Below are 94,769 nucleotides of genomic sequence, written 5' to 3' on the forward strand. Positions count from 1 at the left end.
GTTTTTTTGTGTTTGAGTCGAAAAGAACTATCCTTTCAACCATGCATTTTTTAGTTTTTCTTTCGAAGCGTCTGTTGCTTTAAAAGTCTCTTTTTCTTCAAACGGAACTTTTACGGTTCCTTTGATCGTTTGTTCAACACCGGCACGTTTTATTTTAATCGTAATTGGATCATTTTCCTTCCAGTTATCACTTTCGCCAATCAAATCATAAATGTTGTCGAAATTGTACGCTTTATCGTTTACGGCAAGAATGATATCGCCTCCTTTAAGATTTAAATTAGTAAAAAACACGTTCAAATCGATATTAGAACGAACATTTATAGCTTTAGTAGCTTTGTCAACTCCAATATAAGGTGCCTGACCTTTAATGAAAACTGGCGCCGGAGCTTTTTCTGAAGCTTTGGCCACACCAACTTTTGCTAAATAAAAGTCATATGGAATAGGAGTGGTTCCTGCCACATATTTGTTTAAGAATTCACCAACCTCAGGATAAGTCAATTCAGTTACTTTGGCAAAAAGTTCGTTATCATTAAATGGTTTTTCAATACCATATTCATTCGATAATTTGTGCATTAGATCCAGGATTCCTCTTTCTCCATTGCTTTTTTCTCTAATGATGATGTCAATACACATTCCAATCAAAGCTCCTTTTTGATATACATTTAAGTATTGATCTTTATAAGGCTGATCCAGTACATTTTTACTCATTACGGTAAATGACATGGTATCGTTTAAACGTTTAGACTGCTCAATTTTATCAGCAATACGGGTGTAAAATTCAGCTTCGTTAATTAGCCCCTGATTGATTTGAAACAGGTTGGCAAAATATTCTGTTACTCCTTCGTACATCCATAAATGCTCCGACATTTTTGGGGCATTGTAGTCAAAAAACTGAATTTCTTTAGAGTGAATGGTTAACGGAGTTACGATGTGAAAAAATTCATGGGAAACTACATCTTTCATTGATTCTACCAGCTTTTCTTTAGGCATAGATTCCGGTAAAACAACTGTTGTAGCCGTTGGGTGTTCCAATGCTCCAAAACCGTGAGCATCATCCTTAGCCATACTTGACAGATACAAAAGAACAGTATACTTTTTGTTGGCATTTACTTTGCCTAAAAAGTTCTTTTGTGCCGTCATCATCGTTTTCATTTCTGGAGTAATGCTTTCGGCTGTAAACTTTCCGGTTGGAGAATAAACGGCGATTAAAATATCCATTCCATTTACGTTGAAAGTCGTATAATCAGGTTTAGAGTACATGATCGGATTTTCGACTAAAACAGCATAGCGGGAAGTGGTAAAAACGTCACTTGTTTTGCTGGCGTCTTCATCTGTCATTGAAGTGGCTCCCCAAAGTGTTTCAGGATGTGTTACTGTAACTTTATAAGGAATTTCTAATTTATCCTGAAAGTAACCTACGAAACCGTGTGTGTTAACTAAGAAATTAACGCCCGCATTGATATTTGTTCCGGCAGGAGAAAATACGTCATCATTTCCAAATCCCGTTCCTTTTTCAGTATCAAAAGTATCTCCTACCCAATAGGTAACTTTTTTTAATTTTTTTGCATCTGAAATAGACCAGGAGTTGTCATCAATCCTTTTTACAGTTAATTCATTTCCTTTGGCATCAAAGGCTTTAAAATCACCTGAAAATTTACCGTAATTATCCGTAGAATAAGTTCCCGGAACCGTTTTTGGGATACTGTAAATTACTTCGTCAGTTTTTATTTGTGGAGGGTTTACCGTTACCAGAACTTTGTCGTCTTTTACATCAACAAGATTAATGTTTACGTCTACAACATTGTTTTTTGCTGTACTGGAGGAACTCCCTGTTTTACAGCTCCAAAGTGTGACTGCAAGCGCTAAGGTGTAAATTATTTTCTTCATTTCTTCATATTTGGTTATCGCTATTTGACACACAAAAGGTAAAAAAGTTACATTTCGATTAAAAATAAAAAAAACTCCTGGATTTCAGGAGTTATATCTTAATCTAGTTTGTTTTTTATATAATATTTGCCATCCAAATCTTCGTCAAAATCGTCTATTTTAACTGGTTTTGGTTTTGGTTTATTTGCAATTGCCTTTTTTTTCCACATCTCAAATTTCTCAAGGGGCATTTTCTTTTTCATGATTTCCAGAATTTCTTTTTCTGCCAATCCAAATTCCTTTTTTATGATTTCAAATGGATTTTTTTCTTCTAAGGCTAACGAAACAATTTTTTCAGTTTGTTCCCAATTCAATTCTTTGCGGTTACTCTTTTTCATCACGTGAAAATTAATTCAAAATAGAGGTTAATGATTAATAGATTGATTTTCAATTTAAGTATCAATATTAATAAAAAAAATAATTAGTTGGTTCGATGAATGCTGTTTTTTTTAATGATTTTAACTGTTTTTTGCGGATCTCGATTTTTGAAACGGTATTTTTAATAGATTTTTCAAATTGTTGTTTTCTTCAACGGCCATGTGGGTATCTACGCCATAAATTATTTTGTCTTTGGGTAAAGTGGTGAAAGTACCAAACAGACGGTCCCAAACCGAAAAAATGTTGCCATAATTACTGTCTGTATACGGCAGAACGTAATGATGGTGTACTTTGTGCATATTGGGAGAAACCATAAAATAACTTAGTAAAGTGTCTAGTTTTTGAGGCAATGCTATATTGGCATGCGTAAACTGTGTAGAAATAACAGACAAGGTTTGGTATAGAAAAACCATCCACATTGGACTTCCGATGATCAAAACCCCAAGAGTTGTAAAGATAAATCGGATAATGCTTTCTCCGGGGTGATGCCGATTTGCGGATGTAGTGTCAATCCAGGTATCGGTGTGATGAACAAGATGAAAACGCCATAAAAATTTGAACCTGTGCTGTACATAATGAGGAGTATAGGCACCAATTAAATCCAGCAATAGCAAACCAATGATGGTGTAAAGCCAAAGTGGTAAAGCGGGTAACCATTGCAATAGTCCAAAGTGGTTTTCAATCGTCCAGTTTGCTGTTTTAATTAAAATAAAAGCTAAAACAAAATTGACAATTATGGTAGTGAAAGTCAGGAAAAAATTGATTCCTGCATGCTGCCATTTTCGATAGTGCATCCGGAACAGGGGAAAGGTATTTTCAATCATCCAAAAAAAGGTAATTCCGCCAACCAGAATTAAGCTTCTGTGGGAGGACGGAATTGTACTGAAATAGGCAATAATATCATTCATAAGGCTATATTAGAGTGATACAAAATAAGGGTGATTCAAATTGTTGAAGAAGACGAATACAGGTAAGTTCTTCCGAAAAAAGAAAAGAGAAAACCGAATAGAAGTATATTTGATTTTCTCTTTTTGATAGTTATAAGCAAAGATTTATGCTTTCTTGATTAAGCTGATTATGAACAGTAAGACCCAGGCTCCTCCAACAGCAATTATAATTTGCCAAAGAAGTCCGCCACCACCGATACCTAATTTACCGGCAATCCAGCCTCCAATAATACCGCCAACAATCCCTACGACGATATTACCTAATAATCCAAAACCTGCACCTTTCCAGATCTGACCTGCAAGCCATCCTGATATTGCACCAATAAGTAAAAAATATAAAAATTCCATATGATAAATTTTTGAGGTTAAAGAGGAGTTGATTAAGCTTCGGCGTGATTTTGCAGTAAGGTTTTATAAATGAAACCTGCTACAATAGCACCCAGAATCGGAGCTGCCCAAAACAGCCAGACTTGAGAAAGTGGCTCTCCACCAACAAAAATGGCCTGAGATAATGATCTTGCAGGATTTACAGAAGTATTGGTAATTGGGATACTGATTAGGTGTATTAAGGTTAGAGCAAAACCAATTGCAACACCGGCAAATCTTCCGTTGGCAAATTTATCTGTAGCTCCTAAAATTACTAATAAGAAAAACAATGTGAGTACAAACTCAGCGATAAAAGCAGATTGCAGGGAATATCCGTCAGGGGAGAAGGCTCCAAAACCATTAGAGGCAAAAGCTCCTGCTTTGGTATTATCAATGGCAAAACCGGCTTTTCCTGATGCAATGGTGAATAAAGTTCCTGCGGCCGCAAGAGCACCAACGCATTGTGCAATTATGTAAGGAATTAAGTCTTTTGCAGGAAATCTGCCGCCTGCCCATAGACCAAAAGAAACAGCAGGATTAAAGTGGCCTCCTGAAATATGTCCTACGGCATAAGCCATTGTAAGTACTGTTAAACCGAAAGCCATTGCAACACCTGCAAATCCGATTCCTAAGTCGGGAATTCCGGCTGCAAAAATTGCGCTTCCACAACCTCCAAAAACCAGCCAAAAAGTTCCAAAAAACTCTGCAAATAATTTTTTCATAATAAATAGTTTTAATTAATAGTTGATTGTTAAAAAGTATATTGGTATGCCCACAAAATCAAAACAATCTGAATGGGCAAGCGTATAAACAAAATCCACTTGGGTAAACCAAAACTTGCTTTTTTATTCTGATACATATAGAGATTGGAAGGGAATACAGCAATTAAAGTAGCTATAATTCCCCATGCACCAAAATGAGAGGTAACAGGAATCAGGAGGAGTATGCCGAAGATGACCTCGGCACCACCACTTAAAATATTTATTAATTTAGGATTTGAAAAAAACGAGGGAATGATCTTAAGGTACATTCCCGGTTTTCTGAAATGATTTAATCCGGCAATAATATAAAGCGAAGCCATTAAATATAAATGCCAGGGTAAATTCATGATAAATAGGATTGTTTATCACGAATTTATAAAAAAATTAACAATTATTGCACTACAAGAGGCTTTTTTTTAGAGTGTTTCTAAATTAGCTGTTCTTGCGTTTGAAATTTACATTCATAATAACAATGGCTAAAATGATCAGAATAATTCCAATCCATTGTGAAAGAATTACTTCTTCATTTAATAAAACGTAGGCCATGGTTACTGAAACTGGCAACTCAAGGGCAGAAACGATACTTCCAAGACCAATTCCAGTTAATGGAAATCCAAGATTCATTAACATTGGAGGAATGATAGTTCCGAATAAAGCCAATATGATTCCCCATTTTGCAAAAATAGCAAGGTTAAAAGGAGTAACCTGTGTTACCAAGGCAAATGAAAATACGATAATGGCACCTCCAAACAGCATGTACAAACTACGTTGTGCCGACGATATATCGGTTGCAACGCGATTGGCTGTAAACATAGTAGTGGTGAAAGAAGCAGCGGCTAACATTCCCCACACAAGTCCTCTCCAGTCCAGTTCGATTTCGTTGTGTAGAATATTAGTGGCTAAAACAGTACCAATAAGAACGATAAATACTGAAAAAACTTTTTGTTTGGAAGGTAATTTCTTTTCTAAGATCATTTCAAGTAAAACTCCTATCCAGACTGTTTGCATTAGTAAAACGATACCAATTGAAACAGGGATGTATTTTACTGCCAAATAATAAAACAAACTCGTCATTCCTAATGAAGTACCGGCAAGCATTAAGCTGAATATGTTTTTTGGAGTTGCTTTCACAACATTGTCTTTATGTTTTAGTTTTTGGAATGTATTGATTAGTAAAATACCAATGATTCCTAATACAAATTGAGAGGTAGTTACTTCGGCAGTAGTATATCCTTCTGTGTAGGCCATTTTTACGAAAGTGGCTAACATTCCATAAGTTGTAGCTCCTAAGGCTACTAAAAATACTCCTTTTAATACATTGTTTTGTGACATCTTAATCTGTTTATTTTAAAAAATTTAAGCCGGCAAAGGTAAGCTATTTTGTTTAGGATTTAATAGAAAATATTGAGAAACGTTGTGATTGCGTTTATTTCGTTCTTTTTGTGAGGTTTAAAATTGAAGATTTGACAGGATGGTATAAAATAAAAAACCACCATGAAATACATCGTGGTGGTTGCTTTTAAGTCCGGTAAGGTATTTTGAATTACTTTACGGGCTGTTCTTTATAAGTTTCGATTTCAAAGATTAAAGTGGCGTTTGGCGGAATTACACCTCCAGCACCTTTTTCTCCGTAAGCCAGATTAGAAGGAAGGAAGAATATAGCTTTTTCTCCATCTGTCATCATGTCTAAAGCTTCAATAAAACCAGGAATCATTCCGTCTTTTTTACCTACAACAAAAGGGAACGCTTTGTATCCTTTTTGGGCATCGCGGTTGGCATCGTATTTACCGTAAGCTTTTGCTACGGTAGCGATACTACTGTCAAAAAGATTTCCATCTTCAAAATATCCTGCATAGTGAAAGTAAATGTTAGATCCTTCAGCTCCTTTAACGCCTGTTCCTTTTTGTGTAACAGCATATTTTAAACCGGAAGCTGTTGTAGTAGCTTTCGCTTTTGTAGCGGCAAAATAAGCTGCTTTTTGAGTGATTACTTTTTGAGATTCTGCTTTTTTTGCCTCCTGAGCTTTAGCATCTTCAGCAATTACTTTTACAGGATCAAATTTTTTGGCTGCAGCACCTTTGCGTGTAATGGTAATTTTTGTCATGATATCGTCCTGAACAATTTTATTTACATTGTCTATTCCTGAAACCACATGACCAAAAATAGTATGTTTACCATTTAACCATGGTGTATCTTTGTGTGTGATAAAAAACTGACTTCCGTTTGTAGCCGGACCAGAATTGGCCATTGCCAGAACTCCGCCTTTTTCAAATTTTAAATCTTCTACAAATTCATCTTTAAATGCATATCCCGGACCTCCTGAACCATTTCCGTCAGGATCTCCACCCTGAATCATGAAATCATTGATTACTCGGTGAAATTTCAATCCGTCGTAAAAAGGTTTACCTTTAAGTTTTTCCACTTTAACGTTTGGGTTCGTTCCTTCTGCCAACGAGATAAAGTTAGCTACAGTTACTGGTGTTTTTACATATTCTAAAGAAACCACAATATCTCCTTTTGTGGTGGCTATTGTAGCAAAAATACCTTCGCCAGGATTGGCTTTAGGGGCTATTTTTGCTGCTGTCGCTGCCGTTTTTGGCTTTGCTTTAGCAACTGGTTTTTTGGTAGCCTGAGCCTGAATATTTACAACTGCCAGGCAAAATAAAAATAGAAATTTAAACTTCATGTTGTTCCGAATTTAAGTCTATGATGGTTTTTCTTTAAAAAAAATTATTGTGGTTTTTCTAATAATTGAATTTCGAAAATAATATTAGCATTTGGTGGAATTACTCCGCCAGCACCTGTTGCTCCGTAAGCTAAATGTGCAGGAATAAAAAGTACTGCTTTGTCTCCAAATGAAAGTTGTTCAATTCCTTCAATAAAACCAGGAATCATTCCGTCTTTACGACCTGCCTGGAAAGGAATTGGCTGGTATCCGTGTGCTTCGGCTCTTGCAGCATCAAATTTTCCGAAAGCTTTATTAACTTCTTCTACACTTGAATCAAATAAAGTACCATCTTCTAAGAAACCGGAGTAATTGATATACAATTGAGCTCCTGTAGCCGGTTTTTTACCTGTTCCTTTTTCAGTGATTACAAATTCTAACCCTGAATTGGTTTTGGTCGCTTTGGGTTTGATAGAAGCTAAATACGCTACTTTTTCTTTTTGTACGCCCGCGTATTTCCCTTTTTCTTTAGCAATTTCAGAGAAATAATCGTGAAATACTTTTATAGCGTCAAACTTTTTGGCAGCTTCACCGTTTCTGATAATTTTTACCGAAACAATTTTATCGTCTTGTTTGATCTGATTAACAACTTCCTGTCCTTTTTCAACCACATGACCAAAAATAGTGTGTTTTCCGTCTAACCATGGAGTCTCAACATGTGTGATGAAGAACTGACTGCTGTTTGTAGCCGGACCATTGTTTGCCATTGCTAAAACACCGGCTTTGTCAAATTTTAAATCGGTGATCTCATCTTTAAATCGGTATCCTGCATCACCTGAGCCAGTTCCTTCAGGATCTCCGGTCTGAATCATAAAATTTTCAATCACTCTGTGAAATTTCAATCCGTCGTAAAAAGGCTTTCCTTTTAGGTAATCTTTAGTAACAAACTCGCTTTTACCTTCGGCTAAGGTTACAAAATTAGCTACGGTAACAGGTGCTTTTTTATAATCCAATTCAACAATAATGTGTCCTTTATTGGTTTCAATATCCGCATATAAACCATCAGGCAGGTTGCTGTGTTCGTCTTTACAAGAGAATAATGAACTAACGGCAAGTAATACTAGTAGAATACTTTTTTTCATTTTTAAAAGGTTGTTTTTATGGGTTTAAGGTATCTTTTTTAGTTTGAGCTACAGTTTTAGGAGCTGTTGTTTTAGGGGTTTGTGCCGCTGTAGTTGTTGGATTAGCAGCTGGATCCGGTACAAAGTTGCGAAGTGTAACAGTGCACATTAAGGATTGATTGGGTCCTATTTTTTTATTGTCTCCGTGATATCCGTAGGCGATATGCGAAGGGAATAAGAAAGTCACGGTTTCGTTTTTATGCATCATTTTTATACCGTCGCGTAATCCCATCATAATGTCTTGCTTGTCTACATAATAGGTCTGCGGACCAAGATCGGCTTCAGAATAGATTATTTTGCCATTGATATCTTTTACTTCCAGGTTAAAATAAGCAATATCTCCTTTTTTAGGAGTCTGGAGATCAGTTTCATTTCGTTCGTCATAATACAGCCAGTATCCTTTTCGGGTGGCGTAGTATTTTGTTTTCGGATTGCTTTTGATTATTTTTTTAATAACATCCTCTTCATTGGCTACTAATTTTTTATTTCGATCGGCTGATTTTTTCATAAAAGTACCGGAGGCCTGAGAAATAGGTCTTCTGGCATCTTCATGTTGTTTACAGCTAACCAATAAAACAGCAAAAAGTAGGGCGCAACTGCTTCGTTTTAAGTAGTTCATATTTGGGTTATATTTCTAATTTGTTTACTAAATCTTCAAATTTTTTCAAAGTTTCTTCCATTGAAGTCTCTGATTTTCCTCCCGCTGCATTACTGTGTCCGCCACCATTAAAATGATCTCTGGCAAACTGGTTTACGTCAAAACCTCCTTGTGAACGGAAAGAGATTTTAATGATTTTCTCGTCTTTATTTTCGATAAAAATAGCAGTAAAAACAATACCTTTTATACTTAATCCGTAATTAACAATACCTTCTGTGTCGCCTTTTACATATTGGAATGCGTCCAGTTCGTCCTGAGTAAGCGAAGTATAAGAGGTTTTGTGTTCTTCCAGAACTTTCATGTTTTGTAACGCACGTCCTAACAATTGCAAACGGCTGTAAGAACTGTTGTCGAACAACAAAACGGGTATTTGAGTATTTTCGACACCTAAATCGATTAGTTCAGCAATGATACGGTGTGTATTTCCTGTTGTTCCCGGAAAGCGGAACGAGCCCGAATCCGTTAATATTCCTGTGTAGATACAAGTGGCGATGGTTTTGTCTAAATCTTCTTTTTTGCCTAAGAAAGAAATAAAATTATAGACCATTTCGCAGGTAGATCCAAACGAGGTATCAGAGTAAGTATAAAGCGCATAATCATCCGGTTTCTGATGATGGTCGATCATAATAAACGGAGCGGTTAGCTTCACAAGAGTATGTTCCATCTCACCTGTACGATGAAAAGCATTAAAATCCAGTGTAAAAATAAGCTCAGCTTCTTCTAATATTTTGGTGCAGTTTTCAGTATCTTTTTCAAATATTTTAACCTTTTCAGAACCTGGAAGCCAGGCTAAAAAATTAGGAAAATCATTAGGAGCAATTACTGTTGGCTGATGATTGTTTTTTAATAAAAAATGGTATAACCCTAAGGTTGAACCCATAGCATCGCCGTCAGGTCCTCTATGAGGAATGATGGCAATTTTCTTTGGGGTTGCGAGTAATAATTGTATCGCTTGAATGTCTTGTATTTTCATAGTGTGCGAATTTACATTTTTTTAATGTAATGCTGAAATCATTTTTTATAAGTTAATTGTGCTGAGTTCAAAGTCGAAAGTCCAAAGACGAAAGTTCAAATTCCAAATTCCAAATTCCAGAGTCGAAAGCCTAAAGCCTAAAGCGTAAAGCTTATAGCGTACTAGAGGTTTTCCAGTTCTTTTCGCTGTAGTCTCTGATATAACTTATACTTCGCTCCTTTAACAATTTGTGATTTGTAAATTCCAACAGAACCGGAGGAGAAATACGCTATAACGCATGCAATGGCGATGAACAATCCAGGCTGAATTCCAAAAAGTTCCATTCCCATAATGGTACAGGCAATAGGAGTATGCGTGGCTCCTGAAAACACTGCGACAAATCCCAAACCCGCTAAAAAAGCAATGGGTAATGGAATCACCAGAGACAAAGCACTCCCTAAGGTAGCTCCTACAAAGAACAATGGAGTGACTTCGCCACCTTTAAATCCTGCGCCGAGAGTAAATCCGGTGAATAGAATTTTAAGCAGAAAATCGTACCAGAGATTAGCATTTGTAAAGGAATCGACAATTACCGGAACTCCCAAACCAGAGAATTTTGTGAGTCCGAAACCAGCAATGGCAATAGACAAAACAATTCCGCCAATAAAAGGACGGAGTGGAGGATATTTGATGTTTTTGGAGAAAAGGGAACCCCAGAAATGGGTGCTTCTCGAGAAAAGCAGAGCTGCAAAACCGGACAAAAGACCGATTAAAATGACATAACATAAAGTGGTTAGACTAATTTCAGGAACAACGGGAATGTTGTAATGGGTATGTTTTACCTGCCAGAATTCGACAGTGAAATAAGCAGCATAGGCGACTAAGAAGGAGAGAAGAATACTTTTGAAATTAATTTTACTGAAATACAGAACCTCCACAGCAAAAATCGCTCCTGCAAGCGGAGTTCCAAAAACAGAGGCAAAACCGGCACTGATTCCGAGGATAATGAGAGCTCTGCGTTCGGTATTATCTAAATTGAAAAGCTTAGTAAATTGATCGGCGATAGCACCGCCCATTTGTACTGCTGTGCCTTCACGCCCTGCTGAACCTCCAAATAAATGGGTTAGTAAGGTTCCTAAAAGCACTAGAGGAGCCATTTTAAAAGGAATGACTTTTTTTGGGGTTTCGTATTCTTCGAGCAATAAATTATTGCCTTTTACAACAGATTCTCCCCAGTAATGATAACTAAATCCTACTAATAATCCACCAAAAGGTAAAAGCCAGATTAGCCAGTCGTGCTGAATTCTAAATTGCGTAACCCATTCAAGTGAAACTAAGAAAAGTGCAGAAGCAGATCCGGACAAAATACCGATCAAAACGCATATTAAAATCCATTTGAAAGTGGTCAGTAGTAGTTCTTGTAGTCTTTGAGAGGTCATTAAATATTGTAAGAAAAATTTTCGCCACGAATTTCACGAATTTTATCGAATTAAAACATTTTTTTAACGTTATAAATTGTTAAAATAGAAAAGTCGTGAAATTCGGCCCGAAAAATTATTGAACAACAGCTGTAAACTCAATTTCAACTAAATATTCGGGAGCAACCAGTTTGCTGATTTCATAGAACCCGGTTGTTGGTTTTACATCTTTAAAAAAGGAAGAATGTGCTCTTGCTACTTCTTCAAAAGTCGAAATATCAGTAGTGAAAATTCGCGTTCTGATCACATCTTTCATTCCAACATTTAAATCTTCTAAAACTTTTTCCACACGTTCCAGGATGTTGTAGGTTTGAGCGTAAGCGTCATTAGCTTTTACCTTTTCACCATCAACAATAGCTACAGTTCCTGAAACTTCAATGATGTTGCCAATTCTTACGGCACGACAATATCCCATTTTGTCTTCCCAAGGAGATCCTGTTAAGATGTTTTCTCTTTTCATTTCTTTTGGTTTATTGAATTTACTTCTTTGTTTTTAAGGCAAATTCGGATTGGTTAATAGAGTCGCAATTTATAAAATATGCCAATGAAAAAGAGTACGATTGAATTGAAATCATTTCGGAATTCCTTCTTTTTTGTGATATTTTAGAGCGTCAAATTATTCTTTACTCGATTTGATGCTGTTCGTAGAGACGAAGTTTATTTTGGGTAGCAGTAAGGTCTTGCTGCAATCCTTCGATTTTGCTCAATAAGTTTGCGATTACATCCAGGCCTTCAAGATTAATTTTCAAATCATAATGAAGACGTATCATTTTCTCAACAGTTGGTAATTGTTCCGGTTGGAAATATTCGTCTTCTTCAAGTAGTATAATTTTTACCAAACCGTAATTATGCAACTCCGTTATAAAGGTGTTCTCAATTTCGTGATACACGCAAAATTGTTTAATATGGATTAAGTTTTTACTGCTCATGATTTCTTAGTTTAGCTAGTTCTTCAAATAATTCTTTTTCTTTGGCAGACAGTTGGGTTGGGATTTTTATAGTGTAAGTAATGTATAAATCACCAAACTGATTTTCTTTTTTGTATACCGGAAAGCCTTTGCCTTTTAATTTTACTTTAGTTCCGGGCTGAGTTTCGGCCGGGACTTTTATTTTTACTTTTCCGTCAAAAGTCTTTACGAAAATTTCTCCACCTAAAATAGCGGTGTATAAATCCAGTTCAACATCGGCATATAAATTATGGCCTTCCCGTTTAAAATCGGAATCATTATCAATTAAAAAAGTGATGTATAAATCGCCATTTGGACCACCATTTGCGCCGGGTGCACCATGATTTGGAATTTTGATAATCTGTCCGTTTTCGACTCCGGCCGGAATGGTGATTCGGATATTTTTTCCGTTAACACTTAGATTCTGTTTGTGAGTCGTGTAAGCGGATGCTAAATCTAACTGTAATTCGGCATTAAAATCCTGACCTCTGTATTTTGCCTGACCTCTGGAACTTCTCCCTGAAGAGCCGTACATAGAATTGAAGAAATCAGAGAAATCACTTTCGGAAAAGTTTCCGCCACCAAAATCAGTGTAGCCTTGATTGCCTTGCTGTTGTCGGGAATATTGCTGTTGGTTAGGATCGTAACCTGCTTTTTCAAATTCATCAGCATGTTTCCAGTCTTTTCCGTACTTGTCGTATTTTTTACGATTTTCGGGATTGCTTAAAACTTCGTTAGCCTCATTTATTTCTTTGAATTTTTTCTCCGCTTCCTTGTCATTGGGGTTTAAATCAGGATGGTATTTTCGTGCCAGTTTTCGATACGCCTTTTTAATTTCAGCTTCAGTTGCAGATTTTGTGATTTCTAATACTTTGTAATAATCAATATAATCCATGGATTGAAAATTTAATAAATTAGCTATTTCGACAGGTGTTTTAAACAGCCGGAACAGAGGTGTGTTTTTTGATTTATTATTCTAAATTGAAAAATAATCGAAGTTCCGAGGTGTCCGATTTACGATATGAGTTTAATTTTTAGTATCTCTCTTTGAAAGATTGAAGTTAGGAATAAGTTGCTAATTATCAAAACGATGTTTTTCAAATATTAAAAAAATAACATTTACATAGTTTCAGAAGTCCCTCGATTGATTTGCAATATTAGAATTTGGAATTTGGAATTTTGAGTTTGGGATTTAGAATTTGCAGTTTTTGGCAGGTTTTTTGATTCCAAAAAAAGGCATAATATAGTGTTATAAAAGTCTTAAAGTTGTAGTGCTTAACTATATTATATTATTTTTGTGATTCCAGATCCCGATTTTAAAGTAAACATAAAAGCCGATTCGATAATACTTTTTCAATGAAACACATTTTATTCTTCATATTATTTTTTACTGCTGTTACCGTATCGGCGCAAAAGGAATTTGGAACTAAATTCAAGCCTATTGCAGCACCTAAATTTGGGGCAAAACCCAAAAAGACTCCAATTCCGGAAATAAAAGACCCTCAGGGTGAAAATCTGGACATGCCGGGGATTAAAACACCTAATGTTTTTGACAATACCAGTATTACTCCAAAATCTCAATTTCAGATCGGGGCAGAGAAAAGCAAGTTTACCATGTCTACCGAAACTGATTTTGCCAATCCGGGAGATCGTTACGTGCCCAAAATGGAGAAAGATTTAGACAAAGCTTTAAGAGATGCCGGTTTGAAAGAAGGACGCGGAACATTAATAAAAAGAAATATCTCTTTGGGGGATTTTAGAACAAAATCACAATATTTCATTGTAAAACTAAGAGACTTTGGAGCCATTGATGGTGATTTGGTCAAAGTTTCGTCAAATGATGCCGTAATTGCCAGTCAGATATTATTGGGGTCCAATTTTAAAGAAGTAAAAATAAACCTCGCAGCAGGGTTTAATAAATTAGATTTTGAAGCTCTAAATATCGGTACATTGGGCGGAAACACTGCAGAAATCCAAGTCTACGATGATAAAGGACAATTGGTAACCAATGATTACTGGGATAACCTTGCCGCAGGATTTAAGGCTTCGATTGTTGTGACAAAAGAATAGTTTTTTAAGGTACTAAGGGGCTTAGATGCTAAGGTTCTAAGTTTTTAATAAATAATAACTACGTGATTATTGGGGTAACCTCAAAGCAGTTTTTTTGAGATTTTAAGGGATTAAGCAACTAAGGTTCCAAGTCTTTCTAAAAAGAACTTAGAACCTTAGCATCTCAGAACCTCAGAACCTTTTTCTAAAATGGATCTGCTGTCACTCTAAATTTCATTTCTGCTTTTACAGTTACATCTTTAGTAAGCGTTTCTTTCAAAGTAACTTTTGTTCTGATTTTGTATTTATCTGCTTTAATGTATTGATCCAGTCTTGCATCGGTACAAATCAAATCGATGCTGTTGGTGGAGGCATTGATATTATCCTGATACGCAAGTTCTATTTCATCAGAATCTGTCGTAGAAATATACAAATGAACCGATTTTAAAAACGTAAATGTTTTATCGGTTGGATTTGTGATCATTAGTTTAAGCGATTTCAGTTTAACATCTTTTACTAAACTGGCTTTGGTTTTATTGTTCTCAAACTCGGCAGAAGAATTTGTAGTGACATCGGGAGTGATAATTTCCGAAGGCAAATTGATAGGGGAAGTACTCTTTATCTGGATCGAAGTTTCGTTTGAAATCGTAAAAGTCAATAAATTATCTACAGCATCACAAGAGCTTAAAAACAAAGACAAAAAGAGAGAAAGGGCAATTAATTTTGATTTCATAGTTGAATTTTAATTTGGGTTTTTCGTTACGTACGAAATAAATTGGTTTTTGGATTTTTTTATTTACAGGTTCAAAGATGCAAAGGTTCATAGGAACAAAGCAAATGTTTTTCTTAATTTTAGTAAACCTTTGAATCTTTGTTGCTTTGAGTCTTTGCGCCTCTAAAATCAGAACGTTGAAAAAAAATATTTATTTTTTCGGCGTTCTGATTTTTCAAATTCGAATATAAAAAGTACTTTTGCGCATGCAACACAACGTACTTATTTTAGATTTCGGATCGCAATATACTCAGCTTATTGCGCGTAGAGTTCGCGAATTAAATATATTCTGCGAAATTTTCCCTTACAATCACTTTCCTAGTGATTTATCACCTTATAAAGCCGTAATTTTAGGAGGAAGTCCTTTTTCTGTTCGTGCAGAAGATGCTCCACATCCTGATTTATCTCAAATTCGAGGCAAGCTTCCAATGTTAGCAGTTTGTTACGGAGCACAATACTTAGCTCATTTTAGTGGAGGTGAAGTAGCAGCTTCGAACACCAGAGAATATGGAAGAGCTAATTTGTCTTATATTAAAGAGAATGAAGTTTTCTTCAACGGAGTTTCTGAAAACAGCCAGGTTTGGATGAGCCATAGTGATAGTATCAAAGCTTTACCAACCAATGCTGTAAAATTAGCAAGCACACATGATGTAGAATTTGCCGCTTATAAAATTGAAGGTGAAACTACTTATGCTATTCAATACCATCCTGAAGTTTTTCACTCTACTGATGGATCAAAAATGCTGAAAAACTTTTTAGTAGATATCGCTGATGTTCCTCAAAACTTTACACCAGGAGCTTTCGTAGAAGAAATGGTAGCGGAGTTGAAAGAGAAATTAGGAAATGATAAAGTGGTTTTAGGATTGTCAGGAGGAGTAGATTCTACTGTTGCTGCAGTGCTATTAAACAAAGCAATTGGGCAAAATTTATATTGCGTTTTTGTTAATAATGGACTTTTGCGTAAAAACGAATTCGAAAATGTATTGAATCAATACAAAGGAATGGGATTGAACGTAAAAGGAGTAGATGCAGGCGATCGTTTTCTGTCAGAATTAGCAGGAATCAGTGATCCTGAAACTAAACGTAAAACAATTGGCCGTGTATTTATCGAAGTTTTTGATGATGAATCGCATTTAATCGAAGATGTAAAATGGCTGGCGCAGGGAACTATTTATCCTGATGTAATTGAGTCAGTTTCGGTAAAAGGACCATCGGCAACGATCAAGTCGCACCATAACGTAGGTGGATTGCCGGATTATATGAAATTAAAAATTGTAGAACCACTTCGAATGCTGTTCAAAGACGAAGTTCGAAGAGTGGGAGCTACTTTAGGAATAGATCCTGAATTATTAGGAAGACACCCTTTCCCGGGACCAGGCTTATCAATTAGAATTTTAGGAGATATTACTCCGGAAAAAGTTCAGATTCTGCAAGATGTGGATGCCGTTTTTATCGACGGATTAAAATCATGGGGATTGTATGACAAAGTTTGGCAGGCAGGAGCAATCTTGCTTCCGGTAAACAGCGTTGGTGTAATGGGCGATGAGCGTACTTACGAAAAAGTAGTAGCGCTTAGAGCTGTAGAATCAACAGATGGTATGACGGCCGACTGGGTTCATTTACCGTATGATTTCTTAATGAAAGTGTCTAACGATATTATCAATAAAGTAAAAGGCGTGAATCGTGTGGTTTACGATATCAGCTCAAAACCACCAGCAACAATTGAGTGGGAATAGTACTATTTTTTAAAATTAAGGCGTTACATTTGTAACGCCTTAATTTTTTAAACCTACTATTTATGAGAGAATTTTTAACGATTTCTCTTGTGTTTGTTTTGTCTTTTAACAAAATAACTGCGCAAGATTCAATTATTGAGCATCGGATTCAAAAGGGGGAAACTACTTACTTTATTGCCCAAAAGTACAAGGTTTCAGTAGAAGAAATTTACAAACTTAACCCCGAATCACAAAACGGAATCAAAGACGATCAGACGATCAAGATTCCTGTTCATTCCTCTGAAAAACCAAATTCCAGTCAGCAGATTATTCATGTTGTTGGCGCAAAAGAAACTCTTTTTGGTTTAGCAAAACAGTATAACATTTCGGTGGAAGCTCTTCAGGATGCCAATCAGGCGATTCTTACCAACGGACTTCAGATTGGTCAGCAACTAATTATTCCGCAAGGTTCCGGAGATCTTTCTCAAACTGAAAGTACAATTTCTTCAAAAGTCAGCCATCAGGTTGTGGCAAAAGAATCTTTATTTAGTATTGCGAGACAGTATAATGTTTCGGTTTTGGATTTGGAAAATGGAAATAAAAATCTTCTTCAAAATGGATTGCAAGTTGGACAGACTATTGCGATTCCGAATAAACGAAAAACTTTAGACGGACGAGTTCGTGTCATCAATCAGGAAACTGTTTTTCATGTGGTCGAGCCTAAAGAAACGAAGTTTTCGATCGCTAAAAAATATGGAATTTCGATTGATCAGCTGGAATCGCAGAATCCTGAAATCGTAAACGGACTGATTGTTGGAAATAAGCTGGCCATTAATACAAAAGGTGTAAAGCCGACAAATGAAAGCGAAGAACTGATGATTGCTCTGGCCGAAAAGCAGGTAGTGGTGGAAAAAACAAAAGCAAAAACAGTTGAATTGGAAGATTTGAAAGACCGTTTGGTTGTTCAGAAAGAAATGAATCAGAAAATTATAAAAATTAATGATTTGAAAATCAATCTGAATGATATGAATGGCTCAAAAGAAAATTCAGTTGAAAAATTGCGATTGGTACTGGAAGCTAATAAAAATGTGCAGGATGTTTTAATGGCGAAACTGGATTCGCTGGTTCGTACGATGAATGATGATCTGGTCGATTTGAAAAGACTGGATATTTTAAATGTTGACGAATCAAAAAGACTGGAAAAACAATCTTACGAAAGTATTGGGAAAACGAATGAATTATCATCTCAGTTAAAAAAAGAGTTGGCAGAAAACCGAAAAGTCTATGCCGGTTTAATGCATAAAGTCGAAAAAATCGCTGTAGCTGAAAACCAGGAATACAAGAAAAAAATCCGGGAAAGCGAAAAAAATAATAATCCGGTTTCATTGCAACAGCGCCTTTCATTGGAAGAAATAAAGCAGTACAAAATAGAGCAGGAGCAGGGTGACGCTAAGAATCAGCTCTTGATTGCTAAAATTGACTCACTGGATAATCAGAAGAAGATCGAAGTGAAGAGACACATTAGTAAAGCATCCTACTATAGTATGGAAGCCCGAAATTTTGATGATAAAGTGGCTTTGCTGAAATTGAAAAAGTATCAGGATCAGGCGATTAAAAATCAGAAAAAAAATGGATTCATTGGCGATTCAAAAATTATCTCATCGGAAGAAATGAAACAGGAGTTAAAAGAAAATCCGCTTAAAAGGGACAAAACGATAAAGGTGGAAGTTTTTGATAATCTTCGCGAAGTTTCAAACGGCTATTACTTAGTTTTGGGTATATTTACAGACGCAACGCTAAGGGATAAGCTCATTATGAAACTCATTGATTCCGGCGATTTTAACGCCAGTTTCTTTTTTAATATTAATAGTCTTTCGTACTATGTGTACTCCGATAAGTACCAAAATATGGAAGAAGTACTATATCAATGCAAGAAAAAAGAGGAAGATGAGTTATATAAAGAGGTGAGTATTGCTAAGGTCGAGATTGATCTTAGGGAATAAGCAATGCAGAAAAAACAAGTGGCAGGGATTTTGTTTTACAGAGAATTTTGTAACTTGTTTTTGAATTAGGAATTAAATTGTTTTAAGCTTTATTATGAAATATTATTCAACATTATTGTCTCTGATTTTTTTTGCAACCAGTTCCGCATTTTCACAAGAAAAGGTGGTTAAATATACGGTTTCAAGCGGAGAAACTATTAACCAGATTGCTGTTAAATTTAAGGTTACGCCTTATGATATTTATTCCCTAAATCCGGATGCCAGAAATGGAGTAAAACCCAATACCGTTTTATTGATTCCGACAAGCGGTGCTAAAACAGCAGTTAAAAATGATGTTGCTCCGGTGAAAAGTTCAAATTCAGGAAAAACGATTACACATGAAGTACAGCCAAAAGAAACTTTGTTTGGAATTGAGAAAAAATATAATGTTACGGATGAAGCTTTAAAAGCAGCTAATCCTTTTTTGGTGAAAGATGGTTTGCAGATTGGACAAACTCTTGAGATTCCGTCAAAAGGAGGTGCGGTGAAAACAACTGTTTCAACTTCAGCGAAACCGAAGTCGGCAGCACCGGAAAAGTATGTTTACCATGATGTGGTAGCAAAAGAAACTAAATTTTCAATTGCAAAACAATATGGAATGACTGTTGACGAATTAGAAAAGCGAAATCCTCCAATTGTTTCCAACTTACCGGTTGGGTATCGTCTGACAATAAAAGGAACTGCTCCTAAAGTAGAAACTTCTGCTCCGCCTGTGGCTGCTGTTGTAAAACCGGCTGAAACAAAAAAAGCAGTGGAAACTTCGAAAAAAGCAACTTCTTATATGGAGTATCAGGTGAAACCAAAAGAAACTTTTTATAGTTTAACACATACTTTTCATATTACTCAGGAAGAATTAACAGCATTGAATCCGGCCCTTTCCGAAGGTGTAAAAGAGGGAATGGTTTTAAAAGTTCCGGCTGGATACGTGGCACCAACACCAATTATCGTACACCAACAGCCTGCTGAAAAAGAAGTTGAAAAAACGATTGAAAAGACCATTGAAAAGCCAGTTGAAAATACGGGAGGCATTAAAGTGGTAGATAAGGTAAAATCTGAAACTGTTTCCGCTAATCCGGAAGTGGTGGAACTGACTAAAAAAAGAGGGGAGAACGAACGTAAGAAATTAGTTTTATTATTGCCATTCAATTTAGCGAAAATGCAGGGGGATACTATCAGTGCAGCCAGTCGAATTAAGAGTGATAAATTCCTGAACATGACACTTGATTTTTATTCGGGAGCTTTAATGGCAATCGATTCAGCAAGAACTTTAAAGCTGCCAATCGATGTTGCAATTTATGATTCTCAGGAGACAAAAAATAGTTCTAATGTTTCAGGTTTAATGGCTCAGAATAAATTGCAGGATGCCAATGCTGTAGTGGGACCTTTTTATCAAAGTAATGCCGAATCTACTGCTAATACATTGCGTTTGTATAATATTCCTGTGATTTCTCCATTATCAAAAGACAAAGCCAACCCAATTGATAATTTGTATCAGACGATTCCATCAAACGATGTGGTGCGAAATGCCGTTTTTGATTATATGAGAGGGAAGAATGGAAACATCGTTGCAGTTGTAGACAAAAAGAAAGAATCAGTGATCAGTTATATCAAACAAAACCAAAAAGGAGTTGTGTTTGCTAATCTGACTGAAACCGGAGCTCTGGATGTGGCCAATTTAAAAAGTTTGTTATTGCCTAACAGAATGAACTATGTAGTTATGGAATCGGCCAATACAGCAATGGTTAGAACGACTATAAAAGCTTTGACAGATGCTCAAAAAACCTGTCAGATACAGTTGGTTGTTTTAGAGCCAAACAATACACTGGATTCGGATGAGATTAGTTTTGACAGTTTAATTAAGCTGAAATTGATGTATCCGTCCGTTACCCGTGATAGTGATGAACAGTCTGTTTTGATTTTTGAAAAAGAGTACCGATTGAAAAATAAAGTAAATCCAAATACCTATGCTACAAGAGGATTTGATGTTACTTTTGATACCATGATGCGTTTGGTTCAGGGAAAAACCTATCAGGAAACAGCCGATTTAATGACAACTGAACAGGTTGACAACAAATTTCAATTTTACAAAAAAGAGGATGGAGGACACGCCAACAAAGGTGTTTACATCTTATATTACGATAATGATTTAACTTTAAAAGTAGCAAATTAATGACATCAAAAGTAACCTATTTAGGCGATTTAAGAACAAAATCAATCCATGTGCAATCCGGAAGTGAAATCATTTCGGATGCGCCTGTAGACAATAACGGAAAAGGAGAAGCTTTTTCTCCCACAGATACTGTTGCCAATGCTTTAGCAAGTTGTATGATGACGATTATGGGAATTAAAGCCCGTGACCTGAATGTAAATTTAGTCGATTCAACTGCCGAAGTAACGAAGATTATGAATGCAGAACCGAGACGTATTGGAGCCATCGAAATTGCTTTTGAAATGAAAGGGGATGCCGATGAGAAAAGCAAAACCATTTTGGAACGCGCTGCAATGACATGTCCGGTGTTTTTAAGTCTGAACCCTGAAATTGAAAAGAAAATTACTTTTAACTGGAAGTAATTTAAAATCCAATATTTTAAAATTTTAAATCCCAAATTCCAATTTTTGTTGGAGTTTGGGATTTTTTTTGACAGAGAATTTTATATCAATTTTATTTCTATTTTACTCTAATGTTTTCTGGTATTATTGTCCGTTTTCGGGTTTTAAATCTTCTAAAATCGGAGTGCTAATTGTTTTTACCTCCTTCTGAATTTTTCCGTTTTTTTGTTCGAAAATCTGAATGGTGTTTTTACCTTTTTTAAGCCAGCAACCCGGAACATATAGTGTTTGTTGTGGACCAACGCTCCAGTAACGCCCAATGTTGATTCCGTTTACAAAAACAATTCCTTTGCCCCAGTCGCGCATGTCCAGGAAGGTGTCTCCGGTTTTACTCAGGTTAAAAGTTCCCTGATATACCGTAGGGCGGTCGGTTTTTCCTGAGTTTTTATAAGCCGTTACATCCGGTTCCTGAGCCATTGGTAATTTGTACATTTTCCAGTTTCCGGTAATGGTTTCGCCATTGATTATTACAGGGCTAATAATTCCTTTATTATTGGCATTAATTTGAGAACCATAGTTAATACGCCCCATATTTTCTACCAGAATATCTAGTGTCGCGTTAAACGGGACTTCAATTTCGCAATCGTATTTTTTATAGTATCGGTTCAATTCGGCTATTTTTTTCCCGTTGACATACACTATGGCATAATCACGTAAGCCTTTTAGTTCCAGTTTCCCGCTAATAGGCTGTGTAAATCTTTTGCTGTACCAAACATAACCGTCTCCCTGATTGAGCTGTTCAAAAGTTAAAGGATTGTCTGCCGTTACAGGAGGGATTTTAGACTTTAAATCGGCTAAGTCAATAGCTTTTGTTAGTGCTATGTTCGGAATAGTGATCACGGGCATTTTTGCCGGAACAGGTGGAGTTTCATTGGTTTTGAGGATGGCTCTTAACGCATTATATTTTGGGGTTGCCCAACCTGCCTCGCTAATGGGAGCATCATAATCGTAAGAAGTCATGTCGGGCTGAATGTCATGCTCTTTGTCGTAATTGGCTCCGGAAGTAAAACCGAAGTTAGTCCCGCCATGCACCATATAGTAGTTGAATGAAACCTGATGGTCTAAATATTTTTGTGTTTGGTCAACAGTTTCCTGAGGAGTTTGTGTTGGGAAAGGTTCAGCCCAATGATCCAGCCAGCCCGGATAAAATTCAGCAACCATATACGGACCTTGCCCGTTATTGAATTGGTTGACCACGTTTTTTAGTTTTGTAATATCGCTTTCTCCATTTGCCGTTGGGAGAGCACCCGGTAAAGCTCCGCCTTCAAATAACCAGCTTCCGTCTGAAGTAAAAAATGGAACTTCGAAACCAATGTCTTTCAATTGTTGAAAAACGGCTGCACTGTATTTTTTATGTTCTTCAAGAGGAACATCTTTGCGTTGTGCGACATACGAGCCAAATTCATTCTCCCCCTGAACCATAATAATCGGACCTCCTTTGGTGATTTGTAAATTCTTAACCTGATTGTACAGTTCGGTAAAATAGGCTTTAGTTGCGCTCAGATAAGCTTTGTTGTTTCCACGAATAACCATATCAGGAACATTTTGTAAAAACCAGGGATAACCTCCAAATTCCCACTCGGCACACACATACGGCCCCGGGCGTAAAATCACGAATAAACCCTCTTCCTGAGCTGTTTTGATGTATTCGGCCAGGTTTTTATTTCCGGTTTTGAAGTCCCAGATTCCGGGTGCCGTTTCATGATAATTCCAAAATACATACGTGGCGACCGCATTTAAACCCATTGCTTTCATCATCTTTAAGCGATGACGCCAATAAGGCTGTGGAATGCGGGAGTAGTGCATTTCACCGGAATGAATTTGTATGGATTTTCCGTTGAGCAGGAAATTTCCATTGGCAATAGCAAAACTTTGTTTCTCTTGGGCTGTTGCGCAAAGGGTAAGAGAAAGAAACAGAAAGGTAAGGTATATTTTTTTCATCTTTAATTCAAATTAGTGTTGACTATAATGAACAAGAGAGCACTATAAATCGCGCCCTCTTGTTTCTACTAACTAACCAATAAATTTTTATTCTGAAAATTCTAATTTTTTCAACTTGTTCCATCCGCCACGCGTGAAATCCGGAATTTCTACAGGAGCAGAACCGTTGTCAAGAGAAATCTCTGTTAATGGACCTAAACAAGACCATTCGGCTAAGTCGTAAACGTCCATATCTAACGGAAGTCCTTTTTGCAGACAATAAATCAAACGGTAATCCATTACGAAATCCATTCCGCCGTGACCGCCCACTTTTTTAGCCTGTTCTTCGATATTTTTTACAATCGGGTGTTTGTATTTTTCCATTAATGCTTTTTTCACATCTGCAGGAACAAAAGAGTGTGCGCTTAATTTTTCATGATTTGGTTTTACATCATCACCTAATTCCTTACCGTCTAATGCATATCCTTCTAACGGGTATTTGTTAGCAAAACCTTTTGTACCGCTTAATTGGTACATTCTGCTGTACGGACGAGGAGAGGTAACATCGTGCTGGATTTGGATTGTTTTTCCGTTTTCCGTACGAATCATGGTCATGGTGTGATCTCCATTTCTGAAATCTTTGATTTCTTTTCCTGATTTTTCTTTGATGTATGCCGGATTTCCAACCGCTTTCGTATCCATAGAAACTAAAAAGTTCATTTTGTCACCACGGTGAATGTTCAAAGCCTGACAAGCGGGTCCCATACCGTGAGTAGCATAAATGTCGCCACGGTGTTTGATGTTGTAATCCATTCTCCAGTTGTTCCAGTATTCTCCCCAGAAAGGCTGAAGTCCGTGAATGTAAGATCCTTCGGCATGAAGAATTTCTCCAAATAAACCTTGCTGTGCCATGTTTAAGGTAGTAAGTTCGAAGAAATCGTATACACAGTTTTCAAGTTGCATACAGTGTTTACGGGTTTTTTCAGAAGTATCAATAAGCTGCCAGATTTCTTCCATTGTCATTGCTCCGGGAACTTCTATGGCTACGTGTTTACCGTCTTTCATCGCTTGTACACCAATGATAGCATGGTGTTTCCAATCGGTGGCAACATATACTAAATCAACATTTGGTAAAGCCGTCACTTTTCTCCAGGCATTTTCGTCACCGTAAAATTCCTGAGCTTTAGGAAAACCGGCTTTGGTTAAAGTTTCGTTTGCTTTAGAAGTATTTTCCTGTGTCATATCGCATAAAGCGACAATTTCTACACCCGGAATATGTGTCATGCGCTCTACTGCTCCCGGACCACGCATTCCGAGACCTATAAAGGCAACACGAACGGTAGGTAGTGGTGTTGTTGCCAAACGTAAAACATCGGTTTGACCTTTTGCACGGGCAGGTGTTTTGGTTTTAATCATTTGTGCCGATGCGTTTGTTCCTCCAAACAGAATACAGGCGGCTAACATGAATTTTAAAATACTAGTTTTCATAATGTATTATTTTGATTTGAAATGATTGATAATCTAAAAATCCGATTATCGGGGATTATTGTTGTGAGGTATTTTAGGGTAATGTATTAAAATTGATCTCCGGTTTTTTATTCGTTAATGGTTTTGTAAAAATAGTTTTTGGCGTGGTATAGTCATTAAAAAAACCTCCGTTTTTTAAATAAAAGAAACCATTTTCCGTTCCGCCTGCAAAATCCATTCGGTATTCTTTTGCCCCTGTATTGTCGTTTGTAAAACGTGCCGAATTAATTTCTGACCAGTTGCCTTTTTCATCACAAACCCATTGGTTGTTGAACAGGACTTTACGGGACTGATCTCCCTGTTCCGGGATGAAATTTTCAAGAAAGGAATGAAATCTTTTCAAATAGGTATTGGTTTGAGGACGATTGAAACTGGCAATCAATAGCCATTTATTCAATTCGGGAGCGTAAAAGTAAGCGGTATATGTGGTGGTGTTATTACCGACAGGCAGTCCTCGAAGTAAAAACTTGTAGGTGTTTCCTGCTTTCCAGTTGTATTTCAGATAGCTTTGTCCTCCTGAGCCTTCGTTACCAAATTCGCCTGTGTGTACATTTTCGCCTTTTTTCAGCAGTTTAATTTTATGAGTTTCCGGAATACTGTTGGGATCGTCAGTTGTAAACGGGCTCCAGACTGAGAATAAAATTCTTCTTTCTGTGGCTGAGTTTACCTGGATTCCGAAGTAACCTTCGCCAAAACCATTTGCCATAAAATAAGACCCGATTTTGTCTTCGTTTTGAGGAACGGTAATTTCATTGTAATACCACTCGGTGTTGGTGTTTTCGGGAGTCTGATAGTTTAAATGTACAGAAGGTCCGCGACGTCCCCAGTGATAGAAGTCGCCTTCGTTGTTGGGTACATAGGAGATTTTACCGTCAAAATCAGCACTTGCAATCGTTAGACGACTAATAGACGGGAAACGATCGCCGGTTTTACTGATTCCTTTTATTTTAACAGCAATATATCCTTCTTTTTTAAGGTTCCAGGTTCCTGCGATAACGGCCTTTTTTGAAGTGGTGAAGTTTACTTTTTTAGATTCATTATTAATCGAAAATTCCAGTTCTGATTTTCCATACACTTCGACAGATTCTTCTACCGTAATTTGAAAGGTTCCGGGTTTGGAAATTCTGAAATAAGCGGTGAAAAACTCGTTGGAATCTGTCCAGTTTTCGATGCCATTGTCGGTAATGGTATTTTTTCCGTCTAAATGTTTAGAACTATACGCATTTCCACCAAGAGGCAGAGAAATTGTTGTCTTTGGATTTTCTATGGTTTCATTTTCCGATGTTACATCATCATTGCTGCCAACGCAGGAAACCGAAACTAGAAAAGAAGCAAAAAACAGGTATACTATTTTTTTCATTTGTTGCGATTAAGTTATTATAAATGTATTCTTCTTTTTTAAAGTAGCCTCTCTAATTGACCAAATTAGAGAGGCTTCAAAACAAACAATAAAATAAAAAACTATGGGTTTTGTGTTAAAGTCCCAGGGTAAGCATTAATCTCTGATTGTGGAATGTATTGCACCACACGAGGGCTTGTAGCCGGAACGTCATTCATTGGTAAATGAGGGCCAGGGTAACGGCGTGTCATCGTTTGACCGTTTCTGTAAACGTCGTAACCACGATGTGCTTCAAAAGCCAATTCTAACTGACGCTCTTCATCGATACGCTGTACCGCGTTTGTGCTGTTTAAAGAAGCATATCCTCCGCCAACAATTGCTCTTTCACGAATAATGTTCAGGTTGGTTAAAGCATTGGTATAATCTCCTTTTTTAGCATAAGCTTCGGCCATGTTCAGGTACATTTCTGCTAATCTCGAGATGATAGGCGAGTGCAGGTGTGAATCATTATTTTGTAAAGAACATTTTGTGATGTAAAACATTGGATATACACGGTTTAAAAGCATCATATAGTCTTTCTCACCTGTATAGGTTTTGCCTTGGTATACGATAGAGTATTGGTTATCGGCTGCATTTACAACGGTAAGGTTGTAATCTGTGGTTCCAATGGTAATAAAGTACGATCCATCAGCTTTTGTTTTTAAAGGCTGTTGCACATAATTGTATCCGGTTTGCGTACCAGCCGCATTGAAAACATCTGTTACAAAACGGAAAGCTTCTGTTTTATTTCCACTGGCATCTTTGGTATATTGCGGATCAATAAAAGCCCAACGAGCATCTTTTTTCAGTCCTGATTTTCTCAATAAGTCGAGGTATTCTCCACTGGCATACATTTCTCCCCATCCTTGTCCCTGAATGTTGGCATACATTCCTCCAATACCATAATAATGATCAAATCCGGAATATTCTGAAGCAACTCTTTTTATAGCAAAAATAGTTTCAGTTTGTTCTGCAGAATCGGGTGCATAAGTGTTGTATTTCATAAAGTTTGCACGGCTTAGTAAGCTGTATCTACCACTCATGATTACTTTTTTGGCATAATCAATAGAAAGCGTTGCATATTCCTGATTTGGAGTTTCATAGGTACCACTCATGTACAAGTATACTCTTGAAAGCATAGCTTGTGCAGCCTCTTTGGTTGCATAAGTAGCTGCTTTTCCTACTGTCATAAGGGCTTCTGCTTTTTTCAAGTCATTGATAGCCTGTTCGTAAGTTGCTTTTACAGTAGAGCGATCCGGAAGTCTCAGGTTAGCAACATCTGCTGGTAAACCATTTACAATTGGCACACCTAAATTGGTTTCAGGTGATTGAGCGTAGGGTCTTCCGTAAGTACGGCAAAGGTAAAAATAGATCATACCTCTTAAATAGTAGGCTTCTCCTAATTGCTGATCAACAGCCGGGCTTTCTCCTTCAGAGATAATTTTGATCAAATCACTTGACTGTGAAACGATTTTATAACCATTGTTCCAAAAAGTAGATAATCTGCCGTTATCAGGAATGTGCTGGTAGGAGATAAAAGAATAAAAAGAGTCAGTAGAAGTTCCTCTAATCATGATGTTGTCTCCCGGATATTCCCCTACACGGTGCATGACATCCGACCAGCCTTTTAATTGTGCGTAACATCCGTTAAGTAAAACTTCGATTGAAGCTTCTTTGTCCTGTTGTATTTTGTCTTGTGTATATGATCCAAATGGCTCTCTGTCTAACTCACATGAGGACAGTAAACTAATTGCGATACCTAATATTAATATCTTTTTCATGTTTTGTTTCTTTTTAAAGTGTTAGATTAAGTCCAAGAGTTATTCTTCTGGTTTGCGGATATACTTGTGTAGCCACTCCAGAAATTACGTATTGTCCGGTTGAACTGTTGTAATTTGGCGATAACTCAGGATTTACACCTGAAAAGTGTGAGATGGTGAATAAGTTTTCTCCTGCTACAAATAATCTTAAATTGGCGATGCTTATGTTTTTAAGCGGTAGGTTGTAACCGAAAGAAAGGCTTCTCATTTTTAAGTAGGTACCTGTTTCAAGATAACGGGAAGAAGCTTTATTAGATTGACTGGTATTGTCATAGATAGCTTGAGGATGTGTTGCAATATCACCCGGTTTTTCCCAACGACTCCATCCGCTATGCAGATTCATTTGATTTCTGTCGGTATAAGCACCATCTGAATCAAATTCTGATCGGGCGTAGTTGTAAATTTGTCCTCCAACAGAGTAGCTGAAAACAGCTGCAAAATCAAAGTTTCTATAGTTTAAACTGGTAGAGAATCCTCCAAAAAAGTCCGGAGTATAAGTTCCGATTGTTTTTCGGTTTTTTGAAGCATCCGCATAATCATTTGTTTTTACACGTTCTCCGGAAGCATTAGTAGTAAACCATTGTGGTTTTCCGTTTGCAGGGTCAACACCAGCCCATTCTGTTAAGTACCAGCTGTCTACATCAGTACCAGGTTTTAGTAATTTTGAAGCAGATCCTGCAGCACCACTACCGTCTCCTACAATAATTTCCTGACGATCACCGTAAAGTGCCGTTACTTTGTTTTTGTTTACGCCTATGTTAGCATCAAATGACCATCTTAGGTTTTCGGTTTTAATGATATCTACATTGATAGAAGTCTCAAAACCTCTATTGTTTACAGCTCCAACGTTTCTCCAGATACCAGTTACACCAATAACTCCCGGAAGTGGTACGTAATACAATAAGTCGGATGTATTTTTATTGTAGTAATCAAATGTAATGTTTACTCTGTCGAAAATTCTTAAATCTAAACCTACACCAGTAGTAAATGTTTTCTCCCAGCTTAAATCAGGATTAGCCAATTGCGAAATAAGAGCTCCCGGATTCTCGTCGTAACTTTGTGAGAAAGAATATAATGGCAGGTGTCCGTATAAACTGTTTGGACGATTTCCAACTGAACCATAACTGGCTCTTAGTTTTAAGTTGTTGATCCAGTTTACTTTAAAGAAAGCTTCATTGTGAATATTCCATCCACCACTGATGGAGAAGAAATTACCATATTGGGCATTTTTTCCAAAGTTAGAGGCTCCGTCACGACGGAAAGAGAATTGCGCTAAATACCTGTTGTCATAAGAATAGTTAACGTTTGACAGTAAAGATTGTACCGCCCACTCGGATCTGTTTCCTTCTACTTTTTCAGGTTTTGCAGCCGGATCTGTTACAATGATTCCCGGAGGTAATCCTGTAGCAGTAGCATTACTGTATTTCGAGCTGTATTCATTCCACTCATAACCGGCAATCGCGTTGATGTCGTGCTTGTCAATTTTGGTGTTGAATTTTAATAACTGGTTGGTATAAATTCTGTTAAACGTACTGAAGTTATCCGTAATTCTACCTTTCACAGCTAATCCTGATGAAGATCGCGGATCAGAATATGAAGTTGAATTTGCATTACCAAAAATATAGTTGTTTACCGATGCAAAAGTCAACCATTTGGTGAATTTGACATCGAAGTCAAGATTTGAACGTACATTATAATCTTCAGATTCAGAAAAATTCCATTGTAAATCATACAGGTAGTTTGATCCGGTGGTGTTTACCCAGGTTGGGTTTGGTGCATTTCCTACCAACGTTCCGTCTGGCAAATAAGGGCTATCCCATGGAAGATTACGATAGATATCTCCAACAGAATGCTGTTTGTCGTAAGTTGTTTCTTTTGTTAAGTTTATTTGTGGTCTTATAGTTAACCAGGTATTTGGTTTGTATTCAAATTTCATCAAACCATTATATCTTTTGTAATCATAGCCAATGATAGCACCTGTTTCATCATAAACTCCTAAGGAAACATAACTTTTAAAGTTATCACCGCCACCACTGATTGACAGGTTGTAATCCTGAGCAATACCGGTTTGAGTAGCATTTTTCCACCAATCGTAGTTTTTGTTTCTTAATTCAGGAGTCCACCATGAAGCATTTTGAAAAATTTGTTTGTTTGGGAAAGAATCGTATAAGTCATACAATTCAGATCCGTTCATGATTTTAAAATTCCCTGAATTTATGGTAGCCAAAGCTGTTTTTGCAGAGAAGTTGATGGTTGCCTTACCTGCTTTACCACTTTTCGTAGTTACTACAACTACACCATTGGCACCTTGTGAGCCATAAACTGCCGTAGAAGCTGCATCTTTAAGAACGGTTAAAGTTTCGATATCAGAAGGGTTCATCGTTGGAGAACTGTTTCCAACTATAACACCGTCTACTACCCAAAGAGGGTCGGTGCTTCCATTTACGGTACTTCTACCTCTGATAACTACTTTTGACGGACCTCCAGGCTGACCACCGCTTGTACTTACAAAAACTCCGGTTGCTTTTCCTGCCAGTAAGTTTTCGACGTTAGGAGTGGTAACATCCAATAATTTTTTATTGTCTAAAGTTTGCAAAGATCCGGTTAAGCTCTCTTTTTTTACTTTACTGTATCCTACCACAACAACTTCATCCATTTGTTGTCCGGCTTCTTTCATGACTACTTTCACTGTGCCATTTCCAGCAGGGAGTTCCTGATCCTGCATTCCTAAGAAAGAAAATACTAAAATTGTATTGGCATTGGGTACTTCAATAGCAAAGCTTCCATCGATATCGGTCTGAACACCAGTCTTAGATCCTTTTATGATAACATTTACACCAGGAATTGGAATTCCTTTATCGTCTACAACTTTACCTTTCACCATTTTTTGAAAGGCTAGTAAGCTGGTTTTGTTTAATGAGATTTCTTTTGAAGGAGCTGCGGTCGTAATTTGAAAAGTCACGGACAACAATGAAAACAGTGTTGCCTTTATGCTTTTTTCAAGTACTGTCTGCAACCTTAAATTCTTAGGGTTTTTTGAGAGTGCATTTTTCATACTCTTGTTTTTGGGTTTGGTTAATGATTGTTTTTGTCAGGTTATTTTTTGTTGTAATTATTATGTTGATTTTTTATTCTTTTTTACTCTAAAAAGGTTTTTTAAAGAAGGAAAAATCTTATGTGATATTTTAACTACTTGACGAAACTATTGATTATATTTTTATTAACCAAGAAAAAACACAAAAAATGTGCTCGAACACACGAAATTTGTGTTCTCGAGCACATAAAATTGCACAAAACGTTTTTTTTAAACTAAAAAAGTAGCGTTTTGTTAAAATAAATGGACCGAAAAAGAATAGTTCAATATTTATATTGTCAAAATGTAAATATTCTATTTTTAAGTTATTAAAAAGAGTTGTGTTTAATTTTGTGAATTTCGTAATTACCACCCCTTTATGTTGCTAATAAAGTAAGTTTTCTACTGTTATTCTGTAAGTGCGTTCCTGTGGGGATTTTGTTTTTTGAGGATTAATTTCTGCGAAGAAAAGTTGTGTTTTTTGGGTAAAAAACGGTCTTTAGTTTAAGGATAAAAAAGAGCAGGATGTGGAAGCGATTTTGAATGCAATTTTAGAAATTTAAAGGGTAATTTTTTCGAAGTTACCATTTCGAAAAACAGGAAGAATAATGAATCCAATTTGGAGAGTAGAGGGGACACTTTTATACCTTTTTTGTCAAATGATTTGTGATTAAATTAAAGCAGGATGATAAAAGAAATTTTTCAAATAAAGCATTTATCCGAAAGTTTATACAGATGGAAGTAGGGTACAATAAAGAGAAGTAGATTGGTTCTTAAAAACAATTAAAATAAGGGAAAATAAAAGAGTGAGAATAGAAGTTGTAACAAATAGAAATATCTAGTCCTTCTAGCTCTTAAACAAAAAAAGCCTCTCTAATCCAATCAGAGAGGCATAGAAACAATATTTTTAAGTACTAATTATAAAACCTTGTTCCTTTGTTATTTTAAGTAAGTTTGACTATTCAGCTATTGGATGTTTACTTTTGATTGTTAAATTCTTTAAGCAAAGGCGTTATGTGATTTCTGGTATCTTCGTCTAAAGCTGCTTTTATTTTATCGGCCTCTTCCGGGGCATATTTCGACAATCCTAAGATTCCTGCTGCGGCCACATTGTAAGATTGGTTTTTAGTACTTTCAATCATTAAATTTTTGTAAGCGGCATCACCCGTTCCGGCAAGTTTGATAATGGCTGAAGCTCTCGCATAAGTTTTTTTATCATTTTGGGCAATGTTCAATAGGGTTTTAAGCGCAGCTTCTTTTATAGAATTGTCTGCCAAATCAATGGCACGGATACTGCGGGTTCTTAAATCGTCTCTCTGATCTTGTAAACCAGCCAAAAGAATCAGCTGTGCCTCATGACTTTTATCTTTTGCCGCAAACTTTATCGCTTCAATTCGGTTGTAGTACGTAGGGACATTTTTGTATTGATACAGATAGTCGGATATTTTTTTGTTGTCAATGACTTTACCCACTAAAATTTTGTCCGGATCAAGATCTATGAAATCCGGTTTTGAAGGCAGGTCAAAACTAAAATTCTGCTCTCTTTTGTCAATTAAAATATCTTTTCTGACTTTGGTTCCATTAACATAAAAATCAACTTTTAACGGAAGGGTAAAGGTCTGTACCGAGCTTTCCTGAACTTGTTTTACTGCCATTGTTGCTTTTCCATCGGCATAACCGTATTCAATATTTAGAATCGGATTTCCGCCCTGAAAGTACCATTGGTTGAAATACGGACTCCAGTCTTTTCCGGTTACTTCTTCCATTGCTAAACGCAATTGGTGGCTTTCTCCTGTTTTGAATGCATTGGTCGTCAGATATTTATTTAAAGATTTAAAGAAGGCTTCGTCACCCATTTGATTTTTTAAAGCATACAAGATAATTGAACCTTTAGAATAGCTAATGTTGTCAAACATATCTTCTTTGTTTCCGTAGTGAAAACGCGCCAGTGGCGGACTAACTCCGTCTTTGGAAGAACGCAGACAGTTTTGCAGTTTTTCATAACGAGAGCGGTCTTCGGCATCCTGCCCTTCATCATACCCGTGCCAAAGGACTTCACCAAAAGTGGCAAAAGATTCGTTCATGGTTAAGTTCGACCAGGATTCGGCAGTTACATAATCACCAAACCACTGATGAAAAAGTTCGTGTGCAATAGTACTTTCCTGATTGTCGTCTAATAACTCTCTTTCGGTTTTTTGCACGTGCTCGCCGTGTAAGGTTGCCGAAGTGTTTTCCATGGCACCCGAAACGTAGTCTCTTGCTACAATCTGAGCATATTTTCCCCATGGATATTCTACCCCAAGCATTTTGCCGTAAAACTTCATCATATCCGGAGTTTTCCCAAAAATTTGTTTGGCGTATGGCGCATACTTTGGCTCCAGATAATAACTAACTTCTTGTCCGTTATAAGAATCTTTGTAAATCTTAAAATCACCTACAGCCATCATAAAAAGGTAAGGTGAATGCGGCAGATCCATTTTCCAGGTATCAGTACGCGTACCATTTTTATTCACTTTTTGGGAGATTAGTTTTCCGTTTGAAAGCGAAGTGTATTTGGCATCAACAGTCATGGAAATTTCAGAAGTTGTTTTCTGATTGGGTTTATCAATAGTTGGAAACCAGGCTGATGAGGCCTCTGTTTCACCCTGTGTCCAGATTTGAATCGGTTTGTCGCCTTTTCCATCAGGGTTGATGAAATACAAACCTTTTGCATCTGTTATTGCAAGACTTCCTTTCACTTTAAGTTCGTCCGGCTTTGCGGTATAATCAATGAAAATGATGTATTTTTCGGTGCTTTTATATTTTCTGTTTAGGGTGATCAAAAGCTGTTCATTGTCGTAGGTGTACTTTAACGGAATTGTCTTTTTTCCATCAACCATAGCAATAGTTTTGAAATCCATTCCTTTGGCATCCAGTCTAAGAGAATCGGTATCATAAAAATGAGGTTTTAAAGTCAGCCATCCTTTTCCGTATAAATAACGTTTTCCGTAATCAAAAGATACGTCCAGTTTGGTGTGCACAAGGTCATTTACTTTTAATGGGGTAACCTGATAAACAGATAATGGGTTTTTGGTCTGATCGTTGTTTTGGGCGATCGCATTTTGCCCGGCAACAAGGAAAAGACTAAAAAGGGAATACTTTAAAAATTGTTTGTTCATTTTTTGGTTTTTAGAATGATTATTTTGATTGATTATTGTTTATGATCGTTCTTAAGGTGTATCAGGAATATTTTTTTGCCACAGATTAGAAAGATTTCCACAGATTGCTTTAATAATTGCGTATAAAATCTGTGCGAATCTTCATAATCAGTGGCTAATTTTACCACCTTGGTATTAGTCACGGATAGCCCTAATTATTGTTTTAAACTTGAAATGGAGCTAAGAACGTTTTAAATTGACATTTCAGTCGCCATAAAACTCGCATTTTTATTTCGAAAAATACAATTTTAACCGAAGTATTTTATAGTTTTTCTATAATTCGAACTTCACCGTCTTTCTCCTCTTCGGTTAGAATATTGGATTGTTTTTTACGATACGTTTCAAAAGTCCATTGTACAATTTTGTTGTCAGGATATAACCTGGCTTGTTTTTGCAGCCATTCCTCTGCTTTTTGTTCCGAAGAAGTTTTTTCGATTGCCCAGGCCGTAATGAGTTGGTTAGCCGGAAGAAAATTCATAACCGTATTGTCAACTTTTGGGTTAAAAGCAATAATGTTTTGTAAAGCGTCTTTGGCTTTGTCGGTATCGCCCAAGCTCGTGTAACATTGATAATTGAGCCAATTTTCGAGCCTTTCATCAATATCTTCGTCATAAGGTTTTCCTACTCCTAAATTTTTAGGCCATAGTTTAGCATCCGAAATCAATTGTAATGCTTTTTTGTATTGCTTGTTTTTAATTTCTGCCAAAGCCTGCATCAGTTTTGCTTCATGATACAATTGACGTCCTGCAGTAGCGCCTTCAAAAGGAAGGATTTCCAGTTGGGTCAGGAAAGTATCGGCAGCAGCGTATTTTTTGTTCAGGAGCAGTGTTTTGGCATACAGCATTCCCATTAAATAATTTTGAGGATGTTTTTTATAGAAAGGTGCTGCGGTTGCCAGTGCTTTATCAAATTGTTTTTGGGCAATGTAGTATTCGGTTAAAAGTTTAGGATATCTCCAGCTTTGACTGTCTATTTTAATCGCTTGCTGCAGACTGGACAGAACCAATTGGGGATCATTTTTAAATAACGAAGCTTTGGCTCCATAGAAAGCAGGATCAACAGGCAGATTGGCGCATTGCAAAAACAAGTCTTTTGCTTTTGATACATTATCTCGATTCCATTCGATTAAGGCTAAATGATATTTCAATTGCCATTGAGGGTTAGTTTTTATGAGTTTTTCCAAAATTTCGGCAGTTTCTCCACGGAAAGGAAAACTATTGTCGGGTTGGATTTTGCTTAAATCAACAGCTTTGTTTTCTAAATAAGCTTTCCAATATACAATTTCAGCATTTGGAAGGGCAAGTGAAAGTACTTTTAAAGCTTCTTCTTTTCGACCTAATTGTGTATACCATATTCCTAACTCCAGATACGTTTGCTGTGGCATTTCGTTTTGAATCAAAGCCGTAAAATGCTGTTTTGATGCCTCGGACAAATCCCAAAGATATTTTTCAAAACCAACAAAATGATTGAGAGGATCAACGTTATTTATCGTATTGAGAATTTCGACTGCTCTACTTTTATTATTTTGCAGACGAGATAATACGGCAAGTAATTGCAGACTTTCTAAATTATCCTGATTGTTCCGTAAACTTTTTTCGGCATATTCAGCTGCTTTTGCAAGATCGTTTTCCCTAAAGTAAATTTTGCTTAAAGCGGTATAAGCAGAACTTCGGAATTCAACGCTTGCTGCTGCGATATCAAAACCGTCTTTGGCATCGGTAGTATTGCCTAAATGAAGGTTAGCTAATCCGTAATAATAATTGGCAGCAGAATGATAGGTATCGATAGACAAAGCTTTACTTGCTGAATGGAGAGCTTCGCGGTATTGGAATTTACGAATTTGTAAAATCGCTAAATCAGCAAGAGCAGGGGCGTAGTTGGGATCTTTTTGAAGACAGGCTGTTAGTTTTTCTTCTGCTTTGACATAATCTTTAAAACTAAGGTAATTTTTTCCCTGCAGGTACAATCCGTACACCGAGTTATGGTCAAAATCTTTAGGAATTTCCAATGGACGGTTTAGATTTCCATCTTCCGGAGCCGAATTCCACACGAGTTTATTTTCGCCAAGTGTTAGTTTTAATTGGTTTGGATCAACAGCAATCTGAATAGAATCTTTGAAGGATTGTAGTGTATTTACTGAAATATCTTTGGAATAGATTTTTTTGCCATTGTCAAAGACTTCCAGTTTTTCGTTTAGTTTTTGAAGCGGAGAAAAATAGATTTTCAACCAGCCGTTTTCGTTTTTTACGTTTACGGCACCATAGTTATTGGCTTTCACAAATCCTTTGGTTTGTTTCACCGGAAACCAGTATTCGGTCCATAAATCCGTTTGATAAGGGGCGAAGGAACGTTGTTTAAAAGGGGTTAAACTGCTGCCTTCACTTGCCTGATTGAACAGTCTTCCACTTTGAACTTCTACATATTGACCGTCGGTATCGGTTAATAATTTTTCCCAGATCATTCCTTGCTGAGACAGTCCCCAGATCCATATTTTCTTGCCGGGTTTGTCGTCGTGATTGCCATATCTTCCCATTCCGAAATCTTCGTCATGGTAATATCCGCCAAAGAAATCGTCGTATTTACCAAAGACATGATACGATTTGTAACCGCCAAAATCATTGTTTTTGTAGAACGACAGATCTTTACCATTTTCTTTGTCAATGGGCCACGAATTGTGCTCGCCATTGTGTCCGATATAACTTTGTCCCGGGTAAATGAATTGTAGGCTTTCAGCAGCTTTTATACCGGTATTCATCCAGGTATAGTAAGGCTGCTCGGTTTCGGTGGAATTGAACCAAAAGGAATTGGTAGTAAAATAGGCTTTGTCTTTGGGTAAATTAATATCCAGTTTCCATGAAGTTCGGGTTAGCAGATCCAATACGCCAATCACACAGCTTATACTTCCGTCTGCTCTGGTTAGCGTGATATAATCAACGGGAGTAGCGCAGTTGGGAGTGTGTCCGATAATGCCATAATTACCCTCGACACCACCGCTTGTCCAGGGGCCGCGCATGGCTATGTCTCTGAATTTAATCACATGATTGTTGTAAATAAAGTCCTTTCCTGTTGATTTCTCCACAGCCGACCAAACTTTTCCGCCAATTTCAGGAAGAATCATGAGTTTGATGTAATCATTTTCAAGTTCGATTACTTTCCATTCTTTTTGCACAGGTTTATCCGTAAAACTGTCAAATCGGAAATACGGATATACTTTTGTATCCGGTTTCGGAATGGGATCAGGGTCTGAAAACGGGTAAGTGGTGAATACTTTTTTGTATTCTTTTATGGTGGGTTTATTTTGTGCGTTGACAAACAGGCTTCCAAAAAGTAAAACGGATAAAAAGGGTTTAAGTTTCATATGTTTGGTGTGAAATGTTAGAGGTTAGTTGTAAAATGTTAACTGTGAGTTTAGTTGTAAATTTTGGATTTGTTCTTAAGTGTTTGATTTTTATTTTTTTGCCTTGTAAAACCTGACAGATTTTTAAAATCTGTCAGGTTTACTTTGGTAAAGGCCATAATCTCACATTTTACATCCCACATCTCCCTTATTTAACAATTAATAGCCAGCCTTTTCCTTTTGATACCGGTATTTCGTCTTTTGTGGTAAAGGTTTGTGCCGGTTGGAAATTCAGAATTTCAGGGGCAGTTATAGTCGCTTTTGCCGGATTGATTCCTAATTTTTTCCAATCGATATTTAGTTTCACTTTTACATCCGTATCGGCCCAGCTTGCGATAGAAATTAAAGCGGTTCCGTTTTTTTTGTAAACCGTTGCCAGTACTTTGTCGTTAGCCGTTTTTACCGGACAGTTTTCGCTCCAGTACCCAATCATTTCAGAACCTTTAATTCCAAAAGTATCCCATAATTTCCAGATAGGTCTTGGGTCGGCATTGTGGCTCCATGGCATTCTGTTGGTCATTCCGTAAACCATTCCTCTCCACGGGTTTCCTCCGTCCTGTAGCATTTCACCCATTAATCCGAAAGGAATTCCGCTTACTTCGGTCAGGAAAAAGTCAGGATTGTTTTTTTCGTAATCGAAATATTCTCCAAACCACAGTTTGTTGATGTATGGAAAGTGCTCCATGTATAAATTGGCGCTGTTGTTAAATCCGTCACTTTTGTTGTACTGATTAGCACTGTGGAGGTCAATAATTCCAGGATGCCCGTCTTTGGTAAGGACTCTTTTGATTCGTTTCATGGTAATTCTGTCAAAAGCAACATCATCAAGATAAACACCATCGATACCCACGTTTTGTGTCAGCCAGTTCATTCCTTCTACATAATAATTGTGCCAACGGTTCATTCCACTGTTTACAATTGCAGCGTCTTTAATTTCGGGTACAAACCAGGCCGCAATATAATCGTCTCCCACATGTTCCTGCAGCCAGGAGAATCCTCCTCCTTTACCCGGAGAGTAAATTTCATGCCCTAAACTTCTTAAAGCAAAAGTCTCGTAAGCTTTGTTTGAAACCTCTCTGACGGTATTGTAGATTTTTACTTTTAATCCTTTTTCATGTGCTTCATCGATATAACTTTTCATTTTTTTAAATTCAATGAAAGGATAATTGATGTACGGATTGATGGCATTGGCATGGTGAATATTAATTACTGTTGCTCCTGTTTTGGCAATCGTATCGATATCACTGTATTTGTGATAAAACTTAGTATCCCACTGAAAATCGGTATTTATGGTGTGGAAAGGCGTGATTAGTAAATTGAAATTATAATACAAAACATCTCCTTTTTTCATGTTTCGGGCGCCGCTGTACGCATTCACTAAAACCGATTTTGAATTAGGAGTGATGGTAATTCCTCCTTTATTTTCGTTCCCCCAGGAAGTTGGAAGCAACAAAGGTTTTTGCAGGTAAAAATTGGTGTTTAACGGACGGCTGTATTTTTCATCGCGTAAAGAAAATTGCAATCCTGAATTTACATTTCCAATCCAGGCCCCATCCTGATTTTTGTGCGCAACATCCCATTTCCAGTCAAAATTGGCAGGACGATCGCCTCCTTTTTGACCTAATCCCATCATGTATTTTGCAGAAGAGGGCTGAATTGGCATTTGGAAATTGATATCGTTAAAAACAGCATCTTCAAGTGCCGTGATTTTTACGGTGTACGTTAAAAAGCCATCAAATTCTAAGGAAGCATGTACATCCATCTGAAGTGATTTTGATGTAGAAGTACTTTCCCAGGAAACGGTTCCGCTTTCTTTTTTCAGAAATTTAAGGCCTGTGTTTTTCCACTGTAGAGACTCTTTTCCTGTGGCATCCAAAAAATGAAAAGCTAACGGAGCACTTAAAATGTCATTGGCTTTTGAACCAACTGTTGTCATTTCGGGTGTGAAATAAGTTTGAATTTGTGTTGGAAAACCATTGGAACCCAAAACTAATTTTCTGCCCAATAAGGAGATTTCTGTATCTTTTACTGTTAATGGAGTGTAAGGAGCAATAACCGTATTTTCCTGTGCCAGAGTAGAATTCAGCCATTTTAAGCGTGTCATTTTCTCAGGAGAATCGATGCCACCGTTTTTAGTAATTTCATTGGTTACTTTTATCTGAAGCACAATGTCTTTTGATTTTCCATCAGCAATTACGGTAGCTTTACCGCTGTAGGTTCCTGCCGCCGCAGTTTCCGGGACATTGATGCCACACCATAGGGCTTGTACTTTTCCTTTAGAAACCGAAACGGTATTGGTAAAAACAGCTCCATCGTATTTTGTTCCGTCAGTATTGATACAGTTAATATCTTTCGATTCGATGATGGCTCCGGTAGAACTGATTAAATTCGAAAAGGTAACTTTTACGTTGTCTAGATTCTGCAAGGCATAAACGCCCAGTTGAAAGGCCAGATATTCACCTCTTAGTGCCGTGTCAGAAAAGGTATTTTGAACGCCTTTTTGAATCCATCTTTGCGGTAAATCATTTTTCATTCGGATAGAATACAAGCGGTCTTCCGGGAAAACCAGGAAGGAACTGCTGCCGTTTTTGGCGATAAGATCTTTAGTTTCGGCCGCAGTTGCGATTACTTCCATCGGATAAAAACTATTGAAAGCATTGACACTCTGAATTTCGGTAACCGTACAATTGTCAGTTAAATTGGATTTGATTTTAGCAAGCCATTGCGCGTCTGCTTTATCTTCAGGTTTAGCGTAAACTCCTTTTGGATAGTTAGCGTCACCTTCGTCGATGTAGGGCATATAATACACATAATACGTTCCTTTGCCTGAAATTGGTTCGAAGAAAATAGTACCATTTTCTCTGTTGATGTCAGTTGTTTTTATGTTTTGAATGGTTTTGCCTGAAGCATCCTGAACAATGATCTTTTTCAGTTCGGGTTTTTCGTCTCTTCTGCGCCATTCGATCGTGGTTTTGGCAACATCTCCGGTACCGGTAAAGCTTACTGCAACACGATGGTTTCCTAATACATTCGGGTTCCAGCTGTCGTTACCGTCTGAGTATTTTATTTGTGCGGTTAGCGAAATACTGAAAACGAATAGACACAGCATCAATAGTCTACTCAAAATGGGTTTGTTTTTTAGGTTTGCTTTCATTGTTTTATTATGTGAGTTGTGGGTTTTGAGTTATTAGTTATTAGTTTTGAGTTATAGAGGATAAGCTACAAACGGTTTATATTTTAGAGTTAGGGTTTCAAACAACAAACCATAAACAACAAGCGGCTAAACTATTAAACTATTAAACAATTAACCGTCTAATATACTGCTTTCCAGCCATTTTTTTTCCAATAGGCAATTATGGGTTTATAAGGTCCGTATTTGTGTTGTTCTTCTGAGAAGTTATCACTGAAAGGACTGTGTGCATAGTCAATTGGTTTCCCCATTTTATTAGGGTAATCAAATGTTTTGGGGTTCGGTCTGTCGTGTACGGAATCATCATTTACATAGGCCGCAATATCGAGTGCCTGCAAGTCGGTGAGATATGGTTTCCCCGGACTGACTTTATCGTATGGCATATTGCTTTTTAGCCATTGTGCTTGTTTGATTACTCTGTGCATGCTTGAACCGGGCTGATATCCGTATTGTCCCCAAAGCGGCGGGTAGGTGTAGCCTGATTGGTCGGCATTGTACTGACCTTCTCCGTTGTTTCCGTGGCAGCGGGCACAATTTTCGATAAAAAGGGCTTTTCCTCGTTCGGGGCTTGCGGCTACATCCGGAAATTCAATTTCCAGATTTTTGGCGCCTTTAAAATCGCCATCTTTCGGAACAAATTTGCTGATCCATTTAAAGTAGGATAAAAAAGCGACCATTTCTTTGCTGTCCAGCGGAAGCGGTTTCCCGGAATGCGGGCGCATGATACAATTGTTAACCCTTTCGGCCAGGGTAAGGACCTTATTTTCACGTCCGCGATACTGCGGATAATTGTCGTGTGATGCCATTAAATTAAAGGCGTGAGGTTTTGTTCCTGCATCCTGGTGGCAGTTGGTACAGTTCATCTTGTTACCCAAGTATTTTCCTTTGATTCCGTTTGGACCAATATAATAAGCGGTTTTTAGCATTAACTCTCTTCCATAACGAACGGATTCTCCAAATGGATCGTCCGGAATTTTTGAGGTGTCAATGGTAATATACGAATCATCGTCGGTAGTTTTGCTGGCTAAGGTCTGCGAATTGGAAGTATTGCACGAATTGAAAACAACAATTGGCAATGCTGCAAAAAGTCCGATAAGAATTGTTTTTTTCATGTTTTTTATTTTTTAAAGACTGCCTTTAATTCAACAGAAACGGTTTTAAGTTTTCTTCAGGAATGAATTGCACCCGATAAGGCGGAATTTCAGATTCTAATGCCCATAATAAAACTCCTTTTTTATTCGTTAAAACCGTAATATGTCTTTTGGAACAACAAGCCAAAATGAGTTCTTTATTTATCATATAAGCACTTCCCATTCTGTCGTTGTAAACGTCTTTTGGTAATTGTACGTGGAAATCCAGTTTTACGGTTTTGCCTTTTTCATCTACTTTAAGTGCAAAAACAGAAGATTGCTTTTTGTCGACTCCGTTATCAAAAAACATCAGACTGCCTTCGGGATTGATGTGGGCGGCGTGTGCCTGAGAGAAATCGCTGTCTTGCGACATTTTAAGATTTCCTCCTCTCCCTAGTTTCCAGAGTACCTTTCCGGTCTTAGCCTCTATTTTCCAGATTTGACCGTTGTTGTAAAACGAGATCAGGAAATTACCGTCTTTATCATAGTTTAAACTGTTGGCATGCATCCAGTCTTTCTTGGTTTTGAGTAGTTTTTTGTCTTTCATGGGATCTAAATCATCAAAAACACTCCATTTCCAGAGTTGCTTTCCTTTTCTGTCCAGAATCAGAATCCCGTCGCCATTAATCGTGTCTTTTTGTTTTCCGCCAATAGAACTTAGATCGGTTATTCTTTGATCGACAAATAAAGTCACAATTTCATTGGCCGATTTTTTAATGATTTCGTGATGAATCACCTGTTTCAGATCGCCTTGTCCTTTTTTGATATGGGTTAGCGTATCGCCTTGCAAGTTGATTTCGAGAATTTCACTTCCATAACTTGTGGGTTCGTCATTTTTTCCCAGAATAGCAATAATGCTTTGTTCTTTGGTAAAATGAGTTACTTTAAACCCGGTTCCTTCAACGGTATGATACCATCTTAAGTTGCCTTTATAATCTACAATATAAGCAACGCCCGGAGTTTCTCTTTTGGCCAAAAGCATAAATCCTTTTTTGAAATTTTCCGGCACCAGTTCAGGTTTCGGACAGTTGGCTTTGAATTGCTTTTGCAGCCATTCCGGTAATTTTCTAGATTTGAAGGTATATATTTTACTGCTGTCTTTTTCCTTTCCATTACTCGTGATTAACTGAAAATGATATTGAGTTTCAGGAGTAATGCTGCAAAGAACCAAAGAATGAGACAGACCAGCTTTTGAAACTGGAGAGCTTATTCTATTTTTTGTGTCTTTTTGAGCAGGCCAATACTCGGCATAGACCTGAACATTTTCATTCGTGGTCACATCGATCTGAATTTTCAATTCGTTGTTGCCATGAATGCCAATATTGATGTTCGTGACAGGAGTTCCCTGTTTTTTAGAACAGCTTACCACAATTAGCAGTATCCAAATAAAAATTCCTTTTACTATTACATTTTTAATCATCTGAAAGGGGGCTTTTAGGAAACAGAAAAGTTGTATCAAGTTTATTTATATTGTAGTTCAACGTTTTCCGGGATCATACTATTAATACTTAAAAATCAGGAACAGAACGTGAAAATAACGTTTGTTCCCGATCTGTTTTTCATTATCTGTCGGCATTACTCAGGTTCGGATTTAAGTCGACCTGACTTTGCGGATAGGTGTAATATTTGTTTTTAGGCATGGTGATAGGTGCGGTTTCTCCAACTCTTAAGTGATAGGCATTTACCAGAACATCAAACTTATTCATTCGGATTAAGTCCTGACGGCGCTTTCCTTCATAGAACAATTCCCATCCTCTTTCCTGTAAAATAGCATCTCGTAACGAAGTTTTATTATAATCGGATAAAACCAGCAGTTTAGCATGTGATCTTCCTTTTACCTGATTGATGAGGTCTATGGCTTCTGCAGTCGGGCCGTTTATTTCGTTTAAGGCTTCGGCTCTGCTCAGCAATACATCAGCATAACGCAATATGTTTACGCTGTGCCCATCATAATAAGTAGTGGTTTCATCATCGGCATATTTTCGGGTCGATACATCAGGCATATAAAATTCTCCTTTTGGTGGCTGTGCTCCTAAGGAAGGTGCTTGTTTGTGAAGCAATTTATCAGTACCCATAAACTCCGGGAAGAAGCATTTTTTTCGATCGTCTTCATTTCCAAAAGTGTTGTAGAAGTCCCAGTTTACGGTATAATACTGCCATCTGTTTTCGACAACCGGATGATCGATAGGACCAAAGTGGTTCAGAAGTTCCGTTCCGTTTACATTGGCATCACTAAGAGAAGAAAAGATGTTTTCGCTGCACCATTTGTTACTTTCTTTAAAAAGTCCCAAATAAGTAGGAAACAGGCTGTATTCGTTGAGGTTCATAACTTGTTGTGTAAGCGAGGCTACTTTTTGCCAGTCATGATTTCGCAAATATAATTTTGCCAATAACGTTAAAGCTGCACCTTTTGTAGCACGCCCTACATCATTACTTTCATAAATTGCATTTTTCTTATAGTTCACCGGTAAAACAGCAGCGGCATCATTCAAATCTTTAATTAAAAGAGTTTCTATGGTTTCAACAGGAGAAGGAGGTGTCTGTTCCAGGTAGTTTGGATTGTCTAAGTTGGCTTCTGTTACAAGGATTACAGGTCCCCACGCGTCTGTTAAATCCATATAAGCAGAAGCTCTTAAAAATTTAGCCTCGGCTATAAACTGAGTTTTTTCTGCTTCTGTAATGCCGCTCATTTTTGAAATATTAAAAATCGCAAAATTAGCGTTCGCCACCAGTTTGTACATGGCATTCCAGTCTTCCAGAAGCAGACCGTTGGCAGAATTCCAAAGTCCTAAAGATAATTGTCCCGGGTCACCGCCATACTGGCAATGTCCTAAATCTGTTGCAATATCAGTTAAAGCAAAATGTCTTGTTGCCCAATACGAGAAGTTGTCTCCCACAGAAGGACCTTTTAGTCTTCCATAAATAGAATTAATAGAAGCGATAGCATCCGATTTGGTTTGAAATCCATTAGTATCGGTCAAACTGCTGTATACGGTAGGATCAAGATCGTCATTGCATGAAAATTGCAAACCTGCCGTCAGTAAGAGGAATATGATTGTATATTTTTTCATTTTAATAAATTTTATGTTACTAAAAAAGCTTTTAGACTAATGAATGGCAACCTTAATACCCAAAATGATGGTGCGTGAAGCCGGGAATGAATTGAAATCGATTCCTCCTCCCAGATTTTGTTTGGTAGTATCGTTGGTGAAATGTCCGTTTACCTCAGGATCATTTCCGGAATAATTCGTGATCGTCAGTAAGTTTTGTCCAATGGCATACAATCTGATATTGTCTACAAATTTGAGTGGTTTTAAAACACTTTCAGGAATAGTATATCCGATCGAAAGGTTTTTTAGGCGCAGGTAAGAAGCTTCCTCTACAAATTTTGAATTGACATAACTTCCGTAAGTACTTTTGTAATAGCCGTCTCTTGGAACATCCGTATTTTCATTGGTACCGGCTACCCAGCGGTTTAAAGCATCTGTACTGGTTGTTGATTCTCCAACCATTCGGGTCATGTTGTAAACCGAATAATCAAAAGCTCCCTGAAAAAAGATGTTCAGATCGAAGTTTCCAATTTTAAAATCATTGTTAAGCCCAAGAGTATAATGAGGTGTTGAATTACCTAAGTAAGTTCTGTCGTTTACGGTAATTGCACCGTCTCCGTCTAAGTCTTCGTATTTTGGATCACCCGGTTTAGACAAAGGCTGCGGAGCATATACTTCTCCGGTTTTGATTACTCCGGCATATTTAAAACCATATAAAACGCCCATTTCTCTGCCCGGTTCCAGTCTAGTAAATTCGCGTCCCGAAACCGTTCCGCTTGGATTAGAAGTATTTTGACTGATGATAGACACATTATCGGCAAGTGAAACTACTTCTTGTTTGTTGTAAGCCACATTTAGTGAGGTGGTCCACAAGAAATGATCGTTTCTGAAATTAGTACTGGTAATTCCCAATTCAATACCTTTGTTATCAATCACCCCGGAGTTGATGGTTTGTGTGTTAAAACCCCACCATCCGCCAATAGGAACTCTGATAAGGGCATCAGTAGTTCTTTTTTTATACACATCGATTGTTGCGGTTATTCTGTCATTAAAAAATCCCATGTCCAACCCAATATCAGTCTGAGTGGTTTGTTCCCATTTCAAATCTTTATTGGCTAAATTGGCAGGTTCTGTACCATTAACAAAATTTCCATCTCCAATAGTTACTCCCCACGCTCTTAAGGTTGGCATGAAGGCATAATCTCCAATACCATCTGCTCCTGTAACTCCATAGCTAACTCTTAACTTAAGATCAGAGACCGTTTTGGAGTTTTGCATAAAAGATTCGTTAGATATTTTCCATGCTACTGCTCCTGAAGGGAATATTCCGAAAGAGTTATTGCTTCCAAAACGGGAAGAACCATCTTTTCTTAGGGTAAATGCAGCCAGATATCGATCACTGAAAGAATAATTTAGCCTTCCAAAATAGGAAGTTAGTTTTGTTTCGATTTTTTCAGTCTCAGGTTTCAAATAAACCGCTGCCGCGTCAAGGTTGTGATAGGTTAATGCATCGTTAGAAAAACCGGTTCCGGCCGCTCTCAAAAATTCATACGTATCTTTTTGATTAGACGTACCAATCATGGCACTCATCGAATGTTCGTTAATATTGAATTTATAGGTTAGGTATTGCTCCGTACTCCATCTGAAATAAGTTTTGTTTTCTTCAGATCCTGATCCTTTTAAAGCAGCTCCTGCAACCAAAGTTCTTGGTGTGTATCTTCCTTCAATATTTTCCTGCCATTCCGCACCCGCTCCAAAATGATAGGTAAGTCCTTTAATGATTTCGTAGTCTAAGAACATATTTCCGTTAACCAATCTGTTGATGATATGATCGGTTGGTTCTAATAAAAGTGCCAAAGCATTATCTTTTCCCTGAAATTTGTAATAAGACCCGTCGGGATTGTAAATTGGAATAGTTGGTGGGGCAGTCTGGATAGAAAATAACGGGGATAAAATATTATCTCCAAAATCACTGTTATTTCCCTCACTGGCAGCTCCGTAAATGTTCGTACCAACGTTTAGTTTGTCATTAAATCTTTTTTCGCCCCCCATTCTCACACTGTATCTTTTAAAATCAGTATTTTCGATAGCTCCGGTTTGTTTGATGTAGTTTCCGGAAAGGAAAAATTTAGAGGTTTTGTCGCTTCCGCTAAAAGTAATGGTTCTGTTTATTACTTCTCCGGGGCGTGTTGCGGCCTTAAACCAATTCGTATTGGCAACAGGGAAATCGGAAGAAAAAACAGGAGGCCTGCCATTCTCTTTCGCAATAGCATTTTGAATGTCGGCATATTGCTGTCCGTTGATAAGAGAAGGTTCCTTGATAATGCTTTGAAAACCATCTGAGATTTCGGCTTCAATCTGCATTTTACCTGATTTTCCTTTTTTAGTCGTAATCAGGATCACCCCATTTGCACCTCTCGAGCCATAAATAGCGGTCGAGGAGGCATCTTTTAGAATTTGAATATTCTCAATGTCGTTCGGACTGATAGAGGCTCCTGTACTGGTAATGAAACCGTCGACAACATACAAAGGCGAATTAGAATTGTTAAGAGAATTTCCCCCTCTAATAACAATCGAAGGATTGGTTCCCGGAGCGTAACTGTTTTGCTGCACCTGAACTCCCGAAGCACGCCCTTGCAGAGCCTGACCAACATTCGAAATAGTACCTCCTAAGTTTAAATTGTCTTTGCCGATAGAACTTACAGAACCGGTAAGATCCTTTTTCTTGGCTTTTCCGTATCCTATAACTATTTCTTCTAATTTTTGCCCTGCCTCTTTTAGAACAATTTTTAAAGGTGAGCTTCCAACAGTTACTTCCTGATCTTCCATACCAACGTAGGAAATAATAAGTTTCGTTACATTATCAGCAACAGTAATGGCAAAACTACCGTCGGCATCTGTCTGTACTCCGGTGCGGCTTCCTTTTACAACAACATTTGCTCCGGCGATAGGAAGTCCGTTTTGATCTGTTACTTTACCCTTCACTGTTTTTTCAAAAAAGAATGCAATATCAGTTCTGCGATTTATTCTTACGGTTGAGGTTGCTGAAACCTGGACGGTAAAAACGAATACTAAAAAAAGTGTGAGTTTAATCTCTGCACCGGGAAGATTTTTTAGCCTAAAATCTTCTGGTCTTTTTTTGGTTAAAAATTTCATACTTAAAAATTGAGTTTGGTTAATGTTTATTTGTTTTTTTTCGTTTGTAAGCTTTTGGAATTCTTTTATGAGATAATTTTTGATTTATAATTTATCTTCTGACGAAATGGTTTAAAAACAACTGCCGTTCTGTTTTACTCTTTTTGTATGTGGTATTTTTTTTAGTTTTTCTGTTTTTTTGGGGAGATGAAAAACGACTGAAAAATGTATTAATTAACTTGGTTTTAAGATTATTATGAAACGAAGCTATAGATTATATTTTTATAAAACAAGAAAAATGAATAAAAATGTGCTCGAACACATGAATTTTATGTTCTCGAGCACATTTTTTTAATTGAAACACTTTTTTTTACTTAAATTTGTGAGATTATAACGAATATGAATGATAGGAATAATGTTTCTTGTTTTGATGTATTTTTTGATAAAATCGCATTGTGTTGATATATTGAATGTGTTATTGTTAAAATAATGGTTAATCATCTACTTTGTCTCTTGTTTGTTAAAGACGTAAAATCTGTTTCTATTTTGATTTAAGTTAAAAAAGACAGTATTTTATTTTATTAAATTTTAACCTACATTCATGATTCAAAAAAAAATAAAAGGAGATTAGAATTGAAGCAACTTTTCAGACTTTGAAATGTTAAAAAATTAACAAAATAAAAAATAAATAGTAGTGAAAGAATATCAGGTAGTTTTACAAGATAAAAGTCAGGAAAAAGAAGAGCAAAATCCTATGGTGTCATTTTGGGAAAACGCAAATTGCTTAACTGATTTTTGCTCGCCATGGAAAAGTGATCCACTTTTAAAAATAGAATTCAGAGCGCTCTGGGATCTTGAAAATTTCTTTTTTAATTTCAGAGTTTTTGATACCGGGATCTATATCGATCAAAAAGACGATAGTTTTGATAGTATCAACAACTCAGATCGTGTAGAATTGTTTTTTAGGACTAATGAATCCTTAGATCCTTATTATTGTCTGGAAATGGATACCGCCGGGCGTTTAATGGATTTTAGAGCGCGTCCCAACAAAGAATTTGATTTTGAATGGAAATGGCCTAAAAACGATTTCGAAATCAAAACCTCAAAAGATGAAATTTCTTTTACAGTTGAAGGACGAATTAGTATAAAATCCTTAAAAGAATTGAATTTAATACACAACAATACTATAGAAGCAGGTGTTTTTAGAGCTAAGTTTTTGGAGAATGAAAAGCGACAGTATGAACCCACCTGGATTTCCTGGGTGAATCCTGATACCGAAACTCCTAATTTTCATATTGCCTCTTCTTTTGGGAAATTTATTTTGATGGAATAGGGGTTTACAGGATGTAATGGTTTTTTCGCAAAGTAAGCACAAAGCTTCACAAAGTTTTTTTTAAACATTTTTTGTGTATCTCTGTGTAACCTTTGTGTAACTCTGTGGAATTTTTCGACAGTGGAGCGTTATTTAAGAAACGTAGAAAGAAGCATTTTCCACATTAATAATATCTATCGGAAGTAAAATCGTTTCCGGAATATCTTTTCGGAACAAAAAGTGTTCAACTAAAGTGCTCACCCCTAAGTAAGCCTGTCTTTTTTGATTTTGATGAATTAAAAAATGAACCAATCCCTGATTCAGGAAATTCACATTTTTTTCTACTAAATCATAACCGATAATCGCAATCTTTTTATCCTTTACGGTAGACAGTATAGAGGCAATTTGGTACGCTTTTGAGGTCGTGATAAAAATACCTTTAAGATTTGGATTTTCGTCTAAAAACGCAGAAAATTTAGTTTCCACATTCTGATGTTTTAGTTTTAGAGTAGTGAGTGAAAAACCGCTAATCTTTTTTTCTTCAAAGTAACTTTTGAAGCCTTTTTCTTTTTCCTGCATGTGTACCGCATTCTTAAGGCTTTCGTCAATGTGTATGATGGCGATCTGACCTTCCGTCAAAATCAGATTCATTAGGCTGGCAGCCACACGACCGCTTTTATGCAAATCCTGTCCAACAAAACTTTTTATAGATTCACCTTCAATTTGGTTGTTGAAGGTGTTTACGATGATGTTTAAATCGTCATATTGCTTTACAATTTCTACTGTTTCTTTGTGAAACAACGGAGCAATTAAAACAGCATCAGGCGATTTTTGGATAATGATATCATGAGCACTTAAGAACGATTTGGTGCTTTCCGGATTAAAGAAGTGTGTTTCAATAATAACACTATACGCTTTAAATTCAGTTTTAGCATCCTGGATTCCATTAATGCAGGGAAGCCAGTACGGGTCAATTTCCGGATCAGGCAGCAAAACACAAATTCTGTAAACTTTGGTGTTCTTTAAATTTCGTGCAATTAAGTTCGGTTCGTAATTAATGACGTTTAAAACTTCATTTATTTTGTCCAGTGCTGTAGGAGAAACTTTTCCTCTGTTATGCAAAACCCTGTCGACAGTCCCTTTCGAAACTCCGGCCATTTTTGCTATATCCTTAATGGTGTACTTTTTATCCATATTGGCAAATATAGAAACTTTGATTTGATTATTTAAAAATCCTGTAAGAATTAATTAGTGTGCTCGAGAACATTTTAATAGTGTGTTCGAGCACATTTTTTTGTTTTTTCTTGTTTTATAAAAATATAATCAATAGTTTCGTAGAATCAAAATCAAAAGAATAAAACCAATTTTTAACCAAGTTTCATTGTAACGTGTTGTTTTACAGTGTTTTATTATAAAATTTTCAAGTGAAAAAAATTACCTCATTAGCCCCGGGCAGAACCTGTCTCTTTGGAGATCATCAGGATTATTTAGGATTGCCGGTTATCGCCTGTGCAATCGATCGGAATATACAACTAATTGCCGAACAAAATCTGACTCAGACCTTTGTTTTAAATATGATTGATATTAATGAGACCCGTACCATTGATATTGACGCCACTTTTGACAAATTAGAACCCAGAGATTATTTTGCCTCCTCCTTACGTGTATTACGCAGGTACGGCTGTGTGCCAAACGTTGGATACGACATTACGATCACGGGAGATATTCCAATAAACTCCGGAACCTCGAGTTCTTCGGCTTTATTAATGGCATGGATTCGTTTTTTGATCGATGCTTATGGTATTGATCGTGAAGTTACACCTGAGTTTATTTCCAAATTGGGTTATGAATCTGAAGTATTGGAACACGGAGAACCGGGTGGAATGATGGATCATTTTAGCATTGGGGTGGGGAATATTGTGTACATCAATACCAAAGATCCCTTTTCGTATAAAGTAATAGGAACGAGCTTGAAAGGCCTGATAACAGGAGTTTCGGGAGTTCCAAAAGAAACGATAGGTTTGTTGGGGGAATTAAAAGGAAATGCTTTAATTTCTATTGATATCGTAAAGCAAAATTTCCCGGATTTTGATCTGCATGCTTCCAAAATAGAAGACCTGGACCGATACAGAAGTTGTTTACCGGACCGATTGATTCCTTTCTTTGAAGCGGCATTAAAAAACTATCATTATACCAAAGAAGCTCTGAAAGAGTTTGAAAAACCGGTTTTAGATCTTAAAAGAATAGGCGGATTGATGAACCAGCATCATGAAGTTTTACGTGATTTATTAAAAATTACCGTACCCCGAATTGATGCTATGGTCAATGCTGCTTTGCGCGCTGGTGCTTACGGAGCAAAAATTGTAGGTTCAGGCGGCGGCGGAAGTATAGTCGTTATCGCAAATCCGGAAAAAGAAGATCTGGTGATCGAAGCCATTCTCGAAGCAGGAGCTCAGGAAGCCTATGCCGTAGCTGTTGATCCGGGTGTAAGGGTTATTGAAAATGTTGAGATTTAAGTTGTGAGAGGTGAAATGTGAGATGTGAGATGTGAGATGTGAGTTTTGGGAACCTGAAACATGAAACCTGAAACATGAAACTTGAAACATGAAACTTGAAACATGAAACTTGAAACATGAAACTTGAAACTTGAAACCTGAAACATAAAACAATTCCAGACCTAAATAGATTTAAGGAAATTCAAAATGAAAATATATAAATATGCATAACAATTTAGTTATTCTTGCGGGTGGAGCATCCTCGCGCATGAAAAAAGAAGCCATTTCAAATAATTTATCTGCGGAAGAAATTGCGCAGGCAAATGAAAGAAGTAAAGGGTTAATTGGAGTTGGAGCAAGCGGGAGACCTTTGCTGGACTATCTTCTGCTGAACGCTAAAAAAGCAGGATATAAAAAAATCTACATCATTATTGGGGAGCAGGGAGAGCTTTTTAAAGAGTTTTACGGCAGTCAGAATACCGATAACGATTTTCACGGGCTTACTATTTCATTTGCTGTGCAATACATTCCCGAAGGCAGAGTGAAGCCCTTTGGTACTGCTGATGCTTTGTTTCAGGCGGTAGAACAGTTTCCGGAGTTAAACACGCAACAATATTCGGTTTGCAACAGCGACAACTTGTATTCGGCGGCAGCTTTACTGGCGCTTAGAGAGACCAACAGTCCAAATGCTTTTATTGCTTACGATCGCGAAGCTTTGGAATTTCCTTCCGAAAGGATTTCGCGTTTCGCCATTGCTAAATTAGATCAGAACAATCAGTTGTTGGATATTTTAGAAAAACCTTCAGCCGATGTTTTAGCCGACTATAAAGATGTAGAAGGGAAAATCCGAGTAAGTATGAATGCTTTTAAATTCAACGGAAGCACTTTATATACCCATTTAAAAAATTGTCCCGTTCATCCCGAGCGCGACGAAAAAGAGCTGCCTACAGTGCTGTTAAATGCTGTAAAAGAAAATCCAAATACAACGATAGGTATTCCGTTTTCAGAGCATGTTCCGGATCTGACTGCTAAAGAAGATATTGCTGATGTGAAGGAGTATTTGAAGCAATATTATCCGGTTTTAGACTGGAGTATTTAGGAAAAATTAACAAAATATTGATATCTAATTTACAGATAAGTATAACTTATTAGACTACTTTTGTTTTAAAATTGCAAAAAAAACGCACTGAATTGCGGGTAAATTGCGATATATTTGCAAAAAGTGTTGGTGTTATTTTAGAGGAATCAAACAACTAATCTATTAACAATCAACCGATAAAATTATGTCAAAAATTGAGACTGCAATACATATAGAAAAGAGGAGTTCAATCATTCCGATGATTATTCTTACCGCATTGTTTTTTATATTGGGATTTGTCACCTGGTTAAACGGACCTTTAATTCCTTTTTTTGAATTAGCGTGCGAGTTGTCTTCTTCTCAAGCCTATTTTGTAACTTTTGCTTTTTATATTGCCTATTTTGTAATGGCAGTTCCATCGTCCTGGGTCATTGAAAAGGTAGGGTATAAAAATGGTATTTCTTTGGGATTATTAATCATTGCAGCCGGAGCATTTATGTTTTATCCGGCCGCCGAAAGCCGAACCTTTTTACTGTTTTTAATTGCTTTGTTTGTGATGGGAACCGGTCTGGCAATTTTGCAGACAGCTTCCAATCCTTATGTAGTAGTAATTGGACCAAGAGAAAGTGCAGCAGCCAGAATTAGTGTGCTGGGTATTGCCAATAAACTGGCAGGTTTTGTAGCGCCATTGATATTAACGGCATTGGTACTGTCTAACATGCAGGAATTTACAGCAGATAAGATTGCGGTTTTGGACGCCGTTTCAAAAACAAATGCTTTAAATTCACTTGCATTACAATTGCAAAGGCCCTATCTTTATATGGGATTGATTATAATGGTTTTAGCACTTTTGGTAAAACTGTCTCCACTTCCGGAAATTGATTTGGATGAAGAAGGGAATGTAGCACATCTGAGTATTTTTAAGCAAATTAGAAATGCTTTCAGACGCCCGCAATTGGTTTTAGGAGTAATCACTTTGATGCTGTATTTAGCAGCCGAAGTCCTGGCCGGAGATTCTATTGGAGGATTCGGAAAACAATTAGGCGTATATGGAACTGAAGGGAATTTTTATTTAAAACTAACTTCTTTTACCATGTCGGCAATGGTAGTAGGGTATATATTAGGGATCACATTAATTCCAAAATATCTTTCACAAGTAACAGCTTTGAAAGGATCCGGAGTTTTGGGAGTCATTTTAGTGTTGGCAATAGTATTGATTTCGCCAAAAATAATGATTCAGTTACCCGGGATTCCAAACTTACCGGTGGTGATACTTTTAGTAGCATTATTAGGCTTGGCCAACGCGCTTTGCTGGCCGGCAATCTGGCCAATGGCATTAGAGGATTTGGGAGGTTATACAAAAATTGGAAGTGCAATTTTGATCATGGGGATCATCGGAGGAGCAATTTTTCCTTTGTTCTACGGAATGATTACAGAAAATATAAATGCAGCAAATACGGCAAATGGTACCGTGGGAGTTTCAAAAAGCGGGAATCAGATTGCTTATTTAATGCTGCTGCCATCCTATTTAATGATTCTTTTCTATGCAGTAAAAGGACATAAATATAGAAAGTGGTAAGATGTAACGAGTAAAATTAAAAAACTATATCATGTTAAAAAGTAAAATCGACAAAGCAACGGGGTTCGAAAAACGTTTCGAAAACATCAATACGGTCGTTTTTGAAAATTCCGGCGATGCATCAAAAGAAGTAGCTCAGGAAATTGCGGCTTTAATTCAATCCAAACAAAAAGAAAACAAACCTTGTATCTTAGGATTAGCAACAGGATCTTCTCCAAAAGGACTATATGCTGAATTGGTTCGTTTGCACAAAGAAGAAGGCTTGAGCTTTAAAAATGTAATTAGTTTTAACCTGGATGAATATTATCCAATGGAGCCAAATTCGATCAACAGTTACGTTCGTTTTATGAAAGAATTGCTGTTTGATCATGTCGATATTTTACCTGAAAATTACCACGTTCCGGACGGACTTTTAACCAAAGAACAAATCGCAGATTATTGCCATGATTATGAGGCAAAGATTGAAGCTCTTGGCGGAATTGATTTGCAGATTCTTGGAATTGGAGGTAACGGACATATTGGTTTCAACGAATCAGGATCGTTACAAAACTCTAAAACACGTTTAGTGGCTTTAGATCATATTACCAGAGTTGCGGCAAGTAAAGATTTCTTCGGATTGAGTAATACGCCAAGAACTGCTATAACACTTGGAGTAAAAAAGATTATGGAAGCCAAGCAGGTAATTTTATTGGCTTGGGGAGAAGGAAAATCAAATATTGTAAAGAAATCGGTAGAAGATGAAGTAACCAATCGTGTACCGGCTTCCTTCTTACAGGAGCATAACAATGCGGTATTTGTTTTAGACAAAGAAGCTTCTTCAAAACTTACCAGAATCAACAAACCATGGTTGGTAGAAAAAGTAATATGGACGGATAAACTGACTCGTAAAGCTGTTTTAGGGTTAGCACTTCAGCTTAAAAAACCAATCTTGATGCTTACCGATGCTGATTATATCGAAAATGGAATGAGCGATTTATTAGCTGATTCAGGTCCTGCGTACGATATTAACATTAAAATATTCAACAAACTTCAAAATACAATCACAGGATGGCCGGGTGGTAAGCCAAATGCGGAAGACACCAACCGTCCGGAAAGAGCAGAACCGGCTAAGAAGAGAGTATTGATTTTTAGCCCGCATCCCGATGACGATATCATCAGTATGGGGGGAACTTTTATGCGTTTGCAAGAGCAGGGACATGAAGTACATGTGGCGTATCAAACGTCTGGGAATATTGCCGTAGCCGATGATGAAGCTTTGCGTTTTGCAAGATTCGTAATTGATTACAATGAAAAATTCGGAATCAAGAGCGAAGAGGCAGATAATATTTACCAAAAAGCGGCGACTTTCTTAACTAATAAAAAGAACAGCGAAATTGATATTCCTGAAGTTCGTTACATCAAAGGATTAATCAGAAAAGGAGAGGCGAGAGCAACCAGTCATTTTGTAGGTTTATCCGATGATCAGATTCATTTTATGGAATTACCATTCTACGAAACCGGAACCATCGAGAAAAAACCAATCGGAAAAGAAGATATTCAATTGACGATGGATTTAATCGAAAAAATCAAACCGCATCAAATTTACGCAGCAGGTGATTTAGCGGATCCACACGGAACACATAAAGTATGTCTGGACGCTATTTTTGAAGCAGTAAAAGCGCTGAAACCAAAATCATTTATGGACGATTGCTGGTTGTGGTTGTACCGTGGAGCATGGCAAGAATGGGGAATTGACGAAGTAGAGATGGCGGTGCCAATGAGCCCCGATCAGGTTTTGGCAAAACGTCACGGAATCTTCAAGCACCAGTCTCAAAAAGACGGTGTTGTTTTCCAGGGAACCGATGCCAGAGAATTTTGGCAAAGAGCCGAAGACAGAAATGCGGAAACAGCTGCTTTGTACCAGCAATTAGGTTTAGCCACCTATGCTGCGATGGAAGCTTTTGTAAGATGGCATTATTAAGGTTCAAAGGAGCAAAGGTTCTGAGGTGCTAAGGTTTTTTAGAGGCCCAAAGACTCAGAGATACTAAGTTTTATATTCGCCATGAATTCACGAATTATTCTAAGTATAATTCGTGAATTCGTGGCGAAATCATTTGCCCGAATAGTTGTTTTTTATTAATCGTTAGTTTGGCAGTGCGTTTTAAAAAGAGGTTAAGGTCTTGCGACTGAAAATTGCGACTGAAAACTATTTTTTAATCTCTGGCAAAAGAAAAAAAATAATAATAGCTTTGCGCAACAAGAAGCAAGAGAAGAGAATGAGTCTATATTCTTTCCTCTTGCTTCTTTTTTCTTAAAAAAAATGGAATCAGATAAAAAACTTCTCATCAAATTAGCCCATACCAAAATGCCTTTCGGAAAATACGAAGGTTATTTTTTAATAGATTTACCCGAATATTATGTCGTTTGGTATCAAAACAAAGGATTTCCAAAAGGAGAATTGGGACAACAGTTGCAACTTATATATGAATTAAAGTTGAATGGACTGGAAGAATTAATTCGGAATATCAAAAAACAATACCCGAAACCGATTTAGGAGTATTCATAAAAAAATACCCAATTAAAAGTTAAAAATACCGATTGCGAAATGATGTAATCGTTCTAATTAAAAATTTGCAAATTATCTCATTCTCTAATTGATAAATTATCTAATTAAATTTGTACTTTTGCCAAGTTTTTTACACAACTACATACAAACAACAACAGAATGAATCAAACAAAATATATTTTTGTTACAGGCGGTGTGACTTCTTCGTTAGGAAAAGGAATTATCGCGGCATCTTTAGCAAAATTGTTACAAGGAAGAGGATACCGTACAACTATTCAGAAATTTGATCCGTATATCAATGTGGATCCGGGTACGTTGAATCCATACGAGCACGGAGAATGTTATGTAACAGATGATGGTGCTGAAACAGATTTAGATTTAGGTCATTACGAACGTTTTTTGAACGTTCCTACCTCTCAGGCGAATAACGTTACAACCGGAAGAGTATATCTTTCTGTAATCGAAAAAGAAAGAAGAGGAGAGTTTTTAGGAAAAACAGTTCAGGTAGTTCCTCATATTACAAACGAAATCAAAGACAGAATGCAATTGTTGGGTAAATCCGGCGATTATGACATTGTCATTACTGAAATTGGTGGAACCGTTGGTGATATCGAATCATTACCTTATATAGAATCTGTTCGTCAGTTAGTTTGGGAATTGGGTGAAAATAACGGAATCGTTATTCATTTAACATTGGTTCCATATTTGGCTGCTGCGGGTGAGTTGAAAACAAAACCAACACAACATTCTGTAAAAACGTTGATGGAAAGTGGTATCAAAGCAGATATTTTGGTTTGTAGAACCGAGCATGAATTGTCTCAGGAACTGCGTCAGAAACTGGCTTTATTCTGTAATGTTAAGAAAGAAGCCGTTATTCAGTCTATTGATGCTTCAACGATATACGAAGTTCCAAATTTAATGCTTGAAGAAGGATTAGATGTAGTGGCTTTGAAAAAATTAGATTTGCCTAAAAAAGCATTACCGGATCTTAAAAATTGGAATACGTTTTTGAAAAGACTGAAAAATCCAAAGCATACCGTAAATATTGGTTTGGTTGGAAAATATGTAGAAATGCAGGATTGTTACAAATCTATTTTAGAAGCATTTATACATGCTGGTGCAGCAAACGAAACGAAAGTAAATGTAATTTCGATACATTCAGAACATATTAATGCTGAAAATATTGTAGAAAAATTAGCAGGTCTGGATGGAGTTTTAGTAGCTCCTGGTTTTGGAGAAAGAGGTATTGAAGGAAAAATCGAAGCCGTTCGTTATGTACGTGAAAACAACATTCCGTTTTTCGGAATTTGTTTAGGAATGCAAATGTCTGTAATCGAATATTCAAGAAATATTTTAGGTTATAAAGAAGCAAATTCAACAGAAATGAACGACAAAACGCCTCATCCTGTGGTGAATTTGATGGAAGAGCAAAAAACAGTGACAGATAAAGGCGGAACCATGCGTTTAGGAGCTTGGAAATGTGATATCAAGCCTGATACGCTGGCGTATAAAATCTACGGACAGAAAACAATTTCAGAGCGTCACCGTCACCGTTATGAATACAATAACAAATATGCTGACGAATTGCAAAATGCAGGTTTGAAAGCTTCAGGGGTAAACCCGGATACAGGTTTGGTAGAAATTGTAGAACTTGAAAATCATCCGTTTTTCATTGGGGTACAATACCATCCTGAATACAAAAGTACAGTAGCAAATCCACATCCGATTTTTGTAAACTTTGTGGCTGCTGCAGTGAATGCGCATAAAAAATAATAATTAATATTCTGAAAAGTGTAACGTTTGAATCTAATTCAGCACTAATACCTTTTTAACGAATAACTTTTTAAACTGTAATGGAAGAAAAAAAATTTGATCTTAATTCAATCATTGGTTTTGTATTGATATTTGGAATTTTGATTTGGATTATGTACCAAAATCAGCCTTCTGATAAAGAGATTGCTGCTGAAAAAGCCAAAAAAGAACTAATTGCCAAGCAAGAAGCACAAGCGAAAGCGGATAAAACTAAAACAGCTGTTTTACCAGTTGCTGCAGCTGCAACTCCTGGTGATACAGTGCAGTTGGCACAATTACAAAAAACATTAGGTGGTTTTGCTTATTCAGCTACACTGCCTTCTGCTAAAGAAGGTTTTACAACTATTGAAAACGAAAAGATTAAACTTAAAATCGCTAACAAAGGGGGGTATATAGTAGAAGCTACGCTGAAAGAGTTCAAAAAGTTTGAAAAAAATTCAGGACAATTAGTTGAATTGATTAAAGACAATAATGCTAATTTAAACATTCAGTTACAAACTGCTGATAACAGAACTTTAAACTCTAAAGATTTGTTTTTTGAACCTACGCTAACTAAAAATGGCGCAGATCAAATTTTAACAATGCGTTTGAAAGCAGGTGCTAATGAATTCTTAGAATACAAATATGTTCTTAAACCAAATGATTATTTAGTTGGTTTTGATGTTCGTTCTCAGGGATTAAACAAAGTTTTAAATACTGGAAAACCATTAGATTTACAGTGGGATTTAAAAACGTACAGAAACGAAAAGAGTATTTCGTATGAAAACCGTTATGCTGAAATTTACTATAATTATAAGGATGGTAAAGAAAGTTATGTAGGTCAGGGCGATCATAAAGAAGAAACACCTGAAAAGGTAGATTATATTGCATTTAAGCAACATTTCTTTGCTACAATTTTACAAACCAATACTTCTTTTGAAAAGTCACAGCTTGTTTCTCAAAACTTAGTAAAAGACGAAAAAATAGATACTGTTTATACAAAACAGTTTAAAGCGAATGTTCCTTTGGCTTTCTCTAATGGAGAAATAGATTATAAAATGAGCTGGTATTTTGGACCGGCAGATTATAAAATTTTAAAATCTTACGATAAGAATTTTGAAAAAATTATTCCATTAGGTTGGGGGATTTTTGGCTGGATTAACCGATTGATTTTTATTCCTTTGTTTGGATTTTTAAGCTCAACAATTGGATTATCATTAGGAATTGCGATTATTATCTTTACGATTATTATCAAATTGGCCATGTCGCCAATTACCTATAAGTCATTCCTGTCTCAGGCTAAAATGAAAGTTTTACGTCCGGAGATTACAGAATTGGGAGAAAAATTCAAAAAAGACCCAATGAAAAAACAACAGGAAACGATGAAACTGTACAACAAAGCAGGAGTGAACCCAATGGCAGGATGTATTCCGGCGTTGATTCAGCTTCCTTTTATGTATGCTTCATTCCAGTTCTTCCCTTCAGCTTTTGAGTTAAGACAAAAAGGTTTCCTTTGGGCAGATGATTTGTCTTCTTTTGACTCGGTGGTAAAATTGCCATTCCATATTCCGTTATATGGAGATCATATCAGTTTGTTCCCAATTTTGGCAGCAATTGCGATTTTCTTCTACATGAAAATGACATCCGGAGATCAGCAAATGGCAGCGCCTCAGCAAGAAGGTATGCCGGATATGGCAAAAATGATGAAAATCATGATTTATGTTTCGCCATTAATGATGTTAATTTTCTTCAATAGTTATGGTGCCGGATTGAGTTTGTATAACTTTATTTCGAACTTAATTACAATCGGAATCATGTATGTAATTAAAAATTACATTGTTGATAGTGATAAAATTCACGCTCAGATTCAGGAAAACAAATTAAAAGAGCCTAAAAAGCAAAGTAAGTTTCAACAACGTCTTCAGGAAGTAATGGAACAGCAAGAAGCTGCGAAAGCTCAGAATAAAAAGAAATAATACCAATAAAAAATCTCGATTCTTCGGGATTTTTTTATATCTGAAATATACTTAATCAAAGTCAGAATCGTTAAAGTTTAAAATAGAATATAAAAGATATGATTTCTAAAAAAATAATAGCCGGATTACTTTTATTAAATACCTTTTTTGCAGTAGCGCAAGAGGTTAATAAATTGGATTCTAACGGAAAAAAAGAGGGAGTTTGGAAAGGAATTTATGAAGTTTCTAAACGTCCTCGTTATGAAGGAACTTTTAGTCACGGAAAAGAAACCGGAGTGTTTAAATTTTTTGATGATACTAAAAAAGGAGATGTTGTAGCAACTCGTGATTTTACAGCAAACGATGGAAGTTCTTATACTATTTTTTACGATCAGAATAAAAATAAAGTAAGCGAAGGAAAGGAAATCGGCAAATCGCGTGAAGGTGAGTGGAAATACTATCATAAGGCTTCGAAAGCAATTATGACGCTTGAAAAATATAAAGCCGGAAAATTAGAAGGAGTTAGAACTGTTTTTTATGCAGATTCTAAAATTGCTGAGGAAATGACTTATAAAGAAGGTTTGAAAGAGGGTATTTATAAGAAGTACGGGCAAAACGGAATTCTATTGGAACAAAGTACCTTTAAAAATAACGAATACAATGGTGATGCTGTTTTTTATGACTCTGATGGAGTAGTAGCTTCTAAAGGAAAATTTACCAGAGGGAAGAAATCCGGGATGTGGCAGTTTTACTTTAAAGGAAAGTTAACGAAGGAAGTTAATATGAGTGATCCTAAAAGTAGTTATCAGGCCGATTCAAAACCTAAAACGGAGTAATAATTTGTAATTTGAATGCCTCGGTATTTAGTTTTCCGTATTAATTTGAATTTTACCACTATAGAAGAATGAGAAGGACAAATTCTAAGGAGTGGTTCTTTACTTATTGTGTTTATATTGAGCGAATTGGAAATATATCGTTCGAGTCTGATGATTTTTTTGTTCTTGTTTTAAAAAAAAAAACAATACCTATTGCTGTTTTTTTAGTTAGTAAACATTTATATTCGATGCTGAATCTTGATTTCGCTAATTCACCTTTTAATTATAGAAGTATCTGGTAAAGTTTCTTCTTCACACAAAAAAAAGAAAAAATATATGAAAAAAAACTACATCTTTTTATTACTCTTAGTGTTGACTGTTTTTTTTAGTAATGTGGCCGTATCTCAGACTTCCTTAGGCTCATGCAGCAGTTTTATTAGCAACTTGAAGAAGGAGCTTACGGCCTCTGTCGGAAGAAAGGAAAACAATAATGTTTTGCTTCAGATTGCGGATTCAAAAAGTTTTAGCGGAAAAATAAACTACAAAGAGTCAAGCATTTCGAGTGAATATTTAATCGGAGAGATTAAAAATGTTTCCGGATCTTCTTTTTACCTTAAGGTAATGGAAAAATCACTTGAAGGACATATTATTCTTAAGAAAACAAATGAAGCATACAAATACTCATCAGATGCTTATGGAAATGCTTATGTATCAAAAGTAGATATTAATTCCTTGATTTGTGTAGATTATGCTACTCTGTCACAAAAGGAAGCAAAAACTGCAAAAAATAGTTCCGCTACAATTAATGCAGATCTGTTAAAGTTAGAAAGTTTTCCTGGTGGGATAGGATGTATATTATTGGATTTTGATGGACATACGATGCCTGCGGGAAGCCTTTGGAATAATGGAGGAGCAATTTATGCTCTCCCTTCAGGAATGACTGATGCTTTTATACTTCAGGCTTTTGAGGTTGTTGCAGAAGATTACAGGCCTTTTAATTTAAATATTACAACAAATGAGGCTGTTTTTAATACCTATCCAAAAACAAAAAGAAAACGTGTTGTAATCACTCCCACAGATACTGCAAGTCCTGGAGAAGGAGGTGTAGCTTTTATAGGATCTTTTACATGGGATAATGATGTTCCGGCCTGGTGCTTTAATGTCAATACCGGTAAAGCAGCAGGAGAAACAGCTTCTCATGAGATCGGGCATCTCTTTTCATTAAAACATGATGGACGTACTTCTCCTAGCGAAGGGTATTTTTCAGGGTTAAACGGAACTTCCTGGGGGCCGATCATGGGAACGTCTTTTGTCAGACCCGTTTCGCATTGGAGTAAAGGTGAATATAATAATGCTAATAATACCGAAGATGATGTTGCAATTATTTCTGATAAAAGCTGGGGAATAGGTTACAGAACTGATGATTATGGAAATAATACAGGTTCAGCATTTAATCTGACGCTAAGCAGTAAAGGAGAAATTATTAAAAGAGATGGTGTAATAGAAAAAGAAAGCGATAAAGATTTCTTTAGTTTTACTACTAGCGGAGGAGATGTGAGTATCGAAGCAAATACAGTAAGCAGATGGGGAACTGGTAATCTTCATATTTTGATTCAGCTGTACAATTCGGCAGGTGTCGAAATCGGGCAGTATTGGGACTCCGATCCGTACAATCTAGATGGGTTTATGTTTGCAAATCTTTTGGCTGGTAAGTATTTTATCAGCATTAGTGGGGTTGGTGCAGGAGATAAAACTAATGGCGGGTATTCGGCGTATGGTTCTATTGGAAGTTATTCTATTTCCGGAACTATTCCAAATACTAACCTGAACACCTTATCGTTTGATAAAAACTTAAACTTTGTGATATATCCTAATCCAAGTAATAAGATTATAACAATTAAGTCAGATCACGATGCGACTTTAAGCCTCATTACGGTATTAGGGAAAACTATAACAACATTTAAAGTGAAGGCTAATGTAGAGGATATCCTAAATGTTGAAAATTTATCCAGTGGTATTTATTTTCTTAGCGAAATGAATGAAGGCAAATTAATCACGCATAAATTTATTAGAAAGTAATAAGTTTTATTTACAACGGCATTGTATAAACTAATCAAAAACTACTGCAATTTTCAAAAATAGGGCTTATCTTTGCAGCCTTGTAAAAACATAAACAATTTAGAATGAAACGTGTAGTTGTTGGACTTTCCGGAGGAGTAGATTCAAGTGTTGCTGCTTATTTATTGCAACAACAGGGATATGAAGTTATTGGCCTTTTTATGAAAAACTGGCACGATGATTCTGTTACGATTTCGAATGAATGTCCGTGGTTAGAAGATAGCAATGATGCTTTATTGGTAGCTGAAAAACTCGGTATACCGTTTCAAACGGTTGATTTAAGCGAAGAATACAAAGAAAAAATCGTTGATTATATGTTCAACGAATACGAAAAAGGAAGAACTCCAAATCCTGACGTACTTTGCAACCGCGAAATCAAGTTTGATGTTTTTATGAAAATCGCTCTAAGTCTTGGAGCCGATTATGTTGCGACTGGACATTACTGCCAAAAAAGCGAAATTGAAGTGGACGGAAAAACGGTTTATCAATTAGTTGCCGGAAATGATGTTAACAAAGATCAGTCGTATTTCTTATGTCAGTTGTCTCAGGAACAATTGTCAAAAGCTTTATTCCCAATTGGAGCATTAACTAAACCTGAAGTTCGTGAAATCGCTGCTGAAATGGAATTAGTTACAGCCGAAAAGAAAGATTCGCAAGGACTTTGTTTTATCGGAAAAGTGCGTTTACCCGAGTTTTTACAGCAAAAACTACAGCCAAAAGAAGGTCTTATTGTTCAAATTGACAAAAACGATTCAATCTATACAATTGAAAAACCAACAGGAATTTCTGTGGAAGACGAATTGAAAATAGAGTCTCAAAAACTGGATTATCTTCCAACAATGGGTAAAGTGATGGGAAAACATCAGGGAGCACATTATTTTACAAACGGACAAAGAAAAGGCTTAAATGTTGGAGGTACTACAGATCCGTTATTTGTAATTGCTACCGATGTTGATACGAATACTATTTATACCGGCTTAACAAGCAATCATCCGGGCTTATTCAAAAAAGCATTGTTTGTAGGTAATTCTGAAGTACACTGGGTTCGCGAAGATTTGAAATTGAAGGAAGGTGAGCAAATGGAAGTGATGGCAAGAATTCGTTACCGTCAGCCATTACAGAAAGCAACCTTGTATCAGTTTGAAAACGGAATGTATGTTCGCTTTGAGGAAGCTCAGTCCGCCATTACCGAAGGTCAATTTGTGGCTTGGTATTTAGAGAATGAATTAGTTGGTTCGGGAGTAATTTCTTAGCTTTATACTTTTTTACGGAGGTTTCACCTTTAAAAAAGTAATCATGAAGCACTATTTTGTCTTTTTGTTGTTGATTTTTTCTTCCGCGGTGTTTTCGCAGGAAGACGCGTGGGTATACTTTAAAAACAAACCCAACGCACAGGCATCTCTTAATGCTCCGCTTACAATTTTGACACAGCGTGCCTTAGACCGGAGAGCCAATCAAAATATTGCGTTAGATCTTACCGATGCACCTGTAGAGGACTCTTATATCAATCAGGTTAGATCGAGTTCGGGAATAACTATTATGGCAAAATCCAAATGGTTAAATGCACTTCATATTAGAGGAACTCAAACCGATATTACTGCACTTACGGCACTGTCATTTGTCGATAAAGTGTTTTTCGCCAATAAAAATCTGAATGTAACTTCTAAAAAAGTAGCCGAGAATAAGATAAGTAAGGTAAAAGACAAACTGAAATCAAAAGCGGATTATGCCTACGGAACTTCAGGAGGACAGATAGAAATGCTGAATGGAAAAGTGCTGCACCAACAGAATAAAACCGGCTCGGGAAAAGTAATTGCTGTTTTAGACGCAGGTTTTCCGGGAGTCAATACCGCTTTACCATTTAAGAAATTAATCGATAATAATCAGATTTTAGGAGGGTACGATTATGTGAATAGAAATGCCAATTTTTATTCAGGAGACAGCCACGGAACAATGGTACTTTCAACAATGGGCGGTTATAAAGAAAATGCTTTGGTAGGTACTGCTCCTGATGCTTCGTATTATTTATACATCACCGAATATGATCCTACTGAGAACCCGGTTGAAGAATCGTATTGGGTAGAGGCAGCAGAAGAAGCAGACCGTGTAGGAGCTGATATTATTACAACTTCTTTGGGGTATTTTGAATTTGATAATCCAAACTACACGCATACGTATAGTGATATGAACGGGGTGACTAATTTTATCTCTCGCGGTGCCGAAATGGCTTTTAATAAAGGAATAATCGTAGTTGCTTCGGCTGGAAATGAAGGAGCTACAACTGAACCTCATATTGGAGGACCTGCAGATGCTGTTTCGGTAATTACAGTAGGTGCTGTAACTTCTTCGAAAGTTAGATCAGGTTTTAGCTCGATAGGACCAAGTTCTGACGGAAGAATTAAACCGGATGTTATGGCACAAGGTACGGCAGCTGTTGTATCTGATACCGGGGGGAATATTACAACCATAAACGGAACTTCGTTTTCTTGTCCAATTATGGCGGGAATGATTGCTTGTTTGTGGCAGGCTTTTCCATCCAAAACAAATAAAGAAATTAGGCAGATGATTCTGCAGTCTTCAGATCGATATACGACACCCAATAATAATTATGGTTACGGAATTCCTAATTTTGGAGCTGCTTTAGGAGTGGAAGACTTCAAGTCTTTAGGAGAAGTTTTTTCTGTTTTTCCAAATCCAACTAAAACAGCGATTTCCTTTTTGTTTGAGAACAGTACCGCTTCTGTTTCTGTGTACTCTGTTCTGGGGCAAAAACTAATCGAAAAACAAATTACAAATCAAAACCCTATTCTTTCTGTTGAAGGACTAAAAAGCGGATTGTATTTTTATACTTTTGATGCAGATGGTCTTCACAAAACGGGAAAGATAATTAAACAATAACTACATTTTTGAATGAACAGAATTACACAACTTTTTAAGATCAAATATCCAATTATTCAGGGAGGAATGATCTGGAACAGCGGTTATAAATTAGCAGCAGCAGTAAGTAATGCAGGAGGTTTAGGTTTAATTGGAGCAGGTTCTATGTATCCCGAAGTTTTACGGGAACATATTCAGAAATGCCAAAAAGCGACCAGTAAGCCATTTGGAGTTAACATTCCGATGCTGTATCCAAATATCGAAGAAATTATAAATATTGTGGTAGAAGAAGGAGTGAAAATTGTTTTTACTTCTGCCGGAAATCCAAAAACGTGGACTTCGTTTTTAAAAGAAAAAGGAATTACAGTTGTACATGTAGTGAGCAGCAGTGTTTTTGCTTTGAAGGCGCAGGAGGCAGGTGTTGATGCTATCGTGGCCGAAGGATTTGAAGCAGGGGGACACAATGGACGCGACGAAACGACAACCTTAACTTTAATCCCGATGGTGAAAGAGAAAGTTCAGATACCACTTATTGCTGCCGGGGGAATTGCAACAGGCAGAGGAATGCTTGCTGCAATGGTTTTAGGAGCCGATGGAGTTCAGGTGGGAAGCCGTTTTGCTGCTTCGATCGAATCTTCGGCACATGATAATTTTAAAGAAACAATCGTTAAGGTTAGAGAAGGAGATACACAACTGACTTTAAAAGAACTGGCACCTGTTCGATTGGTTAAGAATAAATTCTATCAGGACGTTCAGGAATTGTATGAAAAATGTCCTTCGAAAGAGGATTTGGTGCAGCTTTTAGGAAGAGCCAGAGCTAAAAAAGGAATGTTTGAAGGAGATCTTGAAGAGGGAGAACTTGAAATAGGCCAAATTGCAGGATTAATTCATGAAATTTTGCCAGTAGAGCAAATTGTTCAACAAATGATGTCCGATTTTGAAGCTGCCTGCCAGGAAAAAGCTAAATTTGAGTTATAAATTACCCCCAAGAAATACAATATGAATCCTACACGCACTTTTATACTTTTACTTTTTTTCGGACTTGGTTTACAGCAAACTTTTAGTCAGTCTTACCAGTTTAAAACATCTGGTTTTAGTGTTTTGGAAAAAAATGAAAAAGGCAAATGGGGTGAATGGTCTAATCTTGATTTGGTTAACCTTTCGGTAATTCTGGATACCAATAAACACAGAATTGTGGTTTACTCGCAGGAAATACAGCTTTTCAGTATTTTGGATTACATTGAGCGGGAAGAAAACGATACCGATATTGTTTATTCTTTTATGTGTAAAGACAATGACGGCAAAGCCTGTAAGTTATCTATCATCACCCGAAAAAAACAAGATTTCCGCAAACAGCTTTATATCAACTACGACGATCATATTATTGTGTATAATATGGTTAGTGTGTAGTTTGAGGTTCTGAGTTGCTAAGGTTCTAAGTTACTAAGTTAGTATGCTTTCTTAGAGTCTTAGCAGCTCAGAATCTTAATGTTTTTTATTAAGAATCTATATCCTTTATAAATTCATCATGCTCGAGATAAAATATCTCAAGAGTTAATAGGTTTTCTCAGAACTTTAGAAACTCAGAACCTTAGTTCCTCTTTTCTAAGAATCAATATCCTTAATAAACTCATCATATTCCAGATAAAACATTTCCAGAGCATGCATTTTTTCGTTAAAGAAATCGAAAATAGCATCCCAGTTATTGCGGTTACTAAAACCAACACCTAGTTTCTCAACCCAAATACGACTAATCGTTTTACCACTTTCAAGAGTATAGTTTTTTTCGAAAACCAAATCTTTAATGAATTCTTCCTCCAGAATATTTTTTAATGCTTCAATTTTTTCAAAATAGGCATTTCGTTTTTCATCACTTCTTTGTTCGATATCAATTAGAACCTGTGCTTTTTTATTATCGACATAAAATTTAAAAGAGAAATCTTTAATTTTGGTATCATAAAGTACCCATTTGCGAGGGTATTTTTCGGCGAATGCCACCCAGAATTCTCTTTTTATCTTTTGTGATTCTTCTTTGCTGTACATTTTTAAGACTTGATTTTAGAAAACTTGTAGAACCGCGTTTTCTGGACTATATTTATATTTTATTTAAAAGTACAAAAATAAACTTTGCTTATGGATTTTCAAGACTTTTTGCAATATGTTCCTAATTTAATTCCGGCAGTATTACCGGCGGAGTTGGCTCATATTAAAATGGCACCAAAAGAACGCCTCGAAGCCTTGAAGAATCTTGATTTGAAAGATAAAAATCCGCGTATCGCAGCGGTCATGATGTTGTTTTATCCAAAAAACAATAAAACACATCTCGTATTGATTGTCCGAAACGCGTATAATGGAGTTCATTCGTCTCAAATTGCATTCCCCGGAGGAAAATACGAAACGACTGATGCAAATTATGAAGAGACTGCTTTGCGTGAAACACAGGAAGAAGTAGGCGTTGCACCTGAAAAAATAGAGCTAATCAAACATTTTACGCCTATGTATATTCCGCCGAGCAACTTCTTAGTGCATCCTTTTTTAGGCATTTCCAAAGAAGAGCTTTTATTTTATCCGGATATCAGAGAAGTAGCGAGCATTATAGAATTACCCCTCTCTGTTTTTTTGAATGACGAAATTGTTATTGAAGTCACATTATCAACTTCTTATGCAAATAATGCTTTAGTTCCCGCATTTAACATACAAAATCATATTGTATGGGGAGCAACTGCCATGATATTGAGTGAACTGAGAGATGTTTTAAAAACGACTTTTAGCGAAAAAGTATAAAGAGTAGAAATTAACAATTTGATATTCATAGTACTACCGGTTTATTTTAGAAATTGTTTTAGAGGATCGGTAAAAGAATAATTTTTGTAAGTTTGCGTCCTAAATAAAATAATACAATTGACAGCTATGGGATTGTTTAAACGAAATCCTTTCGGACATATATTATTCATCAAGAAATGGTTGATCCGTATTCTGGGAGCCATGACTCACCGAAGATACAGAGGTTTTAACGAATTGCAGATCGAAGGATCGGAAATTATTAAAACGCTTCCGGATACAAATGTTTTGTTTATATCGAATCATCAAACTTATTTTGCTGATGTTGTGGCGATGTTTCATGTGTTTAACGCAAGTTTAAGCGGACGTCAGGATACTATTAAGAATATCGGATATCTGTGGCAGCCCAAAATGAATATTTATTATGTTGCTGCCAAAGAAACCATGCAGGCCGGATTATTGCCTAGAATTTTGGCTTACGTTGGAGCGATTACAGTAGAAAGAACCTGGCGTGCAAAAGGTGTTGATGTTACCGAAAAGCGTGATGTTAACCCAAACGATACTGAAAATATCAGAATTGCACTCGAAGATGGCTGGGTAATTACATTTCCGCAAGGTACAACCAAGTCATTTAAACCTGTTCGTAAAGGAACGGCACATATCATAAAACAGCACAAACCTGTAGTAATTCCAATTGTTATTGACGGTTTCCGTCGTTCTTTTGATAAAAAAGGACTACGAATGAAAAAGAAAGGAATTTTACAGTCTTTCATCATCAAAGAACCTCTTGAAATTGATTATGAAAACGATACCATCGAAGAAATTGTTGAAAAAGTAGAATATGCAATCGAACAGCATCCTTCATTTTTAAAAGTTATTCCGGCAGAAGAAATCAAAGTACAGGAAGAGCTTAATAAAATGAGAAGATGGGATTACTAGATATTTTAGATTTCTGATTTTAGATTGCTTTTTTTGTTTCAGGGTTCAAACTTTCAAGTTTCAAGTTTCAAAATGAACTTAGTAACTTGGTTTCTTAGAGCCTTAGTGCCTTAGTTTCTTAGCACCTCTTATCAGAAATCAATTTTCTTAAGCTCCTTATAATTTGCATATAACCTGCGTAACAGCGTTCCGTAAAGTAATCTGTAAATACCCCAAAAGATTCCGAAAAGAACCAGCACAAGCAATACCAATGCGCCGATTGAGAACAGCATTGCTTTTCCATTTAAGGCTAATTTTTCTCTAATAATTGCCATGTCCGGATTGTAAACATATCCGATGAAAAAGCTGAGTATAGACGAAACCACAAGCATACCTAAATTGTACCAAACATAATACTGAACCGTTTTTCGGGTTTTTAGAATGCTGCTCATCAATAGTTTGGTAGAAACAGTGGTCGTGATCGTTTTATAGTTTTTATAGAAAAAGTAGATAAAAACAAAAATTACGATATAATTAAAATACAATAAAATATCCATTACCAGAATGATCTCAGGATGATTCATTTTCTTTAGATCAGCATCTACATTTGAAAAGTAGTTCGAGATGGTCCAAAACAGTACTTCCAAAATGCTGATAATTAAAATCCACTTCACGATGGAAGATGATTTTTTGTGAATCATTTTGTAGATTTCCTTTTCCGATATTTGTTCAAAAGAATCCGAGTTCTTTTTCCAGTCTTTTTTTAATAAATCCAGTTCTTTCATAATAATTTTTAAGGATTTAGTATTTTTTTAAGTTTCCCTTTAATTCTGTTCATTTTCACACGAGCATTCACTTCGCTGATTCCTAAGGTTTCTGCTATTTCTTGATAATCTTTGTCTTCTAAATACATAAAAACTAATGCTTTTTCGATGTCATTAAGCTGATAAACCGCTTTGTACATCAATTTAATCTGTTCTTCTTCTTCATAATTGTAATCAACATCTTTTATAAAATGCTGATGACTTTCATATTCTACGGTTGATACGGTTCGTTTAGTTTTTCGGTATAAGGTAATAGCGGTGTTTAAGGCAACTCGATACGTCCAGGTCGAAAATTTGCTGTCGCCTCTAAATTTTGGATACGCTTTCCAGAGCTGTATGGTGATTTCCTGAAACAAATCTTTGTGAGCATCTTCGCCGGCAGTATATAATCTACATATTTTGTGGATTATATTCTGATTTGCCTGCAATTGCGTAACAAATGACTGTTCTAGATTTTCGCTCATAAATTTATTAGTAGTGTTGAAATCTATTTTGTTACAAGGTACTGTTTATTTTTTTTTGCTTGCCACAGATTATAAAGATTAAATCGATTTTTGTCTTAAATCTGAGGTCAGGGTTGTTTACTATTATTTATTTCAACTAAAAGCATCTGAAGGAAATCTTTTTAATTTCTAATAATCTGTGGCTAAAAACCCCAGTGTAATTTGCAGTGATTTTTTATAATTCTCTGGTTTTATAATAATTCACCATTAAATCTACAAATTTACTATAACTCTCCAAGCCGTCTTTCTGATGATTTATTTTTAAAAAATTATCATAGAAAACATGAAAGCCTTTATCAATAAAAGTATCATATTGTTTCCAGAAATCCTGGCTTTCCTGATAGTTTTTTAGAATTCCCGGATGGATTTGTTTTTTTAATTGTTTAAAAATAGTTTCATTTTTAACTTGCCAGATTCCTAAACAATAGCGTAGGGCAAAGCTGTAGCCGGAGTATTTATAATACAAATTATCATTTTTAACCGAAGCCAGAACCCCAATAAAATTGCACTCACTTTCGCTGGCAAACCCCATTTGATGTGCCATTTCATGACAGGTCGTTACGGGAAAATTATACATAGGTAATAAATCATTGACCTGTGCTTCATTAGTGAACGGATTAAGATAACCTCCAAAGCCCATATAAGTTAATGGCAGACTAAAGAGCGATTTTTTAACGCTCGGAATCTCGTAGCTGAAATAATGGTATTCTTTTGCCAGATTTTCATATCCGTTTAAGTTCATTCTAAAAGCTTCATTTTGAGTGTATGGAAAGACAATTTTAGCGCTGTCATTTTTAGTTATAAGAAGTTGAATCTCGTTCGTTTTTAAGATTAATTTCTTTGTAAAAACTAATAAGTCGGCATCACTATATTCCTTTGTGATTTGCATTTTTTCAAATAGAGGTTCGCGATAATAATTGAAGGCCCAGAGGAGATGGAAGAAAAAGTAAAAAATGGAAATTTTACCCAGCATCGTTAAAACATGATCTTTCCAATTTGTTTTCCATGTTTTTCTAATCTTCCAAAACCAGCTTATCGCTGATAAAATTAAAATAGCATAAATGCAATCGCCTACAGAGAATGAAACTTTACCTAAAAGTGTTCTGGAAAAATGTGAAATTCTAATGTATAAGTTGTTGCTGTAGAGCCCTTCTACAAAATCAGGAAAAAAGGGGAGGATTTTTAAGAGGATAATCTGAACAACAAGAAATAGGGGTAAGATGTATTTCGATTTCACAATTTTAGTTTTGAATTACGTAAATATAAATACAATATTAGAACTAAAAAAGAGGCATTTTGCGGAATTTGTTTTTTAGCTATTAGATTAATGCTAATTCGTGAAATTTGTGACGAAAATAGCATTTAAACTTTGTAACTTTGGGGCACTTAATTGTTAAACTACAAACAAAAATATAATGAGTCAGGAAATTAGAAATCTGGAACCAAAGGCACTATGGAATAAGTTTGCCGATTTAAATGCCGTTCCACGTCCGTCAAAAAAAGAAGAGCGTGTAATTGAATTTATGAAAGACTTTGGAAACAGCTTAGGTTTAGAAACTTTTGAAGACGAAATCCGAAATGTAATCATCAGAAAACCGGCAACTCCGGGAATGGAAAATCGCAAAGCAATTGTAATGCAGGGACATTTGGATATGGTGCACCAAAAAAATGCAGATACTGTTTTTGATTTTGATACTCAAGGAATCGATATGTATGTTGATGGTGACTGGGTTCGTGCGCGTGGTACAACACTTGGTGCGGATAATGGATTGGGAGTAGCGACAATTATGGCAATTTTAGAAAGTAAAGATATTCCGCACCCGGCTATAGAAGCTTTGTTTACAATTGATGAGGAAACCGGAATGACCGGAGCCCTGAATCTTAAAGGAGGTATTTTACAAGGACAGATTCTTTTGAATTTAGATACAGAAGAAGATGATGAGATTGATATCGGCTGTGCCGGAGGGATTGATGTAACCGCTACAAGAACTTATAATGAAGAAGAAGTTCCGGAAGGATCAGTTGGACATATTATTACCGTAAAAGGGCTTAATGGAGGCCATTCAGGTATGGATATTAATAAAGGATTAGGGAATGCTAATAAGATCATGAACCGTTTGCTGTTTGATGCTTTTGAAAATTTCGGATTACAGGTAGCGGAGATTAATGGAGGAAGTTTAAGAAATGCAATTCCGAGAGAAAGTGTCGCCAGAGTAATTATTTCTGAAATGTTTGATGAGGCGTATATTTTTGATATGCAGGAAATCATCAATGACATTAAGGCGGAGTACAAAACGACCGAACCTAACTTATCTATTGAAATCGTAAAATGCGACTTACCGGAGAAAGTAATGGATTTAGGTGTTCAGGAAGGTATTATTCGTTCTATTTATGCAGCTCATAACGGAGTATACAGAATGAGTGCTGATATGGAAGATTTAGTAGAAACATCAAACAATATTGCGAGAGTAATTGTAAAAGATGGCGAAATAACCATTGGATGTTTAACACGTTCTTCTGTTGAGACTTCGAAATTTGACTTGGCTAATGCTTTGCGTTCTGCTTTTGAATTAGTAGGTTGTGAAGTGGAGCTTTCGGGTTCTTACCCAGGTTGGACACCAAACGTAAATTCTGAAATCTTAGATACTTTGGTTGGAATTTATGAGAAACAAAATAACGAGAAACCAAAAGTAGTGGCTTGTCATGCAGGTCTGGAGTGTGGAATTTTAGGAACAAACTATCCGGATATGGACATGATTTCTTTCGGTCCGACTATTCACGGGGCGCATTCTCCTGATGAGAGAGCGAGCATTTCATCAGCTCAGAAATACTGGAAATTCGTATTGGAAATCCTTTCGAACATTCCTGTTAAATAATAATATTCAGTCTCAGTTTGCAGTCGCAGTCGCAGTATTCGGTTTTAAAAAACTGCAAACTGCGACTGTAAACTGAAAACTAATTTTGCTGATATACTTCAACGGAATCTTTGGCAAGTCTTTCTTTTAGCCATAGTTTCATTTTTTGTTTGGTATCTGAATCAATTTTTTTCTTGCTTTGAAAAAGAACTACAGGGATTATTTTCGATTTATTGGGCTCTTCTTCAATATTGTAATTACCAATTTTTAAAGACGTAACAGCAGGAAAAAGTATTTTTGCTTCGTTATTAATCTGAGTAGTATTGAATTGATATTGTTCTAATTGATTTCGAAGACTATTGATAAGGATGTCTTTTTGATCGACTACAGTTTGATTGTTGTTGATCTGATTCATAATATCCTTTCTTAAATTAACGGTATCTTGTCTGATAATCAATTTAGTATTGGGAAGATCATACTCAGTTAATTTTTTATTAAGATTGATAATTTCCCCATCATTAAATTTTTTGGCTAAAAAAGCCAACTCGATTCTTCTGGGGGTAGTATTGTATTTGATTTTTTTATAGATAATAGGATAGTCTTTATCGAGGAATTCCTTTTGTATAAAAATTTCGGTTCTGGAAGTGTAGCTTTTTTGAATATACAATTGATAGGCAAAATAGATACTAGGCACAATTAATAGTGAAATGAGCAGTGTAATTCCATACTTCACTCTCTTTTGCTGTTGTAGATCCAGTTGTTTTGTAACGGGGTAATTTAAGAATTTTACGATCACAAAAGTGGCAATGCAAATGAATACGCAGTTGATGGTGTAGAGATAAAGGGCACCAAAAAAGTACGCATAATTTCCAAGTGCCAGTCCGTAGCCTGCAGTACAAAGGGGCGGCATAAGAGCAGTTGCAATCGCTACACCCGGAATTGGATTTCCTTTTTCTACTCTGGTCACAGCAATTACGCCTACTAAACCGCCAAAAAAGGCAATAAGAATGTCATAGATATTTGGAGAGGTTCTAGCGAGTAATTCGGATTGCGCTTCTTTAAACGGACTAATATAGAAATAAATAGCCGAAGTGCTTAAACTTACCACTGTTGCGATCAGCAGGTTTTTCATGGACTTTTTCAGAAGTTCAAAATCGTACATTCCCAAACCAAAACCGGCACCAACAATAGGTCCCATTAAAGGCGAAATAAGCATGGCGCCAATGATAACCGCTGTAGAGTTAACATTTAGTCCTACAGAGGCAATAATAATGGCGCAGGCAAGAATCCAGATGTTTGATCCTCTAAAAGAAACCGCGCCGGTTATGTTTTCGATTACCGATTTTTTATTTTCTTCTCCTTTTTGAAGATCGATAAAATTTAAAATTTTCTGGGTAATATCTGTCATGGTCTTTACGGTATTATTTGATGTAAACTGGATTCTCAATAGTCGCAGAATGTCTAATTTACTCAAAAAAACAATGAAAACCTTTAATTATTTGAAGAAACTAAGGTTGGTAAAGTTATTTGACTCGATTACAGAACAAAAAAATCCCCAATTTTAAAAATTGAGGATTTGGTATATTTTAAGCTAAGAGTAATTTTCTAATTCCTTTTCAATACTTTATATTGTTCATAACATCCGCTAATGGCATCCATAATCTGCAAATCATTTGCTGTTTGTATAAAGGAATCTGAATAGTTACAACGTTGCAGTATATCAGGGATTTCGTCTTTGCTGATCCCTAAAAGTACGGAGACCGTTTCGCGATCAAATTTTGATTCCAACAGATTGCGAACTGTATCGTCCTTTCGCATTTCCTTCAGCTTCTTGAGTTCTTTTGCATTTTTACCAAAGAAATTGTAGAGCATATCGGCGGGGTTGAAAATAGAACCTAATACTTTACCGAAGGCATTTGGTGAATATTCACCAGCTTCATATCCTTGTGTAAGACCGGAAATACTATAACGGTAATTTTCTTTGGTCGGAATTAATTTTGAATCGACTTCAAGGTAACCGGTTAAATTAAAAGGAGCAATAATTACTTCTTCCAGTGCAATTGCTTTTTCGGTAAGCTGAATTCGGGTTACTTTATTTTTAATCCAGTCATTAGTTACTCTGACCCTTAAAGATTGAAAACCTAAAATTGAGAAGTGAATAGTATCGTTAAGCTGAACATCAATTTCAAAATATCCTTTAGCATCAGATTTTGCACCACGTACTTTGTTTGTGTTGATGATATTTACATTAGAAAGAGGTTGTTTACTATTGTCGTTGATAATGTAGCCTGAAACTCTTTGCGGAACGGAAGACTCAGTGTCTTGCGCGAAACCGATGGCTGATAATAGCGTAAAAAAGAAAACTGCGAAATATTTCATATCCTGATTTAAAGTTCTAAAAGTAGTAAATCACGATTAAATATTTTGCAGTCTTCGAATATAATTATAAGAAAATTAACAAAGGCAATAGTGTAGCTTTTAGTATTTAAATAAAAAGTGAGAAGGAAGTTTGAATTACATTGTAAGGGATGACAAAACTCACTTGTAGAGGGGGAGATTTTAATAAAAAAATCCCAAATTCCAATTATGTTCGGAATTTGGGATTTTGTATTTTTAAGATATTAAAGTATTAATCTCTTCTTGGTCTTCTTGGTCTTGAAGAATCACCAAAGCTCTCAGAACGTCTTGGAGCTCTGTCTGAACTTCCTTCGCTTCTTGGAGCTGAGCTTCTGAAGCCGCCTTCTCTTCTTGGTGAAGAACCTCTTTCACTTCTGAAACCACCTTCTCTTGGAGCAGAGTTTCTGTCGCTTCTGAATCCGCCTCCTGAACCTTCACGTCTTGGAGCAAAGTTTCCTTCTCTTCTTGATCCGCCAGAACTACGTCCACCACCACTGCGTCCGTTATGGTCACGTCTTCCGCCACCGTCATTTTTAGAAATTTCAACATTAATACGACGTCCTTCTAATTGTACGTTGTTTAATACTTCCATTACTTTTTCAGTATGCTCAGGATCTGTGTTGAAGAAAGAGAAGCCTTCTTTTACATCTACCTTGAATACGTCATCACGACCTAAGTCTAATGTTTCTTTCAGGTAATCTTTAAGTGACATCCAGTCGAAGTTGTCTCTTGAACCGATGTTTACAAAATAACGAACTGCCCCGTTGTTGTTGAATTCTCTTGGTTCAGAATCGTTTCTTTCGCGTCTTTCACCTGATTGAGTTGAAATATCTCTGTTCTTTTTGTAATAAGCGATGAAACGGTTAAATTCTACCGATACCATTTTCTTAATCAATTCTTCTTTAGATAAACCTTCAAGAACATTGTTGATTGCTGGTAAGTAGTTGTCAATTTCGTGATCAACTTCAGTATCTTTAATTTTGTTTGCTAAGTGCAACAATTGAATTTCGCAGATTTCGATTCCGGATGGAATTGATTTTTCTTCGAATTTTTGTTTGATGATTCTTTCGATAGAAGAAATTTTACGCAACTCACTTTTTGTAACAATTACAATAGAAGTTCCTAATTTTCCTGCTCTACCGGTACGACCTGAACGGTGGTTGTACGTTTCGATTTCATCAGGTAATTGGTAGTTTACAACGTGTGTTACGTTATCAACATCAATTCCACGTGCAGCAACGTCAGTAGCAACAAGCATCTGAATTTGTCTTCCACGGAACGATTTCATTACCCCGTCACGTTGTGCCTGAGATAAATCTCCGTGCAACGCAGCAGCGCTATATCCATCTTCAATTAATTTTTCGGCTACAGCCTGAGTATCTCTTTTAGTACGACAGAAAACCACAGAGAAAATGTCCGGGTTAGCATCGGCTAAACGTTTTAAGGCTTCGTAACGGTCACGTGCATTTACTAAGTAAAATTCGTGAGAAACCGTTGCAGAACCTGAATTTTTAGTTCCAACTGTGATTTCTAATGGTTCGCTCATGAATTGTTTTGCAATTCTGGCAACCTCTTGTGGCATTGTTGCAGAGAACAACCATGTACTTTTTTCGTCTGGAGTATCTGATAAAATAGAGCAGATATCGTCATAAAATCCCATGTTTAACATTTCGTCAGCCTCATCAAGCACACAGTAATCTATGTTTTTAATGTTAACCAATCCTCTGTTAATCATGTCTTGCATTCTTCCCGGAGTAGCCACAATAATTTGTGCTCCTCTTTTTATTTCTCTTGCTTGCTCTGTAATACTAGCCCCGCCGTAAACTGCTACAACATTAATACCTTTCTCGTATTTTGCGTAGTTTTTAAGTTCGTTGGTAATCTGTAAACAAAGTTCTCGTGTTGGCGATAAAACTAATGCCTGTGTATTTCTGTTGTCAGCATCAATTTTTTGAATTAGCGGAAAACCGAAAGCTGCCGTTTTCCCTGTCCCTGTCTGAGCCAACGCAACCATATCTGTGTCTTTTTCCAATAATAGGGGAATCGCCTTTTCCTGTACCTCTGACGGATTTTCAAATCCTAGATCTAAAATCGCCTTCAGTAACGATTCATTCAATCCTAATTGTTCAAATTTATTCATATGTGTATTTAAAATAGGGTGCAAAATTACTGTTAATTATTCAGATAAACTAATGCTCTTTTAAGAATTATGTATTTGTTATGATTTGATTATCAAAAAGTTATGTTTGGTGTAAAATCATTTTTATCGAAAAATGAAGAATTCTCTAAAAAAAAACGTCACGAAATATCAATTTTGTACTCTAAAATGTTGTATTTTAAACAATTATTTGGTTGAATTCAGAAAATCAATTAGTTGCTGAGTTGCTTTTCCGCGATGGCCTATGGTATTTTTTACTTCTCGGGGTAATTCAGCAAATGTTTTAGTATAGTTTTCAGGCTGAAAAATCGGATCGTACCCAAAACCCTGATCTCCTGTTTTTTCCAAAGCGATAGTTCCTTTTACAATTCCCGTAAATAAATGCTGTTCTCCTTTTAAGTTTAAAGTAATAACGGTCTTGAACTGGGCGCTGCGGTCTGGTTGGTCTTTTAAGGCTTCTAACAGTTTATTCATGTTGTCATCGTCATTGCGTTGCTTGCCTGCATATCGGGCTGAATATACCCCTGGTTCACCATTTAAAGCAGTCACTTCTAAACCTGAATCGTCGGCAAAACAATCGTATCCGTATTTTTCCGTTACATAATTGGCTTTCAAAATGGCATTTCCTTCAATGGTGTCTGCTGTTTCTTCTATGTCTTCAAAACAGCCAATTTCTTCAAGACTTACTATTTTTATGCTTTCAGGAAGAATACTTTGAATCTCCTGGATTTTATTTTTGTTGTTTGATGCGAATACGATTTTCATAGGTAGTATAATTTAGTATGATTTTTTCGATGATAAAAGCCGTTACAATTCCCAATGTATAGGCAAGAAGGTCGCTCCATAAAAAGCCTTGTCCCAGAACATATCTGCCAAAAAGAGTTTTCCTAAGCGTAATCATCCAATCTGCCTGATAAAGCTGAAGAAATTCTATTCCGTAGCAAATGGTCAATGAAATTATCGCAGTAATGGAGGTTTTTTGGTTAAAAAATAAAATTCTGACTAATAAATAGATCATGACGGCATACAGCGCATCTCCAAAATAGAGCGGAATGATTGCAATTTTTCTGGAGAGAATTCCACAGCAAATCACACAAAGAAATGCAAATAGGTAGTAGATTCTTGGCTTTTTCAATTTTAACATGGCATTTTAAGTGAAACAAAGATAGGAATAAGGTGGTAAAATAGTAAGCGTTTGATACAATCGAAAAGTTTAAAGAGGGCTGTTTTTTTCCAGTTTTAGAAATTAGAGAGATTATTAGTATCTTGAGATGCTTTTAGAGCTTAATGAATTGTAAAAAAATAAAAAAAATAGGATGAAGAAAATAATACCAGCCTTATTTGCCGCGGCCTTAGTAATGTCATTGGTTAGTTGTAAAAATACAAAGCAAAAACTCCAGGAATATGTAGTTACCTATAATAAGAGTACAGCCAAGAGTTTTCATGAAGAAAACATAACGCTTACTACAGCAAGAGGTTATCTTGAAGATGATAAAATTGAATTGAGGTTTGAAACCAATTTAAAAGAAAATGAATCGAATAAATCGGCAGCTGTTTCGTCATTTCCAATTTTGTTGAAAAAGATGATAAAAGAGAACAAAATTCCTCAGGAATTGATTGAAGAAGGAGTAAGGTTCGATACTTACTTTTTGGCTGATGACAATACGGTTTTGGCAAAAGAGGTTATAAATAAAGAAGCCCTTCCGAATTTGTTAAAATAAGAACAATAGTGGATAGGGCTTTTATTTCTTTATAATTATTAAGTTTTTGTTTTTTAGAGATACATTAGATAAACTCTGATTTTGCTATTGTCATAGTTGTAGGTACCATCTTCGTTTCTTGGTCCAAGAACAGAGGGAAGATTGACTTCAAATGTCCAGCTTGCTCCAAGGGTTAATCCGTTAACGGCACGGATTTGAGTTCCTCCGGCTCCTAATGCAAAATGAAAGAAACCGCTTGAATTGATACGATAAAATCCAATAGCAGTTCCTGCAGGAATTGTTTCGCCCGTCCACTCTCTCTGTGTAGTGAATTTCTCCACCCAATGTTTACCTGTAATGGTTTCCATTTCGCGGAGTGAAATTTTTGTGGGATGTAGTAAATATTGAACATAGGCAACGGTTTCGTAGCAAACACCATTAATGTATTCCGAAACATTTTTAAATCCGTGAATAAAATCATTTGCCAGATTTTCTTTTTGATGGTGATCAAGCATTTCTATGCGATAGCCTTTGGGTGTTAATGGCATTGATTAATTTGTTTAGTGGGTTAAAAGATTAACGATTTATCTTAGTGGTTAAATAAGTTAATATCTATACAAATGTAATAAAAAAGCTATGTATTGGTTTTTGTTTTATAAGTATTTTTTTTAATGTTTTGTTACATTTGTTAAGTTGTCCGGGAAATAGTTGTCAGATAAATTGCCAAATTCATCACCCCGCATGAAAATATTAATATCGACTTCGCTAAAACTTTTTTTACCCGCTGCCGCTAGAAGTTCGTTGGCAGAATGTAAGGTGTTTTTATGAAAGTGATACACACGATCGGATTTATCGGTTACCACCAGGCCTTTCATGAGCATTTTGTTTTGAGTGGCTACTCCGGTCGGGCATTCGTTATTGTGACAACGCAAGGCTTGAATACAGCCTAATGAAAACATGAAACCACGTGCGCTATTGCACATATCGGCACCCAAAGCTATTGCATGGAGAATGGAATAGCCGGAAATGATTTTTCCGCTTCCAATAATGCGGATTTTATCGCGAATGTTTAAACCAACTAATGTTTTGTTTACAAATATTAGTGCAGGTTCAAACGGCATTCCTACGCCATCAGCAAACTCTAATGGAGCAGCTCCGGTACCTCCTTCAGCACCATCAACTGTAATAAAGTCAGGGAAAATATTTTCGGTAATCATTTCGTGGCAAATGGCTTCAAATTCGGCAGTATTTCCGATACATAATTTAAAACCAATAGGTTTTCCGTTGGACAGTTCGCGTAATTGTGCTACAAAACGGATAAGGCCTTTGGTGTCTGAAAAGGCATGATGTCCCGGAGGAGAAAGAATGGTGGTGTGAGGTTCAACTCCTCTGATTTTGGCAATTTGTTCGGTATTTTTTCTCGCTGGAAGTACACCGCCATGACCTGGTTTTGCTCCTTGTGAAAGCTTAATTTCGATCATTTTTACATTAGGAAGATTGGCTTTTTCGGAGAACTTTTCAGGACTGAAGTTGCCTTCAGCGTCCCTGCAGCCAAAATATCCGGTGCCAATTTGCCAGGTGATATCGCCGCCACCCGCAAGATGAAATTCGGTTAAACCGCCTTCTCCGGTATTCTGATAGAAATTTCCTTTTTGAGCACCAATATTTATGGCACGAACGGCATTTTCACTTAGCGAACCGAAACTCATTGCCGAAACATTAAATAACGAGGCCAGATAAGGTTGTTTACAGTCTTTTCCGCCCACCAGTACACGAGGTAATTCCTCGTTAACTTTTGCAGGAAAGATGGAGTGTTTTATTCCTTCGTAACTGTCATGATTCAGATTTTGCTGCGTTCCGAAAGGCGTGTTTGAATCGATGTTTTTAGCCCTTTGATAAACCATAGAGCGCTGGTTTCTGGAGAATGGTTTTCCGTCAGTTGATCGTTCAATAAAATACTGTTGGATTTCGGGAGCAATCATTTCAAATAAATATCTGAAATAGCCCAAAACCGGAAAGTTTCTTAAAATTGCGTGTTTTTTTTGAGTAGCGTTGTAAATACCTACCACTAATAATATAGGTAGAATAATCACCAGTAAAAAACCTCGTTTCGTGTAAAGATAAATGGCTAAAACAATTAGAAACAATAAGAATCCATAGATGAAGAATTTTTTTCTCATGTTTGCAAGTATTTAAAGAGTAATAATTTATAATCAATTGAATCGCAGGCGTACATAAACGTGCTTAATTCCTTTTTTGTCCGATTCTCTTTCGTCGATTTCAAGAATATCGGTCAGTGATTTTAACATAGGAGTAAGTTTTGAAAAGCCATAATTTCTAGGGTCAAATTCTGGTTTCTTCTTCACAATAAGATTTCCAACATCTCCTAAAAATGCCCAGCCATCGTCGTCTTCAATATCTTCAATGGTAGCCTCGATAAGGTCAATGGTTTGTTTGTCAATCTTATGCAGTGCTTTTTCAGCCGGTTTTTCGGCTGGTTTTTTAGTGTCGGTTGTAGTTGTAACTTTGGGTTTCTTCTTCTGAATAGCGCCGTCCAGAACTTCAATGTATATGAATCTGTCGCAGGCAACAATAAAAGAATTTGGGGTTTTCTTTTCTCCAATACCAATTACTTTCATACCGGATTCTCGTAATCGAATGGCAAGACGTGTAAAATCGCTGTCGCTGGAAACAATGCAAAAACCGTCTAGTTTTCCGGAGTAAAGTAAATCCATTGCATCGATTATAAGAGCAGAATCGGAGGAGTTTTTCCCAACAGTATAGCTGTATTGCTGTATAGGAGTGATAGCATGTTCAAGTAAAACACCTTTCCAGCCGTTAGAATTTGGTTTTGTCCAGTCAGCGTAAATACGTTTTGTGGTCGGTGTCCCAAATTTCGCAATTTCTTCCATCATTCCTTTTACATTGCTGTAGGGTACATTGTCGGCGTCAATCAGAACGGCCAATTTTAAATCTTTTGAGTTGCTTAATGGCATGTCTTAGAGATTAATTTTTTTTAAGTACTTTCAAAGTTAAACTTAAAATTTGTTTTTTAGGAATTTGGTGCTGAATAAGTGTTTTAGAGCGTCTTAATTATTTTGGTTATAAATAAGCATTTCTTTGTTGAATTTTAATTAAAGATAATTTTGTCTTTTATAATAAAAATAAATACATTTGTAAAGAATTAATCAATCAGTATATGTTTTCAAAAGCGTGTGAGTACGGAATTAGAGCTTCTATTTTTATAGCAACCAAATCTTCTAAAGGTATAAGAGTTGGAATAAAAGACGTTGCCAAAGAGATAGATTCACCAGAGCCATTTACTGCTAAGATTATGCAGATTTTGACAAAAAACGGCATTATACATTCGGCAAAAGGAGTAGGAGGAGGTTTTGAAGTTTCGGGCGAAGCTCTGAAATCGATAAAATTAATTCAGATTGTAGATGCGATAGATGGTGATAAAATTTACAAAGGCTGCGGTATTGGACTTAAAGAATGTTCAGAACAGCATCCTTGTCCCGTTCACCATGAATTTAAAAAAATAAGGGGTCTTCTTCTGGAAATGCTTACTAAAACAACTTTAGAACAGCTTGCTTTAGGGGTAAAATCGGGTGATTTCTTTTTGAAAACATTGATTACAAACGATTAATATTTAATAAATACCTTAAAATGAATACAAAAACCAAAATTTCACTAGTTGCCTTAATGGGACTTTTAACGATAACTTCCTGCGGAAAAAAAGAAACGGCGCCAGTGGAGCAGCCAACAGAAGTAAATAATACTGAGTCAGAAGGTGTACAACCTGAAGCAACTGTAGAAAATGTTTTAGTCATTGAAGGAAATGACCAAATGCAGTTCAATAAAAATGAATTGAAAGCTGTGGCAGGAAAACCAATTAAACTCACATTAAAACATGTTGGAAAAATTCCAAAAGAAGCAATGGGGCACAATTTGGTTATCCTTCAGGAAGGAACAGATGAAGCGGCTTTTGCTTTAAAAGCAAATGAGGCAAAAGCGACTGATTATATTCCGGTATCTGAAAAAGCTTCAATTATTGCCCATACAAAATTACTGGGAGGTGGTGAAGAAGATACGATCGAATTTACAATTGATAAAAAAGGAACTTACAAGTTCATTTGCTCTTTCCCGGGTCACGTGGCGATGATGAAAGGTGTATTAATTGTTGAGTAAATAGTAAAGAACTCCAATAGGTAATGAGATTGGAGTTTTTTTTAAAACTAATAAAGGATAAAATTATCTTTTATTGAAGCGAAAAGAAATGAAAAGAGAAAAAAAATTATGGATCGTATTTGCATTGGTAATGAGTATATCATTTGCAGTACTGGGTTATTATGGTTACGAAATTTACCAACAGGCACCACCACTTCCTAAAAAAGTGATTTCTGAAAGCGGAAAACTTATTTTTTCTGAACAGGAAATTAAAGACGGGCAAAATGTATGGCAAAGTATAGGCGGTCAGGAAGTGGGATCTATCTGGGGACACGGAGCTTATGTTGCCCCTGATTGGACTGCTGATTGGCTGCATCGGGAAGCGCTTTTTATATTGGATAAATTTGCGAAAGAAGATTTTAATAAAAAATTTGTGGAGCTTGATGCTGAGAAACAAGCAGCATTAAAAGTTCGTTTGCAAAAAGATTTACGAACCAATCGATACAATGCAGCTTCGGGTGTTCTTACAATATCTGAAAATCGTGTGGCAGCAATTAAAAATCTAAGTGAATATTATAAAGGACTGTTTACAAATGATCCTCAGTTTGATAAATTAAGAGAAGAATATGCGATTCCGAAAAATTCGATTAAAGATGAAGTAAGAATGCAAAAAATGAATGCATTCTTCTTTTGGGCCACCTGGGCAACGGTTACCAATCGTCCTGATTCGGATATTTCGTATACGCACAATTGGCCTTCAGATGAATTGGTCGGAAACAAAGCTACTAAAGAACTTTTAGCCTGGTCAGGAGTTAGTATTATTTTATTGATTCTGAGTATCGGAATCTTAGTTTTTTATCACGCAAAATCTGGGGAGGAAGAAGAATTTCCGCTTCCAAAAGAAGATCCGTTAATTAAACAGGGAAAAACACCCTCGATGAGACTGGTTGTAAAATACTTTTGGATCGTTAGCTTATTAATGATTCTGCAAATGCTATTCGGAATCATAACAGCGCATTATGGTGTGGAAGGAAATGGTTTGTATGGAATTCCTATTGATCAGATTTTGCCTTATGCAGTCACACGTACCTGGCATACCCAATTGGCTATTTTTTGGATTGCAACGGCCTGGCTGGCAACAGGATTGTATATCGCGCCGGCAGTTTCAGGGAGAGATCCAAAATATCAGTGCTTCGGAATCAACTTTTTGTTTGTCGCCTTATTGATTATTGTTTTAGGTTCAATGGCCGGGCAATGGTTTGGTGTGATGCAAAAATTAAATTTAGTACAAAACTTCTGGTTTGGACATCAGGGCTATGAATATGTTGATTTAGGCCGCTTCTGGCAGATTTTTCTTTTAGTTGGATTGTTTTTATGGTTAACATTAATGGTCAGACCTTTAATTCCAATTCTAAAGAAAAAAACGCAGGAAAAAAATCTCATCATTTTGTTTCTAATTTCTTGCGCGGCAATTGCCATGTTTTATGGTGCCGGATTAATGTGGGGGCGACAAACTAACCTTGCCATTGCAGAATATTGGAGATGGTGGGTAGTGCACCTTTGGGTTGAAGGTTTCTTCGAAGTATTTGCAACCGTTGTTATGGCTTTCTTATTTGTTCGATTGGGATTGTTAAAAACAAAAACGGCAACATTAAATGTTTTGTTTGCCACCATAATTTTCATGTCTGGCGGAATTTTGGGAACATTTCATCACCTGTATTTCTCAGGTACTCCAACAGCAATTATGGCCTTGGGAGCTACTTTCAGTGCACTTGAAGTAGTGCCTTTAACCCTAATAGGATTTGAAGCCTACCAAAACTATAAAATTTCCAAATCGACTCAGTGGATTGCAGATTATAAATGGCCTATTTATTTTATGATTTCGGTGGCATTCTGGAATTTTCTAGGCGCTGGGATTTTCGGATTCATTATTAATCCGCCCATTGCACTTTATTATGTACAAGGCTTAAATACAACTCCGCTTCACGGGCATACGGCTTTGTTCGGGGTTTATGGAATGTTAGGAATTGGGCTTGTATTGTTTGTGCTGCGAAGTTTATACAGAAACGTAAACTGGAACAACAAACTGCTTAAAATTACTTTCTGGTCGCTAAATATAGGACTGTTTTTAATGGCCATATTGAGTTTACTTCCAATTGGAGTGTGGCAGGCAATTGAAAGCATCGAGCATGGAATGTGGTATGCCCGCTCATCAGAATTGATGCAGCAACCGACTATGATTACATTAAAATGGCTTCGTGCTATTGGAGATTCTATTTTCGGAATAGGGTTTATTACTATGGCATGGTTTGTATTTGATCTCACATTAAAAAATAAAATAAAATAAATAAAATTTAAAATTGATTATCATGGAAAATTTAAAAAACAAAACAATAGGATCATTTGTGGCGGAAGATTTTAGAACAGCTGCTGTATTTTCAAAATATAAAATCGATTTTTGTTGTAAAGGAAACAGAACAGTAACGGAAGTCTGCGAAAAACAAAATATAAATTCTGATGCCTTAATACAAAGTGTTTATGAGGTTTTAGAATCAGAAAATAATGGTGTAATCGACTTTAATTCATGGCCTTTAGACTTACTGGCAGATTATATTGAGAAAACACATCATAGATATGTTGAAGAAAAATCACAAACTCTGCTGGCTTTTTTAGATAAATTATGCAAGGTTCATGGTGCCAGTCATCCGGAATTGTTCAGAATAAATGAATTGTTTATAGGATGCGTCGGCGAATTGTCTCAGCATATGAAAAAAGAAGAATTGATTCTATTTCCATTTGTAAAAAGAATGGTAAAAACGAAAGAAACTGACGGCATTCTGCATCAGCCTTCATTTGGAACGGTATCAAATCCAATTGCAATGATGATGCACGAACACGATAATGAAGGAGAACGTTTTAGAGAAATTGCTTCTTTGACAACAAACTACACCCCTCCGGCAGATGCCTGTACAACTTATAAAGTAACTTTTGCGATGCTTAAGGAATTTGAAGAAGACCTGCACAAACACATTCATTTGGAAAATAATATACTATTTCCAAAAGCAGTGCTTTTAGAAAAAGAATTTGCTGAAGTAGAATAGAAATAAATGTAAACAAGGAGAAGAACACCGATAAATGTCAATAAACAGATTGTTATCGGTGTTTTTTACGCTTATAAATCGCCTGTTATTTGTTACTTTTAATGAATTGGGTTTAGCTCAAAAAAAAAGCACAATATGAATTCTCAAAAAACCTGGATTATTTGCTGTTTTTTTAACTTTCTGATTGCCTGTTTATTCGGATTGTTAATGCGGTTGATGTATCTTTTTTCTTTAGATTTTATAAACTACGGTTTCCTGCTTCATGCACATTCTCATGTTGCAATGCTGGGCTGGGTCTATCTGATAATTTATGTTTTGGTTGTTCATTTTTTTATTCCAAAGGAGAAAAGGTGTAAACCGGTTTACAATCGTTTATTTTGGCTGACAGAATTTTCAATTATCGGAATGATGATTGCCTTTCCTATTCAGGGTTATGCATTGTTTTCGATTGTCTTTTCGACGCTGCATATTTTGTTGAGTTATGTTTTTTGCCGATTGGTGTGGAAGGATGGTGAGACTGAAAAAACGCCGGCGCTAAGATTTTTAAGAACGGCTGTTTTGTTTATGGTTTTGTCTACTTTTGGAGTATGGTGCTTAGGTCCGGCTGTGAGTATACTTGGCAAGCAAAGTGCTTTTTATCAAATTGCCATACAGTTTTTTATACATTTTCAGTTTAATGGCTGGTTTTTGTTTGCTGTTCTGGCATTGTTTTTAAAACAATTTCAACAGAAAATAGATGAAATTCAATTCAAAAGATTTTATTCCCTTCTCATTATTTCAACACTTTTAACTGTTTTTTTTCCGGTTCGCTGGTTTATAGAAAATAATGTTTTAAACTACATAAATGCTTTGGGTGTAGTGCTGCAGCTGTTTGCTTTTGTTTGTTTCTATAAAATGCTTCGACCTCAAATAACTAGTTTTAAAGCAAGTTTAGATGCAACCACAAAAATGGTTTATGGTTTGGCTCTTTTCTCTTTAGGATTGAAGGTTGGTATTCAATTGCTGACGATCATTCCTGATATCACTGAGGTTTCGCATCAAATCAGAAATTTTGTGATTGGCTTTATTCATTTAACCACGTTAGGAATAATCACCGGATTTTTATTTGGAATTTTACTTCAGAAGAATATTCTTTCCGGTAATTCTTCTATCTTAAAAGTGGGAGTAAAAATATTTATTTTGGGATATATGGCAACAGAAATTCTGCTTTTCTTTCAGGGCGGGCTTCTTTATTTTGGAAGAGGAATGATTTCGGGATATTACGAGAGTATTTTTGTTTTCAGTTTGCTTTTGGTCTTGGGATTAATTTTAATTATGGCCTCAAAAATAAAAGATTACTCATAAATTAGGCCTCATAGAGATTTGATATTTTGTAGAATGCTTATTTAGTAAAGGCAGAAGTGTTTCGGGTAGTATTTTGAATTGGGCTTAGTTATAAAAAAAAACAAGAGACGATCCATTCCAAAAATCTTCTCTTGTTTTCATGAATCAAAATGGGTAACCTAATATAATTTTTCTGCTTCCTGATTGATGGTTGTTATTGTTTTTTCGTTATTTACCCCCAGACCTTCTTGTTGAAATACTAATTCTCCGGCGGGATTAAATACACTGATAATGTTTGAATGAGAAAAATCTATCGGAGATATTTGTTTGTAATTAACCGCTAAAACAGCTGCAAATTCACGAGTGTTTTCTTCTGAAGATCGGAGAAAGAGCCACGGATCCTGGTTCATTTGGTTAGCAATGGCAAAACTTTTCAATTTTTGAGGAGTATCTGTTTTGGGATCAATGCTTACTAAAATTAGTTTCACATGTTGCTTGGTTTTTTTATTTAGTTTTGATTCAATATCTCTCATGTCTGCCACTAATCTTGGACAGGCTGCTTTACAACTGGTATAAATCATAACCATAACAAGCACATTCCCTTTAAGGCTTTTCAATTCGATATCTTTTCCATTGTGATTAGTCCATTTTGAGGGTAAATTATAAATTGATAAATCACTAACTTCTTTGTTTGCACTTTCCGGAATTTGTTTTTTCTCTGATTCTTTACAAGCCTGCAAAGAAAATAACAGGATAAAAAGTACTGGTATTATTTTTTTCATTTGAAAATAATTTAAATTATTGTTTGTTTTTTTTATCACTTGCACATCTAAAACCCAGATTTCGCGTTGAATATTGCGCTTTAAGACTTCCTCTGAAGGTATATCGCATAAAAGCAGCATAATCCATCAAATCAGTCGCATTTACGGAGGCACTTCCACAGAATAAATTGGTATCGCTGCTCTTGTCTTTTCGGGATTCACCGGATAAAAATATACTGTTAAAGTCAGAGGTCCATTCCCATACTAAACCATGCATGTCATAGACTCCCCAATAATTTTTAAAAGTTTTTCCAACTTCATTGTTATTGGTTTTGGACTTTTCGTACCAGGATAAAATGTATTTATTGAATTCTTTTTTGGTTCTGGCGTCGACTTTTTTTTCATCAGCCATAGCCACATATTCCCATTCATCCATTGTCGGTAATCTTTTTCCCTGGCATTCGCAGTATTTTTTTGCTGCGAACCAGGAGATACTGGTTACAGGGGATTTTGGATTAGCATTTCCAAAGTTTAAATCGGAAGCCCAATAGGATAAATAACTTTTGTCAGCAAAAATCCCTTTTATTTTCGATTTACTATAGGGAGGATTTTTTTTGATAAAATTTAAAAAATCGGTATTTGTAACGGGATAAACATCTATATAAAAAGATTTTACAAGTACAGGTTTTTGGGAGGTGGCTCCGTAAAGAGGGACAAATGAGCCCTCTTTTATCGGAACCATCCCATTTTTCTGAGCTTTAGATAATCCGGGTAGCATCAGGAAAAAAGTAAGGATGAAAAAGTATCTTTTCATATCGAGTAATTGCTGTTATCGTAGTGCTTTTACCATTTCAGGAGTAATCTCGGTTTTATTATTGCCCCAGCTGTGGTAGATATAAGTTAAAACGTTTGCTATTTCATCATCTGTTAGGTTTTGAGCAGGCATCACGTTGTTGTATTTTTTCCCGTTTACACTTACTTCTCCGGTTAAACCATGTAATATTGTTTTAATGGCACGCTTAGAATCGGCATTTAAGTAATCTGATTTGGCAAGAGGAGGGAAAGTACTTGGAATTCCTTGTCCTTCAGATTGATGACAGGCAAAACAGGTTGTTCCAAAAATTTCTTTTCCAATTTTTACTTTTTCTTCAATAGTACGTTTTGGTGTAGCTACTTTTGCAGTTGAATTTCCGGGCATTTTTTGAATAGTTCCTCCCTCAGGTAAATATATACCTTCCTGAATGGTTCCTGAATAAATACTTTTGTTCTCCTTTCCTTCAACTTTAAGCATTCCTAATGCACCTTTGTTAAAGGCTCTAAAAATAGAGTGGTCAACCAAAATAAAAGTTCCCGGAGTTTCGACTTTAAAATCGACAATGGCAGCACCACCGGCCGGAATTAAAGTAGTCTGTACATTTTTATTAATAGTACTTCCGCCTTCGACATGTACATTGTCAAATATTTCGCCAATTACGTGAAAGGAAGAAACTAAGTTCGGACCTCCATTTCCCACATACAAACGAACAGTTTCGCCTACTTTTGCAGTCAATTCATTTCCGTTAGTGAGCGCTCCTACTTTTCCGTTAAACACAACATAATCTGGAGTTTCTTTTACTGCTTTATTCATGTCAAATGCCTGAAGACCCTTGGCACCGTATTCGCCCTGCGTATAAAAATCTCCCTGCATAACATAGTATTCTTTATCAACCGGAGGAAGTCCGCCTTCAGGTTCAACCAATATCAAGCCATACATACCGTTTGCAATATGCATCCCTACTGGCGCTGTTGCACAATGGTAAACATACAATCCGGGGTTGATTACCTTAAAGCTAAATACTTTTTCATGTCCTGGAGCTACAAGAGAAGAGGTTGCACCTCCACCGGGCCCGGTTACGGCATGTAAATCGATGTTGTGTGGTAGTTTGTTGTCAGGATGGTTTTTTAAGTGAAATTCTACTTCGTCGCCAACACGAGTCCTGATAAAGCTTCCCGGTACAGATCCGCCAAAGGTCCAATAGGTGTATTTTACACCATCTGTCATTGTACCTTCCTGCTCTTTAATTTCCATGTTTAGCTTCAGTCTCATTGCTGTTCTGTTTCCAACTGGTTTTGGTACATGAGGGGGAGATGTAAGCTCTGCATTCATTTCTCCTTCAGTTACAATAGCAGCATAATTTGTTGCTTCTTCTTTTTTACAGCTTCCTAAAAAGAGAGTAGTAATAAGTAAAGAGAAAAAGAGGCCGCTTTTAATCGAAATGATATTTGTTTTTTTCATAAGTCCGTGGTTTTATTCTGGTTTTAAATTTAAATCAAAAATAAAAGACCAATTTGTCTTTTATTATGATAAAAATCATATTTTTGTTTTTTTTAGAGCTTGAATTAATTGAATGAATTTTTAGATTTTTATAAGTTTAATTTTATTAAAGCTACAATTGCTTTTAAGAGAAATTTTCCTAAAGATTGAATTCCGATTATTTTTTAAGAAAAATAAATGGCAAACCTGATTTTAGAATAATAATCATTAATTTTGCACCCTGTATAAAATAAAAATAGTACTACACAAATATATTATGGTAAAAGATTTATTCGAAAGAATTCAGGACAATAAAGGACCATTAGGAAAATGGGCTTCTCAGGCAGAAGGCTACTATGTTTTCCCAAAGTTAGAAGGAGAGTTGGGTCCTAGAATGACATTTCACGGAAAAAATATTTTAAACTGGAGCTTGAATGATTATTTAGGTTTAGCTAATCATCCAGAAGTTCGCCAAGCAGATACAGATGCTGCGATTCAGTTTGGTGCTGCTTACCCAATGGGAGCTCGTATGATGTCTGGACATACAAAATACCACGAACAATTAGAAGAAGAATTGGCTGCTTTTGTAATGAAAGAATCAGCTTATTTATTGAATTTTGGTTACCAGGGAATGGTATCTATTATTGATGCTTTGGTTACTAAAAATGATATCATTGTTTATGATGTTGACTCTCATGCTTGTATTATCGATGGTGTACGTTTGCATATGGGGAAACGTTTTACTTACAAGCACAATGATCTTGAAAGTATGGAGAAAAATCTTCAACGTGCTACAAAAATGGCTCAGGAAACGGGTGGAGGTATTTTATTTATTACCGAAGGTGTTTTTGGAATGCGTGGGCAACAAGGAAAATTGAAGGAAATTGTTGCAATGAAACAAAAATACAATTTCCGTTTGTTAGTGGATGATGCACATGGTTTTGGTACACTTGGTAAAACAGGAGCCGGAGCAGGTGAGGAGCAGGGGGTTCAGGATGATATCGATGTTTACTTCTCGACTTTTGCAAAATCTATGGCTAATATCGGAGCTTTCGTAGCGGCTGATAAAACTGTAATTGATTACTTAAAATACAACTTACGTTCGCAAATGTTTGCTAAAGCATTGCCAATGATCCAAACAATTGGTTCGTTGAAACGTTTGGAATTGTTGCGTAATTCGTCTGAAATTAAAGATAAACTTTGGGAGAATGTAAACGCATTACAAAACGGTTTAAGAGAAAAAGGATTTAACATTGGAGATACGAATACTTGTATTACTCCGGTTTATCTGGAAGGAAGTATTCCTGAAGCGATGGTAATGGTAAACGATTTAAGAGAAAATTATGGTATTTTCCTTTCTATTGTTGTTTATCCGGTAATTCCAAAAGGGATTATTTTGTTAAGAATGATTCCAACAGCTTCTCATACATTGGCTGATATTGATGAAACGTTAACTGCTTTTGAAGCGATTCGTGAAAAATTAGTAAACGGAACTTATAAAGAAATCGCTGAACGTACCACTGTTGACGTTTCGTAAAACTTTAAAGAAATAAATTCCTGATATGGGAATTATATAAAAGAATCCATTCGTTATACGAGTGGATTTTTTTTATTTGGGGTACTTTTATCATTCAAAATCAGTAAAATATCAATTATGAAAAAAGTAATAGTAATATCCATGATAATGCTCACTGTTTTTATTTCCTGTAAAAAAAAGACTGATACCGATCCGGTGCAGATAGCACCAAGTCCGCCAAAAGAAGCTGAGATCGCAGAACCGGCAGGAGATCAATGTTATGCATCAAGAACTCGTAATAGCGTGACTGAGATGAGTCTTAATGTCAATTCTAATCAAGAAGTAAACGGGAAACTAAGTTATAACATATCAGGAAAGGATAAAAACGAAGGAACTTTGATTGGTAATATGAAAGGTGATACGTTAATTGCAGATTATACTTTCATGTCTGAAGGAGTTACATCTGTGAGGGAAGTTGCATTTTTGAAAAAGGACGGAGCTTTTATTGAAGGCTATGGCGATGTGATAGAAGCAAACGGGAAGTTCTCTTTTAAAGATAAAAAACAGTTGAAATTTGATCAGAAAAATGTTCTGACAAAAGTAGATTGCAAAGTAGAGTAAGCTTTAATTGTATTAAAAA

The 94,769-nt window shown here is 36.4% G+C and carries 74 protein-coding genes; 30 read left to right on the top strand and 44 right to left on the bottom strand.

Going from position 1 to position 94,769, the window contains the following annotated elements:
* Nucleotides 1–27 precede the first annotated feature (27 nt).
* From C245_RS0114365 to C245_RS0114435, 15 genes are all read right to left on the bottom strand, one after another.
* Nucleotides 28–1,887, bottom strand: coding sequence for a peptidase M61 (locus tag C245_RS0114365; protein WP_017497300.1), 1,860 nt, complete (start codon nt 1,885–1,887; stop codon nt 28–30).
* A gap of 98 nt (nt 1,888–1,985) precedes the next feature.
* Nucleotides 1,986–2,264: a DUF2805 domain-containing protein gene (locus C245_RS0114370; protein ID WP_017497301.1), complete on the bottom strand. Its 279-nt coding sequence runs from the start codon at nt 2,262–2,264 to the stop codon at nt 1,986–1,988.
* 120 nt (nt 2,265–2,384) lie between these two features.
* On the bottom strand, nt 2,385–3,212 hold the full coding sequence (locus C245_RS0114375; protein WP_017497302.1) for a sterol desaturase family protein: 828 nt from the start codon (nt 3,210–3,212) through the stop codon (nt 2,385–2,387).
* 144 nt (nt 3,213–3,356) lie between these two features.
* Nucleotides 3,357–3,599 carry a GlsB/YeaQ/YmgE family stress response membrane protein gene (locus tag C245_RS0114380; RefSeq protein ID WP_017497303.1) on the bottom strand — a complete coding sequence of 81 codons (243 nt, stop codon included), beginning with the start codon at nt 3,597–3,599 and terminating at the stop codon, nt 3,357–3,359.
* A gap of 32 nt (nt 3,600–3,631) precedes the next feature.
* The gene (gene aqpZ, locus C245_RS0114385; RefSeq protein ID WP_017497304.1) at nt 3,632–4,339 is read right to left on the bottom strand and encodes an aquaporin Z; all 708 of its coding nucleotides are present in this window, start codon (nt 4,337–4,339) and stop codon (nt 3,632–3,634) included.
* Nucleotides 4,340–4,368: 29 nt separating this feature from the next.
* Entirely contained in the window at nt 4,369–4,725 is a 357-nt protein-coding gene (locus tag C245_RS0114390) for a hypothetical protein (RefSeq protein WP_017497305.1), read from the bottom strand.
* 85 nt (nt 4,726–4,810) lie between these two features.
* Nucleotides 4,811–5,710: a DMT family transporter gene (locus C245_RS0114395; protein ID WP_017497306.1), complete on the bottom strand. Its 900-nt coding sequence runs from the start codon at nt 5,708–5,710 to the stop codon at nt 4,811–4,813.
* Between the two features lie 211 nt (nt 5,711–5,921).
* A complete protein-coding gene (locus tag C245_RS0114400; RefSeq protein WP_017497307.1) occupies nt 5,922–7,064 on the bottom strand; it encodes a peptidylprolyl isomerase in 1,143 nt (380 codons plus the stop codon).
* A gap of 44 nt (nt 7,065–7,108) precedes the next feature.
* Complete coding sequence (locus tag C245_RS0114405) at nt 7,109–8,185, bottom strand: peptidylprolyl isomerase (RefSeq protein WP_017497308.1); 1,077 nt, start codon at nt 8,183–8,185, stop codon at nt 7,109–7,111.
* A 16-nt stretch (nt 8,186–8,201) separates the two neighbouring features.
* Complete coding sequence (gldI, locus tag C245_RS0114410; protein ID WP_017497309.1) at nt 8,202–8,843, bottom strand: gliding motility-associated peptidyl-prolyl isomerase GldI; 642 nt, start codon at nt 8,841–8,843, stop codon at nt 8,202–8,204.
* A gap of 7 nt (nt 8,844–8,850) precedes the next feature.
* On the bottom strand, nt 8,851–9,855 hold the full coding sequence (locus C245_RS0114415) for a bifunctional oligoribonuclease/PAP phosphatase NrnA (protein WP_017497310.1): 1,005 nt from the start codon (nt 9,853–9,855) through the stop codon (nt 8,851–8,853).
* Nucleotides 9,856–10,016: 161 nt separating this feature from the next.
* Nucleotides 10,017–11,273, bottom strand: coding sequence for a voltage-gated chloride channel family protein (locus C245_RS0114420; protein WP_017497311.1), 1,257 nt, complete (start codon nt 11,271–11,273; stop codon nt 10,017–10,019).
* Nucleotides 11,274–11,388: 115 nt separating this feature from the next.
* Nucleotides 11,389–11,772: a RidA family protein gene (locus C245_RS0114425; RefSeq protein ID WP_017497312.1), complete on the bottom strand. Its 384-nt coding sequence runs from the start codon at nt 11,770–11,772 to the stop codon at nt 11,389–11,391.
* A 163-nt stretch (nt 11,773–11,935) separates the two neighbouring features.
* On the bottom strand, nt 11,936–12,241 hold the full coding sequence (locus C245_RS0114430) for a chaperone modulator CbpM (RefSeq protein ID WP_017497313.1): 306 nt from the start codon (nt 12,239–12,241) through the stop codon (nt 11,936–11,938).
* A complete protein-coding gene (locus tag C245_RS0114435; RefSeq protein WP_017497314.1) occupies nt 12,231–13,154 on the bottom strand; it encodes a DnaJ C-terminal domain-containing protein in 924 nt (307 codons plus the stop codon). The genes C245_RS0114430 and C245_RS0114435 overlap by 11 nt, the downstream gene beginning before the upstream one ends.
* Nucleotides 13,155–13,615: 461 nt before the next feature.
* On the opposite strand from C245_RS0114435, the gene C245_RS0114440 reads away from it, so the two are divergent.
* Nucleotides 13,616–14,329 (top strand): hypothetical protein, encoded by a 714-nt coding sequence (locus tag C245_RS0114440; protein WP_017497315.1) that lies wholly within the window; start codon nt 13,616–13,618, stop codon nt 14,327–14,329.
* A gap of 184 nt (nt 14,330–14,513) precedes the next feature.
* Here the strand turns inward: C245_RS0114440 and C245_RS0114445 are convergent, their stop codons facing one another.
* Nucleotides 14,514–15,041, bottom strand: coding sequence for a hypothetical protein (locus tag C245_RS0114445; RefSeq protein ID WP_017497316.1), 528 nt, complete (start codon nt 15,039–15,041; stop codon nt 14,514–14,516).
* Between the two features lie 245 nt (nt 15,042–15,286).
* On the opposite strand from C245_RS0114445, the gene guaA reads away from it, so the two are divergent.
* The 4 genes from guaA to C245_RS0114465 all read left to right on the top strand — a co-directional run bounded on the left by guaA (nt 15,287) and on the right by C245_RS0114465 (nt 21,408).
* Nucleotides 15,287–16,816 (top strand): glutamine-hydrolyzing GMP synthase, encoded by a 1,530-nt coding sequence (gene guaA, locus C245_RS0114450; protein WP_017497318.1) that lies wholly within the window; start codon nt 15,287–15,289, stop codon nt 16,814–16,816.
* Between the two features lie 62 nt (nt 16,817–16,878).
* On the top strand, nt 16,879–18,798 hold the full coding sequence (locus C245_RS0114455; protein WP_017497319.1) for a LysM peptidoglycan-binding domain-containing protein: 1,920 nt from the start codon (nt 16,879–16,881) through the stop codon (nt 18,796–18,798).
* 94 nt (nt 18,799–18,892) lie between these two features.
* The gene (locus C245_RS0114460; protein WP_017497320.1) at nt 18,893–21,007 is read left to right on the top strand and encodes a LysM peptidoglycan-binding domain-containing protein; all 2,115 of its coding nucleotides are present in this window, start codon (nt 18,893–18,895) and stop codon (nt 21,005–21,007) included.
* Nucleotides 21,007–21,408 (top strand): OsmC family protein, encoded by a 402-nt coding sequence (locus C245_RS0114465; protein ID WP_017497321.1) that lies wholly within the window; start codon nt 21,007–21,009, stop codon nt 21,406–21,408. The genes C245_RS0114460 and C245_RS0114465 overlap by 1 nt, the downstream gene beginning before the upstream one ends.
* A gap of 123 nt (nt 21,409–21,531) precedes the next feature.
* Here C245_RS0114465 and C245_RS0114470 read toward each other — a convergent pair whose 3' ends face one another.
* From C245_RS0114470 to C245_RS0114530, 12 genes are all read right to left on the bottom strand, one after another.
* Complete coding sequence (locus C245_RS0114470; RefSeq protein WP_017497322.1) at nt 21,532–23,388, bottom strand: beta-galactosidase family protein; 1,857 nt, start codon at nt 23,386–23,388, stop codon at nt 21,532–21,534.
* 87 nt (nt 23,389–23,475) lie between these two features.
* Complete coding sequence (locus C245_RS0114475) at nt 23,476–24,831, bottom strand: Gfo/Idh/MocA family protein (protein ID WP_198288053.1); 1,356 nt, start codon at nt 24,829–24,831, stop codon at nt 23,476–23,478.
* 97 nt (nt 24,832–24,928) lie between these two features.
* The gene (locus tag C245_RS0114480; RefSeq protein ID WP_017497324.1) at nt 24,929–26,254 is read right to left on the bottom strand and encodes a DUF3472 domain-containing protein; all 1,326 of its coding nucleotides are present in this window, start codon (nt 26,252–26,254) and stop codon (nt 24,929–24,931) included.
* A gap of 101 nt (nt 26,255–26,355) precedes the next feature.
* Nucleotides 26,356–28,053 (bottom strand): RagB/SusD family nutrient uptake outer membrane protein, encoded by a 1,698-nt coding sequence (locus C245_RS0114485; protein ID WP_017497325.1) that lies wholly within the window; start codon nt 28,051–28,053, stop codon nt 26,356–26,358.
* Between the two features lie 13 nt (nt 28,054–28,066).
* Nucleotides 28,067–31,147 (bottom strand): TonB-dependent receptor, encoded by a 3,081-nt coding sequence (locus tag C245_RS0114490; RefSeq protein WP_017497326.1) that lies wholly within the window; start codon nt 31,145–31,147, stop codon nt 28,067–28,069.
* A 995-nt stretch (nt 31,148–32,142) separates the two neighbouring features.
* Nucleotides 32,143–34,323 (bottom strand): M1 family metallopeptidase, encoded by a 2,181-nt coding sequence (locus C245_RS0114495; RefSeq protein ID WP_017497327.1) that lies wholly within the window; start codon nt 34,321–34,323, stop codon nt 32,143–32,145.
* Between the two features lie 301 nt (nt 34,324–34,624).
* On the bottom strand, nt 34,625–37,720 hold the full coding sequence (locus C245_RS0114500; RefSeq protein ID WP_017497328.1) for a DUF5107 domain-containing protein: 3,096 nt from the start codon (nt 37,718–37,720) through the stop codon (nt 34,625–34,627).
* A 187-nt stretch (nt 37,721–37,907) separates the two neighbouring features.
* Nucleotides 37,908–40,913 (bottom strand): glycoside hydrolase domain-containing protein, encoded by a 3,006-nt coding sequence (locus tag C245_RS0114510; RefSeq protein ID WP_051041447.1) that lies wholly within the window; start codon nt 40,911–40,913, stop codon nt 37,908–37,910.
* Between the two features lie 158 nt (nt 40,914–41,071).
* On the bottom strand, nt 41,072–42,061 hold the full coding sequence (locus C245_RS0114515; RefSeq protein ID WP_017497331.1) for a c-type cytochrome: 990 nt from the start codon (nt 42,059–42,061) through the stop codon (nt 41,072–41,074).
* A 25-nt stretch (nt 42,062–42,086) separates the two neighbouring features.
* Nucleotides 42,087–43,499, bottom strand: coding sequence for an aryl-sulfate sulfotransferase (locus tag C245_RS0114520; protein ID WP_017497332.1), 1,413 nt, complete (start codon nt 43,497–43,499; stop codon nt 42,087–42,089).
* Nucleotides 43,500–43,641: 142 nt separating this feature from the next.
* Nucleotides 43,642–45,150: a RagB/SusD family nutrient uptake outer membrane protein gene (locus C245_RS0114525; RefSeq protein WP_017497333.1), complete on the bottom strand. Its 1,509-nt coding sequence runs from the start codon at nt 45,148–45,150 to the stop codon at nt 43,642–43,644.
* A gap of 36 nt (nt 45,151–45,186) precedes the next feature.
* The gene (locus tag C245_RS0114530) at nt 45,187–48,285 is read right to left on the bottom strand and encodes a TonB-dependent receptor (RefSeq protein ID WP_017497334.1); all 3,099 of its coding nucleotides are present in this window, start codon (nt 48,283–48,285) and stop codon (nt 45,187–45,189) included.
* A 673-nt stretch (nt 48,286–48,958) separates the two neighbouring features.
* Here C245_RS0114530 and C245_RS0114535 point away from each other — a divergent pair.
* On the top strand, nt 48,959–49,597 hold the full coding sequence (locus C245_RS0114535) for a sugar-binding protein (RefSeq protein WP_017497335.1): 639 nt from the start codon (nt 48,959–48,961) through the stop codon (nt 49,595–49,597).
* A gap of 132 nt (nt 49,598–49,729) precedes the next feature.
* Here C245_RS0114535 and C245_RS0114540 read toward each other — a convergent pair whose 3' ends face one another.
* Nucleotides 49,730–50,770, bottom strand: a complete 1,041-nt coding sequence (locus C245_RS0114540) for a LacI family DNA-binding transcriptional regulator (RefSeq protein ID WP_017497336.1) — start codon at nt 50,768–50,770, stop codon at nt 49,730–49,732.
* A 230-nt stretch (nt 50,771–51,000) separates the two neighbouring features.
* On the opposite strand from C245_RS0114540, the gene C245_RS0114545 reads away from it, so the two are divergent.
* The 13 genes from C245_RS0114545 (at nt 51,001) to C245_RS0114605 (ending at nt 68,239) form a co-directional block, all read left to right on the top strand.
* Entirely contained in the window at nt 51,001–52,092 is a 1,092-nt protein-coding gene (locus tag C245_RS0114545; RefSeq protein ID WP_017497337.1) for a mevalonate kinase, read from the top strand.
* Nucleotides 52,093–52,294: 202 nt separating this feature from the next.
* Nucleotides 52,295–53,170, top strand: coding sequence for a sugar phosphate nucleotidyltransferase (locus C245_RS0114550; RefSeq protein WP_017497338.1), 876 nt, complete (start codon nt 52,295–52,297; stop codon nt 53,168–53,170).
* 184 nt (nt 53,171–53,354) lie between these two features.
* Nucleotides 53,355–54,728 (top strand): sugar MFS transporter, encoded by a 1,374-nt coding sequence (locus C245_RS0114555; protein ID WP_070906848.1) that lies wholly within the window; start codon nt 53,355–53,357, stop codon nt 54,726–54,728.
* Between the two features lie 31 nt (nt 54,729–54,759).
* Complete coding sequence (nagB, locus tag C245_RS0114560; protein ID WP_017497340.1) at nt 54,760–56,688, top strand: glucosamine-6-phosphate deaminase; 1,929 nt, start codon at nt 54,760–54,762, stop codon at nt 56,686–56,688.
* A gap of 339 nt (nt 56,689–57,027) precedes the next feature.
* Nucleotides 57,028–57,261 carry a DUF3820 family protein gene (locus C245_RS0114565; protein WP_017497341.1) on the top strand — a complete coding sequence of 78 codons (234 nt, stop codon included), beginning with the start codon at nt 57,028–57,030 and terminating at the stop codon, nt 57,259–57,261.
* 171 nt (nt 57,262–57,432) lie between these two features.
* Nucleotides 57,433–59,046, top strand: coding sequence for a CTP synthase (locus C245_RS0114570; protein WP_017497342.1), 1,614 nt, complete (start codon nt 57,433–57,435; stop codon nt 59,044–59,046).
* Nucleotides 59,047–59,126: 80 nt separating this feature from the next.
* Nucleotides 59,127–61,040: a membrane protein insertase YidC gene (yidC, locus tag C245_RS0114575; RefSeq protein WP_017497343.1), complete on the top strand. Its 1,914-nt coding sequence runs from the start codon at nt 59,127–59,129 to the stop codon at nt 61,038–61,040.
* Nucleotides 61,041–61,138: 98 nt separating this feature from the next.
* The gene (locus C245_RS0114580) at nt 61,139–61,855 is read left to right on the top strand and encodes a toxin-antitoxin system YwqK family antitoxin (protein WP_017497344.1); all 717 of its coding nucleotides are present in this window, start codon (nt 61,139–61,141) and stop codon (nt 61,853–61,855) included.
* Nucleotides 61,856–62,170: 315 nt separating this feature from the next.
* Nucleotides 62,171–63,913 carry a zinc-dependent metalloprotease gene (locus tag C245_RS0114585; RefSeq protein WP_157495873.1) on the top strand — a complete coding sequence of 581 codons (1,743 nt, stop codon included), beginning with the start codon at nt 62,171–62,173 and terminating at the stop codon, nt 63,911–63,913.
* A 104-nt stretch (nt 63,914–64,017) separates the two neighbouring features.
* Nucleotides 64,018–65,205 carry a tRNA 2-thiouridine(34) synthase MnmA gene (gene mnmA / locus C245_RS0114590; RefSeq protein WP_017497346.1) on the top strand — a complete coding sequence of 396 codons (1,188 nt, stop codon included), beginning with the start codon at nt 64,018–64,020 and terminating at the stop codon, nt 65,203–65,205.
* A 43-nt stretch (nt 65,206–65,248) separates the two neighbouring features.
* Nucleotides 65,249–66,850 carry a S8 family serine peptidase gene (locus C245_RS0114595; protein WP_017497347.1) on the top strand — a complete coding sequence of 534 codons (1,602 nt, stop codon included), beginning with the start codon at nt 65,249–65,251 and terminating at the stop codon, nt 66,848–66,850.
* 12 nt (nt 66,851–66,862) lie between these two features.
* Nucleotides 66,863–67,807, top strand: a complete 945-nt coding sequence (locus C245_RS0114600) for a nitronate monooxygenase family protein (RefSeq protein WP_017497348.1) — start codon at nt 66,863–66,865, stop codon at nt 67,805–67,807.
* 21 nt (nt 67,808–67,828) lie between these two features.
* Nucleotides 67,829–68,239 (top strand): hypothetical protein, encoded by a 411-nt coding sequence (locus C245_RS0114605; protein ID WP_017497349.1) that lies wholly within the window; start codon nt 67,829–67,831, stop codon nt 68,237–68,239.
* 195 nt (nt 68,240–68,434) lie between these two features.
* Here the strand turns inward: C245_RS0114605 and C245_RS0114610 are convergent, their stop codons facing one another.
* Nucleotides 68,435–68,872 carry a DUF4268 domain-containing protein gene (locus C245_RS0114610; RefSeq protein ID WP_017497350.1) on the bottom strand — a complete coding sequence of 146 codons (438 nt, stop codon included), beginning with the start codon at nt 68,870–68,872 and terminating at the stop codon, nt 68,435–68,437.
* A 90-nt stretch (nt 68,873–68,962) separates the two neighbouring features.
* Here C245_RS0114610 and C245_RS0114615 point away from each other — a divergent pair, with 90 nt between their 5' ends.
* Both C245_RS0114615 and C245_RS0114620 read left to right on the top strand, forming a co-directional pair.
* On the top strand, nt 68,963–69,613 hold the full coding sequence (locus C245_RS0114615) for a CoA pyrophosphatase (RefSeq protein ID WP_017497351.1): 651 nt from the start codon (nt 68,963–68,965) through the stop codon (nt 69,611–69,613).
* Nucleotides 69,614–69,739: 126 nt separating this feature from the next.
* A complete protein-coding gene (locus C245_RS0114620) occupies nt 69,740–70,549 on the top strand; it encodes a 1-acyl-sn-glycerol-3-phosphate acyltransferase (RefSeq protein WP_017497352.1) in 810 nt (269 codons plus the stop codon).
* A gap of 131 nt (nt 70,550–70,680) precedes the next feature.
* Here the strand turns inward: C245_RS0114620 and C245_RS0114625 are convergent, their stop codons facing one another.
* From C245_RS0114625 to C245_RS0114635, 3 genes are all read right to left on the bottom strand, one after another.
* The gene (locus C245_RS0114625; RefSeq protein ID WP_017497353.1) at nt 70,681–71,313 is read right to left on the bottom strand and encodes a hypothetical protein; all 633 of its coding nucleotides are present in this window, start codon (nt 71,311–71,313) and stop codon (nt 70,681–70,683) included.
* Between the two features lie 8 nt (nt 71,314–71,321).
* On the bottom strand, nt 71,322–71,816 hold the full coding sequence (locus C245_RS0114630; RefSeq protein ID WP_017497354.1) for an RNA polymerase sigma factor: 495 nt from the start codon (nt 71,814–71,816) through the stop codon (nt 71,322–71,324).
* A gap of 214 nt (nt 71,817–72,030) precedes the next feature.
* A complete protein-coding gene (locus C245_RS0114635) occupies nt 72,031–73,092 on the bottom strand; it encodes a DUF3810 domain-containing protein (protein WP_017497355.1) in 1,062 nt (353 codons plus the stop codon).
* 178 nt (nt 73,093–73,270) lie between these two features.
* Between C245_RS0114635 and C245_RS0114640 the strand changes: the two genes are divergently transcribed.
* On the top strand, nt 73,271–74,731 hold the full coding sequence (locus C245_RS0114640) for an aminoacyl-histidine dipeptidase (protein WP_017497356.1): 1,461 nt from the start codon (nt 73,271–73,273) through the stop codon (nt 74,729–74,731).
* 79 nt (nt 74,732–74,810) lie between these two features.
* On the opposite strand, the gene C245_RS0114645 is transcribed toward C245_RS0114640, so the two are convergent.
* The 5 genes from C245_RS0114645 to C245_RS0114675 form a co-directional block, all read right to left on the bottom strand.
* Nucleotides 74,811–76,118: a DUF389 domain-containing protein gene (locus C245_RS0114645; protein WP_017497357.1), complete on the bottom strand. Its 1,308-nt coding sequence runs from the start codon at nt 76,116–76,118 to the stop codon at nt 74,811–74,813.
* 197 nt (nt 76,119–76,315) lie between these two features.
* Nucleotides 76,316–77,089 (bottom strand): carboxypeptidase-like regulatory domain-containing protein, encoded by a 774-nt coding sequence (locus C245_RS0114655; RefSeq protein WP_017497359.1) that lies wholly within the window; start codon nt 77,087–77,089, stop codon nt 76,316–76,318.
* A gap of 250 nt (nt 77,090–77,339) precedes the next feature.
* Nucleotides 77,340–79,247 (bottom strand): DEAD/DEAH box helicase, encoded by a 1,908-nt coding sequence (locus tag C245_RS0114660; RefSeq protein ID WP_017497360.1) that lies wholly within the window; start codon nt 79,245–79,247, stop codon nt 77,340–77,342.
* Between the two features lie 204 nt (nt 79,248–79,451).
* Entirely contained in the window at nt 79,452–80,030 is a 579-nt protein-coding gene (locus C245_RS0114670; protein WP_017497362.1) for a non-canonical purine NTP diphosphatase, read from the bottom strand.
* Nucleotides 79,996–80,409 (bottom strand): DUF2809 domain-containing protein, encoded by a 414-nt coding sequence (locus C245_RS0114675; protein ID WP_017497363.1) that lies wholly within the window; start codon nt 80,407–80,409, stop codon nt 79,996–79,998. Before C245_RS0114675 ends, C245_RS0114670 begins: the two co-directional genes overlap by 35 nt.
* A 172-nt stretch (nt 80,410–80,581) precedes the next feature.
* On the opposite strand from C245_RS0114675, the gene C245_RS0114680 reads away from it, so the two are divergent.
* Nucleotides 80,582–80,986: a hypothetical protein gene (locus tag C245_RS0114680; RefSeq protein WP_017497364.1), complete on the top strand. Its 405-nt coding sequence runs from the start codon at nt 80,582–80,584 to the stop codon at nt 80,984–80,986.
* Between the two features lie 53 nt (nt 80,987–81,039).
* On the opposite strand, the gene C245_RS23110 is transcribed toward C245_RS0114680, so the two are convergent.
* The 3 genes from C245_RS23110 to C245_RS0114695 form a co-directional block, all read right to left on the bottom strand.
* The gene (locus C245_RS23110) at nt 81,040–81,513 is read right to left on the bottom strand and encodes a hypothetical protein (RefSeq protein ID WP_017497365.1); all 474 of its coding nucleotides are present in this window, start codon (nt 81,511–81,513) and stop codon (nt 81,040–81,042) included.
* Between the two features lie 120 nt (nt 81,514–81,633).
* Nucleotides 81,634–83,145, bottom strand: a complete 1,512-nt coding sequence (locus tag C245_RS0114690) for an FMN-binding glutamate synthase family protein (protein WP_017497366.1) — start codon at nt 83,143–83,145, stop codon at nt 81,634–81,636.
* Between the two features lie 33 nt (nt 83,146–83,178).
* Nucleotides 83,179–83,961 carry an NYN domain-containing protein gene (locus tag C245_RS0114695; protein WP_017497367.1) on the bottom strand — a complete coding sequence of 261 codons (783 nt, stop codon included), beginning with the start codon at nt 83,959–83,961 and terminating at the stop codon, nt 83,179–83,181.
* A gap of 203 nt (nt 83,962–84,164) precedes the next feature.
* On the opposite strand from C245_RS0114695, the gene C245_RS0114700 reads away from it, so the two are divergent.
* From C245_RS0114700 to C245_RS0114720, 5 genes are all read left to right on the top strand, one after another.
* Nucleotides 84,165–84,614 carry an Rrf2 family transcriptional regulator gene (locus C245_RS0114700; RefSeq protein ID WP_017497368.1) on the top strand — a complete coding sequence of 150 codons (450 nt, stop codon included), beginning with the start codon at nt 84,165–84,167 and terminating at the stop codon, nt 84,612–84,614.
* A 20-nt stretch (nt 84,615–84,634) separates the two neighbouring features.
* Complete coding sequence (gene azu / locus C245_RS0114705; protein WP_017497369.1) at nt 84,635–85,156, top strand: azurin; 522 nt, start codon at nt 84,635–84,637, stop codon at nt 85,154–85,156.
* A gap of 88 nt (nt 85,157–85,244) precedes the next feature.
* A complete protein-coding gene (locus C245_RS0114710; protein ID WP_026110073.1) occupies nt 85,245–87,482 on the top strand; it encodes a nitric-oxide reductase large subunit in 2,238 nt (745 codons plus the stop codon).
* A 22-nt stretch (nt 87,483–87,504) separates the two neighbouring features.
* Nucleotides 87,505–88,236 (top strand): iron-sulfur cluster repair di-iron protein, encoded by a 732-nt coding sequence (ric, locus tag C245_RS0114715; protein WP_017497371.1) that lies wholly within the window; start codon nt 87,505–87,507, stop codon nt 88,234–88,236.
* Between the two features lie 135 nt (nt 88,237–88,371).
* Nucleotides 88,372–89,580 carry a hypothetical protein gene (locus C245_RS0114720; protein ID WP_017497372.1) on the top strand — a complete coding sequence of 403 codons (1,209 nt, stop codon included), beginning with the start codon at nt 88,372–88,374 and terminating at the stop codon, nt 89,578–89,580.
* 158 nt (nt 89,581–89,738) lie between these two features.
* On the opposite strand, the gene C245_RS0114725 is transcribed toward C245_RS0114720, so the two are convergent.
* From C245_RS0114725 to nirK, 3 genes are read right to left on the bottom strand one after another with little or no spacing between them, the layout of a single operon-like run.
* Nucleotides 89,739–90,341, bottom strand: coding sequence for an SCO family protein (locus tag C245_RS0114725; RefSeq protein WP_026110074.1), 603 nt, complete (start codon nt 90,339–90,341; stop codon nt 89,739–89,741).
* 16 nt (nt 90,342–90,357) lie between these two features.
* A complete protein-coding gene (locus tag C245_RS0114730) occupies nt 90,358–91,098 on the bottom strand; it encodes an SUMF1/EgtB/PvdO family nonheme iron enzyme (protein WP_017497374.1) in 741 nt (246 codons plus the stop codon).
* A 51-nt stretch (nt 91,099–91,149) separates the two neighbouring features.
* Nucleotides 91,150–92,595: a copper-containing nitrite reductase gene (gene nirK, locus C245_RS0114735; protein ID WP_017497375.1), complete on the bottom strand. Its 1,446-nt coding sequence runs from the start codon at nt 92,593–92,595 to the stop codon at nt 91,150–91,152.
* Between the two features lie 295 nt (nt 92,596–92,890).
* Between nirK and C245_RS0114745 the strand changes: the two genes are divergently transcribed.
* On the top strand, nt 92,891–94,150 hold the full coding sequence (locus tag C245_RS0114745) for an aminotransferase class I/II-fold pyridoxal phosphate-dependent enzyme (RefSeq protein WP_017497377.1): 1,260 nt from the start codon (nt 92,891–92,893) through the stop codon (nt 94,148–94,150).
* Between the two features lie 117 nt (nt 94,151–94,267).
* Nucleotides 94,268–94,750 (top strand): hypothetical protein, encoded by a 483-nt coding sequence (locus C245_RS0114750; protein WP_026110076.1) that lies wholly within the window; start codon nt 94,268–94,270, stop codon nt 94,748–94,750.
* Nucleotides 94,751–94,769: the final 19 nt, after the last annotated feature.

The sequence above is a fragment of the Flavobacterium sp. WG21 genome, assembly GCF_000335775.1.
In the GTDB taxonomy this organism is placed as follows: Bacteria; Bacteroidota; Bacteroidia; order Flavobacteriales; family Flavobacteriaceae; genus Flavobacterium; species Flavobacterium tructae.

Excerpts from the sequence above, each read along its gene's own strand:
- C245_RS0114365 (WP_017497300.1), bottom strand. The coding sequence starts at position 1,887 with ATGAAGAAAATAATTTACACCTTAGCGCTTGCAGTCACACTTTGGAGC.
- C245_RS0114370 (WP_017497301.1), bottom strand. The coding sequence starts at position 2,264 with ATGAAAAAGAGTAACCGCAAAGAATTGAATTGGGAACAAACTGAAAAA.
- C245_RS0114375 (WP_017497302.1), bottom strand. The coding sequence starts at position 3,212 with ATGAATGATATTATTGCCTATTTCAGTACAATTCCGTCCTCCCACAGA.
- C245_RS0114380 (WP_017497303.1), bottom strand. The coding sequence starts at position 3,599 with ATGGAATTTTTATATTTTTTACTTATTGGTGCAATATCAGGATGGCTT.
- aqpZ (WP_017497304.1), bottom strand. The coding sequence starts at position 4,339 with ATGAAAAAATTATTTGCAGAGTTTTTTGGAACTTTTTGGCTGGTTTTT.
- C245_RS0114390 (WP_017497305.1), bottom strand. The coding sequence starts at position 4,725 with ATGAATTTACCCTGGCATTTATATTTAATGGCTTCGCTTTATATTATT.
- C245_RS0114395 (WP_017497306.1), bottom strand. The coding sequence starts at position 5,710 with ATGTCACAAAACAATGTATTAAAAGGAGTATTTTTAGTAGCCTTAGGA.
- C245_RS0114400 (WP_017497307.1), bottom strand. The coding sequence starts at position 7,064 with ATGAAGTTTAAATTTCTATTTTTATTTTGCCTGGCAGTTGTAAATATT.
- C245_RS0114405 (WP_017497308.1), bottom strand. The coding sequence starts at position 8,185 with ATGAAAAAAAGTATTCTACTAGTATTACTTGCCGTTAGTTCATTATTC.
- gldI (WP_017497309.1), bottom strand. The coding sequence starts at position 8,843 with ATGAACTACTTAAAACGAAGCAGTTGCGCCCTACTTTTTGCTGTTTTA.
- C245_RS0114415 (WP_017497310.1), bottom strand. The coding sequence starts at position 9,855 with ATGAAAATACAAGACATTCAAGCGATACAATTATTACTCGCAACCCCA.
- C245_RS0114420 (WP_017497311.1), bottom strand. The coding sequence starts at position 11,273 with ATGACCTCTCAAAGACTACAAGAACTACTACTGACCACTTTCAAATGG.
- C245_RS0114425 (WP_017497312.1), bottom strand. The coding sequence starts at position 11,772 with ATGAAAAGAGAAAACATCTTAACAGGATCTCCTTGGGAAGACAAAATG.
- C245_RS0114430 (WP_017497313.1), bottom strand. The coding sequence starts at position 12,241 with ATGAGCAGTAAAAACTTAATCCATATTAAACAATTTTGCGTGTATCAC.
- C245_RS0114435 (WP_017497314.1), bottom strand. The coding sequence starts at position 13,154 with ATGGATTATATTGATTATTACAAAGTATTAGAAATCACAAAATCTGCA.
- C245_RS0114440 (WP_017497315.1), top strand. The coding sequence starts at position 13,616 with ATGAAACACATTTTATTCTTCATATTATTTTTTACTGCTGTTACCGTA.
- C245_RS0114445 (WP_017497316.1), bottom strand. The coding sequence starts at position 15,041 with ATGAAATCAAAATTAATTGCCCTTTCTCTCTTTTTGTCTTTGTTTTTA.
- guaA (WP_017497318.1), top strand. The coding sequence starts at position 15,287 with ATGCAACACAACGTACTTATTTTAGATTTCGGATCGCAATATACTCAG.
- C245_RS0114455 (WP_017497319.1), top strand. The coding sequence starts at position 16,879 with ATGAGAGAATTTTTAACGATTTCTCTTGTGTTTGTTTTGTCTTTTAAC.
- C245_RS0114460 (WP_017497320.1), top strand. The coding sequence starts at position 18,893 with ATGAAATATTATTCAACATTATTGTCTCTGATTTTTTTTGCAACCAGT.
- C245_RS0114465 (WP_017497321.1), top strand. The coding sequence starts at position 21,007 with ATGACATCAAAAGTAACCTATTTAGGCGATTTAAGAACAAAATCAATC.
- C245_RS0114470 (WP_017497322.1), bottom strand. The coding sequence starts at position 23,388 with ATGAAAAAAATATACCTTACCTTTCTGTTTCTTTCTCTTACCCTTTGC.
- C245_RS0114475 (WP_198288053.1), bottom strand. The coding sequence starts at position 24,831 with ATGTTAGCCGCCTGTATTCTGTTTGGAGGAACAAACGCATCGGCACAA.
- C245_RS0114480 (WP_017497324.1), bottom strand. The coding sequence starts at position 26,254 with ATGAAAAAAATAGTATACCTGTTTTTTGCTTCTTTTCTAGTTTCGGTT.
- C245_RS0114485 (WP_017497325.1), bottom strand. The coding sequence starts at position 28,053 with ATGAAAAAGATATTAATATTAGGTATCGCAATTAGTTTACTGTCCTCA.
- C245_RS0114490 (WP_017497326.1), bottom strand. The coding sequence starts at position 31,147 with ATGAAAAATGCACTCTCAAAAAACCCTAAGAATTTAAGGTTGCAGACA.
- C245_RS0114495 (WP_017497327.1), bottom strand. The coding sequence starts at position 34,323 with ATGAACAAACAATTTTTAAAGTATTCCCTTTTTAGTCTTTTCCTTGTT.
- C245_RS0114500 (WP_017497328.1), bottom strand. The coding sequence starts at position 37,720 with ATGAAACTTAAACCCTTTTTATCCGTTTTACTTTTTGGAAGCCTGTTT.
- C245_RS0114510 (WP_051041447.1), bottom strand. The coding sequence starts at position 40,913 with ATGAAAGCAAACCTAAAAAACAAACCCATTTTGAGTAGACTATTGATG.
- C245_RS0114515 (WP_017497331.1), bottom strand. The coding sequence starts at position 42,061 with ATGAAAAAAACAATTCTTATCGGACTTTTTGCAGCATTGCCAATTGTT.
- C245_RS0114520 (WP_017497332.1), bottom strand. The coding sequence starts at position 43,499 with ATGATTAAAAATGTAATAGTAAAAGGAATTTTTATTTGGATACTGCTA.
- C245_RS0114525 (WP_017497333.1), bottom strand. The coding sequence starts at position 45,150 with ATGAAAAAATATACAATCATATTCCTCTTACTGACGGCAGGTTTGCAA.
- C245_RS0114530 (WP_017497334.1), bottom strand. The coding sequence starts at position 48,285 with ATGAAATTTTTAACCAAAAAAAGACCAGAAGATTTTAGGCTAAAAAAT.
- C245_RS0114540 (WP_017497336.1), bottom strand. The coding sequence starts at position 50,770 with ATGGATAAAAAGTACACCATTAAGGATATAGCAAAAATGGCCGGAGTT.
- C245_RS0114550 (WP_017497338.1), top strand. The coding sequence starts at position 52,295 with ATGCATAACAATTTAGTTATTCTTGCGGGTGGAGCATCCTCGCGCATG.
- C245_RS0114555 (WP_070906848.1), top strand. The coding sequence starts at position 53,355 with ATGTCAAAAATTGAGACTGCAATACATATAGAAAAGAGGAGTTCAATC.
- nagB (WP_017497340.1), top strand. The coding sequence starts at position 54,760 with ATGTTAAAAAGTAAAATCGACAAAGCAACGGGGTTCGAAAAACGTTTC.
- C245_RS0114565 (WP_017497341.1), top strand. The coding sequence starts at position 57,028 with ATGGAATCAGATAAAAAACTTCTCATCAAATTAGCCCATACCAAAATG.
- C245_RS0114570 (WP_017497342.1), top strand. The coding sequence starts at position 57,433 with ATGAATCAAACAAAATATATTTTTGTTACAGGCGGTGTGACTTCTTCG.
- yidC (WP_017497343.1), top strand. The coding sequence starts at position 59,127 with ATGGAAGAAAAAAAATTTGATCTTAATTCAATCATTGGTTTTGTATTG.
- C245_RS0114580 (WP_017497344.1), top strand. The coding sequence starts at position 61,139 with ATGATTTCTAAAAAAATAATAGCCGGATTACTTTTATTAAATACCTTT.
- C245_RS0114585 (WP_157495873.1), top strand. The coding sequence starts at position 62,171 with ATGAAAAAAAACTACATCTTTTTATTACTCTTAGTGTTGACTGTTTTT.
- mnmA (WP_017497346.1), top strand. The coding sequence starts at position 64,018 with ATGAAACGTGTAGTTGTTGGACTTTCCGGAGGAGTAGATTCAAGTGTT.
- C245_RS0114595 (WP_017497347.1), top strand. The coding sequence starts at position 65,249 with ATGAAGCACTATTTTGTCTTTTTGTTGTTGATTTTTTCTTCCGCGGTG.
- C245_RS0114600 (WP_017497348.1), top strand. The coding sequence starts at position 66,863 with ATGAACAGAATTACACAACTTTTTAAGATCAAATATCCAATTATTCAG.
- C245_RS0114605 (WP_017497349.1), top strand. The coding sequence starts at position 67,829 with ATGAATCCTACACGCACTTTTATACTTTTACTTTTTTTCGGACTTGGT.
- C245_RS0114610 (WP_017497350.1), bottom strand. The coding sequence starts at position 68,872 with ATGTACAGCAAAGAAGAATCACAAAAGATAAAAAGAGAATTCTGGGTG.
- C245_RS0114615 (WP_017497351.1), top strand. The coding sequence starts at position 68,963 with ATGGATTTTCAAGACTTTTTGCAATATGTTCCTAATTTAATTCCGGCA.
- C245_RS0114620 (WP_017497352.1), top strand. The coding sequence starts at position 69,740 with ATGGGATTGTTTAAACGAAATCCTTTCGGACATATATTATTCATCAAG.
- C245_RS0114625 (WP_017497353.1), bottom strand. The coding sequence starts at position 71,313 with ATGAAAGAACTGGATTTATTAAAAAAAGACTGGAAAAAGAACTCGGAT.
- C245_RS0114630 (WP_017497354.1), bottom strand. The coding sequence starts at position 71,816 with ATGAGCGAAAATCTAGAACAGTCATTTGTTACGCAATTGCAGGCAAAT.
- C245_RS0114640 (WP_017497356.1), top strand. The coding sequence starts at position 73,271 with ATGAGTCAGGAAATTAGAAATCTGGAACCAAAGGCACTATGGAATAAG.
- C245_RS0114645 (WP_017497357.1), bottom strand. The coding sequence starts at position 76,118 with ATGACAGATATTACCCAGAAAATTTTAAATTTTATCGATCTTCAAAAA.
- C245_RS0114655 (WP_017497359.1), bottom strand. The coding sequence starts at position 77,089 with ATGAAATATTTCGCAGTTTTCTTTTTTACGCTATTATCAGCCATCGGT.
- C245_RS0114660 (WP_017497360.1), bottom strand. The coding sequence starts at position 79,247 with ATGAATAAATTTGAACAATTAGGATTGAATGAATCGTTACTGAAGGCG.
- C245_RS0114670 (WP_017497362.1), bottom strand. The coding sequence starts at position 80,030 with ATGAAAATCGTATTCGCATCAAACAACAAAAATAAAATCCAGGAGATT.
- C245_RS0114675 (WP_017497363.1), bottom strand. The coding sequence starts at position 80,409 with ATGTTAAAATTGAAAAAGCCAAGAATCTACTACCTATTTGCATTTCTT.
- C245_RS0114680 (WP_017497364.1), top strand. The coding sequence starts at position 80,582 with ATGAAGAAAATAATACCAGCCTTATTTGCCGCGGCCTTAGTAATGTCA.
- C245_RS23110 (WP_017497365.1), bottom strand. The coding sequence starts at position 81,513 with ATGCCATTAACACCCAAAGGCTATCGCATAGAAATGCTTGATCACCAT.
- C245_RS0114690 (WP_017497366.1), bottom strand. The coding sequence starts at position 83,145 with ATGAGAAAAAAATTCTTCATCTATGGATTCTTATTGTTTCTAATTGTT.
- C245_RS0114695 (WP_017497367.1), bottom strand. The coding sequence starts at position 83,961 with ATGCCATTAAGCAACTCAAAAGATTTAAAATTGGCCGTTCTGATTGAC.
- C245_RS0114700 (WP_017497368.1), top strand. The coding sequence starts at position 84,165 with ATGTTTTCAAAAGCGTGTGAGTACGGAATTAGAGCTTCTATTTTTATA.
- azu (WP_017497369.1), top strand. The coding sequence starts at position 84,635 with ATGAATACAAAAACCAAAATTTCACTAGTTGCCTTAATGGGACTTTTA.
- C245_RS0114710 (WP_026110073.1), top strand. The coding sequence starts at position 85,245 with ATGAAAAGAGAAAAAAAATTATGGATCGTATTTGCATTGGTAATGAGT.
- ric (WP_017497371.1), top strand. The coding sequence starts at position 87,505 with ATGGAAAATTTAAAAAACAAAACAATAGGATCATTTGTGGCGGAAGAT.
- C245_RS0114720 (WP_017497372.1), top strand. The coding sequence starts at position 88,372 with ATGAATTCTCAAAAAACCTGGATTATTTGCTGTTTTTTTAACTTTCTG.
- C245_RS0114725 (WP_026110074.1), bottom strand. The coding sequence starts at position 90,341 with ATGAAAAAAATAATACCAGTACTTTTTATCCTGTTATTTTCTTTGCAG.
- C245_RS0114730 (WP_017497374.1), bottom strand. The coding sequence starts at position 91,098 with ATGCTACCCGGATTATCTAAAGCTCAGAAAAATGGGATGGTTCCGATA.
- nirK (WP_017497375.1), bottom strand. The coding sequence starts at position 92,595 with ATGAAAAAAACAAATATCATTTCGATTAAAAGCGGCCTCTTTTTCTCT.
- C245_RS0114745 (WP_017497377.1), top strand. The coding sequence starts at position 92,891 with ATGGTAAAAGATTTATTCGAAAGAATTCAGGACAATAAAGGACCATTA.
- C245_RS0114750 (WP_026110076.1), top strand. The coding sequence starts at position 94,268 with ATGAAAAAAGTAATAGTAATATCCATGATAATGCTCACTGTTTTTATT.